Source organism: Streptomyces sp. enrichment culture (assembly GCF_964273255.1).
Lineage (GTDB): Bacteria > Actinomycetota > Actinomycetes > Streptomycetales > Streptomycetaceae > Streptomyces.
This window is the reverse complement of record NZ_OZ186835.1, coordinates 6,628,589-6,738,852: the sequence shown is the minus strand read 5'-3', so window position 1 is coordinate 6,738,852 and position 110,264 is coordinate 6,628,589. Positions and strand designations below refer to the sequence as shown.

Below are 110,264 nucleotides of genomic sequence, written 5' to 3'. Positions count from 1 at the left end.
GGCCTCCAGCAGGGCCACGGACCGCGCGGCGATGCGCTCCAGGCGGTGCCGCAGGACCCGGTGCGCCTCCTGAGGTCCGGCGAACCCCTCCAGCGACCGCATGATCCGGCGCACGGCGGGGATCGGGTGGCCGCCTCCCCGCAGGGCCGCGACGATCCGGGCCTGCGCGACGGCGCCGGACGGGTAGCGGCGGGCCCGCTGGGAGGTCACGCGTTCGGGAGCGACGAGCCCCTCCTGCTCCCAGAACCTCAGCGTCGAGGGCCGCACGCCGAGCGCGCCGGCGAGTTCGGTGATGGTCAGGGTGCCGCCGTCCTCCGCGGAGCCCGCCGCCCGCGTCTCCTCCCGGATGAGCAGCAGCGCCCGCTGGGCCCGCAGCACCTCCTCCCGCTCCCGGGCGAGGCGGACGTGGACCGCGCCGACGGCGGCCGCCGCCTCGGGGAGCGGGGCCGCGCGCAGCCGGACGAGCAGGCTGCGGGCCTGTGCCGGCCCGGCGGCCCGCGCCAGGCCCCGGTAGGCGCGCAGGGCCCGGACGTGCAGCGGCGTGTAGTGGCGGTAGCCGTTGTCCGACCGGCCGGCCGGGGGGGATCACTCCCAGCCGTTCGAGGTCGCGCACCTGCTGGGGCGAGTACCCCGACTCCCGCGCGACGTCGGCCGTGCGGAGCACGCGTGCGCGGGCCGGGCCGGAGGGGCGGTCCATCGGCGAACCCCACAGAAGCACTTGAAGGTCATGGTTGAACCATGAGTATGGAGCAGATCATCACGGCCGTGCGCGCTTTCGAGGGGTCCCACGTGCTCGTCCCCGGCCCCGGGGACGGATCGCCCAGGGCCGCCTGGGGCGACGCGTTCTTCTTCTACGCCCCCGACGGCCGGCCCTCGCCCGCCGTCCAGCCCTACGGCACGGTCGTCACCGGCGACCAGCCCGGCGACACCGCGTCCGGCCTCGACCGTCCGGGCCGCTGGCGGGTCAACTGCCGGGTGGACAAAGCGGTGTTCCGGCGGCTGACCGGTGAGGAGCCGCGTTGTCTGGTCCTCCCCCGCGACTTCACGGCGGCCGACGTGGTGCTGCCGCACCCGGTGTACGGGGCACTGGGCTGGGTGGCCGTGGTCGACCCGGGTGAGCGGACGCTGGACACCGTCCTGGGCCTGCTGCGGGACGCGCACGACGCCGCCCGGGCACGGTACGAGCGGCGCCACGCGCGGTGACCACCGCGGCCGGGAGGGGCGGTGGCCGCCTCTCCCGGGCGTCGCGCACCGGAGGGTGAGCGCGGCGGGCGGGCGCCGGCTCACCCTCCGGTGCGCCGCCGGAAGAGGACGCCGGCCAGGGCGACCGACACCGCGGTGATGCCGGCGGACCAGGCCAGGGCCGTCCAGGCAGCGGTGCCCACCGGCTGGTCCAGGAGGAGGCCGCGCAGCGCCTCGATGACGGGGGTGACCGGCTGGTGTTCGGCGAAGCCGTGCAGCCAGGACGGCATGGTGCCGATCGGGACGAAGGCGCTGCTCGGGTAGGGCAGGAAGAGGACCAGGAAGGTGAACCCGCTCGCCGCCTCCGGTGACGAGGCGAGCAGGCCGACCGCGGCCGCCAGCCACGAGAAGGCCAGGACGAAGGCGAGCAGCACCCCGGCCGCGGCGAGGTGGCCGGCGGGTCCCGCCGCCGGCCGGAAGCCGATCATGCACGCCGCCGCGAGCACCAGCACCGTGGACACGGCGTTGCGCACCACACTGGCCGCCACGTGGCCGGTGAGCAGGGCGGTGCCGCCGACATCGAGCGAGCGGAAGCGGTCGACGATGCCGCCGGTCACGTCCGTGGAGACGGTCACGGCGGTCGCGGCGGCCCCGTAGCCGGCGCACAGCACCAGGACCCCGGGGACGACGTAGGTCACGTACCGGGTGGTGCCGGTGTCGATGGCGCCGCCGAAGAGGTAGACGAAGATCAGCATCAGCAGGACGGGCAGCAGCAGGGCCGTGATCAGCGCGTCGATGGTACGGCTGCTCAGCCGCAGCGCGCGGGCCGTCAGGACGGCGGCGCCGCCGAGCGCGGGCCGGCCGGCGCACGGTGGGCGCGGGCCCGGCCCGGTGCCGTGGCTCCGTGGTGCCGGGGCGGGGGCGAGAAGGTCAGACATCGCGGGTCTCCTTCCGCTCGTGCCCGGTCCGGGCAGCGCGGCTCCGGGCCGGCCGGTCGCCGGTCAGGGCGAGGAACACGTCGTCGAGCGTGGCTCCGTGCACCGCGAACCGGTCCACGGCGACCCGCTCCGGGTCGATCTCGTCGAGCAGGGCCCGCACGTGCGCGGCACTGCCGTCGGTGGCGACGCCGATCTCCCGCCGGCCGTCGTCCCGGGTGACGACCCGGGGGCCGAGCGCCCGCAGGACCGCGTGGTACGCCGGCGCGTCGGTGAGGGTGAGGTCGAGCCGGTGGTCGGCGACCCGGCGCTTGAGTTCGGCGGCGGTGCCGTCGGCGACGATCCGGCCGCCGTCGATGACCGCGATGCGGTCGGCGAGCCGGTCGGCCTCCTCCAGGTACTGCGTGGTGAGCAGGACGGTGACACCGGAGGCGGCCAGCGAGCCGACCACGTCCCACATGGCCTTCCGGCTGCGCGGGTCGAGACCGGTGGTGGGTTCGTCCAGGAAGACCACCGACGGGTCGCCGACCAGACCGGCCGCGATGTCGAGACGGCGGCGCATGCCGCCCGAGTAGGTCGCGGCGCGGCGCCCGGCCGCCCCGGTGAGGTCGAACCGTTCCAGGAGGTCGCGGGCGCGGCTGCGGGCGGCGCGACGGGAGAGCCCGCAGAGCCTGCCCATCATGCGGAGGTTCTCCTCACCGGTCTGGGCGTCGTCCAGTGCCGCGTACTGGCCGGTGAGGCTGATGGCGCGGCGCACCGCGCGCCGCCCGGAGACCACGTCCTGGCCCGCGACCCTGGCCGTTCCGCCGTCCGGCCGGGCGAGGGTCGACAGGATGCGCACGGTGGTGGTCTTCCCGGCGCCGTTCGGTCCGAGCAGCGCGTACACGGTGCCCGCGGCGACCCGCAGGTCGAGGCCGTCGAGCACCCTCGGGCCCCCGTAGGACTTGACGAGTCCGCGCGCCTCGATCGCGGGCTCGTCGGTTCCGGGCCGCTTGCGTGAGCCCGGTCGGCCGGTGGTCATGGCCCACACCCCCTCTCTGCGTATGGCTTACACATCACTGCGTAGACCATACACAGCATTGCGTATGCCGTACACCCTTCTGCGTAGGTGTTACGCAGACCTAGGATGGCCGTGATCGACGACGGCGGAGGCGGAGGCGATGACCGAACAGGACGAGCACGCCGGCACCGGTCTGCCCGCGAGCCTCGAAGCCGCCTGGGGCCTGCGGGAACGCCCCGCCAAGGGGCCGCGGCCCGGGCTGTCGCTGCAGCGGATCGTCGCCGCCGCCGTGGAGATCGCGGCGGCCGAGGGCATCGGGGCCGTGTCCATGGGCCGGGTGGCGAAGGCGCTCGGCTCCTCCCCCATGTCCCTCTACCGGTACGTCACGGCCAAGGACGAGCTGCTGGTCCTCATGGTGGACGCGGCCACCGGTCCGGCCCCCGCCGAGCGGTCCGACGACCCCGGCTGGCGCCCGGCGCTCGCCCGGTGGGCCCGCGGTCACCGGGCCGTGCTGCTGGCCAACCCGTGGATGCTGCGCGTCCCGATCAGCGGCCCTCCCGTCACCCCGAACGCGCTGTCCTGGATGGAGGCCGGTCTGGCGGCCCTGGGCGGCACCGCGCTGCCGCCCGGCGACCGGCTGTCGGTGCTGCTGCTGGTCACCGGCTTCGTCCGCAACGAGGCGACGCTCACCACGGACCTGCGGGAGCACGTCCGCGACGGCACCACCGGCCTGCCCGGCGGCGACCTGAGCGGCTACGGAAGGCTGCTGCGCGCCCTCGTCGACGCCCGCAGCCACCCGCACCTGCGCGAGGTGGTCGAGGCCGGCGTCTTCGAGGACGACGACAACCCGGACTACGACTTCGAGTTCGGCCTGGAGCGGCTGCTCGACGGGGTGGAGACCCTGATCCGCGGCCGGCGGCGCTCCCCGGCGGCACCGCCCTCCGCCTGACCGGCACGGGCCGTCGTCAGGGGCCGCCCGTCTCGGTGATCCGGGCCACCGCCTCGCGGGTCAGGGCCCGCCCGTGCGGCTCCCGGGCCAGGGCGCGGTGGAGGGTCAGCCCCTCGATGAGGGCGTCGAGCTGGCGTGCGGTGTCCGGGTCGAAGTGCTTCTCCAGGTGGACGCGGCTGCGGCGCATCCACTCGTGGGTCAGTTCCCGGTACGCGGGCTGGCGGGCCGCGAGGGTGTACAGCTCCTGGGTGAGGATCAGGTCGCGCTGGCTCCCCTCGGACAGGGTGTGCACCAGGCCCACGACGGCCTCGCGGGCCTCCTCCCGGTCGGCCGGCACGGCGAGGTGGGTGTCGAAGACCGCGACGATGTGGTCCGTGAAGCGCCCGAACGCCTCCCGGAGCAGATGGTCGATGCCGTCGAAGTGGTACGTCATCGATCCCAGCGGCACGCCCGCACGGGCGGCGATCCTGCGGTGGGACACCCGGGCGATGCCCTCCTCGGCGATCAGGTCCAGGGTGGCGTCGAGGATGCGTTCGCGGCGCTGCGGATCGGTGTACCCGGTGGCCACGGCGCGCCCCTCAGAGGCTGCGGACCGGCCGGGCGGGACTCCCCACCGCGACGACCCCGGGGGGCACGTCCCGGGTCACCACCGAACCGGCGCCGACCACCGAGTCGTCACCGATGGTCACCCCCGGCAGCACGATGACCCCGCCGCCCAGCCACACGTTGTCCCCGATGGTGATGGGCCGGGCCGCCTCCAGCTTGTCGCGTCGGGGCCCCGGCTCCAGCGGGTGGGTGGGGGTGAGCAGTTGCACGTTGGGCCCGATCTGGCAGTCCTCGCCGATGGTGATCGCCGCGACGTCCAGGGCGGTCAGCTGGTAGTTGACGAAGGTGCGGGCGCCGATGCTGATGTTGCTGCCGTAGTCCACGTACAGCGGCGGCCGGACCTCGGCCCCCTCGCCCAGCGCGCCGAGGAGTTCCGCCAGCAGGGGGCGTGCCGCCCCGGCGTCCTCGGCGAACGCCGCCTGGTAGCGGGCGGCCAGGCGCACGGCCCGCTGCTGGCGGCGGGCGATCTCCGGGTCGTCGGCGATGTAGAGGTCACCCGCCTGCATGCGTTCGAGGTTCGAGCGGGGGTCGTGCGCGAAGTGGTCCGTCGGCATGCCGTCGAGCGTACCCGTCGGAGCGTACGCGCGTACGCTCCAACGCGGGCGCCGGGCAGGGCTATCCGGCCTCCGGCGCGGTGCCGGCGGTCCCGTCGCCGTACCGGGCCGGCCGGCGCCGGGTCGCCAGCACTCCGGCGCACAGCAGCACCACGACCCCGGCCAGCGGTACCACCATCAGACCCACGCGCAGACTGGTGGCGTCCGCGACCAGCCCGACGACCGGCGGGGACAGCAGGAAGCCCAGACGCATCAGCCAGGAGACGATGGTCAGTCCCGACCCCGGCTTCAGGCCCGGCAGTTCGTCGGCGGCCTGCATGGCCGCGGGGACGAGGGTGGCGACTCCGAACCCGGCCGCGGCGAACCCCAGGATGGTGCCGCCCACCGTCGGTACGGCCAGCGCCAGGCCCATGCCGGCCGCGGCCACGAGCCCGCCGGCACGGGCGACGGCGCGCTGCCCGTAGCGGTCCACCAGGCGGTCGCCGGCGAGGCGGCCCACGAACTGGGCGCCCACCAGCGCGATGTAGCCGGACGCGGCCAGCGCGGCGGACGCGCGCAGGGAGTCGGAGAGGTAGAGCGCGGCCCAGGAGTTGCCCGCGTCCTCCACCAGGGTGCCCGCGGTGGCGATCAGGACCAGCGCGGCCAGCACGTAGGCGGTGCGCGGTCCGGCCGCCGGGCGGCCCGGGCAGGCCGCCGCCCCTGCCCCGTCGGCGTCCGTCCCCGGTTCGGTGTCCGGGCCGGGCAGGCAGTACCGCAGGGCGACGAGCGCGACGGCCGCGAACAGCACCGCCGAGATCAGCAGGTGCACGCCCAGGGAGAGGTCGAGGGCGATCGCGGCGGCGGCCATGGAGCCGCCCGTGACCGCGCCGATGGACCAGATGGCGTGGAAGGAGTTGATGATGGAGCGGCCGTAGCGGCGCTGCACCCGCAGGGCGTGGGCGTTCTGCCCGACGTCGGTGATGGCGTCCATCGCACCGGCCACGAACAGCGCCGCGGCGAACCACAGCGCCGAACCGGCCGTCCCGGCGGCGAGGATGCCGACGCCGGTCAGCAGCGTACTGGCGACGGCGACCCGGGCCGAACCCAGCCGTCGGATCAGCACCCCGGCCGCGAGGCCCGCCGCGATCGCACCCGTCGGGAAGGCGGCGACGGCCAGACCGTAGGTCGCGTTGCCGATGCCCAGGTCCGCCTTGATCTGCGGATACCTCGGCAGGAGGTTGGCGAAGAGGGCCCCGTTGGTGAAGAACAACGCGGCGACGGCCAGCCGGGCCTGCCGTTCGGCCAGGGCAGGCCGACGCAGTACGTCAACAGTCATGCGGAGGACACTACAACGCAGAGCGTACGAACGTACACTCTACCCCTCGTGCGCTTCCGGGGGCCGGCGGTGGCCGTGCGACGGTCAGCCGGAGGCGCGCGCCAGGACGACGAAGTCGGCGTCCGACGGGTCGGCGCACGCGGCCAGCCGCCCCACGCCCTCGGCGTCCTCCGGGCCCGTCGCCACGCTGCCGCCGTTGCCGGTGACCAGGGAGACCGCCGCGTCGCAGTCGGTGACGGCGAAGACCGGGTGCCAGGAGGGCCGTGAGCCGGTGGCCGCGAGGTCCTCGGCGGTGACCTGCATCAGGCCGCCGTGCATGCGTTCCTCGGGGAGACCGGCCGGGGTGATGAGGGTGTAGGTGCCTCCGGCGCCGCCCGGCATCGGCAGGTCGCCGAACTGCCAGCCGAGGACCTCGCCGTAGAACTCCCGGGCGGCCGTCACGTCCGTGGTGTGCAGTTCCGCCCAGCACAGCGAGCCGGGTTCCTCCACCAGCTCGAAACCGGCGTTGCGGTCCGGCTGCCACACGGCGAACTGGGCGCCCTGCGGGTCGGTGTACTGGGCCATCCGCCCCCAGTCGCCGAGGTCCACCGGTGCCACCCGCACCGTGCCACCCGCGCTCTCGACGGCCCGCGTCGTGGCGTCCGCGTCGGCGACGGAGTAGTAGATCATCCACGCCGGACGGGCGCCGTCCTCGGTGAGCTCGCCCAGACCGGCCACGGTCCTGCCGTTCTTCTGGAACACTCCCCCTCCCCCGTCCTCCGGGCCGCCTTCCATGGGCCGGTACTCCCAGTCGAAGACGGAGCCGTAGAAGGCCGCGGCGACCCGGACGTCGGGGGTGCCGAGGTCGAGCCAGCAGGGGGAGCCGGGGGTGCGGTCGTTGATGATCACGGCGTTTCCCTTCGCGCGTTCCGCGGTCCGTACCAGCCTGACACCGGGTGGTGGCCCCCGCCCGCCGACGCCCCCGCCTCGGACGGCGCTCCCCGCGCCGCCCGGCTTCGCGAGGCGGGAACGGCACCGGAGGGGGCGCGCGGGAGGCCGGCGGCACCGGTCAGGGCGGCTCCGCGCCGACGGCGTGGCCCTCGTCGCCGGCCAGGGCGCGGGCCTGGGGCAGCCTGGCGAGCGCGAAGACGCCGACCGCGATCAGCGCGACCCCCAGCAGCTGGGGCACCAGCCACCAGCCGGCCCGCACGCCCTCGGCGTAGAGGGTGAGTCCGAGCAGCAGGCTCAGTCCGGCGTCACCGAGCGTGATCGCGGGCTGCGAGGCCACCAGCGGACCCGACTGCAGGGCGTTCTCCAGGAAGAACAGCGCGCCCGCCCCGAAGAGCGCGAAGCCGTAGGTCTGCCAGGCGGTCAGGAACGCGGTGAGGCCCCCGTCGTCGAGCGTGTGCACGGCCTCCTTCATCAGGGCCGCCGTCACCGCGTAGGAAACGGCGGTGGCCAGCCCGAAGCAGGCCGCACGGGCCCGGCCCTCCGGGCGGCGGAGCGCGGCGGCCAGCAGTCCGGCGACGGCTCCGGCACACACCGCGAGCGCCGGGATCCACCGGTCCATCGGCACGTGGGTCCGGTTGCCCGACGGCGCGGCGGCGGCGAGGGCGACGACGAGTCCGGCGACGACGGCGAGCACGGCCGTCCAGCCGGCACGGGACAGCCCGCCGCGCAGGACCACCGTGCCGATGACCAGGGCGAGCGGGAGTTCCAGCACCAGGAGCGGCTGGACCACCGTGAGCGGGCCGGTGGCGAGGGCGGCGGCCTGGCAGACGGCCGCGGCGATCACGGCGGCGATGCCGGCGAGCCACACCGGGCGGCGCAGCAGGTCCAGCATGAGGCCGGCCCGCAGGCCGTCCGACCGGGGCACCGTGAGGGCCGCCTTGCGTTGCAGGACCGTCGCGAGGGCGTTGCTGAACGCGGCGGCCAACGCGAACACGACGGGCACCAGGAAGCTCACGGCGGTCCTCCGACACGGGAGACACGGGGAAACACGGGGAGACACAGGGAGACACGGGGCCCGAGAAGGCCGGCCCGCCCCGGGTGCCATGGTCACCCGCCGCCCCCGCCCGCGCGAGCGCGCCCGGCGTGAGGCGTCCCGCCGGGCGCCGGCCCGCGGGCCGTGCGGCCGTCCCCCGTGCGGCCTCGCGCCGGTGCGCCGCCGCGCGCGTCAGCCCTGCGGTTCCTGGGGCCGGGCGTCGGTCTCCCGCAGGCCCTGGTCGGCCCGGCCGGTGCGGGCCTCCGTGCGGTGGCCGCGGGCCACGTAGTCCCGCACCACCGCCTCGACGGCGTCCTGGGGGGAGCCGATCCCCGACAGGACCATCACCTCCACCACCAGTTCGGCGTCGAGACCGATGCTGATCCTCGCCCGTTCGGCCATGTCCACCCCTTCCTCGTGCCTCGGCGCCGCGGGACGGCGGAGCCGGCCGGTCGTACCCGATGGGGGACGACTGGCCCGCGCCGATGGTTGCGTCCCGTTGGGACGCCGTCGCCTGGTCCCCGCAGCCCGGTGGTGCCACTCTGGGGTGGGGGAGCCCCAGACGCGAGCCGGGAGGGAGAACCGATGGGACGGGACGTCCCGGCGATGGTGTTCACCCGCGAGGACCGCCGTCGGTACCGGATCAAGATGCAGGAGTGCCTCGACACCTTCGCGCTGATGCTGCGTGAGGCACGCTTCGAGACCGAGCGCCCCCAGGTGGGCCTGGAGATCGAACTCAATCTGGTCGACGAGCAGGCCGAGCCGGCGATGCGCAACAGCGACGCCCTGGAAGCGATCGCGGACCCCGCCTGGTCCACCGAACTGGGCCGGTTCAACCTGGAGATCAACATCCCGCCCCGCCGGCTGACGGCGGGCGGCCCCGACGCCTGGGAGAGCGAGATCCGGGCGGCGCTGAACCACGCGGAGCAGCGCGCCCGGTCGGTCGGGACGCACCTGATCATGTCCGGGATCCTGCCCACGCTCCGGCAGGAGGACGTCGGCGAGGGTGCCCTGTCGGAGAACCCGCGCTACCGGCTCCTCAACGACCAGATCTTCGCGGCCCGCGGCGAGGACCTGCGGATCGAGGTGGACGGCGTCGACCGGCTGCGCACCTACGCGGACACCATCACCCCGGAGGCGGCCTGCACCAGTACGCAGTTCCACCTCCAGGTGCACCCGGAGGAGTTCGCCGCGTACTGGAACGCCGCGCAGTCCATCGCCGGGGTGCAGGTCGCGCTCGCGGCCAACTCGCCGTTCCTGTTCGGCAAGGAGCTGTGGCACGAGACCCGCATCCCGCTGTTCGAGCAGGCCACCGACACCCGCCCGGAGGAGATCAAGGTGCAGGGGGTCCGGCCCCGGGTGTGGTTCGGGGAGCGGTGGATCACCAGCGTCTTCGACCTGTTCGAGGAGAACCTGCGGTACTTCCCGGCCCTGCTGCCGCTGTGCGACGACCAGGACCCCCGGGAGACGCTGGACCGCGGGGACGTGCCCGATCTGGCGGAACTCACCCTGCACAACGGGACCATCTACCGCTGGAACCGCCCCGTCTACGCCGTCGCCCACGACAAGCCGCACGTGCGGGTGGAGAACCGGGTGCTGCCCGCCGGGCCGACGGTGGCCGACACGCTCGCCAACGGCGCGTTCTACTACGGCCTCACCCGCGCCCTGGTGGAGGAGGAGCGGCCGGTGTGGTCCCGCATGTCGTTCTCCGCGGCCGAGGAGAACCTGCACACGGCGGCCCGGCAGGGCATCGAGGCCATGCTGTACTGGCCGGGCGTGGGCGAGGTGCCGGTGCAGGAGCTGGTCCTGCGGCGCCTGCTGCCGATGGCGCACCGCGGTCTGGAACTCTCCGGGATGGACGCGGCCTGGCGGGAGCCGCTGCTCGGCATCATCGAGCAGCGGTGCGTGACCGGCCGCAACGGCGCGGTGTGGCAGAAGGAGATGTTCCACCACATCGACGCCTCCGCGCGCTGCGGACGGCATGAGGCGCTGCGCCGGATGACGCAGCAGTACATCGACTACATGCATCTCAACGCGCCGGTGCACACCTGGCCCGTCGACTGACTCCCCGCGCACGGCCATGCACTTTCGGTGATCCGGAACCTATACTGGACGACCGGTCGCCCACGGGAAGACGAGGCACGATGTCCGCACCCTCGACCACCGCCACCCGAACCGGCACGGAGCCGGCGTCCCCGGTCTGCTCGCACAACGAGTGGGACCCGCTGGAGGAGATCATCGTCGGGCGCCTCGACGGCGCGACGATCCCGTCCGGGCACCCGGTGGTCACCTGCAACGTCCCGCCGTGGGCGGCGCGGCTGCAGGGGCTCGCCGCGGGTTACAAGTACCCGCGCCTGCTGATCGAGCGGGCGCAGGAGGAACTGGACCACTTCGTCGCGCTGCTGGAGTCCCTGGGGGTGACGGTGCGGCGCCCGGACGCGGTGGACCACAAACGGCGTTTCGGCACCCCCGACTGGTCGTCACGCGGCTTCTGCAACACCTGTCCGCGGGACAGCATGCTGGTCATCGGCGACGAGATCATCGAGACCCCGATGGCCTGGCCCTGCCGCTACTTCGAGACGCACTCCTACCGGCGCGTGCTGAAGGACTACTTCCGGCGCGGCGCGCGCTGGACCGCGGCCCCGAAGCCCGAACTCACCGACGCCCTGTTCGAACCGGACTTCCGCATCCCCGGTCCGGACGAGCCCATGCGTTACATCCTCACCGAGTTCGAGCCGGTGTTCGACGCGGCGGACTTCGTGCGCGCGGGCCGGGACCTGTTCGTCACCCGCAGCAACGTCACCAACCGCATGGGCATCGAGTGGCTGCGCCGCCACCTGGGCCCCGGCTACCGGATCCACGAGATCGAGAGCCGCTGCCGCACGCCGATGCACATCGACACCACGTTCGTGCTGCTGGCCCCCGGCAAGGTCCTGGTCAACCCGGAGTACATCGACGTCGACCGGCTGCCCGACGTGCTGCGGTCGTGGGACGTGCTGACGGCGCCGGAGCCCGAGCCGATCCGCGACCCGCTGCTGCGGGTCACCTCGATGTGCGGCAAGTGGCTGAGCATGAACGTGCTGATGGTGGACGAGAAACGGGTCATCGCGGAACGGCACCACACGGGCATGCTGCGGGCCCTGGAGAAGTGGGGCTTCGAGCCGATCCCCTGCAACCTGCTGCACTACGCCCCGTTCGGCGGCTCGTTCCACTGCGCCACGCTGGACGTCCGCCGTCGCGGCACGCTGGAGACCTACACCGATCCGCCGTCCGGGACGCGGTGACCGGCGCGCCGGCGCCGCCGTGACGGCCCGTCCGGGGCGCCCGGCCGCCGCGGGGATCCGGCCGTTTCGCGGACGGAGGCGGAGGGGGCTGCCCGAGTTCACGTCCTCACGCGGTCGTTGGCCGATGCCCTGGGTGCCCGGCCGCGCCCGCGAGCTCAGTCGCCGCCCGCCCGGGCCGCTCGCCGGAACGCTCGCCGGGCCGCCCCTGGGCCGTCGGCCGCCTCGGTGCCAGAATGCGAGACGACCTCATCCAGGATGTGAACGCCCTCTTGGGGCAGGCGCCGTCTTCTGTCACGATTCCCGGCAACCGAGCGGGACATCCGGGGACAGCCGGAAGAGGGGGTGGCGGTCGTGAGCGCGTCGGATCGCAGCCTCCGTTCACCGTTCCCGCTCACCTCGCGGCGCCACATCGACTTCGGGCGCACCTCCAGCGCCATCTGTCGCACGGCCCTGAGCGCGTAGCCCGCCTCAGCGCCCGCCCGTCCGCCCCGCCTCCCCGGCTCACACGCGCCGTACCGCCGCCGTGTCGCCGTCGCGTCGTGGGGACCGTCCCGGGAGGGCGCGCCCGCTCCGCGCTCCGTCCGCTCCGGCCGTCCGCCGGGCCCATGCCCTGACGCGGAGCCCGCCGGTTCGCGGAGTCCGCCGGGACCGTCCGCCACCCCGCTCCTCCGCCGCCGCCCGTCGCCGCGCCCGGTTGGCCCACGCTCGCGGGGGTGGCCGGTGGCGCGCGCGTCCTGCCCCCTCCGTACTGCCCCACTCACCTTCATGAGAGGACACCCCGTGTCTGCCGCACGACCCCGTGCCCTGCTGCGCACCCTCGCCGCCACCGCGGCCCTCCCCCTGCTGCTCACCGCCTGCGGCTACGGCTCCGAATCCGCCGACGACGACGGGACGTCCCAGGTGGCGGCCGGAGCCGAGAAGCTCTCCGCCGACGAGGTGAGGATCGGCTACTTCCCCAATCTCACCCACGCCACCGCCCTGGTGGGCGTCCAGGAGGGCCTGTTCCAGAAGGAACTGGGCGGCACGACGATCAAGGCGTCGACGTTCAACGCCGGTCCCTCCGAGATCGAGGCGCTCAACGCCGGCTCGATCGACATCGGCTGGATCGGCCCGTCGCCCGCCATCAACGGCTACACCAAGTCGGGCGGCCGGAACCTCCGCATCATCGGCGGCTCGGCGTCCGGCGGTGTGAAGCTCGTGGTCAACCCGGACCGGATCACGTCCGAGGACGACCTCAAGGGCAAAAGGATCGCCACACCCCAGCTCGGCAACACCCAGGACATCGCGTTCCTCAACTGGATCGCCGAGAAGGGGTGGAAGGTCGACCCGCAGAGCGGCGCGGGCGACGTCTCCGTGGTGCGCTCCGACAACAAGGTGACGCCGGACGCCTACCAGGCCGGCTCGATCGACGGCGCCTGGGTGCCGGAGCCGACCGCCTCCCGCCTGGTGGCGCAGGGCGCCGAAGTCCTGCTGGACGAGGCCGACCTGTGGCCCGACAAGAAGTTCGTGATCACGAACATCATCGTGTCGCGGAAGTTCCTGGAGAAGCACCCGGACGTCGTCGAGGCCGTGCTGCGCGGGTCGGTGCGCACCAACGAGTGGATCAACGCCCATCCGGAGCAGGCCAGGGCGTCGGCGAACGCCGCCCTGGAGAAGCTGTCCGGCAAGCCACTGCCCCCGGAGGTCATCGATCCCGCCTGGACGTCGATCACCTTCCTGGACGACCCGCTGGCGTCCACCCTCGACACCCAGGCGGGCCACGCGGTGAAGGCCGGACTGCTCGAGCAGCCCGAACTGGAGGGCATCTACGACCTCGGCCCGCTGAACAAGGTGCTGAAGGCCGAGGGCAAGGAGACGGTGGACGACGCCGGACTGGGTGTCGGATAGCCGGCCGCCCGCCCGTTCCCGCGGCGCTCGCAGCGACCGCGGGGAGGGCGACCTGGGCCGGAAGACGGGGGCCGGCGCGGTCCGCGGGAGGCCCCCGTCGTCCGGGCGGGTCAGCCGGTCTTGGCGACGGTCAGCAGGACGACGGCGTCCTCGACCGCGTCCAGGCTGTGCCGGGCCGGGGGAATGGCCAGCAGGTCGCCCTCCCGGCCGTCCCAGGAGGTGTCGCCGCTGGCGAGGCGGACCCGTCCGCGCAGCACCAGCAGAGTCGCCTCACCGGGGTTCTCGTGTTCGGCGAGCGAGGTGCCCGCGGTCAGGGCGAGGACGGTCTGCCGCAGGACGTGTTCGTGGCCGCCGTAGACGGTGGTCGCGCTGCGGCCGTTCGATCCGGTTCCGGCCCGTTCGAGGTGTTCCCGGGCGAGGGCGTCGAGGGAGAGTTTCTGCATGGTCCCAGTGTCGCCCCTGGGGCGCGCGGGGCCAACGGCGGCAGGGCCGAGGGGCGCCGACCGGCGGGTCCGCGCCCTGCGTGACACTGATTCCGTGAAGCTCCCCCCACAGCCCATCACGGCCGACGCCCCCGAGGCGATAGCGCACCCGCTGATGACCCAGTCCTGGCTCGACCTGACCTTCCTGCACTGGGCGGCGGAGCCGGCCGACGTGGCCGGCCTGCTGCCGCCGGGGACCGTGCCCGACACCCTGGACGGCGTGACGTACATCGGCCTGGTCGCCTTCCGCATGCACCGGGTCGGCTGGTTCGGCCTGCCGGGCGTGCCGTACCTCGGCACCTTTCCGGAGACCAACGTCCGTCTGTACTCGGTGGACGAACAGGGGCGGCGCGGCGTGGTGTTCCTCTCCCTGGACGCCTCCCGGCTGCTGCCCGCCGCCCTGGGCCGGCTCGTCTTCCGGATGCCGTACATGTGGTCGCGGATGGGGATCGCCTCGAGCGGCGACACGGTCACGTACACCGGCCGGCGGCGCTGTCCCGGTCCTCGTGGCGCGGGCAACCGGATCACCGTGCGGATCGGTGAGCCGGTGCGTGAACCCAGCGCGCTGGAGCATTTCCTGACGGCCCGTTGGGGCATGCACGGTGTGTTCTTCGGGCGGTCGAGGTACCTGCCGAACGCCCACCCGCGGTGGCCGCTGCACCGGGCCGCACTCCTGGCGTGCGAGCAGGACCTGTTCACGGCGGCCGGACTGCCGGAACCGGCCGGTGAGCCGGTGAGCGTGCTCTACTCCCCAGGCGTCCCGGCCCGCTTCGGACGGCCGACGCGGCCGGCCGGTGTCCCGACGTCGTGACGTGCTGACCCGGCCCGTCACCGGAACGGAAGCGGAGGGTCAAGCGCCCCTGCGAACAGATTTCCTGACGTCAGTTCATGTGTTCGCCCGATGATACGATCACCGCGTTTGCGGAGCGGGCGGATGAGCCAAAGCCGACATCTCCCCTGCTGGGACGGCCCGGGCGGCAACCCCGGCGGGCGGTCCGTGACCGCCCGCAGTGACGGGACCATCAGCAAGCCGGCCTTCAGTCGCCTGAAGAGAGTCTTATGACGGAATACATAGGGAACCCATTGCTCTGGGCTCTCCTCGTCGCCCTCGTCATCGCCATCGCCCTCATCGTCCGGCAGCGCAGGGCCTCCCGCGCGATGCGGCAGGAGATCGAGGGCCTGAGAGATCACTACGCGGAGCTGGAGAGCGACTACGAGAAATCCGTACGGGCCGCGCAGGAGCAGGCCGAGGAGGAGACCAAGACCGTTCTGAAGTCGGCCATGAGGACCCTGCAGGGCCTGGCCGCCGAACAGCAGTTGGTCCTCTCCCGGCTGCAGAGCAAGTACGGCGACTCGGCGATGCTGCAGGACCTGCTGGAGATCGACCACACCAACTCCCAGTTCGGCCGCCGCGCCCAGTCCATCGCCGTGCTCTGCGACGGCTGGCTGGGCGGACGCCGTGACACCGCGTCGGTCTACGACGTGGTCCGCAGCGCGCAGGGCCGCATCCGGCACTTCCGCCGGGTGGAGATCCTCTCCCAGGTGGACTTCGGCATCACCAGCCGGGCCGTCGAGCCCGCCGCGCTGGCGCTCGCCGAGCTGCTCGACAACGCGACCAGCTACTCCAGTCCGGACACCGTGGTCGAGATCAACATCCGCACCGTGCCCAAGGGCATCTGCGTCGTGGTCGACGACGCCGGTGTCGGCATGAGCGAGGAGGAGCGCGCCCGCGCCCAGAAGCTGCTCTCCAGCGAACGCGCCTCCAGCGTGGCCGGGCTCGGCAATCCGCCGCAGTTCGGGTTCGCGGTCATCGGCGTGCTGTGCGAACGCTTCGGCTTCGAAGTGTCGGTGGACTCCTCCTCGCCGTACGGCGGGGTGCGCGCGGTGGTCCTGCTCCCCCACGAACTGCTCACCGCGATGCCGGAGAAGAAGGCTGCCGCTCCCGCGGCCGCCCGGCCGGCCCCCAACGGTCCGGACGACGGTCCGGAGCCCTCGTCCCCCGTCCCGGCGCCGACCGTCGACGGGCTGCCCCGGCGGCGCCGCAAGCGACCGATGGCGATCGTGCCGGGCAACGCGTCGGCCCCGCGTTCCGCGGGCCGCTCCGACTCCGAACACGCGCAGGTCATGGGTGCCTTCCAGCGGGGCACGCAGTCCGGCCGGGTCACACAGCCGGAGGCCGGGGACCAGACGAGCAGCACCCCTGGTGCACGCAGTGAAGGACATGATCTCTCGTGAACGACGACCTGTCATGGATGCTCGACAGCGCCCTGGAGATTCCCGGGGCCCTGCACGCGGTCCTGATCTCCGCCGACGGGCTGCTGATGGCCCGCACGAAGGACTTCGACAAGGACGACGCCGACCGGGTCGCCGCCGCGATGAGCGGTGTGCAGTCGCTCAGCCGCACCCTCGGCTTCTTCTGCGAGGACCCCGACCACCGCTGGCGGCAGACGCTGGTCGAGTTCGACGGCGGCTGGGTGTTCCTGATCTCCGCCGGTGAGGGCGCCTACCTGGGGGTGTCCGCCTCGCCGGACGTCGACATGGCGGACATCACCTTCCGGATGCAGCAGCTCGTCGCCCAGCTCGGCAAGCAGCTGACGACGCCGCCGCGCGAGAACCTCGGCGTCCGCTCATGACCGGTCATGACGGGTGGGAGCCGGAGGCCGCCGAATTAGTGCGACCGTACGTCATCACCAGGGGCCGGGAACTGCCGGACGAACAGCAGTTGTCCCTGATCACCCTGGTGACGGCCTCGCCGGAACACGCGCAGCGGCCGACCCGGCTGTCCCCGGAGGAGCAGAGCCTGCTGGACATCTGCTCCGCCGGCTACCTCTCGGTCGCCGAGCTCGCCGGGCACACCGGGCTGCCGCTGGGTGTCGTGCGCATTCTGCTGGCCTCCCTGACAGAGGGCGGCTACCTCATCACCCGGCCACCGGTGGCGCGTGCCCGCCTGGCCGACCGGGAGATCCTGGAGGAGGTGCTCAATGGTCTCCGCGCCAAGTTTGGGTGAGCAGGCCTACGTCCGCGACGGGGCGACCCAGACGGCGGTGAAGATCCTGGTCGTCGGGCACTTCGCGGTGGGCAAGACGACGTTCATCGGCTCGATCTCCGAGATCGAGCCGCTGTCCACCGAGGAGACGATGACCCGGGCCGCCGAGGCGGTCGACGACCTCAAGGGCGTCCAGGGCAAGACCACCACCACGGTGGCCATGGACTTCGGCCGGCTCACCATCAGCGAACGGGTGGTGCTGTACCTGTTCGGCACGCCCGGCCAGCAGCGCTTCGTGCAGATGTGGGAGGACATGGCCCGCGGCGCGCTGGGCGCGCTGGTGCTGGTCGACCCGGAGCGGCTGGCGGACTCCTTCGCGGTGATCGACCTCATCGAGCAGTACGGACTCGACTACGCCATCGCCATCAACCACTTCGACGGCGCTCCGCCCCGTGACGAACGGGCCCTGCGCGAGGCTCTGGACCTGCTCGACGACACCCCCGTCGTCACCTGCGACGCGCGCGACGAGAAGTCCTCGGCCGCCGCACTGACCACACTGGTCCGCTACTTGCTGGACCGCGCCCACTAGGAGCTGGAAGCAGACATGGACGCTGACGACACCACCCCGGTACCCCCGCCCGGGTGCCCGGCCCACGGCTCCGGCGGCCGGGTTCCGCTGTACGGACCGGAGTTCGCCGCGGACCCGCAGGCGTACTACGGCTTCCTGCGCCACTACGGCCCCGCCGCGCCGGTCGAGCTGGCACCGGGCGTGGAGGCGACCCTGGTCACGGACTACGCCACGGCGCTGCAGCTGCTGCAGGACTCGGGCACCTTCCGCAAGGACGCGCGCCGGTGGCGGGCGTTCAACGAGGGCAAGGTGGGCCCGGACAGTCCGGTGGCCCCGCTGCTGGCCTACCGGCCCAACTGCATGTTCGCCGACGGCGCCGACCACCTGAGGCTCCGTCAGGCGGTCACGGACAGCATGGCGCGGGTCGACACCCGGCGGCTGAGCCGCAGCACGGAGCAGATCTCCGGGTACCTCATCTCCCAGTTCGGTGCCCGGGGTTCGGCGGACCTGCTGGGTGACTACGCCAAGCAGCTGCCGCTGTTCGTGTTCAACGAACTCTTCGGCTGCCCGGCCGACATCGGCGACCGGGTGCTGTTCGGCATCTCCGGCATGTTCGACGGCGTCAACGCCGACAAGGCCACCGCCGTGCTGTTCCAGGCGGTGGGCGAGCTGGTCGCCCTCAAGCGGAGCCGGCCCGGCGACGACGTCACCTCCTGGCTGATGCAGCATCAGGCCCAACTGACGGACGAGGAGATGGTGCACCAGCTGGCCCTGCTGCTGGGTGCGGGCGCCGAGCCGCTGCGCAACCTGATCGGCAACACGCTGCACCGCCTCCTCACGCACGACCGCTACGCCCGCGAGGGCGGCCTGATCGACGAGGCGCTCGACGACACCCTGTGGGAGAACCCTCCCATGTCGAACTACGCGCCGCACTACCCGGCCACCGACGTGGAGTTCGCCGGACAGCACCTCCAGGCCGGCGACCTGGTCCTGGTCAGCTTCGCGGCGGCCAACACCGGTCCCGCGCTGCAGGCCACGCGGCAGGCGGGCAGCAACCGGGCGCACCTGGCGTGGAGCGCGGGCCCGCACGCCTGCCCGTCCAAGGAGCCGGCCCGGCACATCACGGTCTCCGCGATCGAGAACCTGTTCAACCACCTGCCCGACCTGCGGCTCGCGGTGCCGGAGGACAGCCTGTCCTGGCGCCGCGGTCCGTTCCACCGGGCGCTGGCCGCACTGCCGGCCCGCTTCACCCCGGTGCAGCCGGACCGCGGGGCCGACCGGGCGGAGGGCCCCGCGCCGGCCGAGGCCCCGGGCGAGCCGGCCCGCCGGCCCGAACGCGTGGGCCGGTGGAGCCAGTTCCTCAACTGGCTCACCCGGTGACCTACGCAACAGCCGCCCAAGTGGCCTCTCCCGCATGAAGGTTCGACGGCAGGGGTAGTGAGCAACGCGGCATACCCGTTGTTTCACGAAGCAAAGGAGGTGTCATGGACCACATATCCTCAGACACCGCTTTCCCGCCGAGACCGCAGATACCCGCCCTACGGGGCGGGTATCTTCCTGTGCGCACCCTCCGGCGCGGGGAGGGCCGGTGAGCGCGGGCGGGTACGCGGACGGCGAGGCCCTGGGCGCCCGGACCCTCGCCGGGTTCACCACCCGTCAGCTGCGCGGGATGTGCGCGGTCGCGGGCCTGTCCGGGGCGGACGCCGACATCTATGCCGGTGTCCTGGCCGAGTGTCTGGGACCGGTGGCCGGCCGGTCCCTGGACCTGCCGCCGCCCAACCGGACGTTCCTGTCCGACGACCACACGCCGGTGGAGTTCTCGCTGTCGTTCCAGGCCGGCGCGGCCCCGGCGCTGCGCCTGCTGACCGAGCCGGGCTGCGGCGCAGACAGCCTGGCCGGCAACGGGGCGGCGGGGCTCGCGGCGATCCGCACCATGGCGCGCCGGTGGGACTTCGCCACCGACGCGCTGGAGGAGATCCGGGACCTGTTCCTGCCGCCGTCCCCCCAGGGGCCGCTGGCCCTGTGGTGCGCGCTGGAGCTGCGGCCCGGAGGCGTGCCGAAGGTCAAGGTGTACCTCAACCCGTCCGCGTCGGGCCCGGAACGGGCCGCCGCCACCGTGCGGGAGGCGCTGCACCGGCTCGGCCACCGGCGGGCGTACGCCGCCCTCCCCGAGGCGGACGGCCACCCGTTCCTCGCCCTGGACCTCGGGGACTGGGAGGAGCCCCGGGTGAAGGTGTACCTCCGTCACGACGGCCTGACGGCCGCGCGTGCCGGACGTCTGTCCCGCATGCGGCGGGGCCCCGGCCCCGCGGCGATCGAGGAGTTCTTCCGCACGGCGGCGGGCAGAGGGCCCGGCACGACACGGCTCAGCGGGCGTCCCGGGCTGACCTGCCACTCCTTCACCGACACCGGGGCCGACCGGCCGAGCGGGTTCACCCTGCACATCCCGGTGCGGGACTACGTCGCGCACGACGGGGAGGCGCTGGCCCGTGCGGAGCGGCTGTTGCGCCGGCACGGCGCGGACACCGGTGCGCTGACCCGGTCGCTGGAGGTCCTGACCGGCCGGCGGCCCGAGGACGGGGTGGGGCTGATCGCCTACCTCGCCCTGGCGCACCAGCAGAACCGGCCGCCCCGGGTGACGGCGTACCTGTCCTCGGAGGCGTACGCGGTCAGGCCGCCGGCCGGCAGGGCCGCGCAGCGTCCGCAGGCGGTCGGCTGAGCCGGCGGACGGCCGTGCGACGGCCGTGCGACGGCCGGGGGCCCCGGTGCCGTGCACCGGGGCCCCCGGCCCTGTCGTGCGGGCCCCAGGGCCCGGGAATCCTCTAGACGGTGAGCACCTGGCGCAGTTCGGCCAGGTAGGGGCGCACGTCGACCTGGATGGAGGCGCCCTGGGTGCGGCCGTAGCGCTGTCCGATGCCGTCGAGGTAGGCGGTGATCTCGCGGCGCATCTCCTGCGGGGAGGGCAGGGCGATCCCGCCCTCGATGATGCCGGTGACCCACTGGGCCTGGGCCTCCACCAGCCGGGTGATCGCGCCGACGGGCCGGACCAGGCCCACGAAGTACAGGCCCTCCTGTCCGGGGTCGACGACACGTCGGTACAGCTCGACCGTGCCGTCGGGGGCCAGCGGGCCGCCGTCGGGCAGGAAGGGGAAGTCCAGGCGGAATCCGGTGCAGTACACGACGGCGTCCACCGGCTCGGACGAACCGTCGGTGAACACGGCCCGGTCGCGGTCGAAGGAGGCGATCGCGGGCCGCGGGGTGACGGCGCCGTGGCGGATGCGGCTGAGGATCTCGTCGGAGATGGTCACCGCCGACGAGAAGATGCGGTGGTCCGGCTCGGGCAGCCCGTAGTCCGAGAGCCTGCCGCGGGCGACGAGCAGGGCCTGCTCGACGAAGCGGCGCTGCTCCTCCAGGGTCATGTCGTTCCACCAGGGCGCGTCGGCGATCTCGTCGAGCGAGAGGCCGAACAACTGCTTGGGCACGATGTGCAGTCCACGGCGCACCGACAGCACCGTGCGCGCGGCGTGCCGGGAGAGGTCCGCCGCGATGTCCACCGCGGACGCGCCGAGGCCGACCACGACCACCCGCTGCCCGGCGAAGTCGCTGCCGTGCCGGTAGTCCAGCGAGTGAAGAATCGTTCCGGCAAAGGAATCGGAGCCGGGCGGGAGCGGGTCGGGCAGCGCGGGCAGCGAGTGGTGGCCGGAGGCGACGATCACGTGCTCGAACCGCCGCGAGGTCTCGGCGGCGCCCGCTGCCCGGGTGACCACCGTCCACGTGCCCGCCGCGTCCCGGGTCACGGACACCGCCTCGGTGCCCAGTTCGATCCGGTCCAGGACACCGGCCCAGCGGGCGAAGCCGCGCAGGTAGGCAGCGACGTCGCTGTGCCGGGGGTAGAGCGGGTAGTGGTCGGGCATCGGGAAGCCCTGATAACCCGTCAGTTCCTTGGCGGTGTTGAGGTGCAGCGACACATAGCCCGGCCCTCGCTCGCCGGCCCCGGGCTGGCGCCAGATCCCGCCCACGTCCGGAGCCTTCTCCACGCAGACGAAGTCGATGCCGCGTTCCGCGAGCGAACGGGCCACCGCCAGCCCCGACAGACCGGCACCGATCACACACACACGCACGCTGATTCCCCCCAGGTCCGACACCGTCCTTCCCCCGCGCAGCCATTGACTGCCCATCGGCACCTTGCCGCACACCAGCACCATTGTCGAACCATTGTGTTCATCCTCACGGTTTCGACCGGCACGCCACTGTTTCCGCCGGTCGGAGGGGTCGCAGTCCGGGTCCGCACCCGGTCACCGGCCCACGTCGCGACCACGGGCCTGCCGATCACGTCACTGTCGACATCTTCCGGCCGATCACGGCCCTGCCGACACCTCCCGGCCGATCACGTCCCTGCCGACACCTCCCCGCCGATCACGTCCCTGCCGACCGCCGCCCCCGGCCGATCATGTCCCTGCCGACCGCCGCCCGGTCGCCGCACGGACGCCCGCCCGGCGCCCCCGCTGCTCACGCGCCTGCGGCGACAGGCTTCAGCGGCCGGAGGCATGCCGGCCGCAGGGCGGGGCACTGGGTACGCGACGAGGCGGTGCGGCACCGGCGGGGCCGGTGGGCCCGGTCGGGCCGCCCGGGTGCGGCCCGCGTGAGGGAGGTGCGGCGGTGCGCTTCCACCACAGCAGCCCCGGCGACCCCGGGTACACCCGCCGGCGTCACGGGCGCGGGTTCCGCTACGTGGACGTCCACGGCGGCCCGCTGCGCGACCGGGCCGAGATCGACCGGGTCAAGGCGCTCGTCATTCCCCCCGCCTGGCAGGACGTCTGGATCTGCCGCAGGCCCAACGGTCACCTCCAGGCCGTCGGCACCGATGCGGCCGGGCGCCGCCAGTACCTGTACCACCCCGGGTTCCGGGCGCAGCAGGAGCAGGCCAAGCACGAGCACGTGCTCGACGTGGCCGAGAGCCTGCCCCGGGTGCGGGAGACCGTGCACGCCCACCTGTCGGAGCGCGGACTGACCCGCGAACGGGTGCTGGCCACCGCCGTGCGCCTGCTGGACCTGGGGTTCTTCCGCATCGGCAGCGACCGGTACACCGACCTGAACAGCAGCTACGGGCTGACGACACTGCTGCGCGAGCACGCCGGCCGGCGGGGCGGCGGGGTGCGGTTCTCGTACCCCGCCAAGCACGGCAGGGAACAGCACCTGGAGGTCTTCGACCCTCAGGTGTGCCGGGCCCTCACCGCGTTGCTGCGCCGACGCGGCGGGGGCGAGCGGCTGTTCGTCCACCGGGACCGCGCCGAATGGCGGGAGCTGACCGGCGCCGACGTCAACACCTACCTCAAGGAGCTGGCCGGGCTGGAGATCACCGCGAAGGACTTCCGCACCTGGCACGCCACGGTGATGGCGGCCGTCGCGCTGGCGGTGTCCCGGGAGGCGGCCCGCACCGAGACGGCACGCCGCCGCGCCGTCGGCCGGGCGGTGCGCGAGGTGGCCGGGTACCTGGGCAACACCCCCGCCGTCTGCCGGGCGTCGTACATCAACCCCCGGGTGGTCGAGCTGTACGAGGAGGGTGTGACGGTGGCCGCCGCGCTCCCCCGGCTCGGCGCCGAGAGCGCGTACGGCTCCCTGGCCACGCTGGGCACCGTGGAGGCAGCGGTGCTGCGGATGCTGCGCACGGGGCGCCCGCCCGGCGGCTGACCGCGCGCGACCGGCTCACCCGAGCCGCGAGGCGCGGCCGGGCGGGGGCCCGTGGAGCGGTCCGGTCACGGGCGCGGATCGACGCGGCGCCACCGGGGCCGGGCGTCGCCACCGCGCCGTCCGGCGACGGATGCGCAGCGGGGGCACTGCCGGCGGACGCGGTCGGCCGCCCCGCCCGATTCCGGGAAGGTGTCCGGCCAGGAGACGTGGGGGAACCGAGTGAGCCGGGAACGGCTCAGGGACAGCCCGCAGACGGTCTCGTTCCGCCCGGGCTGCCAGGCGTGGACCTCACCGGCCGGAAGCCGGCGGCGGCCCTCCTCCTCGTCGGTCCACTGCCCGGAGGCGGCGACCGCGTACGACACGGGGCGCGGCACGGTGCCCTCCGTCCTCCTCAGTCGGCCGCGTGCTCGACGCGCAGCCGGACCTGTTCCTCCAGCCGGCGCAGGCTGGTGTCGAGGGCGTCGCCGACGGCTGCCTCCCCCGGGTCGTGCTGCTCGTCGAAGAAGGACAGGTGCACCGTGACCTCGCTGGCGCCGCTGCCGATCCCGGCGACCTGGAGCCAGCCGCTGTAGGCGCCCTGTTCGCGGGTGCCCCACTCCAGCCGCAACTGCTCGCGCCGGCCGCGCAGCAGGGCGGAGGTGTCCTGGTCGGTGCGGTCCTCGTGCACGGTGACCGCGGGCGGCTCCCCGGCGTGCACGTGCAGCGCCTCGGGCAGCCAGGCGTCCATCTGCCCGACGTTCGCGGCCTGGTCGTAGACCTGCTCCGGCTGGGCGGGCATGGTGCGGGAACGTTCGTACTCGGTCATCGCGCTACCGTCCTCGGTTCGGTGTCACGGGGCGGCGGGCCGGCCGGGTACCCCGTGCGGCCACGGGTGGAACGGCGGCCCGGTGCCGGAGGTTCAGAACACGGCCGGCACCACGCCCCGGTCGGGGGTCAGGCGGACGCTCTGCCCCCGCCCGCAGTGGACGATCCGGTCGCCCAGGCCCACGGCTTCGGCCTCGGCGAGGAACGCCGAGAGCGGTGAGCGGAACACCGTGTAGTCGTGGTAGTGGACCGGCAGGATCTGGTGGGGGTCGAGCCGGCGGGCCAGTTCGGCGCCCTGAGCGCCGTCCATGGTCACGACGAAGCCGCCCGGCAGCCGGGTGCCGCCGAGGTGCAGCACCGCCAGGTCGGCGGCGGGGAAGCGCCGTGCGATCTCGTCGAGACCGTCGTGGACCAGCGTGTCACCCGACACGTACAGCCGCATCCGGACCGGGCCGCCGGCGGGGCCGAACTCCAGCATGCTGCCCATCACCGGCGGGAGGAGGGCGCGCAGGGCCCGCGGGCCGGCGTGCCGTCCGGGCAGGGCCGTCACCGTGACCTGCGCGTCGCCCCGGCTCAGGGTGAGGCCCTCCCAGGTGCGCAGGCCGGCGGTGCGGCCGAAGCCGTGCAGGACCCGCAGCCGCCGGGCCGCGTGCCGGGTGGTGAGGACCGGCACAGTGTGGTCGAGGTGCCGGTTCGTACGCCGGTCCCAGTGGTCCCCGTGGAGGTGGGAGAGCACGACCGCGTCGGGGCGGGGCAGGTCCACGATGTCGACGGCCGGTTCCGTCAGCCGCCTGCTCACCAGCCCGTATCCCAGGTGGGCGTACTGGCCCCGGTGCAGGAAGTTGGGGTCGGTGAGCAGCGTCAGCTCGCCGTACCGCACCACCAGGGTGGCGTTGCCGATGAACTGGATCCGGACGGAACCGTCCGTGAGGTCGTCCGCGAAGTGTGACATGGCCATCCCATCCGACGGGGTGCCGGACCCCGTCCCGCCACCGGTCCGTTCCGCTTCCTCCGGTGGGACGGGGTACCCCCGCCGGCCGCGGTCACGCGTGCCGCGGGCCGGCGGGGGCCGGGACGGTCGAACGGACCGTCCCGGGGGCGCCCGGCGCCGGTCAGGGCAGGCGGCCCAGCAGGGCGGTCACCTCGCGCCGGAGCGCCTCGCGGGCCGTCGGAGGCAGCGCGCCGAGGTCGGTCGCCTCCAGGGTCCGCAGCACCTGCCCGGGGCCGTCTCCGGCCGCATGTGCGGCGGCCCCGGTGACCACCTCGTGGCCGTCCCGGACGGCGACGCGCAGCCGGTGGCCCCCGCCCTCCTCGGCGTGGACGGCGGCGGCCACCACCAGCGGCGGCGGTCCGCCCGGGTCGGCGGGCGCCTTGTGGTACCCGCTCACGACGGGCTCGCGCCAGCGCAGCGCGAGCAGCAGGGGGCGCTTGGCCACCACCTCGGCCAGATCCGTCTCGTAGGTCCCGTCCGGGTCCAGGACGGTCGCGCGCGCGTCCAGCACGAGGGCGGCGGGCAGCAGGCAGCGCAGCGTGCTGCCGACGATGTTGCCGCCGACCGTGGCGGTCCGGCGCACGGCGCCGGTGCCCACGCTGCCGGCCGCCCGGTGCAGCACCTCCGGGACCCGGTCGTCGACGCGGTGCAGCAGGACGGCGCCGCCCAGCGCGTCCGGCCGGAGCACATTGGCCTCGGGGACGTGGCGGAGGGAGACGGCCAGGTCCGGGAAGCCGTCCCGTTGCCAGACGCCCCACACGAGCGTGGCCCCTCCGACGGGGACCGCTCCTTCCGCGAGATGGGCGCGCGCTTCGGACAGTGAGGTGGGCAGACGCAGCAGCACGACGGAACCTGCTTTCCTGGACGTCGGCGGGAGGCGGAGCGACGTGACTCGGGGGCGGACGGCGGCACTTCGTCGGACGGTCCGGGCGGGGAGCACTGCATTGTCGGTACGCCGACGGGGGCGCGTACAGGGCTCACGGGGCGCCCCGTGCGTCCGGTCCGGGGCACGACGGGCGCGCGGGTCAGCGCGGTCCGGGGCGGCGGGTACCGGGCGCCCGGGCGCGCTTGGTCGCGTCTCAACGCCCCTCATGGCACCCACCCCGCCGTCCGCAGGCACCCGCCGCCCCGCCGTCCCCGGGCTCCGTGCCGCCGTCCCGCCCCACCGTCCCTTCCCTCCCCTCCCCGACCCCCTTCATGCGGCCCGGAACCGTCTCCCCCGCGGAACAATCACCGGACCGTTCCCGGGCTCCGCCGCGCTCCGGGCCGACGCCCGTCCGGATTCTCCGCCCGTGTCCCTGACGGGTGGTCGTCCGGGTCCGGCGCTGCGGGCCCGGTCCGGCGGCGGCGCGCGCCGGAACGACCGAACGACCGAACGACGGCACGACGGGGCAACGGGGCAACGGCACCGTCCGTACCGGGCACGCCTGCGGTCGGCGGGTGCGACGGGCCGGTCAGGGCGGGTGGCATCGTTCACTCGAAGGCGTTGTTTGCCCCGTGTGCTCGTCCGTTGCCCGCATGCGCGGGTCCCGGACCGGAGAGAACCCGGACATGCACGAACCGGCGCGGCACGACCCGTCCCCCCCGTCCGAGAATCCACCGATACCCGACACCGCTCACGACCCGTCCTCCGAGGCTCCCTGCCTCCTGGCCGCGGACGTGGTCTTCACCGCCGACTTCGCCTCCACCCGCCAATGGGTGGCGGGGCGTTCCTGGGCCTATCCCGGCGGCGGCCCGACCAATCCGGGCGACGACAAACTCGATCACCTGGTGCCGGACGACGACTACTGCCGCAGCGGCGTCTTCCGCGCCACCCGCAGGCCGGACGGCCGCTGGAACACCGGCCTGCTCACCACCGAGGGCAGCGCGGAGGGATTCCTCGCCCGGACCGGCGACGTGCTCGAGGCCCGCGTGCGGCTGCCCCGGGCCGTCGGGGCATGGCCGGCCATCTGGACCTGGCGGGACGGCGACCAGGAGATCGACGTCTTCGAGTACCACCCGGACAACCCCGACCTGCTGGAGCTGAGCAACCACGTCCGCGACGCCGGCCACTACTACCGGCACCGTTCGGTGCGCCCAGGTGCCTGGGTCGACCTGCGGGTGGAGTTCGGTGCGCGTTCCGTCGTCTGGTGGGTGAACGGCGCGCGCGCCTTCGCGGACCGGCGGGGGGTGGGCCGCCGCTGGCACGCCCACCTCATCGTCAACCTCTCGGTGTGCGCCGGGCGGTACCATCCGCCTCCGGACGCGGACACCGACGCGATGGACTACGAGGTGGCGAGCCTGGTGGTGCGCCGGCCGTCAGACGCCGAACTCCGCCGGTGAGAGGCCGAGCACCGCGCACGCGTCACGGATGACGTACTGCTCGGACGCCTCGAAGGAACCGTCGGCGCCGGCCACCACGATGCCGGTCTGCACCACCGCGCGGGCCTCCACGGGCTTCTTCGCCGTCCTGGCGATGTCCTCCAGGGCCCGCGCCTTGCCCGACTCGAAGTGGCCCACGAGCCGGTCCACATGCTCGTTGAACCGCTTGCGCAGCTGCTCCGGCGGGAAGTTCTGCAGGACCTCGTTGGAGACGATCAGCTCCTCCACGCGCTGCCGCTCCGACGGGTCGACGTGGCCGTCGGCGGCGGCGACGAGGGCGCACATGGCCATCGCGGCGTCCCGGTAGGCGCCGCTCTTGAGCTCCGTCCTGGCCGACGCCAGCTGCGACTTCAGCAGGGAGAGCAGCTGGGCCCTGGACCCTCCGGAGGACGTGCCGCGCCCCTGGCCGCCCGGCACGGCCCGGCCGAGAGGGCCGCCCGGGCCCTGCGCCCGGCCGCCTGAGGGCCGCGCACCCTGGGACTGCTGGAGGGTCCTGGCCTGTTCCTTGAGCTTGTCCCACATCGCCACTGGTGCCACCTCGGGGTGAGTCGCCGTCGTCCGGCCCGCGGACCGTCGGACACGGCCCGGACCGGTGCGGGAGGCCCGGCCGGGCCTCCCGCGGTCCGTCTGGAAGAACGGTGCCGGCGGCGCGCCGGTTCCCACGGGACGCAAGAAGTGCCAGGACCACCCGTTCGGTTGAGCGGGTTCGCTGCCGTGCCGTGCCCTCCCGACGGGTGTGGGCGACACCACAGGTTTGAACGGTGCGGGACGGGTGAGGCGGTCGGGATGTGTCCGCTCCTCCTCCCCACCGTCCTCACCCCCACGAGACACGCAAGCGGCCCCCGGACGGCGCGCCCCACCGGCCCCGGGAGGCGCGGTGAGTGACGTCGTACGGTCCTCCGGGGGCGATCCGGCACCGGAGGCGGGGCCCGGGAAGCACGGGCAGAAGGCCGACCGGGCCAGTCCCGCGGCGGACGGCGCGGCCGGTTCGACGGCCGTGGCCACGACGGACGTTCCGCCCACGGCGGACGGCCGGCCCACGGCCGCCTCGGGTGCCGAGCGCCCCGGGGCGGACGGCGCACCGCGCCGGTCCGGGCAGCGTGACGCGTTCTTCGACAACGCCAAGTACCTGGCGATCGTGCTGGTGGCCGTCGGTCACGCGTGGGAGCCGCTGCGGTCCGACAGCCGCACCGTCACCGCGCTGTACACACTCGTCTACGCCTTCCACATGCCGGCGTTCATCGTCATCGGCGGGTACTACTCCCGCACCTTCGACGGCAGCCCGGGGCGCATCCGGCGCCTGGTGACCGGTGTGGCGCTGCCGTACGTGATCTTCGAGACGGCGTACACCTTCTTCACCCGGTGGACGGACGGTGTGCCCGACCGGCCGATCACCCTGCTGGAGCCCCTTTACCTGACGTGGTTCCTGGCGGCCCTGTTCGTGTGGCGGCTCACCACCCCGCTGTGGAAGCTGGTGCGGTGGCCGGTGCCCGTGGCGCTGGCCGTGGCCATGCTGGCCACCATGTCGCCGTCGCTCGGCGAGGACCTCGACATCCAGCGCATGCTGCAGTTCCTGCCGTTCTTCGTCCTCGGACTGAGTCTGCGGCCGGAGCACTTCCGCGCGGTGCGCACCCGGCGGGCCCGGCTGCTGGCCGTACCGGTGTTCGCCGCGGCTCTGGTGGGGGCCTACTGGGCAGTGCCGCGGGTGAACACCGGCTGGCTGTACCACCGGGACAGCGCGCAGGAACTGGGCTTCCCCGCCTGGTACGGACCGATGGCGACCCTCGTCGTGTTCGCCTGCTCCCTGCTGCTCGTCGCCTGCTTCCTGTCCTGGGTGCCCGGGCGGCGGACCTGGTTCACCTCCCTCGGCGCGGCCACGCTGTACGGGTATCTGCTGCACGGTTTCGTCGCCCAGGTGAGCAAGTACTGGGGCTGGTACGACCCCGAGTGGCTGTACGAACCGCTGGGCGCGGTGGTGGTCACGGTGGTCGCCGCGGTGCTGGTGACGGTCCTGTGCTCGGCACCCGTGCGACGGGTGTTCGGATGGGCGGTCGAGCCGAATCCGGACTGGGCGTTCCGGACTGCGCCGCGCACGGCCGACTGAGTCCGCGCACCCCGGGCGCGACCGCTCCCGGGGGTGCTTGCGGCCCGGCGGCGGTCAGTCGGCCCGCGCGCGGTACAGGTCGCGGATCAGAGCGATCTCGGCGCCGTGGTGCAGGACCTCCTGGTTGACCCACCACACGATGTCGACGAAGGGCTCCTCCGCGTCGCTGCCGTGCGGGTACGTGCAGTACCCGACGGTGTCGAGGGCGGCGTCGTCGACGCTCAGCAGCGCCTCGCGCCAGGCTGCGGCACCGGTGTCGAAGGCAGCCAGGGCCGTCGCCGCGTCGCCGGGGACCACGACGTCGTCGCGGGTCAGACGGCGGCTGCCGGCCGTGTGGTCGGCGCGCAGTGTCAGCATGTCGCTCAAGTGGCTCAGCCGCCAGGCGATGGTGGTGAACGGGGGCGGCCAGGGGTGCGGGTACGCGGCGGCGTCGCGTCCGAAGTCGCCGGTGCCGGCGAGCAGGGTCGCGCGGGGGCCCGGTCCGTGCGCGCGGCGCCGGACCGACCAGCACTCCGGCACCGGCTCCCAGAAGTACTCCTCGTCGGTCATGGCCGGGACCGGGGTGTCGCAGCCGTCGCCGCTGTCCGTCAGGGGCCCGGCCATCCGGGCGGTGAGCCGTGCGCGGGCGAAGTCGAACTGTTCCAGCAGCGGGGTCAGACGGGGCGGGGTCATCGTGGCTCCTGGCCGGGGGCGGCGGTCGCGGGGGCGGACGTCCCGGGGGTGGCGGTCGCCGGGGCGCGGCCGGTCACGTGCCGGCCGGTGCGCCGTTCGTGGAGCAGGGCGGCGCCGGTCGCGAGGGCCCCGAGGCCCTCCCACGCCGCGATGCCGAGGAACGCCTGCGGCGCCCTGCCGCCGGCCACCGCCGCGGTGAAGACCACGCAGGTGAGGAGGCGGAACGGCACCGTCCACAGGTAGAAGGCACGCCAGTCCGCCAGTGCGGCCAGCACGTAGTAGACGCCCATGTTGAGGGCCGCCATCGACGACGCGGTGACGAAGGCGCCGGTGTGGTCGCCGCTCCCCCGCTCACCGGGCACGGCGAGGCCCAGCAGGGACAGTTGCGCGGTCGGAGAGAGGAGGCCGACGGCTCCGAGCACGGCGGCGAGCACGCCGAAGACGGCCATGGTCCAGCCCGAGGGCGAGCGGGGAATACGCACCCGGTGAGCGTAGCGACCGGGGCGCCCGCCGCAAGCCCTCATGTCCTCGGCCCTACCCCCGCACGCCGTGCGTGCAGGCCCCTGATCAGGCCGGCGTCCATTGCTGGTCGGCGCCGCCGGTGCCAGTCCCCCAACTGCACCGCGGACGCGGCGTCAGGCCGAGCCGTCCCGTGAGGTGCGGTGTGCGCAGCCGGGGTCGTGGTCGGTGGCGCACGAGGTCCACCACCGCTCGCAGCAGGCGGCGTCCACCTCGGCCTGGGCGAGCACCGCGGCGGCCGTGTCACGCCAGGCTCCGCGGCGGCCCTCGCGTTCCCGGAGGACGGCGACGGTCCGCCGCTCCTCGGCGATGACATGCTCCCGGGCGATCCCGAGCAGGGGCGCCAGGCCCGCGGCGGCCATGGCGAGGCTGGTCCAGGCGGGGACGGCGCCCCAGGTCCGGACCGTGCAGTAGGCGAGCCAGAGGGCTACGGCGACGTAGAGCGCGGAAAGGGTGCGGCTGCCTCTGCTCATGGCCGATCCTCCTGGATCCGTCGGGGGCGCGCCGGACCGGACGGGCGGCGCTCCCGATCCGTACTCCGGTGACTGCGGATGGAGTTCGGATGCCCGCGATGGGCGGGACCATGACACCTGGTGCGGCGGAAACTTCATCCGGCGCCGCTCCGGGGCGCGTCGACGGGGCTGCCGGTGAAGGGGCCTGCGGTGCACGGGGGTTGAAGACGGGGCGCGAGCGCCGCAGTCCACCGGCCGGGCGGCTCCGGGGCGGCCGACGGCGCGTCAAGCGACGCGGGCGCGCCGGCGCACCAGGATCTGCGGCGGCACGGCGGACCGGTCCGCCGGGCGAGTGGTGGTGGCGGGCGTACGGACGGCGGCCCGAACGCGGTAGGTCGTGCGGTGCGGGTCGACCACGGGGTCGCCGAGGGTGATCCGGCCGGCGGCGTGCAGGGCGTCGCACTCCTCCGTGGGCAGCGCGACGTAGCAGCCGCCGAGCCCGGTGGTGGAGTCGATCGGGCGCCAGTAGCTGTAGCGGCGGCGGCCGTTGGCGTGCACGCTCACATAGGTGGGGGTGCGCGGGTCGGAGACGATCCGCAGCACGTCGGATCCCGGCGCCCCGGCGGAACCGCTGGGCCGGGAGGAGCCGGTCCGTGCGGCGGCGGTGCGGGAGGGCCGGGTGCGGGGGGCCGGGAGGGCGACGACGCGCGCGGTCTGGTCGACGGTGGAGAGCATCAGCAGAGCCTTTCCGGAGCCGGGACTCGAGACCGTCTACCCAGCAGAACGCAGGTGTTGATCTCCTTTTCCGATCATTGTGCGGTTGCCCACTGACAACAGGCCCACACCCGGGCCGAGATGGGCCCGCTCCCCCGGCCGCCGGACGTCCCGTCAACGTGGCTCCGCGCGCCGTCCGGGCCACCGGCCCGACGGGAGGGGGAGGTTGAGACCGGGGGGCCGACAGGGCTGGGCCGACGGGCCGGGGCCGACGGGCCGGGGCCGACGGGCCGGGGCCGGACGGGCCGTCCGGCCCCAGCCGCCGTCATCACCCTTCACGAGCCTCACGCTCGCGCGCGGGGGGACGCCTCAAAGCGCGCCCTGGAACCGCGCGAACTCGGCGTCTGTGCCGACCCGTTGAGCTGTCGCGGGCCGGGAGGTCCAGGCTCGGCAGATACTAGGCGGCGGGCTCCAGGCGGACGCAGCAACGGCCCGTCTCGGGGTCCAGGCAGGCGGTGTAGCCGGTTTCGCGCAGTCCTTCCAGGATGCCGCCGAGCAGATGCAGGTTCATCCCGCACACCGTCCGGGTGTGCTCGCGGGCCAGGGCGTGGAAGGGACAGTTGCCCAGGACGACGCCGCCGTCCTCGCGCCGGGGCTCGAAGCCGTAGCGCTCCAGCACCCGCACCACGTCCGTCCCCGCGTCGTCCCCGCCGATGCGGGCCCCCAGTTCCCGCGCTTCGCGGTGCAGCACGTCGCGGACCGGTTCTCCGGTGGCGCCGGACTCCTCCACGGCACGGGCGAGGAGCCGTCCGGCCAGTTCGTAGCGCCGGTCGGGGAGGCTGACCGCGATCTGGCGCGCGGACCGCCGGTAGAGCTTCGCGGGCCGGCCGGCGCCGGGCCCGGTACGGCCGCTGCGGCGCTCGTAGACCACGTCGAGCAGCGACTCGTCGGCGAGCCGGTCGAGGTGGAAGGCGGCGGTCTGCCGGGCCAGCCCGAGGTCGGCCGCGGCCTCGTCCCGGCCGACCGGGTCCGGGCTGCGCACCACGTAGTCGTAGAGCCTCCGGCGGGTGGGTTCGCCGAGCGCGGCGATGGCGGAGACGTCCGGGTCGCGTCCTTCGTCCGTGTGGTCCACGAACACCAGTGTAAAACCCACGGCTCTTGACTAAAGAACGACCGGAGGTCTTCTATAAACAATGAACCTTGTAGATAGAAGGAGGGGCCATGGCCTCCACGACCACCAGCAAGAACACGGTCGGCACCCGGCGGGCACAGCTCGCCGACCCCGGCTACCAGGCGTACGTGATCCTGCGGACGGGCTTCACGGTGGCGCCGATCCTGTTCGGGCTGGACAAGTTCGCGAATCTGCTCGTCGACTGGCCCGGGTACCTCGCCCCGTGGATCGACGGCCTCGTGCCGGGCGACGCCCAGGCAGCCATGTACATGGTGGGAGTGATCGAGATCCTGGCCGGTGCCGTCGTGGCCGTGGCACCGCGTTTCGGGGGCTGGCTGGTCGCCGGCTGGCTGGCCGGCATCATCATCGACCTGCTGACCATCCCGGACCACTACGACGTCGCACTGCGGGACTTCGGGCTGCTGCTGGGCGCGGTCGCGCTCGCCCGGCTGGCGCAGCGCTACCACGGAACGGAGGCGTGAGGAGGCGACGGGAGCCCGCCGCGACGGGCGCGGGCGGAGGGTGCCCCGCACCATCCGCCCGTGTCCGCACGCGGAGGGCGGTGGGCGGCGCACGGCCTGCACCCTCCCCGCGTCCCCTCCCCTCCCCCCTTCCCCCTCCCCCTTCAGCCTCTCCCTTCAGCCTCTCCCCGGCCCTCCCCTCAGCCCAGCACGCGCAGGGCCCCGGGCAGGACCCGGGCGGTGACGGGGAGGACGGCCTCGACCTCGCCGTCGGTGCCGTAGGGGACCTCGCGGTCCGCCTCGATGCGGACCTCGCGCCCGCGCAGGACCCTCACCTGCGGGCGGTGGACGTGGGCCCCGGTCTCCAGCTCCTTCATCAGGGCGAAGAACAGCCGCCGGGGCGCCTCCTCGATCATCACGACGTCCAGCAGTCCGTCGTCGACGCGGGCGTCCGGTGCGATGAGACGACCGGAGCCGTAGTAGCCGGAGTTGGCGGCGACGACCGTGTAGCCGGTGTGCGCGTGCTCCACGCCGTCCACGGTCACGCGGTAGCGGGCCGCCCGCCAGGAGGCGACGGCGCGCAGCCCGCCGGCGTAGTACGAGGCCGCGCCGCGCAGCAGCCTGGAGCGGTTGGCGTACCGGTTCGCCAGGGCGTCGACGCCCGCGTAGACGCTGCCGAGGACCACCGTGCGTTCGTGGACGGCCGACGTCACCTCGACGGTGTCGACGGGCCGGGGCTCCCCCGTGAGCAGGATCCGCGCCAGCTCCCCGGGGTCGGTGGGCAGGCCGAGGGCCCGGGCGAAGTCGTTGCCCCGCCCGGCGGGCACCAGGCCGAGCGTGGCTCCCGTCCCGCTGAGGGCACCGCCGACGCACCCGGCGATGCCGTCCCCGCCGACGGCCAGGACCACCCGCCCCTGCTCCCCCGCCGCGCGGGCCACCTCGCCGGCGTGGACGAGGCTCCGGCTGTACTCGGTCCGCAGGTCGGCGCCCGCCTCCCGGAGCAGCCGCGCCAGGGCGATCAGCGAGGCGGCGCCGGTCGCACCGCCCGCGGTGGGGTTGACGACGGCGGTGAACTGTCGCATGGGGCTGCCTCCGGCGGGCCGAGGGGAGAGGGAGGAGGGGGCGGGGTCCGGCGCGGACGACTCAGTCACCGGCGGGCAGGAGCACGCCGGGGCTGAGCAGTCCGGCGGGGTCAAGGTGCCGCTTCACGGCGTCCAGGGCCCCGGCGCCGAGGGGGCCGATCTCGCGCAGATACCAGTCCCGGTGATCGGTGCCGACGCCGTGATGGTGGCTGATGGTGCCCCCGGCGGCGAGGATCGCCTCGTTGGCTGCGTGCTTGGCGCGCGTCCAGTGCGCCACCGCGTCGTCGCCCTGGGCGGAGACGACGGTGAAGTAGAGCGAGGCACCGTTCTCGTAGACGTGCGAGATGTGGCACATGACCAGGGGCGGGGTCCCGGCGGCGGTGAGGGTCCCGGTGAGCGCCTCACGGACGGCGGCGTACAGCTCGGGGATGCGGGACCAGAAGGTGGCGGTCTCCAGCGTCTCGGCGAACGCCCCGACGTCGAGGAGGGCGTCGCGCAGGTAGGGGGCCGAGTAGCGGCCGCCCTCCCAGCGCTGTCCGGGCTCCTCCCCCAGCGGCGTGCCGCCGTGGGCGCGCAGGACGGCGGCCGCGCCCTGCCTGCGGTGGGCGGTGTCCTCGGCGGTGCCCTCGTGGCCCACGACGGCGAGGCAGCCGGCCGACGACTCCTGCACGCCGGCGCCGATGGCGTCGGGCTGGGCGAGACCGATCAGGGTCTCGGTCTCGTCGGACAGGCGCAGCACCGTCGGGCGGGGTCCGTCCTGGGCGAGGTGGCGCAGTGCGGCGGCGCCCTCGTCGAAGGAGGCGAAGCGCCAGCCCTCGTAGACGCGGGTCTCGGGCAGCGGCCGGATGCGTACGGTGACCGCGGTGATGACGCCGAAGGCGCCCTCGGAGCCGAGCACGAGCTGACGCAGGTCGGGACCGGCGGCCGAGCGGGGGGCGCGGCCGGTGTCGAGGGTCCCCCTCGGTGTGGCGAGCGTCAGGGACAGCACCATCTCGTCGAAGCGGCCGTAGCCGGCGGAGGCCTGGCCGCTGGAGCGGGTGGCGGCGAATCCGCCGATGGTCGCCCACTCGTAGGACTGGGGGAAGTGGCCCAGGGTGAAGCCCTCGGCGGCGAGCAGCGCCTCGGCCTGCGGGGCCCGCAACCCGGCCTGGAGGGTCGCGGTGCGCGAGACGGGGTCGAGGCCGGTCAGCCGGTCCATGCGGCGCAGGTCGAGGGCGACGACGGGGCGCCGCCCGTCCGGGGCGAGACCGCCGACGACGGAGGTGCCGCCGCCGAACGGGACCAGGGCCAGGCCGTGTTCGGCGCAGGCCGCCAGCACCGCGAGGACCTCGTCGTGTCCGGCCGGGAGCAGCACGGCGGCGGGGAGGTCCCTGAGGTCGCCCTCGCGGATGCGCAGCAGGTCGGGAGTGGACTTGCCGCGGGTGTGGCGGATCCGGGTCTCCGGGTCGGTGCGCACGTGGTCCTCGCCCACGGCGTCGGCCAGGGCGCGGCGGGCGGCCGGGCCGAGCGGGGAGCCGGGGACCGTCAGGTCCTCCAGTGCGAGGGGTTCCCGGGCGTGGGGCTTGACGCCGAGCAGGTCGCGCAGCAGCCCGGTCACCGACTCCGGCAGCGGTGTCGCCCTGGCCGGGTCGCCCCAGCCACTCCACAACATGTCCATGACGGTCGTTCCTCACCGGTCGGTTCGAGCATCGAGAGCAGCGGTGCCGTCGCCGACGGCCTCCCATGGCGTTACACTGTTACACATGACGCCTATTCGTCACAACCGTTCGGACAACGACGCCGTCCTCGACGCCGTGCGCGACTGCGTGATGGCCGTCGGCGTGCGGCGCACCACGATGACCGACGTGGCCCGCCGCGCCGGGGTCTCCCGGATGACGCTGTACCGGCGGTGGCCGGACGTGCGGTCCCTGGTGGGCGACCTGATGACCCGTGAGTGGGTCGACGTCGCCACCGGCGTGGTCCCCGAGCCGCGCGCGGACGTGCCGGCCCGGGCGCGGATGGTCGACGGACTGGTGGCCGGGGTGCGCGCCTTCGGGGAGCACCCGCTGTTCCGCAAGATCGTGGACGTCGACCCGGAACTGCTGCTGCCCTACGTGCTGGACCGCCGCGGTGCCAGCCAGGAGGCCCTGCTGGGCCTCCTGGCCGACGACCTGCGCGCAGGGCACGCCGACGGGTCGGTGCGCGCCGGGAACCCCGGACTGCAGGCCCGTGCACTGCTGTTGGTCGTCCAGTCGTTCGCCCTGTCCCTGCGCACCATGACCGACGAGGACGACCCCGGCCTCGGCGCCGAGGCACTCCTCGCGGAGCTGCGCGACATCCTGGAGAGGACCCTCACCCCATGAACGTCCCCAGCGGCCCGTCCCCCGGCTCCTCCCTCTCGGCCCGCCGCCGCGCCGACGACCTCGCCCGGACCGTGGGCGGCCCCACCGTCGACGTGCTGGTCGTCGGGCTCGGCGCCACCGGCGCGGGCGTCGCGCTGGACGCCGCCGCGCGCGGCCTGAGCGTGGCCGCCGTCGACGCCCACGACCTCGCCTTCGGCACCTCCCGCTTCAGCAGCAAGCTCATCCACGGCGGGCTGCGCTACCTGGCCTCCGGCCAGCTCGACGTGGCCCATGAGAGCGCGGTGGAGCGCGGGGTGCTGATGGAGCGCACCGCCCCCCACCTGGTGCGCGCCCAGCCGTTCGTGCTGCCGCTGACCCCGCTGGTGCCGCACCGTCAGGCGGCCCTGGCGCGGGCCGGGTTCCGGGCGGGCGACACCCTGCGGCTGGCCGCCCGCACCGCGCGCGCCACGCTCCCCCCGCCGCGCCGGCTCTCCGCGGTGGAGGCCCGCCATCTGGCTCCCGCCCTGCGCGCCGACGGTCTGCGCGGCGGTCTGCTGTCCTGGGACGGCCGGCTCACCGACGACGCCCGCCTGGTGACCGCCCTCGCCCGCACCGCCGCCGCACACGGAGCCGTCGTCCTGACCCGGGTCAGGGCACTGTCCCTGACCGGCTCGGGGGCCCGGGTGCGCGACGAACTCACCGGCGAGGAGGGCGAGATCCGCGCCCGGGCGGTGATCAACGCCTCCGGCGTCTGGGCGGACGGCCTCGTCGACGGCCTGAGCATCCGGCCCTCGCGCGGCACCCACCTCGTCCTGCGCCCGGACTGCCTCGGCCCGCTCCCCGCGGGGCTGCACATCCCGATCCCCGGGGAGTCCAACCGCTTCGTCCTGGTCCTGCCCCAGGACGACGGCCGGGTCTACGTCGGCCTCACCGACGAGCCGGTGGAGGGGGCCGTCCCGGACGTCGCCGAGGCGCCCGAGTCGGACATCGGCTTCCTGCTCGACGTCCTGGGCTCCGTCGTGGACGTCCCGGTGCACAGGGACGACGTCGTGGGCGCCTTCGCCGGCCTGCGGCCGCTGCTGGACACCGGCGGCGGCCCGGCGGCCCGGACGGCCGACATCTCGCGGCGGCACGCGGTGCTCACCTCGTCCGAGGGCGTGGTCACCGTCGTGGGCGGCAAGCTGACCACCTACCGGCGGATGGCGCAGGACGCCGTCGACGCCGCCGTGCGCGTCCGCCGGCTGCCGGCGGGCCCGTCCGGCACGGCCGCGCTCCCGCTGGTGGGCGCCGCCTCGCCGCGCACCCTGGCGGCCCTGCCCGCGCCGCGCCGCCTGGTGCAGCGCTACGGCACGGAGGCACCGGCGGTCCACGCGCTGGGCGCGCACGACCCCCGGCTCCGCGCACGCGTGGTGGCCTCCCACCCGGTCACCGGCGCCGAACTGCTGTGGGCGCTGCGCCACGAGGGCGCCCTCGACGAGGCGGACCTGCTCGACCGCCGGACCCGCATCGGACTGGTGCCCGAGGACCGCGCCGAGGCCCTGGACGCGGTGCGGGACCTGCTGGACGCGGAGGCCGCCCACCGGGCGTGACCCGGAGCCCGACGGCTTCCGGGCCGGACGGGAGCCGTCCCGCGGTCCGGGCCGCCGGGGACCGGGCGGGCCGCCCGCCCGGCGGCCGTGGCCCGTGCGGGCCGCACCGCCTCCGGCGGTCTCCGGCCGCCCGTGCCCGGACGGTCCGGAGGCGGGACGCGGCGGTGCGGCGTCAGCCGGCGTGCACGCCGACCTCGTACAGCGAATAGCCCCACTGGGTGCCCCGGGCCTGGCCCACCACCCTCACGTAGCGGGCACGCTGGGCCTCGAACCGGGCCGTGTCCAGGCCGCCGTCACCGGACGTGGTGGACCAGACGGTGCGCCAGTCGGTGCCGTCCGGGGACAGCTCGATGCGGTAGGCACGGGCGTAGGCCCGCTCCCAGTCGAGCGTGACGCGCCCGACCCGCCGGGACTCGCCCAGGTCGATGCGCAGCCACTGGCCGTCGCTCCAGTCGCTGGCCCAGCGGGTGCCCCGGTCGCCGTCCACGGCGCGTCCCGCCGCGTAGCTGGTGAAGGGGTTCCACTCGGACGAGGAGGCCGTGGCGGACGCGCCCTCGGCGAGGTTCACCCCCGCCCGGTGGGCCTCGGAGGCGCCCCAGGTGGTGAGGTAGGACTCCGCGCCGCGGAACAGGTCGTCGACCACGTCCTGGCCGCCCACCCGCCGGATGTCCTCGATCCAGTCCGGCACCAGCCCGTAGTGCGCGGCTCCGTCGGTGTTCAGGTCCCAGGTGCGCTCGCCGGTGGTCTGCCGGTCGAGGACCGACCCGCCGTCCGCGCTGCGGAAGGGGTAGGTGACGGGGTCGGGCGCGTCGGCGCCCCGGGGCGCGGGCCAGCCGCCGACGCCGTTCATGTCGGTGCCGTAGCCGTAGCCGACGCCGTGCTTCTCGCGCAGCGCCCCGGTCCGCCCGGCCTCGGCGACGAAGCTCTCCGAGCCGTGCATGTACTGGGCGACGAAGCCGCCGAGTCCGTAGACGCGGTCGGTCCAGTCGAGGTCCATCCAGCTGTGCGAGGAGATGACGCCCGGGTAGGACTCGGCCTCCAGGATGTCGAGGACCCGGCCGGTGGCCTTGACGCTCATGTGGTCGATCTCGAGCATCATGTTGCGCTTCATCATGCCGCGCACCGCGTACTCACCGAGGTCGGTGAGCCCCCGGACGTTGCACTGGGCGTCCGCGTCGTAGCGGGGCAGTTCCACGCCGTCGGGGAGCTTCTGCTCCGCCCCGGGCGCGGCGGTCAGGCCGATGGGGTTGTCGTGCTGGGGGCCGGTGCACTTCTCGGTGCGCCAGAAGGTGCCGGTCGACAGGAACTGGCCGACGTTGATGGCGGTGCCGAGCGCGCCCGAGTCGAAGCGCACCCCGCACAACGCGTTGTCGAACTTGTGGCACAGGAACATGCTGCGCACACCGAGGTCGTACAGCTCGTCCAGCCCGGCGTCGATGTCGGCCCGGTCGCACTGCGCGATGTCCAGGACCTGCTTGCAGCCGAACGGCTCGGAGGTCTCCACCCCCAGCACCACGGCCAGCTTGCCCTGCTCGACGACCCGGCGGGCCTGCGCGCTGTCGGTGACGACGCGGAACCAGCCCTTGCCCGGGCCGCCGTACATCCGGTCGACGTAGTCCTGCATGTCGTAGGTCAGCTTCGCCTGCAGCCGGATGGAGGTCATCTCGTCGCAGCTGCGGTCCTTGAAGAAGTAGACGGAGCAGATCACGCCGTTGGTGACCAGGTCGTTCACCATCACGCGCTGTCCGCCGCGCCAGGCGCGCTCGATCCACGCGTAGTAGTTCTGCTGGTGGGTCAGGGAGTCATGGGCCGGCCAGTCCCGGAAGGTGGGCCAGCCGTCGGGGTCGTGCCGGCCGTCACCGCCGTTGGTGATGAAGTCGAAGACGGCGAGCGAACCGTCGGGGTAGTGCTCGGGACAGTCCTTGAGCGCGTCCGCGATGCCCCGGTCGGAGAAGGGCTTGCCGCAGATGAGCCGGCCGCCGAACGCCTCGTTGGACATGACGTGGTTGTGCGCGTCGACGAACCCGCGGACTTCTCCGGCGGAGTTGGTGCCCCGGAACGGCTCGCCCGTGACGCCGATCCCCGAGTCCGGGGACGGGCGCGCGGCCGGGTCCCACCAGTCGCCGTCCGCGGCGGAGCTCGGTGTGGGACCGAGGGCGGCGGCCAGGACGAGCAGGATCAGGGACAGGAAGGCGAAGGGCCGGCGTCTGCCGGTGGAGCGTCGAACGATGGTCACGGCCACGTCCCTCCGTCGGCGGTCGGCACGGCCGGTCGACCGGCGGGCACGCCCGGGGTTGTCATGACCGCGCTCAGTTAGGCCGAATATCGCTACTGCCGCGTAAGGAGTCAAGGGCCCGGGACGGGCGGGATGCACGAGCCGGCCGGCCGGCGCACCGGGGACGCGGCCTGCCCGGCCCCGCCGGCCCGGCCGGGCGCACGGAACACGGCTCGTGACGGGCCCGGAGGCGGCCCGCCCGACGGCTCCGGAGCGGGCGGGACCCGACGCGCTACTCCCCCGCCTCCGCCGCGTAGTGCAGGGAGATGGAGCGCAGCACGTCGGTGGCGGACACGTCGGTGCGCCCCGCGTCGTGGACCTCGGCGAGCTGGACGAAGGCGAAGGCCAGCGCGGAGGTGATCTGCACGATGGCCGGCCCCAGCTTCGCGGTGACGATGTCGGCCACCTCGCGGGCGTCGGCGTCGGCCGGGAGCTCGATGTGCGGCAGCATCTCCTCCAACATCCGGGAGACGGCACCGCTGTTGGTGACCGAGTCCGGATCGGCCCGCAGCTGCCGCCGCATCTCCAGGGCCTCGGTGAGGATGCCGACGCCCCGCTGCATGAACTCCCGCTGTTCCATGCGCACAGCCTAGACAGCCGCACCGGTTCCCCCCAGGGTGCGGCCGGTCCCGGCCGTCCCGCCCATCTCACCCGGCGGCCCGCCCGAGGGCGCGCGCCGGAGGACGGCCCGGGTGACGCCCCGGGCGCACCGCGGGCGGGGCCGCGCCCCGCCACGCCCGGAGGCGGGCCGTTCACGAGACCTGGCGCGCCGCCGGCACCGGACGACCGCGCCCTGCCGCACCCGTCCGGCCCTGCCCGCCCGACGCTCCCGTCCGCCCCTCCCGCCCGGCCACGGCACGTCCCGCCGGGGCCCTCGCCGCAGGGCGGGGGCGGGGTGCCGTCGTCCGGGACGGGCGCCGTCGCCCCGGTGCCCGTCCCGGCGCAGGGGGCACAGGGACGGACTGGCTCGCCCCGGCGGGATGCGATTATGCTCCTTTCACCCCTTGTGCACGCTTTCGCCCGGAGGGCGATCACCGGTATCACCGTCCTCGGCCCCGAGTGAGTGAGTGATCCATGTCCCGTACCGGCCCCGCGGACGACGGCGACGAGCTGCTGACCCGACTCGGCAGGCTGACGGCACAGGCCCGCGCGCACGCCGAGGAGCAGCGGTCCCGGGTGGAGCTGGCCGTCGCCCTGCAGCGCGGCATGCTGCCGCGGGACCTGCCGGCCGCCCCGGGGGTGCGGCTGGCCGTGCGCTACGCACCGGCCTACCAGGGCCTGAACGTCGGCGGCGACTGGTACGACGCCTTCCCGATGACCGACGGCCGCATCGCCCTGTCCATCGGGGACGTGCAGGGGCACAACGTCGAGGCGGCGGCCTTCATGGGCCAGGTCCGCGTCGGCCTGCGCGCCCTCGCCTCCGTCACCGGGGAGCCGGGGGAACTGCTCGCCCGCACCAACGATCTGCTGCTGTCGCTGAACTCCCCGCTCTTCGCCACCTGCACGTTCCTGCGCCTCGACCCCGCGAGCGGGCTGCTGGAGAGCGCGCGGGCCGGTCATCTGCCCGCCGTGTGGGCCACGGCGGACGGCCGGTCGGGCGTCACCGAGGACGAAGGGGGCCCTCCGCTCGGTATCCAGCCGGGCGCGTCGTTCCCCGTCACCCGCCACCGGCTGACCACCGGCGGGGTGTTCGTGCTGCTCACCGACGGCGTGGTGGAGGGGCCGTCGATGCCGCTCGACGAGGGGCTGGAGCAGGTGGTGCGGCTGGCGGGCGTCGCGGCCGTCGCCGGCATGGACGCGGACGCGCTGGCCGCCGCCGTGATCAAGGGCGCGGAACTGGTGGGCCATGACGACGACGCCGCGGTGCTGGTCCTCGGACACGACCCGCCGGCCGCGCCGCCATAGGGCGGGGCCCCGCGGTCCCGCCTCGCAGACGGGGCGGCGCCGGTGTCTCATGTCTGGTGTGACGACCAGCCTGGATCCGCGGGCAGCCGCCGTCTTCACGGTACGGACGCTGGCGATCGCCGCCTGCTACTACGCCGCGGGACGGCTGGGGCTGCTGCGCGAACTGGTCATCCACGACTCGGTCGTCACGCCGATCTGGCCCCCCACCGGTGTCGCGACGGCCGCGCTCCTGGTCCACGGGCTGTGGGCCTGGCCGGGCATCGCGCTCGGCGCGTTCGGCATCATCCTCTCCCTCACCACCTCCCCGGAGCTCTCCGCCCTCGGCCTGGTGGCGGGCAACACCGCGGCCCCGGTGTGCGGGTACCTGATGCTGCGCCGGGTGGGCTTCCGCACCGACCTCGCCCGGCTGCGGGACGGGTTGGCCCTGGTCTTCCTGGGCGCGTTCGGCGCCATGCTGATCAGCTCCGGCACCGGGGCCGGCCTGCTGGCCGCGACGGCCGGCACCGGCGGGCGGGACTTCTGGCCGCTGTGGCTGTCGTGGTGGGTGGGCGACGCGATGGGGGTGCTGATCGTCACCCCGGTCCTGCTGCTCCTGCGCCGGCTGCACCAGCACCTGCGGCGTCCGTGGCCCGCGGGCCGGTGGAGGGAGGCCGTGGTGCTGGCGCTCGTCGCGGGCTGCCTGGTGCCGGTCGCCACGCACAGTCCCGCCAGTCTGCTGTTCCTGGTGTACCCGCTGGTGATCTGGGCGGCCCTGCGCTTCCAGCTGGCGGGCAGCATGCTGTGCGTCCTGCTGGCCTCCGTCATGGCCACCATCGCCGCGACGGACGGCACCGGCCCGTTCCGGGGCATGGGCCGCGTCGAGGTGATGCTGAACCTCCAGGCGTTCAACGGGGCGATCGCCCTGACCGCCCTGCTGCTGTCGGCGGTCATCACCGAGCAGCACAACACCAGACGCTCGGTGGAACGCGCCTGCCAGGAGCTGATGGAGGTGCTGGAGCACCTCACCGCCGGGGACACCGCCCCCGCCCGGCCCGCCGAGCGACTCCCGGACCTCCCGCCACCCGGCCGTCGTCCGCTCCCCGACGGCCGTCCCCCCGCAGGTCCGCCACCCGACCGGCCGCCGCCCGGCCGCGACACCGCCTGAGACCCCGCCGGGCGTCCTGCCCGCGGCGGGGCGAACCGTCACCGGTGGCGGCCCGCCGCGCCCTGATTAGGGTGAGGGGAGGGGCAGAGCGTGAGCGAGGTTCCCATGACCGGTTCGCACACCCCCGGCGTCGCCGAAGGCGCCATGGGGCACGGCTACGCCCGGCACTCCCGCGTGCAGCACAGTGCCGCCGACCACGGGATGCCCCTGCTGGAGCGGGCCCTGGACGCGGTGGTCCTGCCGCGCGACGGCTCCCCGTTCCGCGTCGCCGACCTGGGTGCCGCGGCCGGGACCAACTCGCTGGCCCCCCTGCGCGCCGTGGTCGAGGGCGTCCGGTCGCGCACCGGCGCCCGCACCCCCGTGACGGTGGTCCACACCGACATCCCGGCGAACGACTTCAACGCTCTGTTCGACACCCTCACCGGCTCCCCGGACTCCTACGCCCGCGAGCCCGACGTCCACGCCTGCGCCCAGGCCCGCTCCTTCTACGAGCCGCTCTTCCCGACCGCGGAACTCCACCTGGCGTGGAGCGCGATCGCGGTGCACTGGCTGTCCCGGGTGCCCGGTCCCGTCCTGGGCCACGTCTTCAGCTCCCGGGCCACCGGCGCGGCGCGCGAGGCCCTGCGGCAGCAGTCCCGGCAGGACTGGGAGGCGTTCCTGACCCACCGGGCGCGGGAGCTGCGGTCCGGCGGTCAGCTCGTCGTGCTGGGCGGTGCGTCCGCCGACGACGGCACCAGCGGCGCCGAGGGCCTGATGGACGCCGCCGACGCCGTACTGGGCGACCTGGCACGGCAGGGGCTGATCACGACCGCCGAGCACGCCCGCATGACGATCCCCACCTGGAACCGCACCGCGCAGGAGTTCCTCGCCCCGCTGGGCACGGAGCCGCTGGCGGAGGTGCTCCGCGTGGAGGAGCACGAGCTGGTGACCCTGCCCGATCCGCACCTGGAGCGCTACCAGGAGACCGGGGACGCGCCGGCCTTCGCCGAGGGGGTGACGCAGTTCTTCCGGGCCGCCTTCGAACCGTCCCTGTTCAGCGCGCTCGGCCCGGAGCGCTCCGAGGCGGAGGTGTCCGCCGCGGCCGGGGCGTTCGCCGAGGGCCTGCGCGCCAGGGCCGCCGCGGACCCCCGGGCGGTCGAGACCCACTGGCACGTGCTGCTGCTGCGCCTCACCCGCCGGTGACCGGGCGGGGCGGCCGGACGGCGACGGTCCCGCTCAGGCGCCGGACCGCCGCCGCGACGCCGGACTGGCGACGTAGGCGCCCATCCCGCCCAGTACGCCGGCGGCGGCCACCAGCAGGGCCACCGAGAGACCGAGCCGGAGCAGCAGGGTGCCGATCGCCGCGCCGACGACGACGGCCAGCAGCCCTGCCGCCCGGTACCGCTGCAGCTCGCCCCCGCCGCCCCCGCCCACCGGAGAGGTCCGGATCAGGGTGACCAGGGTGCCGGTGACGAGGGTGGTGTTGAGCACCGCCCCCAGCCGCCACATCGTGGCGCTGCGCAGTCCCATCGCCATCGCCGTCAGGGCGATGACCACGAGGTGCCGCGGCACCGGATCGCGTTGCTCGACCAGGCCCAGGCCGAGAGCGGTGACGGCCGCCGCGACCAGCAGGCAGGCCGCGGTGCTCGCCGAGGTGAACAGCCACAGGCGGTACCGGTCGGCCGCCATGGCGGCGCCCAGCCGGCTGCCGACCACGGCACCGGCGGCGAACGCGGCGACCGCCGTGCCGGAACCGAGCGGTTCCAGGCCCTCTCCCCCGGCGGCCGCGAAGCCGAGGAAGAGGAGGTTGCCGGTCATGAACGCGGTGAAGATCTGTCCCAGGCCGAGGAAGGCGACGGCGTCGACGATGGCGGTGACCGCGGTCACCGCGACGAGCGACCTCGGCAGCGGGTCGGAGGGGGCGCGCGGGGGCATGTGCCCAAGATCGACGACGCCGGGGGTCCGCCGGGCCGCACGGCGGCGGGGGCCCGCCGTGCCCACCCGAACGGACCAGGGTGTCCGCCGTACGGGGGCACCCGCGGCCGCACGTCACCGCAGCAGCGAGGCGGCGTCCCCCATGACGACGACGGGGTGCTGGTCCGGGTCGAGGACCCGCAGCAGCTCCTTCATGTGCTCCTCGCCCAGGCTCACGCACCCCTGGGTGGGGCCGTCGTGGTCGACGTGCAGCCAGACCCCGCCGCCCCGGTCGGCGCCGAGCGGGCGGGTGCGGTCCAGCGGGGAGGTGCCCGGCTCCCGGTTGTAGTCGATCGCGATGACGTAGTCGAACGACCCCTCCAGCGGCTCGCCCTCGAACCCGGTGCCGCTGATGGCGAAGCGGGGGGACTCGTCGTACGGCAGACGGGTGCCGGGGTCGGGCAGGAGCCCTCCGGCGTCGCTCAGGGTGAACACGCCGATGGGGGACCGGAGATCGCCCATGCGGTGGTCGTCGGTCCAGCCCCGCAGGGCGTTGTGGGCGGGCCAGGCCGGTCCCGCCCGCCATCCGCGGGCGGTCCGCCGGTGCAGCACCACCTCGGAGCGCGAGGAGTCCTTGCCCCGGCCGGTCACGACGACGACCTGCCGGGTGTCCCCGGGGATCTGCGCCAGGGCCTGCGGTCCCAGCCCGGGCAGCCGGGAGGGGTCCGGGGCGGGTGCCGCGGCACCCGCCCCGCCGGGGGCGCCGGCCGCGGGGGCCACGGAGGGCGGGGCGGCCGGCGCCGGGCCGGAGGCCGCCGCGCCCCCCGTCGGCGTGGCACCCGGGGCCGGGCCGGCGGGGGCACCGCATCCGGCCAGGACCGCTGTCACGACGAGGGCGACGGCCGCCGACGGCAGGCGGCGGCGCGCGCGGACGCGGACCGTGGCCGGCGGCCGCCCGGTCCGGGCCGGAGGCCGGTGCCCCCGGCGGTCGCGCGGGGGACGCTCGATCGATGAAGCCATGGGGTCAGCCTGACTTCGGCACGCCGGAATCCCGCGGTTCGGCGCGCGGGTCCGCGGCCGGTGCCCCGACCGGAGCAACACCCCCTCCCTGGGGGGAACATCCGTTCCGCGCACCCCGTACGGGGCGGTGACCACCCGGAACAGCCCCCGGTCCCGGCCGCCGGCCGTACCATGACCGGCTACCAGGACCCCGAGGGAGGGACACCGCCATGTCCGAGACCACCGCCGCCACGGACCTCACGTCCCAGTACACCGCCCAGGTGGCGAGCGACCTGGAGCGCAACATCACGGAGCAGGAACGTATCAGCGGGGACATCGCCGCACTGCAGCAACAGTTGACGGCGCTTCAGCACGATCACGCCGTCCTGCTGAGCGTGCGCCGGGCCCTGGGGGCGGCCCCGGCGCCCGCGGCCCCCGCCGAGCCGTCGGAGGCGAAGGGGGCGAAGGAGGCGAAGGGGGCGAAGGGGGCGAGGACTGCCGAGGAGACGAAGGAGGCCAAGGAGGCCAAGGAGGCCAAGGAAGGGGACGCGGCCGCGTCCGTCCCGGCCCCACGCCGCAAGCGAGCGGCCGCCCGGCAGGGCGCCGCGCAGCCGCAGCGGGACCGGAAGAGCACGTCCGCGACGCGCCGCACGACGGGGCGCAAGGGCTCCGGTACGTCGGCCGGGGGCGCCACGGCGGGCCGGGCGGCCGCACGTCCGGCGGGGCGGGCGAAGAAGGCGGCCGACGGCCCGAAGCTGGTCGAACTCGTCCAGGCGCACCTGGCCGGCCAGGCGGAACCGCGGTCGGCGGCGGAGATCGCCGAGGCGCTCGGCACGGCCCGTCCCGGACGCACCGTCAAGACCACGGTGGTGCGCAGCACGCTCGAGGGGCTCGTCGCGCGCAACCGGGCCCAGCGCAGCAAGCAGGGCTCGTCGGTCTTCTACAGCGCGCCGGACACCCCGCGGGACGGGGACGGCGCGTCCTGACCCTGGACGGGCCCGCGGTTCACCCACCGAAGCGGCGTTCCCGTCCGGCCGCCCGCCGGCGGCCCCCGCGCCCGGGTGCGCGCCGGGCCGGCGCGAGCGCGCGCCACACCGCCGCCCCGTTTCCTTCCGGGACAGACCGGCGCGCGCCGTTCAGGCGAGGAAGGCCAGGTCCTCGCGCCGCACCGGGTGCCGGAAGCCGGCACCGGCCGCCCACCGTCCGGCCTCGGCGACCGCGAGATCCGCCAGGCGGCGCCACTCGTTGCCCGCGGCGCCGGCGACGTGCGGCGTGATGAGGACGTTGTCGCACTCCCAGAGCGGATGGCCCGGCGGCAGCGGCTCGGGGTCAGTCACGTCCAGCACCGCGCGGATCCGCCCGGCGACCGCGGCCCCGGTCAGCGCCTCCTGGTCAATGACGGCGCCGCGCGCGGTGTTCACCAGCACGGCGCCGGGCCGCATCGCGGCGATGAGTTCCCGGCTCACCAGCCCACGGGTCGCGGGCAGCAGCGGGGTGTGGACGCTGACGGTGTCGCAGGACCGGAACAGCTCGTGCGCCTCCACCCGTCGCACGCCGAGGGCGCGGGCCTCGTCGTCGCCGACGTACGGGTCGTGGAGCAGCACCTCGACGTCGTGGGAGCGCAGCAGGGCGATGACCCGGCGGCCGACGAGGGAGGCCGAGAGGATGCCGACCGTGCGGCGGTGGTTGCCCGTGGAACGCGGGGTGCGCAGGCCGTCCGGGAGGGTGCGGGAGGCCCGGTAGGCGCGGGCGGACTCCAGGACGTGCTTGCCGGTGAGCAGGATCATGGCGAGCGTGTACTCGGCGACCGGCACCGCGTTGGCCGCGGCGGCGGAGGACACCGCGATGCCGCGTTCCCAGCAGGCGTCGGTGACGTGGCCGCGCACGCTTCCCGCCGTGTGCACGACGGCCCGCAGCCGGGGCGCCGACCGCAGCACGGCGGCGTCCAGCGGCGGGCAGCCCCAGCCGGTGACGAGCAGTTCGGTGTCGGCGAGCAGCGTGCGCGCCCTGGGGGTGGTCAGGTCGTCCAGGGCCGGGGGCGGGGCGAGGTCGCAGACGCGGGCGAGTGCCGCGAGCGACTCGGCGTCGAGGACGGCGGCGGCCGCGTCCAGGGACATGGCCAGGGCGGTGCGCGGCCGGCGGCCGGGGGGCGACTCGGTCATGGCGCCGACCCCACCGCGCCGGACGGCGCCCGGTCAAGGGGCGCCCCGCCACCGGCCCCGGCGCGCGGGCCCCGTGGCCCGTCACCCGGGCGCCCCGGTCACCGCGACCGACAGGTCGTTGTCGACGGTGTAGTACGGCCGCACCCCGGCCCCGCCGGACTCGGCCCTCGGGTACACGTGCACGTGCTTGCGGTCCGCGAGGTCGTCCAGCAGGCGGCCGACCCGGATGAGCGGGGCGTCCTCGGCGGGCCGCACGAACACGTCCCAGACGTGGTCGCCGTCCTGCACCGGCCGCGGGTGGGGTGCCGTGAAGGTGAGGTCCGGGCCGTCGACGTCCACCGGCAGGACGCGGACGGTGCCGGGGTGCCCGCGCAGCCGCAGCACGGCGGCGGCCCCGGCGGCGGGGACGGCGCCGTGCAGCCGGGCCCGGACGGTCAGCGCCCGGTCGTCCAGCGCGACCGGGCCGCCCTCCGCGTGCGCGGGACGCAGCCAGGCACGGACGGCGAGGTAGCCGTCCCGGGTGGCGTACGGGACCCGCACCGCCACCGGGGCCGGCCGGTCGCGCAGGGCGCCGCCGACGAGGGCCCGCACGTCCCGCAGCCGGGGCCGCACGCGCAGCCGCGCGCCGTCAGGGCCGGTCAGCAGGAACACGTCCCAGCGGCCCTCCCGGAGCGCGGGCAGCGGGGGCAGCACGGCGGTGGGACGGCCGTCGCCGTCGGCCGGTCCGGGGTCGAGCAGGTGCGGCGGCCCTTCGGCGCGCCCCTTGCCGGGCCGCCGGACGAGGGCGAGGCGGGCGCCGTCCGGCGCGGGGGTGAGCAGCGTGCAGGTGAGGCGGCCGGCGGCGTCGGCCGTGCAGTCGGCGCGGGGGTGGGGGTCGTGCGTCGGGCCGGTCATCGGTGTCCCTTCCGCAGGGTGCGCAGCGCGGTGGAGGCCGCGGTGCGGGTGAGGTCGCGGGCGGCGTGGCCGTGACCGAGGAGGGCCCGGTGCAGCCCGCCGCGGGCCGACGCCGGCCGGCGTCCGCCGGCGCGGGCCTCGGTCGCCGTGCGCAGGAGGCGTTCCGCCCGCTCCACGACGGGTCCCGGGGCGTACCGTCCGGCGTGGGAGAGGGCGGCCCTGCCCATGCGGCGGCGGCGTTCTCCGTCCCGTACGAGGTCCAGCAGGGCCGCGGCGAAGGACTCGGTGTCCCCCACCGGCACGAGACGGCCGTCCACCCCGTCGGTGATGATCTCGCGCGGGCCGTGGGGGCAGTCGGTGCTGACCACGGGCAGTCCGCAGCGCATCGCCTCCACCAGGGTCATCCCGAAGGGCTCGAAGTCGGCGGCGGTCGCGGCGATCGAGCCCTTGACCCATTCGGCCTCCATGGGGCTGGCGGCACCCATCAGGAACACGTTGTTCCACAGGCCCCGTTGCTCGACGAGGGCGCGCAGCCGGTCCTGTTCCGGGCCCTTGCCGTAGATGCGCAGCTGCCAGTCGGGGAACTCCGCGGCGACCCGGGCGAACGCCTCGACGAGCAGGTCGTAGCGCTTGACCGGGACCAGCCGCCCGGCCGCGACGACGAGTTTCGCGGTGCCGTCGGCGGGCGGCAGGACGGGGTCGGGCACGCTGTTGGGCAGCGCCTCGACGTGCACGCCGGGCAGGCGCATGCGGCGCCGGTACGCCTCGGCGTCCGCCTCGGTGACCGTGGTGACCACGTCGAGGGCGCGGTAGGCGCGGCGCAGCGCGGTCCGCAGCCGCGGCGAGTGGTGTGCGAGGGTCAGGTGCTCCTGACCGATGCGGGCCACCCGCTCGGGGGCCTGGAGCGCCAGGTGCACGTTGAGTCCCGGCCTGGTGCCGATGACCACGTCGGCGTCGGTGGCGGCGAGGCTCTCCGCGATCCGCCGGTCCGTCAGTTCGCTGTACTGGTGGTAGCGGTACTCGGCGGCCGGGAAGACGGTGGCGGGTCTGCCGTGCAGGGGGTTGTCCTGTTCCCGTCTCAGGTCCACCAGGGCCCGCAGGGCGACGCCGGGGCCCGGGGTGAGGTTCGGGTGCTCCCGGTGCCGCAGGACGGAGACGATCTCCACGTCGTGCCGTCCGGCCAGCGCGGCGGCCAGGTTGAACGTGGTGGTGATCGTCCCTCCGATCCCATAGGCGTTGTGGATCAGGAATGAGATCTTCATAGCGGGCAAGACCGTATCCGCCGGACGGGCGTTGTCCGTCGTTATCGGTTCGTGTCCCGTTCCGGGCCGAAGCTGCCGGGGGCGGACCGCTGGATGCGCAGGCCGGGCCGGCGGCGGTGGACGGTCAGGTAGGTCAGGCCGTCGGCGCCGGCGGCGAGGGCGCGGGTGGAGCCGTGCGGCAGCCAGGTCAGGCTGCCCTGCCGGAGGGGGTGCGTGCCGTCGGGGGCGGTGAGGGTGCCGCTGCCGGCGAGCACCAGCAGCAGGACGTCCAGGTCGGGTTCGCGGTGGGTGTCGACGCGCTGCCCGGGCGGGATGCGCACGACGTTCGCGTCGAGCTGGCGGCCGGGCTCGGCCAGCCGCCACAGGGCGCCTGCCGGGGCGTCGTCGAGGGCGGCCAGGGCGGCGGTGTCGCTGAGGATCCGCGGGAGCGGGTCCGCGTCGCCGGGCGGCACGGGGCTGTCGCTGCCTGCTGCGGTCATCTGGTCTCACCCGTCCCGTGTGTGGTTCGCCGGCGCGTGGGCCGGCCGCGTAAATAGGAACGTAGCATGCGTATTTGACGGGGCGGAGGACCGCCTCACCAGCCGGGGGCGGCCCGGCGGCGGCCGTGCGCGGGGGCCCCGCCTCGGTGCGCGGCGCCGGACTGCCGGGGTGACCCGACCGGGCACCGCGCGTCCGGCGGCGATCGGCCGGCCGCGCGCGGGGCGGTGGAGGGTCGGCCCGGCGGACACCGGCGAGCGCGCGCGGCGGAGCCGGTGGCGCCGTGGGCCCGGTGGCGCCGTGGGACGCGGGCACGTCGGGCGTCCGGAACCGCGCCGGCGTGACCGGCTCCCGGCGGCGGCGAGCGGGCGCGCCGGGACACCCCTCGGCGGGAGCCGGGCGGCAGGCACCGCGGACGGAACCGGGTCGACGCCGTCGGCCGTCCCGGCGGGCACGTCGCCGGGCGGCCCGGCGCACCGCGCCTGCGCGGCCGCCACGGCGGCTGCGGCTGCGGCGGCTGCGGCGTCGGCGGCTGCGGCTTCCGTCGTGTCCTGGCCGGTACGGCGCCCCCGTCGCGGTCCGCTCAGGGGGAATCGGCGGGCGGGGGGCCGCCGTGCCCGTGGTAGCGCAGCAGGAGCATCGCGGCGTCGTCGCCGGGCGGGCCCGCGGCGTGCTGGACGAGGTCCTCGCGCAGCGCCTCCAGCGCCCGGTGGATGTCCGGCTCCTTGAGCAGGTGGGTGCGCTCGCCCAGCGGGTAGAAGCGGCCGTCCCCGTCGCGCGCCTCGGTCACGCCGTCGGTGTACAGCAGGAGTTGCTCGCCGGGCGCGAAGCGGACCCGGTAGGGCCGCGGGCCGTCGTCCGGCGCGGCGAGCGTGCCCAGCCCCAGCGGGAGCGCCGGGGCGGGCGGCTCGGGGAAGTCGGCGCCGCCGTCGCGCCGGACCAGCATCGGTGCGGGGTGGCCGTAGGTGAGGAGGACGACCTCCTGGCCGGCACGGATCTCGGCGAAGACCGCGGTGACGAAGCGCTCGCCCTCCAGTTCCCGCGCCACGCTGCGCTCCACCCGCGCTCCCAGCCCGACGAGGTCCGGTTCGTCGTGGGCGGCCTCGCGGAAGGCGCCGAGCACCACGGCCGCCGTCTCCACGGCGGCCAGGCCCTTGCCCTGGACGTCTCCGACGACGACGCGCACGCCGTGCGGCGAGGACACCACCTCGTAGAGGTCCCCGCCGATCCGGGCCTCCGCGACGGCGGAGGTGTAGGACACCGCCACCTGGACCGGTCCCGCGGTCAGCGGGACGGGCCGCAGCAGCACCTGCTGCGACACCTCCGCGATCGAGCGCACGCTGGCGAGTTCCGCCTCCCGCCGGGAGCGCATCACGGCGGCGGCGATGCCGACACCGGTGACACCGGCCACCGAGCCCATCGCCGCGAAGCCCCGGCGTTCCGCGAACAGCCCGTTGTACAGCCCGAGGCCGACGCACAGCAGCAGCGACAGCGCGCCGATCACGGCGGTCCGGCGCCAGCCGCCCACCAGGCCGGCGAAGGCCGGGCCCAGCGACACCAGGGGCAGCAGTCCGACACCCGGCCCCGCCGTGAGGTCCATGACCGCGATCACCGCCATCACCACGAACGGCGTGAGGGCCAGCGCCGTCTGGGCCGGTGGCGGCTTGGTGTCGGTCATCCCCTGCTCCCGCGACGTCGAGGCGCTCGGGACCGCCCCGCATCGCGCGGGCGCCCGTCTCCCCTCCTCAGACTATGCACAGGCCGACCGCGGGCCGCGGAGCCGGACACCGACCTTTATCCAATCGAGTCCGCTCACCGGACGCCCGCGCCCTCCGCGCGGGCAACGCCCGCACGCCGTCGGGGCGTCGGCCGTGGCCGTCGCGGGGCCGGATCCGTAGGATCTCCCCTGCCGGACCGGGAGGCCGGCAGGTTCCGCCGGCCCCGACGTCGCCCTGTGCGATGATCCTTGCGGTGTTCAGGGGCGCTGGGGGCCTGCGGGGTGACCGGCGGACCTCCGTACACGAGAGGGAGCGACGGACGTGACCGCGCAGAGGCCGGACGACGACGGCGGGACGCCGGACGGGCGGGAGCCCGCGCCGTCGCTGCCCGACGACGTCTGGCAGCGGTTCCTCATGGACGACGAACACGCCATCCGCGCCTCCGCGCCGAAGGAACCCTCGGCCGTGCAGCGGGCCGCGGCCCCCTGGCCCAGCCCGGCGCACGCCCCGGAGCCCGCCCCGCGCGCACGCCGCCCGGCGGAGGCCGTCGGGGACCTGTGGCATCCGGACGACCCGTGGGAGGGCCCCTCCTGGCGGAACCTGGACGACCGGGCCCGGCGCCGCCGGGTCGGCCGGGTGGTGGGCGCCGCCGCGGCGCTCGCGCTGGCTCTGGGCGCCTGGTCGCAGTGGTCCACCGGTGCGACGCCCCGTCAGGAGCGCCCCGGTGACACGATTCTGCAGCAGTCGGAGGAGGCGCCCGTGGAGCTTCCGGCGACGACGTCGCTGCCGACCGGCGCCCGTTCCGCGTCCCCGGCCACGTCCGCGGTCCAGCCCGGCTGACCGGGCGGGACCGCGGAAGCGCGGTGCGGGTCGCGGTGCCGCGGGCGGTGGTTCAGCCGCCCAGCGCGGCCAGCACCACCGACTTCGCCTCCTCCTGCACCTGGCGGAGGTGGCCGGTGCCCCGGAAGGACTCGGCGTAGATCTTGTACACGTCCTCGGTGCCCGAGGGGCGCGCCGCGAACCAGGCGTTCTCCGTGGTGACCTTGATGCCGCCGATGGCCGCTCCGTTGCCGGGCGCCTCGGTGAGCACGGCGGTCACGGGCTCACCGGCCAGGGTGTCGGCGGTGACCTGGGCCGGGGACAGCTTCGCCAGGCGGGCCTTCTCCTCGCGGGTCGCCGGGGCGTCGATGCGCTCGTAGGCGGGTTCGCCGAACCGGGCGGTGAGCGCGGCGTAGTGCTCGGACGGCGTCCGGCCGGTGACGGCCGTGATCTCGGAGGCGAGGAGCGCCAGGATGATGCCGTCCTTGTCGGTGGTCCACACCGAGCCGTCCCGCCGGAGGAAGGACGCGCCGGCCGACTCCTCGCCACCGAAGCCGAGCGTGCCGTCGGCCAGTCCGTCCACGAACCACTTGAAGCCGACGGGCACCTCGACCAGTTCGCGCTTCAGGTCGGCCGCGACCCGGTCGATCATCGCGGAGGACACCAGCGTCTTGCCGATCCCGGCGGCGGACGGCCAGTCGGGGCGGTGGGTGTAGAGGTGGCCGATCGCCGTCGCGAGGTAGTGGTTGGGGTTCATCAGGCCGGCGTCCGGGGTGACGATGCCGTGCCGGTCGGCGTCGGCGTCGTTGCCGGTGGCGATGTCGAAGCGGTCGCGCTGCCGGATGAGGGACGCCATGGCGTGCGGCGAGGAGCAGTCCATCCGGATCCTGCCGTCCCAGTCCAGGGTCATGAACCGCCAGGTGGGATCGGTGAGCGGGTTGACGACCGTGAGGTCGAGGCGGTGCTCCTCGGCGATCCGGCCCCAGTAGGTGACGGACGCGCCGCCGAGCGGGTCGGCCCCGATCCGCACCCCGGCCGCGCGGATCGCGTCCAGATCCAGCACGTTCGGCAGGTCCGCGACGTAGCTGCCGAGGAAGTCGTGGCGGCCGGTGCCGTCGGCGGCGAGGGCGCGCGCGTACGGGATGCGGCGGACGTCCTTGAGGCCGTCCCGGATGATGGCGTTGGCCCGGTCCTGGATCCAGGTGGTGGCGTCGGACCCGGCCGGGCCGCCGCTGGGCGGGTTGTACTTGAAGCCGCCGTCGGCGGGCGGGTTGTGGGACGGCGTGACGACGACGCCGTCGGCGAGGCCGCCGGTGCGGCCCCGGTTGTGGGTGAGGATGGCGTGCGAGACGGCCGGGGTCGGCGTGTAGCCGTCGGCGCTGTCGATGAGCACCGTGACCCCGTTGGCGGCGAACACCTCCAGGGCGGTGACCCGCGCCGGCTCGGACAGCGCGTGGGTGTCGGCGCCCAGGTAGAGGGGGCCGTCGGTGCCCCGGTCCGCGCGGTACTCGCAGATGGCCTGGCTGGTCGCGGCGATGTGGTCGTCGTTGAACGCGCCGGCCAGGGACGAACCGCGGTGTCCCGACGTGCCGAACGTCACGCGCTGGGCCGGGTCCTCGGCATCGGGGCGCACCGCGTAGTACGCCGTGACCAGCCGAGCGACGTCGACGAGATCCTCGGGGCCGGCCGGGCCGCCGGCTCGCTCGTGCTGCATGTGCCCACTCCTCCGCAGGGGTCGCATCCTTCGCTTGCGGACACATCTTTCCCCTTCGGGACGCCGGCGCGCGAGTGGGGCCGGTGGCCGACCGCGTCTTCCGGCCCGGACGGCCGGGCCGCGGGACCCGGGCACCGGTACGGCGTCGCCGCCGCGCCCGGGCCCGGTGCCGGCGGCCCGGGTCAGATGCGACCGCCGGTCAGCCGGGTCAGCGGGCCCTGCGGGGGACGCCCGGCGCGCCGCCCGACGGCGTAGGACGCGGCGCTCAGCGCCGTGATACCGGCGCCGACGCCGGCCGCGACCAGCTTGCGGTGGGCGATGACCGTCCAGGCGGTCTTGGCGCCGGCGGCGACCTGGCCGGTGGTGGCCACCACCGCGCGGCGGCCGGCCTCGACGCCCTTGGCCGCGGACTGCACCGCCCCGTTGGTCGCCGCGGCGACGCGCTCGGTGCCGGCCGCGACGGCTGACGTGGCGTCACCGGCCTTCCCGGCGGCGCCCTTCGTGGCGTCACCTGCCTTGGCCGCGGTGCCCTTCGCGGTATCGGCGGCCGGGGCGGTCGCCTTGTCCGCGGTCTGCCGGGCCTTGTCGGCCGCGGTCCGGGTCGAAGTGGACTTCTGCCGTGTGTTCTTGCTCTGTTCACTCATGGAACTCCGACTTGCCTCGGACTCCCGCGGCAAACACTCCGGGTGACAATCCGTACGGTGGACGGGTTGGCACGGGCTCGGACCCCGAATGCGTCGCGGCGGGGCGGGACTTCGGGGGCGGGAGGGTTCCCGCGTCGCCGGACCGCACGGGTGGGATCCTCCGGTCCGGGGCTCCGGGGCTCCGAGGGATCACGGGATCGGGCCCGGGCGGTCGCCGGGGGCTCTGCCCCGGTCACATCGGGCGTGCGGGCCCCGGCGCCCCGCCTCACCGCGTGCGCTTCCGGCCCCGGGCTCGCCCGGCGGCCCTCCCCCGCCCGTGGGGCCGGCGCGGTACCCCCGGGTCCGGCTCCCCTGGTCGGTCCCGGCCGGTCCAGGGCCAGACCCCTCCCGTCGGGGGCCCCGGGCCGGTCCATTGGGGCGGTCGGTCCGGTCCGGTCCGGTCCGCCGAAGGCTTCAGGGCTGACCGGGGCGTGCGGGGGTATCCGGTCCGGTACGGGGGCCAGGGCGTCCCGCGCACCTCGGACCGCGCACCGCGCACCGCGGACCCCGGACCGCGCACCTCGGACCTCGGACCCCGGAACACGGACCTCGGACCTCGGACCTCGGACCTCGGAAATCGGGCCGAGAATCACGGACCTCGGAAAGGAGCAGCTCATGCCGAGCATGCTGCAGCGCATCAAGGAGTTCAGCCGGAGCCCTCAGGGACGGCGCGTCACCGAGCAGGCACGACGGGCCGCCGCCGACCCCCGCCGCCGGCAGCAGGCCCGCCGGCTGCTGAGCCGGTTCCGCGGCGGAGGTCACCGCTGACCGGCGGAAGCCACCGCTGACCGCCCCCACCGGGGGCTCCCGGCCCTCACCCGGCAGGCCCGGCGCTCCGGGGAGCGCCGGGCGCCGGCCGGTCAGGCTCCCACGTACTCGGCGAGGTGCTCGCCGGTGAGGGTGGAGCGGGCGGCGACCAGATCGGCGGGCGTGCCCTCGAAGACGATCCGGCCGCCGTCGTGACCGGCTCCCGGACCGAGGTCGATGATCCAGTCGGCGTGGGCCATCACCGCCTGGTGGTGCTCGATGACGATCACCGTCTTGCCGGAGTCCACCAACCGGTCCAGCAGACCGAGCAGTTGCTGGACGTCGGCGAGGTGGAGGCCGGTGGTCGGCTCGTCGAGGACGTAGACCCCGCCCTTGTCGCCCATGTGCGTGGCCAGCTTCAGGCGCTGGCGCTCGCCGCCGGACAGCGTGGTGAGCGGCTGGCCGAGGGTGAGGTAGCCGAGACCGACGTCGGCGAGCCGCTGAAGGATGCGGTGCGCGGCCGGGGTGCGCGCCTCGCCGGAGCCGAAGAACTCCACGGCCTCGGACACCGGCATCGCCAGCACCTCGCTGATGTCCCGGCCGCCGAACCGGTACTCCAGGACCGACGCGTCGAACCGCTTGCCCTCGCAGTCCTCGCAGGTGGTGGAGACGCCGGCCATCATGCCCAGGTCGGTGAAGAGCACGCCGGCGCCGTTGCAGGTCGGGCAGGCGCCCTCGGAGTTGGCGCTGAACAGGGCGGGCTTGACGCCGTTGGCCTTGGCGAACGCCTTGCGGATCGGGTCGAGCAGTCCGGTGTAGGTGGCCGGGTTGCTCCGCCGGGAGCCGCGGATGGGCGTCTGGTCGACCGCGACGACCCCTTCCTCGGCGGGGATCGAGCCGTGCACCAGGGAACTCTTCCCGGAGCCGGCGACACCGGTGACCACGGTGAGCACACCCAGGGGGATGTCGACGCCGACGTTGCGCAGGTTGTTGGCGGTGGCGCCGCGGATGGGCAGCTTGCCGGTGGGTTCGCGGACGGTCTCCTTCAGGGCGACCCGGTCGTCGAGGTGGCGGCCGGTGACCGTGTCGCTGGCCCGCAGGCCCTCCACGGTGCCCTCGTAGCAGACGGTGCCGCCCTCGGTGCCGGCGCCCGGGCCGAGGTCGACGACGTGGTCGGCGATCGCGATGGCCTCCGGCTTGTGCTCCACCACGAGGACCGTGTTGCCCTTGTCCCGCAGCCGCAGGAGCAGGGTGTTCATGCGCTGGATGTCGTGCGGGTGCAGTCCGATGGTGGGCTCGTCGAAGACGTAGGTGACGTCGGTGAGCGAGGACCCGAGGTGCCGGATCATCTTGACGCGCTGCGCCTCGCCGCCGGACAGGGTGCCCGAGGCGCGGTCGAGGGAGAGGTAGCCCAGGCCGATCTCCACGAACGAGTCCAGGGTGTGGCGCAGCGCGGTGAGCAGGGGTGCCACGGACGGCTCGTCGAGCCCGCGGACCCACTCGGCCAGGTCCCTGATCTCCATCGCGCAGGCGTCCGCGATGGACACCTTGCCGATCTTCGACGACCGTGCGCCCGCGGTGAGCCGGGTGCCGTCGCACTCGGGGCAGGTGGTGAAGGTGACGGCCCGGTCGACGAAGGCCCGGATGTGCGGCTGCATCGCCTCCCGGTCCTTGCTGAGCATGGACTTCTGGAGCTTCGGGATCAGCCCCTCGTAGGTGAGGTTGGCCCCGCTGATCTTCACCTTGGTCGGCTCGCGGTACAGGAAGTCGTGCATCTCCTTCTTGGTGTACTCGCGGATCGGCTTGTCCACCTCGAAGAAGCCCGACTCGGCGATGACCCGTACGACCCAGCCGTCCCCGGTGTAGGTGGGGATGGTGAACGGGTCCTGGGAGAGCGACTTGGAGTCGTCGTAGAGCTGGGTGAGGTCGATGTCGGAGACCGTGCCCCGGCCCTCGCAGTGGGTGCACATGCCGCCGGTGCGGCTGAAGGTGACCTTCTCGGTCTTGGTCCGGTCGGCGCCCCGGTCGACCGTCATCCCGCCGCTCGCGGTGACGGAGGCGGTGTTGAAGGAGAACGCGCTCGGCGGGCCGAAGTAGGGCTTGCCCAGGCGGCTGAAGAGAATCCGCAGCATGGCGTTGGCGTCGGTGGCGGTGCCGACGGTGGAGCGCGGGTCTGAGCCCATGCGCTGCTGGTCGACGGTGATCGCCGTGGTCAGCCCGTCCAGCACGTCGACCTCGGGCCGCGCCAGGGTGGGCATGAAACCCTGGAGGAACGCGCTGTAGGTTTCGTTGATCATGCGCTGCGACTCGGCGGCGATGGTGTCGAACACCAGCGAGCTCTTGCCGGAGCCGGACACCCCGGTGAACACCGTCAGGCGGCGCTTGGGGAGTTCGACGCTGACGTCCTTCAGGTTGTTCTCCCGCGCGCCGTGCACCCGGATCAGGTCGTGGCGGTCGGCGGCGTGCGGCTCGGACGGCCGCTTGTTCTTCCCCGTGCTGGTCATGTGCTCTCCGTCGGTGAGACGGGGCCGCCCCTCGGCCCCCTGGAACGCCCGGCTCGGTCTGGCCGTGCGGGTCGGTGACTGTCCGCGCCCGCCCCGCCGGCGCGGCGTGCGGGCACGGGGCGGGCGACCGCGCGGCCGGACGGCCGTTCAGCGCACCTCTTGGACGCGGACCATGTTGCCCGCGGGGTCCCGCACCGCGAAGTCACGTACACCGTACGGCTGTTCGGTCGGCTCCTGGACCACTTCCGTGTCACCGGACTGGAGTTTCTCGAAGGTGCCGTCGAGGTCCCGGGTGGCCAGGATGATGCCGCCGTAGGTGCCCTTGGCCATCATCTCGGCGATGACGCGGCGCTCGTCGTCGGTGACTCCGGGGTCGGCGGCCGGCGGGTGCAGCACGATGGACGTGCCCGGCTGTCCCACGGGGCCGACCGTGATCCAGCGCATCCCCTCGTACCCGACGTCGTTACGGACCTCGAAGCCGAGGACGTCCCGGTAGAAGGCCAGAGCGGCGTCCGGGTCGTCGTGCGGAAGGAAGCTCGAGTGAATGGTGATGTCCATGGCCCCCACGCTAGGCGTCGGTGGTGGTGCGCGCTTCTCGATTCCTGACCGGTCGGGTCACCTGCTTGGCCACGCACGACGGGATGCCCGCGGTGGCGCGGGCCGCCTCGCGCCGGTACACGCTGGGCGGCATCCCGATGAGTTCGGTGAAGCGCGTGCTGAAGGTGCCCAGCGACGCGCAGCCGACCTCGAAGCAGACCTCGGTGACGCTGAGCTCGCCGATGCGCAGGAGCGCCATGGCCCGCTCGACCCGCCGGGTCATCAGATAGCTGTAGGGCGATTCGCCGTAGGCGAGGCGGAACTGGCGGCTGAGGTGCCCCGCCGACATGTGCACGCCGCGGGCCAGGGCCTCGACGTCCAGGGGGCGCGCGTACTCCCGGTCGATCCGGTCGCGGACACGGCGCAGCCGGGCGAGGTCCTTCAGGTGCTGCGGCGGTGCGGGCGGTCTGCTGGTCACTTTTGTGATCGTGCCACGTCCCGTCCCTCGTTGCCCAGGTCCTTCCGCATTCCGTTCCGCCCACGGCCCGGTGGGTGCGGACGGACCGATGGGGGCGGACCGCCACGGTGCGTGCGGGGGACCCGGGGCGTGCGGAGGGACCCGGGGCCTGGGCGTGCGGAGGGACCCGGTGAGGGCGGGTCCGCCGCTCCGGCATACCATCGGCCGGCCCCGTCCCGCCCAGCCGAGGAGTACCGCCCGGTGACCGCCGCCCCGCCGCCCCCGACCGTCGACGGACTGCTGCCGCTGCGGCGGCTGAGCCGGGTCGAGGAGGGCGAGTCCCTGCACGCCCTGCTGTGGACCGCCGGCCCCGGCTGGCGGATGATCAGCAGCGCGGTCCTCGGCGGCGGCCTCGGGGAGCGGGAGTGGGTCCTCAACGCGCAGGTCTCCCACGGCTACCGGCGCACCGACCCCGACCGGCACCTGGCCGCGCTGGCCGCGGAGGCGGGCGTGCGCGGGCCGGGGGTGGGTCTGATGACCGCCGCGGACGTCTCGGCGTACGGTCTCGGCCGCGACGGGGGTGTGGAGGCCGCCGCCACCGTGGGTGTCTCCGTGCGGGGCTGGGCCGCCTCCGCGCAGCCGGGCACGGACGGCCCGGCGGCCGCCGGCACGATCAACATCGTGGTGGCGCTGCCGGTGGCGCTCGGGGACGCCGCCCTGGTCAACGCGGTGAGCACGGCGACGGAGGCGAAGGTGCAGGCCCTGCTGGAGTCCGGCTACGACTGCTCGGGCACGCCCACGGACGCGGTGTGCGTCGCCGCGCGCGTCCCCGCCCCGGGTGAGGACGTGGTCGCCTTCGCGGGACCCCGTTCGCTGTGGGGGGCCCGGCTGGCGCGCGCCGTCCACGGCGCGGTGCTGCGGGCGGCCCCGGCGGCCTGACGCGCGCGGCCCCGGGCGCGGCGGCGGGTCACGGCCGGGACGGGGCGGCCTCCCGGTCGGCAGCGCCGCCCGCCCCCAGGAGGCCGGTGTGCCGCAGGGGGTCCCGGGCCTCCAGCCGGCCCAGTTCGCGCCGGGTCGCCCGGAGCACCACGGGCGGCAGCGCGGCGCGCGCCGCCTGCGCCAGGCGCAGCCAGCGCGGCAGGTACACGGCCGCGCTGCGGTGCTCCACGGCCGCGGCGAGCCGCTCGGCGGCGCGCTCCGGCGGAAGCGTGCGCCGGGCGGGCGGCGGCAGGTGGGCGCGCAGTTCCCGCATCACCGGATACCGGTCCGCGTCGCGGATCATGGCGGTGTCGATCCAGTTCAGGTAGCCGATGCCGACGTCCACGCCGCGGTGGGCCACCTCGGCGCGCAGGCTGTGGGCGAACGACTCGACCCCGGCCTTGGAGGCGCAGTAGGCGCTCATCATGGGGGCGGCGGCGATCGACGCGAGCGAGGCGACCTGGAGGTAGTAGCCCCGCGAGGCCAGCAGGTCCGGCAGGAAGGTGCGGGCGGTCGCCGCGCTGCCGGTGAGGTTGACGTCGATCACGCGGCGCCAGTCGGCCGGATCTGAGGTGGCGAAGGGCCCGCCCTCCGCGACGCCCGCGTTGGCCACCACCACGCTGGGCGGCCCGAGCCGCTCCCGTACGGCCGCGGCGGCGGCCTCCAGGGCCGCGTCGTCGGTGACGTCGACCTCGTGGGCGAGGGCGGGCGCCGGCAGGCCGGCGGCCAGCGCCTCCAGTGCCGCGCCCTCGTGCCCGAGGAGCGCCGTGCGGGCGCCGCGCCGGGACATCTCCCGCACCAGTGCGGCGCCGACGCCGCGTGCCGCGCCCGTCACGACGACCGTGCGGCCGTAGAGGGGCCCCCTGCCCGCGGCCCGCCTCATGCCGGGTCCGCCCGCTCGGCGTCGTTGCGCTCCTTGGCGTCGGTCTCGGTCTCCGGGCCGGTCTCGGGGCGCGCGGTGTGGTCGGGGTGGCCGACGGTGCGGCGGGCCTCCTTCATCGCCGCCTCGTACAGGTGGTCCCGTCCCTCGGCCAGTTCGTCGACGGCCGCGCGCTCGATGTCGCGGAACGGCTGGTAGTAGGTGCCGTCGTAGGCCTCGACGATCTGGAACGTCCAGTGGCCGGGGATCACGTTGCGGCCCAGCACCTGGGTGCGCACGGTCTCCGCCCAGTCCGGGTGCCCGGCCTTGTGCAGCAGTTCGACCGCCCGGTCCAGCTCCAGGTCGGCGGTGCCGGTGAGCTGGTGGAAGCTGTACAGGTGCCCGCGGGCGCGTTCCGTGGTCTCCAGGGCCTTGGACAGCGCCCCGAGCGCCTCCACCGTCTCGGCGCTGACCCCTTCGGGACGCCGGTGGGCGCGGTCGGGCCCGTCGTCGTGACCGGTCATGCGTCTCGCCTCCGTCTGTGGTCGTCGTCAGGTGCCCGGACTCCGGCGGCCCGGGACCGGGCGCTTGCGGCCGGTGCGGTCGCGGCGGGTGAGCAGGCGCTCGGCCAGCATCGGGACGGCACGGCGCCGCAGGGCGGCGCGGGCCGCGTTGGCGCCCGGCGCCCCGTGGACGCCGCCGCCAGGGTGCGCCGACGCGGACGCCAGGTACAGGCCGGGCACCGGGGTCTCCGGGCGCGCGGTGCCGGGCAGCGGGCGGAAGAAGAGCTGCTGGTGCATGGCGGCGGTGCCGCCGTTGATGGCCCCGCCGTGCAGATTGCGGTCGAGGGACTCCAGGGTGGGCGGGGCCAGGATGCGGCGGGCCCGGATGCGGGAGCGGAAGCCGGGCGCGAACCGCTCGACCTGCCGCTCGACGCGGTCGGCCATGATCTCCTGCTCCGTGGCGTCCCAGGAGCCGGTGAGCCCCTCCTCCCCCGCGTCCCCCACGACGCGGTGCGGCACGTGGGTGTACGCCCAGGCGGACTCGGTGCCCCGGGGGGAGCGGGAGGGGTCCGAGGTGGTCATCTGTCCGAACAGGGAGAACGGGCGGTCCGGGACCCGGCCCATGGCGAGCTGGGCCGCGAAGCGGGTGAGTTCGTCGACGCCGTCGGACAGGTGCACGGTCCCGGCGCGGGCCGCCTGCTCGGCCTTCCAGGGCACCGGGCCGTCGAGCGCCCAGTCGACCTTGAAAGTGGCGAAGTCCCACTCGAAGCGCCGCAGGTCGGACAGGACCTGCGCGGGCAGGTGCTCGGGGGCGACGAGCGTCCCGTACAGGGCGGGGACGGACACGTCGGCGAGGACGGCACGCCCGGCGGGGACCGTCTCCCCGCCCGCGGTCCGCACGCCGGCGGCCCGTCCGTCGCGCACCAGGACCCGTTCGACCCGCTGCCCGCAGCGCAGGACGCCGCCGAGGGACTCCAGGCGGCGGATCAGGGCGCCGGTGAGGGCGCCGGAACCGCCGGCGGGCACCGGGAAGCCGTAGGTCTGGCCGAGCATCGACATCAGCCAGCCGTAGCCGCCGCTGCCCGCGGCCTCCGGGGCGAGGTCGGCGTGCAGGGCGTTGCCGGCCAGCAGCAGCCCGCCGCCCTCGCCGTGGAACTCCTCCTCGGCCATGCGGCGCACGGGCAGCACCAGGGTCCGTGCCATGCGCAGCCCGCCGGCGGCGCGCAGTCTCAGGGCGACGCGGGCGGCGGAGCGCACGGGCGGGAAGGGCGTGAACAGCGCCTCCAGCAGGTCGGGGCGGAGCATCTGCCACGTGTCGTGCAGCCGGGCCCAGGCCGCCCCGTCGCCCGGCGCGAAGGCGTCCAGGGAGGCGACCGTGACGTCGACCCGGCGGTCCAGGACCGCGCAGCGTCCGTCGGTCAGCGGGTGGGCGAGGACGTGGGGGGCGTGCTGCCAGCGCAGTCCGTGTTCGTGCAGCCGCAGCCCGGTCAGGACCGGGGACGCCGCGGCCAGCGGGTAGAAGGCGCTGAAGAGGTCGCTGACGAAGTCGGGGTCGACGCCCCGGTCGTGGCGCGCCGCCCCTCCGGGTTCGGGCTGCTCCTCCAGCACCTCGACGCTCCACCCGGCGTCCGCCAGCAGGTTCGCCGCCACCAGGCCGTTGGGGCCCGCGCCGATCACCACGGCGTCAGGCACGGGCCTGCCCCCCACCGTTGTGCGGCGCCATGAGGTGTCCCATCGGCCGCCGGCGTTCCTCCTCGGCCGCCACCTCCTCGCAGACGTCCGCCAGCCGGGACAGCATGGAGCGGTGCCGCAGCTGGATCAGCGCCTCCACGGCGGTGTTGTGCAGGGCGCCGCCCATGCCCCGCAGCGGGTGCTCGTCGACGACGACCAGGGTGTGATCCCCCCACGGCTTGAGGGCGATGGCGATCCGGGCGCTGCCCAGCGGGCCGGCCTTGGCCTCCAGTTCCAGGTCGTTGCCCGGCTCGCAGCGGCGCACGACCGTGCGGTTGGTCAGGGACAGGGGCCCGAGGCGCACCTGGTAGCGGATGGCCGAGCCGAGTTCCGGCCACCGGCCCCGCTCCGGTTCCGTCGTCGCGGTGCCCACCACCCATTCCGCGTAGCGGCTGCCGTCCGAGAGGACCTCCCAGACGGTCCGCGGGTCTGTTTTGATCAGGCGATGACGAACCGCCACTGCGACCTCCCGTGTCCGGCGGGTTTTCGGTCAGCACTGAGTGCCCCGTCTGCGACGCGTCAACCGGCGCGGACCCCGCCGGGTCCGGACCGGCGCTCCCGGGGGCCCCGGCGGGCGGGGGCGCGGGGTCCCGGCCCCGGGTGCCCGGCGGCTGTGGACGGCCCGGCTCACGCCGGGATGTGGTCCTGGCGGGTCGGGGCGAGCGCCCAGCGGATGCCCGCGGTCACGGCCGTGCCGAGCGGGCGGACGCAGACACCCTCGGCGGGCGGGATCCGGGGGACCCGCAGCTCCCGGGAGACCCGGACCGGCAGCAGGGAGACGGCGTTGGCGGCCAGGACGCCGTAGGGGAGGCGGGCGATGAGCGGCACGGGCGGGTTGAGCAGCAGGAACCGGGTGGTGGCGCGGGCCTCGGGGGTGGCGTGGAGTTCGGGCCGGTAGGCGGCGAGGCGGGCGGCGAGTCCGGCGCGCGTGACCGGCGGATCGGGGACGCCGAGGGCGCTGGCGATGCGTGCCATGTCCGCGACGTACCCGTCGCAGCCGGCGTCGTCCAGCGGGCGGGCGCCGTAGCGCTGGTGGGCGCGCAGGAAGGCGTCGACCTCCGCGCAGTGCACCCAGCCCAGCAGGCGGGGGTCGTCGGCGCGGTACTCCCGGCCGTCGGCGGCGGTGCCGCGCACGGTGGCGTGCACCGCCCGGACCCGGTCGACGGCGTGCTGGGCGCTGTCGGCGGTGCCGTAGGTGGTGACGGCGAGGAAGGTGCTGGTGCGCTGGAGCCGGCCCCAGGGGTCGCCGCGGAAGCCGGAGTGCCCGGCGACGGCGGCCATGGCCAGCGGGTGCAGCGACTGGTGCAGCAGGGCGGCGAGCCCGCCGATGAACATGGAGGCGTCGCCGTGCACCCTGCGGACCGGCCGTTCGGGGCCGAACCAGCGGGGGCCGGGCGTGCCGTGGATCCTGGCCCGGCTGTCCGGCCCGTCCGGCCCGGCGACCCGCGTGAAGATCGCCTGCCCGATCCGGCCGCGCAGTGCCGGCACGGCCTCCGAGAGAAGTCCCATGGCGCCCCTTCCGCACTGCGGCCGGGCCGGCCGCCCCTACGACTCCGTGTGCCCGGGGCGGCGGCCCGGTACCCCCTCGGGTCACCGGCCGCGCAGGCGCCGGGCCGCCGCGCGTGTCAGGGCATGTCGCCCCGCCATTCCAGGACACGGCCCGGCCCTCGCGGCACGTACACCGCCCGGCCCCCCGGGCCGTAGCGGCCTATCTCGGTGCGCAGCCCGATCCCGTCCGCCAGCTCCGCCGGGGAGCGGTCGGTGACGTCCAGCAGCAGACCGTCCAGCGGCCCGCCCGACAGTTCGGCGTACACCCTCCCGCCGCGGGGTCCGGGATCGTCGTGGTCCGCCCCGTAGACCCGGCCGCGCATGAACTCCAGCTCGTCCATGACGGCAGGATCGCACCCCCCACTGACAACGGGCCGGCCGCAAGGCCCCCCGGACGCGCCGGTCTCCGCCACGGAAACGGCGGAGCGCGCGGTGCGGGCATGTCAGGATGGCAGGACCTGACCGCACCGCGCAGGAGGCGAACGGTGAACTGGCGCGACTTCGCACAGCAGATGGCTTCCATGGCACGGAACCTGCTGGCGGAAACCGGACTCGAGCCCACCCTGGAGGAGATCACGGAGTCGGCGGTCCGGCTCGTCCCGGGGTGCGACGCGGCCGGGATCCTCGTCCTGCAGAACGGACGGGCCCGGTCCCTGGCGCCCACCGACCCGATGGTGGTGGACAGCGACCGGCTCCAGGACCGCCTCCGGGAGGGTCCGTGCTTCGACCTCGCACGCCCCGAGTTGGACGAACGGGTCTTCCGCATCCCCGACTTCACCGCCCCGTCCGAGCGGTGGCCGGCCTACGTCCCGAGGGCCAGGGACCTGGGGCTGGGGAGCATGATGGGCTTCCTGCTGTACACCCGGGAGGAGGAGCTCGGCGCCCTCGACATGTACTCCCGCGAGCCCGGCACGTTCTCCGAGGACAGTGAGACGGCGGGCTGGCTGCTGGCCTCCCACGCGGCGGTGGCCTTCTCCACGGCCCTCAACGACGCCCAGCTGCAGGAGGCCATGGCCACCCGGCACATGATCGGCGAGGCGATGGGCATCCTGATGGGCCGGCACCACGTGACCGAGGAGCAGGCCTTCGAGCTGCTGCGCACCCGGTCGCAGCGCACCAACACCAAGCTGCGGGACGTGGCGCGCCGCGTCTGCGAGACCGGGAGCCCGGAGCCGTGACGGCCCGCGGACGGCCGGCGGCGGGGCAGCCCCGTCGCACACCGTCCGCGGGCGGTGGGCGACGGGGCTGCGGCCCGCGGTGCGGGCCGCGGCTCAGCGGGCGCCCGTCCAGTTGTGCGCCACGTCGATCACGACGCGGTCCGGCAGTTGCAGGACCCGGAACGGCAGTCGCGCCCGGACGCCGAGTCCGACCTGGGTGTCCCCCTCGAAGCTGCCGGCGAACCGGGCGTCCCGGAAGGTGCGGTAGCCGGTGAGATCGACGCCGGGCAGGGTGTGCCCGGCACGCGCCGGGTAGGTGGCCCGGCCGGTCTCCGGGTCGTAGGCGGGCGCGGTCACCCGGATCTCCAGGACGGCTCCGCCCGACACCGGGACGGGACGGCCCGAGCCGTCCTGGTGGAGGCGGTCGACGTAGCGGACGGAGTAGCCCACGTCCCCGGCGCCGGGGACGTCCACGACCATCCGGTCGTAGCAGTCGTGCCGCCCGGTCCGGATGTCCCGCACCGGCGTGGCGGTGGCGGGCGTGCCGGTCTCGGGCAGGCTGCCCCAGCCGGTCGGACAGGCGGTGGCCGCGGACGCGGCGGCGTGGGTGGCCGCGGCGGCCGGGACCGCGGCGGTGCCCAGTGCGGTGCCGACGAGCGCGAGGGTCGCGCAGACGGTGGCGGTGCGGGTTGTTGCGGTTCGAAGCATTTTCGCCCCCCGAGGTGGCCTCTTGCTGTTATCGGGTGAGACAACCGGGTTCACCCGATGGTTGCGCTGCCACCCGGCACCGCGTGCGTCCGCACCCCCGCGTTCCGGCACCGCGTGCGTCCGCACCCCCGCGTTCCGGGGCGGCCGGGAGCCGGGCGGGGACGGGCGGGCGGGCCGGTCGTCACGGCCCCCGCGACCGCCGGCCGCCCCGGGATCCGGGCGGCCCGGCCGACGCGGCGGAGGAATCCGGTGCGTGCATCCACCGCGCCCCGGCGCCCGGCATGGCACATCCTGGAGAGCGAACGATGTCCCGTGCGTCCGCACCGGGGAGGACGCGAGATGCCAGAGCCAGCCGCCGTACCGGACGACGGGCGGTCCGGCGCGCGCGGAGACGGCGCGCCGGACCACGGGACCGAGGCCCCGCCCGCCCGGCTGGAGGACGCGCTCGCGGAGCCGCTGGTCGAGGCGGTCCGGGAGACCGGCGGCTACGGCGGCCTGGTCTACCTGCGCTCCCGCGACCGGCGCTCGCTGGTGCTGTCGGTGGTCACCGGGGTCCCCCGGTCCCTGCTGAAGGCGTGGTGGCGCGTCCCGGTCGGCGGCGCGCTGCCGGTGTCCGAGTGCTACCGCACGGGCGAGACCCTGTGGCTGCCCGACGAACGGGTGACCATGCTCCGCTTCCCGCAGTTCACCGCCGCGCTGCCGTACGCCTTCGCCTCCGGCCACCGGCCGGTGCGGGTGGACGGCGAGACCGTGGGCGTGCTGGTGGTGCTGCGTTCGGTGCGCGAGCCGCTGGGGCCGGACGACGTGGAGCCGGCGCTGCGGCGGGCCGAACGGGACATGGCGGCCCGGCTCACCCGGTACGCGCGCCGGGTCACCGCCTCGGACACGGCGGACCCCGAGGCCGTGACGTACGGCATCGCGTACGACGACCAGCCGGTGAGCGTCCGGCTGCCCACCCCGCCGGCCCACACCGTGCAGGTCGGCATGGTCGAGTGGGACCTCGACAGCGACCGGTGGTCGGCCGACGACGAGGCCCTGCACATCCTCGGTCTGACCCGGGAGGACTTCGGCGGCACCCTGGCGGACGTGGAGGCGCAGGTGTGCCCGGACGACCTGTTCGAGCTGCGGGCGGGGCGGCGGGACGCGCTGACGCACGGGCAGGTGCGCTCCCGGCACTTCCGGGTGGTGGTCGCCGAGGACGAGGACGGCCAGGTGCGCTACCGGCCCGTCGAACTGTGGGGCCACGTGGTCCGCGTCGGCGTGTCCGGGAAGCTGCTGGTGGGCGCCCTGGTGGACACCGAGGGCGGGGTCACCGCCGCCGAGGCGGCCGAGCGCCTGCCCGACGGTCTGTTCTCCCTGGACCAGGACGGCCGGGTCACCTACGCCAACCGCCGCTGCGAGGAGCTGCTGGGCTGCGAGCGTCAGCAGCTGCTCGGCCAGCACCCCTGGCACGTGATCACCTGGCTGCACGACCCGGCCTACGAGGACCGCTACCGGGCGGCGATGCTGTCCCAGGAGCCGGTGACCTACCTGGTGCACGACCCGCACGGCACCTGGCTGGGTTTCGTGCTGTATCCGGGCGTGCACGGGCTGACCGGCCGGGTCTTCCGCACCAGCGCGCCGGTGAGCACGCGCCCCTCGACGCCGGGCCGGGCCGGCGCGCTGATCGGCGAGGGCGCCGCGGGGCCGCCGCAGCCGGTGGTGGCGGCGCGCGCGGGCGTGCTCTACCACGTGGTGCAGATGGCCAGCGTGCTCACCGAGGCGGTGACCGTGCGGGACGTGTGCCGGGCCGTCGCCGAGCAACTGCTGCCGGCGTTCGGCGCCCAGGAGATCGCCCTGTACGCGGTCCGTGACGGGCGCATGCACCTGCTCTGGGAGGCCGGCTACCCGGAGGGCTTCCTCGACCCGTTCGAGGGCGTTCCCCTGGACGCCCAGCTTCCCGGGGTGCACGCCCTCACCACGCGGTTCCCCCTGTTCTTCGAGTCGCCGGACGCACTGAGCAAGGCGTACCCGGGGATCGCGCTGGACCGCATGCACGCCTGGTCGTTCCTGCCGCTGATCGCCTCAGGCCACGCCGTGGGCTCGTGCATCCTCGGCTGGTCCGAACCGCACCGCTTCACCCCCGACGAGCGGTCCGCCCTCACTGCGCTGAGCGGCCTGGCCGCCCAGGCGCTGGAGCGGGCCCGGCTCTACGACGCCGAGTCGGCGGTCGCCCGCGGGCTGCAGGAAGGGCTGCTGCCGCACCGGCTGCCCGCCATCGAGGGGCTGCTGACCACCGGCCGCTACCTGCCCGGCACCCAGGGCATGGCCATCGGCGGCGACTGGTACGACGTGATCAGGACGGGGCGGGGGGTCGCGCTGGTCATCGGCGACGTGGAGGGGCACAGCGTCGGGGCGGCGGCCGTGATGGGCCAGCTGCGCAGCGCGGTGCACGCCTTCGCGACCAGCGGGCAGCCGCCCCAGGAGGTCATCACCCACACCAACCGGCTGCTCGCCGAGCTGGAGTCGGACGCGTTCGCCACCTGCTGCTACATCGAGCTGGACCCGCGCAGCGGGCGGGCCCTCGCGGTGCGGGCGGGGCATCCGCCGCCGCTGCTGCGGCACCCGGACGGCCGCACCGAGACCCTCGACCTGGTGGGCGGGGTGATGCTGGGCGTGGAGCCGGACGCCCTGTATCCGGTGACCGCGCTGACCCTGACGCCGGGCAGCGTCCTCGCGCTGTACACCGACGGGCTCGTGGAGCAGCCGGGCAGCGACATCGAGGCCGGCATCGAGGCGGCGCGGGCCTGCCTGGCCCGCACCCGCACGGACTCGGTGGACCATCTCGCCGACCAGCTGGTCAAGGCGGCCCGCAGGGCCGAGGACCGGCCGGACGACGTCGCGCTGCTCCTGACCGCGTTCGGCTGGGAGGCCCGCGAACCGCCGTCCGGCGGGCCGGCCGGGGGCCGGGGCGCCGGAGGGTCCGGAGGACTCGGGGGGTCCGGAGGACTCGGGGGGCCCGGAGGACTCGGGGGGCCCGGAGGACTCGGGGGGTCCGGGGGGACCGGCGGCCGCTGAGCCGGCTCGTGCGGGTCGCGCCGGCCCCGGCCCCGCTCGTCCGGGGCGTGGCGGGCTCCGAGCCCGCTCGTGCGGCAGCCGGCGACCCCGCGGCCCGGCGCCGTGCCCCGTCAGGTGGTCATGTGGTCACGCCGCTTCGTGGACATGGTCATCGGGTCGTCGCACCGGCGATTCGTCACGTCGGTCAGTCGTCACGTCGGCACGTCGGCATGGCGGCATGGCGGCATCTCGTCGCGTCGTCGCCGGGGCGGGGGCCGCGGCGGGGGCCGCGGCGGGGGGCCACGGTGCGCGGCAGCGACAGCGGCAGCGGCGTGGTGCCCCCGCCCCGTCCGGCACGGCGCGCGCACGCCGCACGGTCCTACCGGCCGTCGCGCAGCAGGTCGCAGACGAAGTCCTCCTGGATCGCGCGCAGCCGCTCCAGCCGGTCCGGTGCGAGGTCGCGGTTGATCTGGGTGGTGACGGAGAACGTCAGTGACCGGCGGCCGTCCGGGGTGGCCGCGATGAGCTGGGTGTAGCCCGGGAAGTTGCCGGTGTGGCCCAGCACGACGCCGCACCGTGTCTCGTACCGGAAGATGCCCAGACCGGCCTTGTTGCGCCCCGGCCCGGCCGGTTCGGAGGCGCCCTCGCGCCAGCGCCGCTGTTCCCGGGTCACCGCCCGGCCGAACAGGGCGCCGCCCGTGTAGCCGCGGACGAACCGCGTCATGTCGGCCGGGGTGGAGACGATGCCGCCGGACGCCCAGACGCCGGAAGCGCTGAGCAGCTCGCTGACGTCCTCGGGCGGGGGCGGGGTGACCTCGTATCCGTGCAGGTACGGCTCGGGCAGCCGGTACCCCTGCGGGAGGCTGGTGCGGCGCAGCCCCAGCGGCCGGTACACGAGGTCGCGCAGCAGCCGTTCGTAGCGGGTTCCGGTGGCCGCCTCCGCCATGAGCGCGACGGCGATGTTGTCGGAGTTGGAGTACCGGTACCGGCTGCCGGGGCGGAACCGCAGGGGCTCGCCGGCGACGAAGTCGAGCAGCCGGCGGGAGTCGAAGCGGTGCCGGGGGTCGTCGGCGAGGAGGGACAGGAACGCGGGGTCCTCGGTGTAGTCGGGCAGACCGCTGGTGTGGCCGAGCAGCTGCCGCAGCGTCACGGCGCCCCAGGCGGCGGGCAGCCGGGGCAGCCGCTCGCGCAGGGTGTCGTCCAGGCGGAGCGCGCCCCGGTCCACCAGGGCGAGCGCCACCGCGCCGCTGAACGCCTTGGCGGTGCTGGCGATCCGCATGTGGTCGTCGACCCGGGGAGGACGGCCGGTCTCCAGGTCCGCGACCCCCGCGCGCACCACGCGGGACGCGCCGTCGCGCCGGAGCACGGCGATGACGCCGGGAGGTCCGCCGGGGCTGCGCACGAACTCCTCGATCTGCTGCCGGAGCCGGCGGCCGTCGTGCGGTTCGGCCGGGGAGGCCGCGTCGGCGACGCCGGGGCACAGGGCCGCGACGCAGACCGCCACGACGGCGGACGCCCGCAGGCGGCCGCGGAGACGGGCGGGGCGGGCGGACAGGGGGCGGACGGCCATCGGATCTCCCGGGTGCGAACGGAACGGCAGGCCCCAGCCTCACCGCGGGAGGCACGCGGCGGCCCGTCGTGGTGCGGCATCCGGAGCAAGGACGCCCCCCACGGCCGGGCACCGGGGGACGCATCGGGGTGCCGCCGGGCCGGCCGCCCGCGGCCGTGCCCGAGATGCCGGGCCGGGACCGCCCGCCTGTAATGGGAAGAGGGCCGAGAACGGCTCGGCCGGGCCGAGGGGGTCACCCATGCCTTCCGGACGGGACGACGGGACGGGGGCGGGGCGGCCTGCGACGGCGGGCGGGCAGCGGGAGGCGGGGGAGCCGGGGGACGCGGGCAGGCCGGGAAGGGCGGGGGTGCTGCGGCGGCTGGGCGAGTGGTGCGCCCGGCACTTCGTGATCGTGATCGTGGCCTGGCTGGTGGCCCTGGTGGCCCTGCAGGTCCTCAGCCGGACGGTCGGCGGCACCTACTCCGACAACTTCACTCTGCCCGACGCGCAGTCGCAGAAGGGCGTCGAGGTCCTGCAGCGGCACGACCCGCAGGCCGGCGGCTACAGCAGTCAGATCGTGCTGCACGACGAGCAGCAGCAACTGACCGCCCTCGGCCCGCAGATGTCCACCACGATCGAAGAGCTGGAGAAGCTGCCGCACGTCCTGTCGGCGCAGAACCCGCTGTCCACCGGATCGTCCTCCGACTCCGGCCGGCAGCAACAGCCGGACGTCGGCCCGCTGTCCACGGACGCCCGGACCGGGTACATCACGGTCCGCTTCGACGTCCAGCCGTCGACCCTCGGGGACGACTACCTCGACGGCGTGGACGACGCCGTCGAGCCGCTGCGGCAGGCGGGCGCGGAGGTGGAGTACGGCGGGCCGCTCGGCGAGCTGGCCCGGCCCGCTCCCGACGACCGGATGAGCGAACTCATCGGCTTCGCCGTCGCGATCGTCGTGCTGCTGGTGGGCTTCGGCAGCGTGATCGCGGCCGGGATCCCCCTGCTGACGGCCCTCCTCGGTGTGGTGGGCGGTCTCGCGATCCTCGGGCTGCTGGCCGCGGCGTTCACCTTCGCCACCGTCTCCCCCACGCTGGCCACGATGATCGGCATCGGGGTCGGCATCGACTACGCGCTGTTCCTGATCACGCGGCACCGGCAGAACCTGATGGACGGCATGGACCCGGCACGGGCCGCCGGTCAGGCCAACGCCACCAGTGGCCGGGCGGTGCTCGTCTCCGGCTGCACGGTGATCGTCGCGCTCGCCGGGCTGTCCGCGTCGGGCGTCTCGTTCATCGCCAAACTGGGGCTCGCCGCCGCGGTCACCGTGGTCTCCGCGGTCGCCGGGGCGCTCACCCTGGTGCCCGCGCTGCTGGGTCTGATCGGCACCCGCATCGACCGCTACCGGGTGCGCCGGCCGGTGGCGGAGACCGACGCGGAGCCCGGGGCCGCGCCACAGGGCACCTGGCACCGGTACGCCCTGCGGGTCGAGCGCAGACCGTGGCAGTTCCTGGCCGCCGGCCTGGTCACCATCGCCGTGCTGGCCATTCCGGTGTTCTCCATGCAGCTCGGCCACATCGGGGACGGGGCGGATCCGGCCTCCGACACCGACCGCCGCGCCTACGACCTGATGACCGACGCGTTCGGCCCCGGGTCCAACGGCCCGCTCACCGTCGTCATCGACCAGAGCTCGGTCCCCTCCTCCGACCGCTCCGGACTCGCCTCGCAGGCCCAGAAGACCCTGGACGGGGTCGCCGACGCCGCCGCGGTCACCCCGCTGACGCCGACCCAGGACGGTGACGTCCTGGTCGGGACCGTGTACTCGGCCGCGTCGCCGCAGAGCGCCACCACCACCGACCTCACCAACCGGCTGGTGCACGACACGCTGCCGCAGGCCGTGCGAGGCACCGACGCCACGACCTACGTCACGGGCACCACCGCGGCGCAGGTCGACTTCCGCGACGTGGTCGCGGAGAGACTGCCGCTGATCATCGGCGTCGTGGTGGCCCTCGCCTTCCTGATCATCCTCGCCGTGTTCCGGGGCCTGCTCGTGGCCGTGAAGGCGGCCGTCCTCAACGTCCTGTCCATCACCGCCTCCTACGGCGTCCTCGTCGCCGTCTTCCAGTGGGGGTGGGGCGGTCCGGCGCTCGGGGTGTCCGGCACGGTGCCGATCGAGAGCTACGTGCCGATGATGATGTTCGCGATCATCTTCGGCCTCAGCATGGACTACGAGATCTTCCTGCTGTCCCGCGTCCACGAGGCGTGGCAGCGCACCGGCGACGCCAAGGCCTCCGTCGCGCACGCGCTGGAGATCACCGCCCGGGTCATCACCTGCGCGGCGCTGATCATGGTGAGCGTGTTCGCGGCGTTCATCGTCAGCGACAACATCGTGGTCAAGATGCTGGGCCTGGGGCTGGCCGTGAGCGTGCTCATCGACGCCACCGTGGTGCGCCTGCTGCTGGTTCCGGCCGTGATGACCCTGCTGGGCCGGCACGCCTGGTGGACGCCGCGGTGGCTCGACCGGATCATGCCGCACATCGACGCGGAGGGCGAGGGCACGGCAGCACCGGAGCGTGCACCGTCCTGACCGGCCTCGCCCGGCCGGGCACCGGAGGGCCGCGACGGACCGGGCCCCGGACGGCACGAAGCGGCAGGGCCGCGAGGGCCCTGCCGCCGTGCACCTGCGGGAGGAGGTCAGGCGTTGCGCCTCACGCTCCGCAGGACGAAGAAGCCGAAGATCACCAGCACTCCGCCCACCGCGGCCGGCCAGAGCTGCGCGCCGGTCTCGGCCAGGCTGCCGCCCTGGGCCTGCGTCGTCTTCTCGACCTCCGGGAGGGTGCCGGGCACCTGGGCGGCCTGGGCCTTCTGACCGCCGTCGTCCTTGCCGTCGTCCTTGCCGTCCTCGCCGGCGTCCTTCCCGGCGTCCGCGTCCTGGCCGTCGTCGGCGGGGGACGACGCCTTCACGTTCGGCTGCGCGGGCTTCTCGGCGCCCTTGTCCGCCGGCTCCTGCGTGGCCGGGGCCTCGGACGGCTCCTGGCCGCCGTCGCCCTGGTCGCCGCCCTTGCCGTCGTCCTGCTTGCCGTCGTCCTGCTTGCCGTCGTCGCCCTTGCCCTGGTCGCCACCGTTGCCCTGGTCGCCACCGTTGTCCTGGTCGCCACCGTTGTCCTGGTCGCCGCCCTGGCCCGGGTTGCCGGCCCCGTTGTCGCCGCCGCCGTTGCCGTCGCCGCCGCCACCGTTGCCGTTGTCACCGCCGTTGTCACCGCCGCCGTTGCCGCCGGCACCGCAGGTACGGCCCTCGTTGATGCAGTCGACGACCTCCTTCATCAGGTCCTCGTCGAAGACGTTGATGAAGTCGCCGTGGTCCGTGATCGGCTTGTGCAGCTGCTCCGGGAAGGAGTCCACCGCGAACAGCGGGACCGTCTTGCCGCCGTCGTCCAGGCTCGGCGCGTCGACGTCGTAGACGATGCGCTGCACCAGCTGCGGCACGGGCTGGAAGCCGGACGGGCAGTTGCCCTGCTCGTCCACGAACGCCATGTGCGTGCGGTGGTTGGCGCTGTCGGTGTTCCGGCCGTCCCAGCAGCTCTGGAAGTCGAAGGTGCGCACCACGTCACTGCCCTCGGGGCACAGCGGGTACTTGTCCGTCAGCTGCCGGTCCTCGAAGCCCGTGCAGCTCCAGGAGGCGTTGGCGTTGGCGGGGCCGTTGACGAACGACTTGGCGTCACCGGTGATGATGCGCAGGAACCGCGGCATCGCGGTGACCTCGCCCTGCGGGTTGCCCTCGAAGGTCAGGGTGACCTCCTTGGGCGTGACGATCTCACCGACGTTGCCCTCGATGCCGCCGCCCGGGGAGTTCGCGTCGCGCTCCTCGACGCCGTTCTGCAGACGCAGCACCGGCCAGTAGTACGACGACTTGTCGCCCTGGTCGGCGCAGCTGGTCTCGGCGCGCGCCAGGTCGTCGTCGCTGGAGAAGGCGTTGGTGGCCTGGTTGCCGATGTAGTCGTGGAAGTGGTGGGCGCCGTTGGCGACACCGGGCGCCGCGATCACGTTGTCCGAGTTGAACAGTCCGTTGGCGTTGACGCCGCACTCGCTGACGAAGGTGCCGCGGGAGGCGTTCGCGGACGGCTTCGGCTTGGAGACGTTGGGCTCGACGCTCTTGATGTCGACGTAGTCGCCGGCCACCGGACCGTTGCCGGCCTGGCCGCCGTTCCCGCCCTGCTGGCCGTCCTGTCCGTCCTGGCCCTCCTGGCCCTGGCCGTCCTGGCCCTGTTCCTCGCCCTGCTGGTCCTGGCCGTCGCCGGCGTCGCCGCCCTGCTCGCCCTGGTCGTCGTTTCCGCCGTCCTCCTGGCCGGCGTCCGGCTGGGCGTTGCCCGATTCGCGCACCGCGCAGGCGGCGAGCTCGTCGAGGCCCTCGGGCCGGTCACCGACCCGGCCGATGGCGGTGGCGATGCGGGCGAGGGTCGCGGACCGCTTGTCCGTGAGAGGGCCCGCGATCGCGTTCTGGGCGAAGTTCGGGTCCTGCCGGAGGGCGTCGGCGGACTCCCCGATCCGCTTGTACGCGTCGGCGATCTGCGCGTCGAGCGCGGCGAGTTCCTTGTCCACCTCCGGCCGGGCCTCTTCGGGAACATCGGTCAGTTCGGTGGCCACGTCCGGGCAGTCGATCGTGGCGCCGGCGAACACCTGCGCGGCGCCTGCGCCCTCTTCCGTCGCGGAAGCGTAGACGTTGGCCGCCATCATCCCGCCTCCGCCCAGGATCAGGGCGAAGGCGGCGAGCGTCGCGCGCTGTTTGGGGCGTCTGCGTGTGTTGCGTGCCAAGGCAGTACTCCTACGCTTGTGTCGCGGGGGGTCGGCATGGAATTCCCACGCCCCATACGCAGGGGGACCGCACGGTGTTCAACGGCCGCACGAATTCTTCGCCGCTTCTCACCCCCCGCGGGCCCCGACAGCACGCTCACGCCCCTCCCGACTCCCCTGCCCCGGCGGGCACTTGAGCAGGTCGACGCGGTGAGGGGGCGTGGGCGGCGGGCGGGCCCGGCGGGCGAGCGGACGGGGTTCAGCGGCGGACGGCGTCGGCGGTCGTCCGGCCGAGGCAGGCGACCGTCGCGTCGAGCGAGGTCTCGATCTCGTGGAAGCCCATCCGGTCGTAGAAGGCCCGCGCGGGCTTGTTGGCGGTGGACATCACGAGGTGGACGGCCGGAACCCCGGCCTCGCGCAGGGCGTTGAGGAAGACCCGCATCAACTCCCGTCCGTGGCCCCGGCCCTGCCACTCGGGCAGCAGGTCGATGTGCAGGTGGGCGGGGTAGGGGGCCAGTTCGGGGACGACCATCCGCTCCGGGTGGTGCAGCAGCCGGGCCATCGTCTCGTCGGGCGTGGCGGGCTCCCCGGCCGGTTCGGGGTAGCGGTCGGCGACCCGGGGCAGCCAGTCGGTGCGGAAGGCCGCGGCGAACCGGGGGGTGTCGGCGGTGCCGAGGATGTAGCCGACCGCCTGCCCGCGCCCGTCGTCCAGCACGAACGCCAGACGCGGTTCGAGGTGGACGTAGGGGGCCGCGAAGATGGCGGGCAGGATGCCGGGGTCCCGGTAGTGGGGGCGGCTGTCGAGACCGTTGTGCGCGGTGCGGATGCAGACGTCGTCGAGGGCGGGGCCGTCGGACGGGCGGTACGGGCGGATCACGGGATGCGAGGTCATGTCAGTGATCCTGCCCCGATGGGAGCGCTCCCACAAGGGCCGGTCCCGTCGGCCTTCCGCGGGCGGCTTAACCGCCGGTGCGATGGTTACCCGGGCTGCATGAAACTGCATCTACCGGGGCGGAACACCCGGCACCAGGGCGAGGCCGCGGACGACGACGTCCGCCCGGGTTCCCGCACGGAACCCGCGGCGGGCCCCGGGTCCGGCAGGGACGACGACGCGGGGCGGGCGGCCGGCTCACGGCCGGGCCCCGACGAGCACGTGGAGCGGGCCGCGCCGGACAGCCCCACGGGCCTGCCGAAGCAGTCCTGGGGCGCGGCGCTCAAGGGCAGCCTGCGCGAGTTCAAGGACGACGAGCTCACCGACCGGGCCGCCGCGCTGACCTACTACGGCGTGCTGGCCCTGTTCCCGGCGCTGCTGGTCCTGGTGTCCCTGCTGGGCCTGGCCGGCCAGTCGACCACGGACAAGGTGCTGGAGAACGTCCAGGACCTGGCCCCCGGCCCGGCCCGCGACATCATCACCCGGGCCGTGGAACAGCTGCAGGGCACCGCGGGCACCGGGTCGATCGTGGCGATCATCGGTCTGCTGCTGGCCGTGTGGTCGGCGTCCGGTTACGTCGCCGCGTTCATCCGCGCGGCGAACGCCGTCTACGACGTCCCGGAGGGCCGGCCGGTCTGGAAGGTGCTGCCGGTTCGGCTCGGGGTGACGGTCGTGCTGATGGTGCTGGCGGTGGCCAGCGCGCTGATCGTGGTCTTCACCGGCGGACTGGCGCGCCGGGCGGGCGACTTCCTCGGGCTCGGGGACACGGCGATCACCGTGTGGTCCATCGCCAAGTGGCCGGTGCTCGTGCTGCTGGTGGTCTTCATGATCGCGCTGTTGTACTGGGCCACCCCGAACGCGAAGGTCAAGGGGTTCCGCTGGATCACGCCGGGCAGCTTCCTGGCCCTGGTGATCTGGCTGGTGGCCTCCGCGGGCTTCGCGTTCTACGTGGCGAACTTCGGCTCGTACAACAAGACCTACGGCACCATGGCCGGTGTCATCGTCTTCCTGATCTGGCTGTGGATCACCAACCTGGCGATCCTGCTGGGGCTGGAGTTCGACGCGGAGATCGCCCGGCAGCGGGCCATCGCCGGCGGCCATCCGCCGCAGGAGGAGCCCTACACCGAGCCGCGTGACACCCGGGCCTGGGACGACGAGGACCACCAGCGCCACGGCGGCACCTGACGCGCGGTCCGCGCGCGAGCGGCCCGGCGCGGGACCGACGTCAGCCGGTGAGGCCGGCGGCGAGTGTGGCGCCCAGTTCCCAGCAGCGCTCGGTGTCGGCCTTGTCCGGGGCGCCCGTGACCGTCACCGGCTCGGCGGCCCGGCGCCAGCCCAGTCCGGTGGTGACGGTGTCGAGGGCGCGCAGCGCCCCGGTGACGTCGCTGCCGCCGTGCACGAAGGCACCGAAGGGCCGCCCCCGGGTGCTGTCCAGGCAGGGGTAGTAGATCTGGTCGAAGAAGTGCTTGAGGGCCCCGGACATGTAGCCGAGGTTCGCCGGGGTGCCCAAGAGGTATCCGTCGGCCTCCAGGACGTCGGTGGCGGTCGCGGACAGCGCCGCCCGCCGCACCACCCGTACGCCCTCGATCTCCGGGGCGCTCGCGCCGGACAGGACCGCCTCGAACATGGCCTGGCAGTGGGGTGAGGGCGTGTGGTGGACGATCAGCAGAGTGGGCACGCCCCGACCCTGCCGTGCCCTCCCCCGCCCGCGCAAGCCGGACCGGGGCGCGCCGTGCGGCGGTGTGCCGTTGTCAGGGCCGGTGGCGGATGGCAGCATGCGCGGCATCGGCAAGCGGAGACGGGGTGCGTGTTGACCGACGAGGATCGCAGGTCACCGGCAGCGGTGGTGTTCGACGCGCTGGGCGGTGAGTACGAGAGGGCGTTCGCCGGCTCGCCGGCCCACCGGGCGTCGCTGGAGTGGCTGCTGGCGCGGCTCCCGGCGGGCAGCCGGGTGCTGGACGCGGGCAGCGGCACGGGCCGTCCGACGGCCGCCGTGCTGGCCGGGGCGGGGCACCGGGTGCTGGGCGTGGACGTGTCGCCGGTGATGACGGAGCTGGCCTCCCGCCAGGTGCCGCAGGCGGAGTTCCGGTGCGCCGATGTCGCGTCGATGCCGCTGGAGGAGGAGTCCTTCGATGCGGTGTGCGTGTACTTCACGCTGCTGCTCATGTCCCGCGCCGAGCAGGCCGCGCTGGTCCGGCGGCTGACCCGGGCGCTGCGCCCGGGCGGGCTGCTGGTGCTGGCCACCGTGCCACTGGACGTGGAGGGCTTCGCGGGCGTCTTCATGGGCCAGAAGGTGCGGCTCACCAGCTTCTCCCCCCAGGACGTCGTGGCGATGGTGCGGGAGGCCGGGCTGACGGTGCTGTCGGAGCAGAGCGCGATGTTCCGGCCGACCCATCCGGACGCCGCGCCCGAACCCCACCTCTTCCTGCACTGCCGGCGCGGCCCGGAGCCGTCCGGAGGCTGACGGGGTCCGCACGCCGCCCGGGGTCCGCCGGAGGGCGGGCGAGGCGTCGGCGCACGCGTCCGGCGCGGCGGCCAGCAGCGGCCGCCCGGGTCACCGGCCCGGGCCCCGGCTACCGCAGCCGGTCCGGCTCGTCGTGCGAGGCGCGCAGGTCGGCGAGCAGTTCGGCCTGGCCGGCCAGTACGCCGGAGAGGATGGTCCGGGCCACGCGCAGCAGTTCGGCGATGTGCGGGCTCGTCAGCGAGTAGTACACGGTCGAGCCCTCCTTGCGGGCGACGACCAGGTTCGCCCGGCGCAGCACCGCGAGCTGCTGGGAGAGGTGGGCGGGCTCGATGCGCACCTCGGGGAGCATCTCGGCGACCGCGTGCTCGCGCTCGCTGAGCAGTTCCAGCACCCGGATGCGGGCGGGATGGCCGAGCGTCTTGAAGAACTCGGCCTTCAGCTGGTACAGCGGCGTGGTCATCGTGCCGTTCCCTTCCCGGCGCGGCGGCACCGCCTCGACGGCCGGCTCCGAGTGCCTCGCCTCATCCGTCCGCCGACTCCCGGCCCCGACGGTTCCCGACATTAGCAACTGCCCCCGTGCGCGCCGTCACTCGGCCCGGACCCCCGCTCGCGCACCCGCTCCTCACCCGGAGTCACAGCGGGAGGGTGATCCAGATGCTCTTGCCCCGGCCGTCGGGGTCGCCCCGCACCACGGCCGTGCCGCCGAGGCCGTGGGTGAGCTCGGTGACCGTGGCGAGGCCGCCCGTGCCGGGGCCGCCGGGGCCGGGGGCGAGCAGGCTCGGCCGGTGGGGGTGGCGGTCGTGCACGGCGAGGACGAGGCAGTCCGGGCCCGCCGCGTAGACGACGGTGGTCTGCGGGGAGACCGGGGCGGCGTGCCGGACGCTGTTGGTGACCAGTTCGCCGAGGATGAGCAGCGCGGGGTCGACCGCCGGATGGGTCCGGGCGATGCCCCATTCCGCCAGGGCCGCCTCGGCGGTCTCACGGGCGACCCGGACGGCGGCCGGCCGGGTCGGGAGGGTCAGGACGTGCCGGTGCGGGAGCGCGGCCGGCGGCAGGGTCGTCGTCATGGGGTCTCCCGGACGGCCGCGGACGGCGTGACGGTGGTGGAGGCCCCCGGGCCGGGCGGCCCGGTGGCGGGGGCGGGGTCGTCCGCGGCGCGGGCCGGCGGGAGGACTCCGGTCAGGTGGAGGCGGTCACGGGCCGCGCGGATGGCCTCGGGGGTGGTGGCGTACTCCCCGTCCTCGTGCCGCAGCAGGTCCAGGACGCCGACGGAACCGAGGACCCGTCGGTGGGCGGGGCGGATGCCGGAGACCATGACGACGATGCCGCGCCGTGCCAGTTTCTCCATCACGTCCTTCAGCACCAGGGCGCCGGTGGCGTCGACGACGCTCACGTGGGACATGCGCAGGATGACCACCCGCACGTCGGCGAGTTCGGTCAGTTCCAGCAGGAAGCGGTGCGCGGCGGCGAAGAACAGGGGGCCGTCGACGCGGTAGGCGACGATGTGCTGGGAGAGCAGTTCGTGCTCCGCGTCGGTGTGGTCGCCCTGCCGGTCCAGGGGCAGCGGGGCGAGCCGGGCCTGGCGGGCGACCGCGCTGAGGGCGAGGACCCCGGCGACGGCCAGCCCGATGATGACCGCGAGGACGAGGTCGAGCACCAGGGTCGCCACCGCGGTCAGGACGAGGATCAGGGCGTCGGAGCGGGTGGCGCGGGCCATGGCGCGCAGCGAGCCGACCTCGACCATGCGCACGGCGGTGGCCAGCAGTACGCCCGCCAGGGCGGCGAGCGGGATCCGGGACACCAGCGGGGCCGCCGCGAAGACGATCACGGCGAGGACGGCCGCGTGCGCGAGGGACGCCAGCCGGGAGGTGGCGCCGGTCCGCACGTTGACGGCGGTACGGGCGATGGCGCCGGTCGCGGGGACGCCGCCGAACAGCGGGGAGGCGATGTTGGCGATGCCCTGCCCGAACAGTTCGCGGTCCGGGTCGTGGCGCTGGCCCACGGTCATGCCGTCGGCGACGGACGCGGACAGCAGTGACTCCAGGGCGGCCAGCGCGGCCACGGCCACCGCGGGGGCGACCAGGCTGCCGAGGGCCGCGGTGTCGACGAAGCCGAGCGAGGGTGCGGGCAGGCCGGAGGGCAGGTCGCCGATGGGCCGCACGTCGAGCCCGGCGGCCCCGGTGAGCAGGGTGGCCCCGATCACCGCGAGGATGGAGAAGGGCACGGTCGGCTTCCAGCGGGCCCCGAGCAGCATGACCGCCGCCACGGCGACGGCCAGGGCCGGCGCGGTCCAGTCGGGGCGGCGCGCGAAGTCCTCTACGGCGCTCAGGGCCACGCCCAGCACGCGTTCGCCGTCCGGCTGGTCGACGCCCAGGGCGTTGGGGATCTGCTGGAGGCCGATCACGCAGGCGATGCCCAGGGTGAAGCCCTCCACCACGGGGGCGGGCACGTAGCGCATGCTGCCGCCGGCCCGCAGCAGCGCGAGGGCCACCAGCATCAGCCCCGCCATCAGGCCGACGGTCAGGACGCCCGAGGGCCCGTGGTCGGCGACGATGGGCACCAGGACCACCGTCATGGCCCCGGTGGGGCCGGAGACCTGGAGGTTGGAGCCGCCGAACACGGCGGCAAGGGCTCCGGCGACGACGGCGGTGGCCAGTCCCGCCTCGGCGCCGAGCCCGGAGGACACGCCGAAGCCGAGGGCGAGCGGCAGCGCGACGACGGCGACGGTCAGGCCGGCGAGCAGGTCACGGCGCGGACGGCGCCGCATCTGCTCCAGGTCGCTGCGGCCGGGCAGCAGTGCGGTGATCCGGGTCAGGACTCCGGCCCGCGCCAAAGGTACGGACACGATTCCCCGTTCTCCCGGTGGCTGCGGTTCCCGTGGCCGGTCCGGGCCGCGTGCGGCGGCGTGCCGGTCCGGCGGGGCACCGAAGCGCCACGGGACTACGACTTACAGCATGTATGCAATTGCTAAATTTTGCAACTGTGCAGGTCAGAAGGCGCGGGGGGCACTCTCGGGGGCGGGCGGGTGCGGAAGGCACCCGGCGACCGGCGAACGGCCCCCGACGGGGCGCCGGTCCGGCCGCGGGCGTCAGCCCAGCATCCGCTTGCGCCAGGCGGGCTCGACCAGCCGCCAGGCGGACTCCCACTCCGCCGTCCGCCGCCGCAGCAACCGGGTCCGCAGCACCCACCCGGCGAGCAGCGTCAGTCCCCCGGCGGTGGCCCCCACCGTGGCCCCGGCCATGACCGTCTGGAAGCGCGCCTCGGCGCCGCCGGGCGGCTCGGAGACGAGCCGGCCCTCCCGGTCGGTCCACACCGTGACGACGCCGCCCGCCTCCGCGTCGGCGTCCGCCCGTGCCCTGCCGGTCCGTGCGGTGCCGTCGGGAGCGGTCCAGCGCACCTTCGTCCAGACCTGGGTGTCGCTCCCGTCGGGCGCCGGCGCGGGCAGCGCGCGGGCCGCGTCCTCGGTCAGCACGGCACCGACCGCGTGGCTGTCCGCCCGGCGCTCGGCGAGCGAGACGTCCACCGCCCGGGCGGCGGCGAGGGCGCCGGCGCCGCCGAGGACAAGGCCGCACACCAGCGTGGCCAGCAGCAGCCACGCCTCGACCACGTCGCTGCGGCGGCGCAGCGGGTTCCTGCGCCAGCGCCAGAACCACACCCTGCGGGGGCACGCACCCTGCGTCCTCGCCATGGGTCGTCACCTCCTCGCACGGTCCCGCACGCCGCGCCTCGCCGGTCCGCCGGAGGGATCGGACCACGCGTCCGGCGGCACGGTGTCACCCTTCCAGGGTGGGCCACCGGGCCGCCGGGCGCATGGGCCGAAGGGCCCCGGCCCGCTCCCCCGCCGGTCTCCGCGTCCGCGCCGGCGCGGCATCCGGCCCGGACCGCGGTCCGGGTCCCGCGGGTCAGGCCGCCACGGGCCTGGCGACGCCGCTGTGCAGCAGGTGGCGGAGCTGCTGGAACCACTCGCCCAGCCGCGGGGCACCGCGCGACGCGCCCTCGTAGAGGGCGCGCACCGGGGCCAGCCGCTCCAGGCGCGGGGCGAGGGCCGACAGCGCGATGGCGAGGGCCACCCCCGCCCAGGCCACCGGGCCCAGCGGGGTGCAGCCGAAGAAGTGGCTGACGCCGGGCGTCATGACCAGCGCGGCCAGGACCGCGGCGGAGCCCAGCGCGGTGAACCACACCAGGCGGCTGTGGCGGCGGCCGGAGAGGGTCTGCACGAGCTGGGCGCCGACGACCCCGCACAGCGCCATGGTGGTCGCCCGGCGCTCGGTGCCCGGGGTGAGGCGGCCGATGAGGTAGGCGGTGACCGCGCCCAGGCAGGTGGTCACGCCCCGGCGCCGGATGGCGCGCAGCAGGGGCGCGCCGAGCACGTCCAGGCCCATCGGGCCGGTCTCGGCGTGCGCGGCGGTGGACGGGTCGTCGCTGGGGGTCACGGCGACGGCCATGGCCGGGAACATGTCGGTGAGCAGGTTGACCAGCAGCAGCTGACGGGTCGACAGGGGCGAGGCTCCGGCGAGGAGGGTGCCGAGCACGCTGAACCCGACCTCGCCGGCGTTGCCGCCGATGAGGATGCTCACGGCGTCCGCGACGCTGCGCCACAGCGCGCGTCCCTCGGCGACCGCGTCGACCAGCGGCGACAGATCGCCGTTGGTGACGACGAGGTCGGCGGCGTTCCGGGCGGCCGCGGAGCCCCGGGCCTCGATGCCCACCCCCACGTCCGCGGCGCGGATGGCGGCCGCGTCGTTGGCGCCGTCGCCGGCCATCGCCACGACCCGGCCGGCCTGCTGCAGGGCCTCGACGACGTGCAGCTTCTGCTCGGGGGCGACGCGGGCGACGACCGCGGCGCCCTGCAGTGCCCGGACCCGGTCCCGCCGTCCCATGGCGACCAGTTCGTCACCGGTGACCACCCCGGTGTGCTCCGGCCAGCCCAGCTGCAGCGCGATGGCGCGCGCCGTCTCCGGGTGGTCGCCGGTCAGCATCACGGGGGCGATGCCGAGCCGGCGCAGCTGTGCGAGCAGCGCCTCGGAGGTGTCGCGCGGGACGTCCGCCAGGGCGACGAGCCCGGCGAACTCCAGGTCGGCCAGGTCCGCGTCGAGTTCGGCGGCGGGGTCCTCGCCCCGGCAGGGCCGCCGGGCGACGGCGAGCACCCGCAGCCCCTGCCCGGCCAGGGCGTGGGCCGTCTCGGTGGCCGCGTCGGGCAGGTCCCGGCAGGCGGGCAGGACGGTCTCCGGGGCGCCCTTGACGACGAGGAGCTGGCCGGTGTCCGCGTCGCCGTCCCGGCCGACGGCCGCCGCGTAGCCGCGGCTGGCCTCGAAGGCCAGCTCCCCGGTGGGGGTCCAGTCGGGGTCGGGCGGGGCGAGGTCGAGGACGGCCTCGTCGGTGGCGTGCGCGATGCGGCGGCCCTCCCCCGTCTCCTCCTGCGGGCAGGCGCGGGCGGCCAGCCGCACCACCGGCAGGGCGTCCGCGGCGTCCGGGGTGCGGACGGTGCCGTCGGCGGTGGCCGCACGGACCAGCCGGAGCCGGTTCTCGGTGAGGGTGCCGGTCTTGTCGAAGCAGACGGTGTCGACCCGGCCCAGCGCCTCCAGGGTGCGCGGGGTGCGGACCAGCACGCCGCGCCGGGACAGCCGCCGGGCCGCGGCCATCTGCGCGACCGTGGCCACCAGCGGCAGCCCCTCCGGGACGGCGGCGACGGCGACCGCGACACCGCCGCTGACGGCGCGCCGCACCGGGCTGCCGCGCAGCAGGGACAGCCCCGTCACCAGCGCGCCGCCGGTGAGGGTGACCGGCAGCGCCTTGCGGGTGAGTTCCTGCAGCCGGGCCTGGACGCCGGCGGGCGGCGGGGTGCGCGCGGCCAGGGCGACGGCGCGGCCGGCCTCGGTGCGGTCGCCGGTGTCGACGACGAGGGCGGTGGCGCGTCCGGCCACCACGGTGGTGCCCTCGAAGACCATGCAGGTCCGCCGGGCCACGGGAGCGCCGGGGGTCGGCGCCACGTCCTTGGTGACGGGCAGCGACTCGCCGGTGAGCGACGACTCGTCGACCTCCAGTCCCTCCTCCTCGAGCAGGCGCGCGTCGGCCGGCACGACGTCGCCGGCGACGAGGTCGATGCGGTCGCCGGGGCGCAGCCGGGCGGCGTCGACGGTGACCGTGCGGCGGCGGGCGTCGTGGCGGCGGGCCTTGGGCTGCTGCCGGGACGCGAGCCGGGCCAGCGCCTGTTCGGCGCGCATCCGCTGGAGGCCGCCGGCCACGGCGTTGAGGTCCATGGCGCCGACCACGAGCAGGGCGTCGACGAGGGAGCCCAGCAGGGCGGAGGCGACCGCGCCGGTGGCGAGGACGGGGGTGAGCGGATCGTCGAGTTCCCGGCGGACGGCGCCGGCGGCCTGCCAGGTCCAGCGGACGGGGGTGGCCACGGGGTGCCGGGCGAGCCGGACGGCCTGCCGGCGGGAGCGGTCGGCGAGGAGGGCGGCACCCCGGGGCCCGGTCGCGGTGTCGTCGCGTCGGAGCCGGTCGCGGGCCTCGTGGGGTTCGAGCGCGTGCCAGGGGATGTGGAGCCGGGGCTCGGGCGGGGTGGCGCGGGCCACCCGGACGGCTTCGAGCGCCCCGGCGAACAGGGCGTTCACGGCGGCGATGTTGACGGGCGCGTGCCGGGTGAGCAGTCGCCAGGCGCGGCCGGCGGGGGTGCCGCCGCGGGCCACCATCAGCCCGGACAGGGCGGCTCCGGCCCGGGCGAGGGCCTGCGAGCGGCGGCCGACCCGGCGGGCGGCGGGGATCGCGGTGAGCAGCCGCACCACCCCGGTCAGCCCGGGGACGAGCGCGTCGGCGCCCCAGGGGACGGACGCCCCTGCGTCGGTGAGGGCGAGGGCCACGTCCGCGGCGGGCAGCCCGTCGGCCACGTCGTCGTCGCCGGGCGCGGAGAGCCGGGCGACGCCGACGACGGTGCGCCCGTCGTTCTGCAGGGCCCGTACGACGTCCCCGAACGGCATGTCGTCGGGGGCGGCCTCGTCGGCCAGGCGGGTGATCTCCTTCAGTCCGGATCCACCCGTGACGACGACGTGCAGTCCGGCGCGCCGGGCCGCGTCCAGGACGGCCTCGGCGAACGGGTCGACCGTGTCCTCGTGGGCCTCGTGGGCCTCGTGTGTCTGGTGGGCCTGGTGCCCCTCGTGGGCCCGGTGGCCGCCGGCCGGGGAGCCGGCGGCGGTGTCCGGCCGTCCGCGCAGGGCGTCGGCGTGCAGGACGAGGGAGTCGGCGATCTCCAGTTGCCGCAGCCGCTCGGGATCGCGCACCAGGATCCCGTCCCGGGCGAGGAAGGTGCCGAGGGCGGCGCTGAAGGCGCCGGGGCCGTAGCGGGCGGCCTTCGGGGACCCGGCGAGGACGGCCTCGGCGGCCTCCCGGGTGTCGTGGGTGACCAGCAGGGCGGCGGCGGCTCCGGCGACGCTGCCGGTCCCGGCGTGGGCCGCGTACTCCTGGGCGGGCGTGACCCTGAGCGGCGGGCGGACGCCGCCCCGGGCGGGCAGACCGGGCCGGTCCTGCCGGCAGTAGTCGTCGTGCAGGGCCTCGAAGGCGGCGGCCCTGGCCGTCGCCTCGGTGAGCTGTCCGGCGCGCAGCAGCCCGTCGAGGACGAGCGACACCGGCGACTGCCCGGCGCCGTGCGCGGCCGCGTTGGCGGCGGCGAGGAGGAGTTCCATGCCGCCGGCGCCGAACCGGCGGCGCAGCACCGCCCGGAAGCGGGGGTTCTCGCGCAGCAGGGTGACCGTGGCCGTGACCGTCTTCGGCGTACGGGGCAGGCGCAGGGACCGGCCGGCGAGGGCTCCGGCGGCGCCGGCCGCGTTCAGCAGCAGCGCGGCGGCGGCGATCCGGACGTCGCGGGGGTCGCCGGGGTGGGGGGTGGTGTCCTCCGGTTCGGGTGCGGTGCCCTCGCCGAGGCCGAACCGGGCGGCGAGGGCGGTGGCCCGTTCGGCCACCCGGTCGGCGGCCGTGTCCTCGACGGCGGTCACCACCAGCCGGGACAGGCCCTCGTCCCAGTGGGCGGTCAGCACGTCCGGGTGCGCGAGGAGTTCGGCGGCGACCTTGCGGGCGAGGGGGGCGGCGTCGGCCCCGGCTCCGTCGAGGGCGAGGTGGAGGCGGTGGCCCGCGCGCCAGTGCCGCCCGCCGGCCAGGGCGTTGCGGGCGACGTGGCCGATGCGGCGGGAGGTGGTGTGGACGGACGTCACGCCCTGGGCGGTGGTGCGTGCGGCGCCCGCCGCGGCTCCGGCCACGGCCCCGGCGAGGGGGGCGACGTCGATTCGTGTGAGCATCTGCGGTGATCCCCGTCCGTTCACTCAGGCGTCGTGCCGGCCGTTGCCGTCGGCGGCGCCGTCGGCCCGCTGCCGGGTGGGGTGCGGGTCGTGGTGCGCGGTGGCCTCGGCGACCTGTTTGAGCGCGGAGGCCGTCGCGGTGTCGCCCACCTTCGCGGGCTGTTCGTGCGCCGGGTGGTGCTCCGGAGGTGCGGGGCGGTGGCGGGCGGACTCCAGGCGGTCGCCGGGGCCGTCCGCGCCCGGGTCGGCGGGCGGCCCGGTCACGGTGCCCGGCTGCGCGCCCTCCGCGTCGTCCGCCCGCGTGCGGGGGGCCGCCGCGCCGTCGGTGCGGGCGGGCCGGGGCCGGGTGAGCCAGGCGACGGCGGCGCCGGTGACGGCCACGGGCCACTCCACGATCCCGGCGACGCCGAGCACGCCGGCCCCCGTGTACACGGCCACCCGGCGGCCGTGGGGCGACACCGCGCCGATCGCGTCGAGCGCGCCGCCGGCGACCTTCCCGGCCTGGTCGAGCGCGCCGCCGGCGACCCTCCCGGCCTGCTCGGCACCCGGCAGGTGCCGCAGGCCCGAGACGACGGCCCGAAGGGGCTGCGGAAGACCGCGCGATGCGGATGTGTCCTGGTCCATGTCGACCTCCAGAGCGCCTGTCACCTCGGCCAGAGTCGGTTTCCCCGCCCAGGACCCCATATTCGGCCGGGTTCGGCCCGCACGCTCTCCGTGGGCGTCCGGGACGCCCGCCGGCCGGCGTCAGACGACCGTCTCCCCGTCGTGGACGCCTCCGGAGCAGTGCATGGTGAACGTCTGCGCCCCGGGCCCCTGGGCCGAGACGACGATCACTCCGCCGCCCGCGATGCACTCCCGCGCGCTGACGTCGGCGGGGGCGGCCGCCACGGCGGGTGCGCAGAGCAGGGTGAGGGCGAGGGCGGTGAGGGCGGCGGACGGCAACCGGTGCATGGGCGCTCCTGACGGGTGCGGGACCGGACTCCCCCGGCCCTCGGGCGGTTCCAGCGTCGCCAGGCGGACGGCGGCCCGCCACCGCGGCGGGCCCGTCGCGCCCCGGCCGGACCGGCGTGCGGGCGCCTGGGTGCCGGGGCGCGCGTCCGTCGCACCGGTCCGTGTCGCGGCGGGCGCGCCGGGTACTCAGCACGGGCGGAGCGGGCCCGGCCGCGGCGCGGCGGGCCGCTCCCCCGGTTCCTGACGAAGGGAGTGCAGCGGCGATGACGGAGAACGGTGACGACACCCCGTTCGCGGGCCGGACGGGCATCCCCGATCTCCGCCTGGCCACGGACGTGTCCGGGCCGGCCCCGGTGGGCGCGACACCGTCCGACGGCTCGGAGGCGGACCTGCCGCGCGACCGCAACCAGGCCATCCTGGAGGCCGCCAAGCAGGTCGGCGCGGTCCTCAAGCGGGCGGGGCACCCGTTCGCCCTGGCCGGGAGCGTCGCCGTGTACGCCCACGGCGGCAGCGGCAACCTCCAGCACGACGTCGATTTCTGCGTGCGCCCCGAGGAGGCCGAACGGGTGGCGGCCACCCTGCGGGAGGCCGGACTGACGGTCTACGCCCCGCCGGAGGACTGGCTGCTGAAGGCCCGGTGCTTCGGCCAGGACGTGGACATCATCTTCGAGCTGGCGCACCGGCCCGTGTCGGCCGAGATGCTCGACCGGGCCGAGGAGCTTCCGGTGGAGTCGGTGCGGATGCCGGTCCTGGCACCGACCGATCTGCTGTGGAGCCTGATGGCCGCCTTCTCCGAGCACCACTGCGACTTCGGCGCGGTGCTGCCCATCGCGCGCACCCTGCGGGAGAAGGTCGACTGGGACCGGGTGCGCCGCGACTGCGGCGACGAGCCCATGCCCGCCGCCTTCTTCTACCTGCTGGAGCGGCTGAACGTGATCCCGCACCCCGGCGGGTGAGGGACCGTGCCGCCCCGTGACGACCCCGGTCCGGACGCGCGGGCGTGCGGACCCCGCGGAAAGGAGCACCCCATGAGCAGCCCAGGCGCCGCGTCCGCGAGCGGCGGCGTTCCCCCGTCGCGGAGTCCCGAGTACCGGGTCGCCCACCTCCAGGAGCGGCTCGCCGCCGGTGAGGCGGGCGAGCTGGGGGTGCGGGTCGAGGCGCGGGGCGGGACGGTGCTGGTCACCGGCACCCTGCCGTCCGCGCCGTGCCGCGAGGAGGTGCTGCGCACCGTCCACGAGGAGCTCGCCGGCCTGGAGGTGCACTGCGACCTGGTGGTCGCCGAGGCCTCGTCGCCCGACCACGCGGAGGAGCTGACATGATCCGGATCGCCGCCGTCGGGGACATCCACCTGGGGCCGGACAGCCGGGGACTGCTGCGCCCCGCGTTCGGCACCCTGCCCGAGTGCGCCGACGTGCTGCTGCTGGCCGGGGACCTCACCCGGCACGGGACCCCGGACGAGGCCCGCGTGGTGGCCGACGAGATCCGGGGCCTGGGGGTCCCGGTGGTGGCGGTGCTCGGCAACCACGACCACCACGACGACCGCCCCGGCGAGGTCTCGGAGCTGCTGCGGGACGCCGGCGCGCGCGTCCTGGAGGGCGAGGGCACCGTGGTGGACACCGGCGGCGCACGCGTCGGGGTGGCCGGCACCAAGGGGTTCGGCGGCGGCTTCCCGGGGCGCAGCGCCGGGGAGTTCGGCGAGCCGGTGATGAAGGAGTTCGTGCGGCACTCGCGCGAGTGCGCCGACGGGCTGCGGACCGCTCTCGAACGCCTGGCGGCCGAGGACTGCGACGCGCGGGTCGCCCTCACCCACTACTCCCCCGTTCCGGAGACGCTGGCCGGGGAGCCGCTGGAGATCTACCCGTTCCTGGGCAGCTATCTGCTGGCCGAGGCGATCGACACGGCCGGTGCCGACCTCGCCGTGCACGGGCACGCGCACGCGGGCACCGAGCACGGGATGACGACGGGGGGCGTCAAGGTCCGCAACGTCGCCCAGCCGGTCATCGGCCGGGCCTTCCACGTGTACCACCTGCCGGTCAGGGAACGCGTGGGCACCGGTTCCGGTGCCCGCCCCGCCGGCTGAGTCCGCCCGGTCCCGCTCCGCTCCCCCAGCGCCGTCCGCATCACGCGGGCGGCGCTGTCCGTCGTGCCCGGCCGGGGCGCGTACCGCTGTGTGTGTGAACTCCCCGCACGCCGCGCCCCTTTTAGGCATTTTGTCTGCTTAGCATGCAGGCGCCGCCTCCCGTGATCGCTGTCGCCACACACCGGGCACGGGCGGCGGACCGCGCCGGCCGGTCCGGGCTCGCCCGCCGGCCCGCGCGGGGCGACCGCCGGGGGCCCTGTCGCTCGTCGTGCCGTTCGTCGACCGATCCCGCCCGCCCCCGCACGAGAGGACCCCAGATGGCGCCGACCGGCCGCCTCCATGAGCACGCCGTCTCCCCGCACGACACCGAACTGCGCACCGCCGCCCCGCGCCTGGCCCGGCGTCGCTTCCTCACCGTCACCGCGGCGGCCGCCGCCCTCGCGTTCACCACCAACCTCCCCTCCCGCGGCGCGTTCGCCGCCACCGAACTCGACGCCGCCCGCATCACCACCGACCCGTTCACGCTCGGCGTCGCCTCCGGGGACCCGTTGCCCGACTCCGTGCTCATCTGGACCCGGCTCGCCCCGGCACCCTTCGAGGCCGACGGGGGATTGGGACAGCAGCGGGTGTCGGTGTCCTGGGAGGTCGCCCTCGACGAGTCCTTCGCCGTGGTCGTGCAGCGCGGCACGGCGCTCGCCTATCCGGAGTACGGCCACAGCGTGCGGGTCGACGTGCGCGGCCTGGTGCCCGGCACCCCGTACCACTACCGGTTCCGCGCCGGCGCGTGGATCAGCCCGGCGGGCCGCACCCGCACCGCTCCCCCGGCCGGCAGCGCCGTGACGAGCCTGCGGCTGGCCGCCGTGGCCTGCCAGGCGTACCACGACGGCTACTACACGGCGCACCGGCACGTCGCTCAGGAGGACGTGGACCTGGTGTTCCACCTCGGCGACTACCTCTACGAGTACGCGGTCAACTCCGCGGGCGGCGCCCGCCGTTACACCGACGTGGTGCTGCCGCCGGTGTTCAACCGCGAGACGTCCTCCCTGGCCGACTACCGGATGCGGTACGCGCTCTACAAGAGCGACCCCGACCTGCGGGCCGCGCACGCGGCGCACCCCTTCGTCGTCACCTGGGACGACCACGAGACCGAGAACAACTACGCGGCCGACCGGGACGAGAACGGCAGCGCGCCCGAGCAGTTCCTGGTGCGCCGCGCCGCCGCCTACCGCGCGTACTGGGAGAACCAGCCGCTGCGGGCCGCCCAGCTGCCCCAGGGCCCCGACGCGCGGCTGTACCGCAGGCTCCACTGGGGCTCGCTGGCCCAGTTCGACGTCCTCGACACCCGCCAGTACCGCTCCGACCAGGCCTACGGCGACGCGCCGCACGTCCCCGGCCCCGAGACCGACGACCCGGCGCGCACCCTGACCGGTCACGCGCAGGAACGCTGGCTGACCGACGGGTGGGCGGCGTCGACGGCGCTGTGGAACGTGATGCCCCAGCAGGTGTGCTTCTCGCAGCGCAGACTGGACCTGAACGCGCAGGCCAAGCTGTCCATGGACGCCTGGGACGGCTACCGCGCCAGCCGCGACCGGGTCGTCGCGGGCGCGAAGGCCGCCGGTCTCGCCAACTGGCTGGTGCTGACGGGGGACGTGCACGTCGGCTACGCCTTCGACATCAAGGACGACTTCGACGACCCCGACTCCGCCACCCTGGGCACCGAACTCACCTGCACCTCCGTGGCCAGCGGCCGGGACGGCGTGGAACGCCCGGCCAACTGGGACACCTACATGCGGGCCAACCCGCACCTCAAGCACTACGACGGACGGCGCGGCTACCTGCGCGTCGAACTGGGACGGCACAGCGCCCGCGCCGACTTCCGCACCGTCGCGGCCGTGACGACACCGGGCGCCCCCGTGACCACCACCGCCTCCTTCGTCACCGAGGCGGGCGCCCCCGGCCTGCGGCCCGTCTGACGGCGGCGGCGCGGGACCGGTCCCGCGCCGGCCGGGTGCGTACTGCACATGGCGCCCGGCGGGGTCTCCAAAGCGCGAAAAGCGGTCGCGGGTGACATCCCGTCCGGTGCCGCGGGCAAGGACTGGGCCCGTGCCGGACGGTGCGGCCGGCGCCGGGCACGACGCCCGGGCGCGCCGGCCGCTCGCGGACGCCCACCACCGAACGAAGGAGATCCACCGCATGGTCCACAGACACGCCAGGACCGCCGCACGGACGGCCCTGGCCGCCCTCGGCGCCCTCGCCCTGGCCGCCGCGCCGTCCGCGGTGGCGGCCGAACCGGCCCCCACCGCCGGGCTCGTGCCCGGCGCCGCCCAGACCCTGGGCGCCGACCGGCCCCCGGCCCACCTGCTGCAGGCCCTCGGGCGGGACCTGGAACTGACACCCGCCCAGGCCTCGCAGCGTCTGGTCAACGAGGCGGAGGCGGGCGCCCGCGCGGGCGTGCTCCGCAACTCCCTGGGCGACCGGTTCGCCGGGGCCTGGGTGCGCGGTGCGACCTCCGGCGAGCTGACGGTCGCGACCACCGACGCCGCGGACGTCCCGGCCATCGAGGGCCAGGGGGCCACGGCCGCGGTCGTCACCCGGACGCTGGCCGAACTCGCGGCGGCCAAGGAGAAGCTGGACGGCGCCGCCGCCGGCCGCGACACCGCCGACACCCCGCTGTGGTACGTCGACGTGCCCACCAACCGCGTGGTGGTGCAGGCCCGCAGCGAGGCCGCGGGCGCCGGCTTCGTCGAGGCGGCCGGACTCGCGGGCGAGGACGTGACCGTCGAGGTGTCCGAGCAGCGGCCGCGCCTGCTGGCCGACATCACCGGGGGCGACGCCTTCTACATCGACGATGCGGCCCGCTGCTCGGTCGGCTTCTCCGTCACCGAGGGCGAGCGGCCCGGCTTCGTCACGGCCGGGCACTGCGGCGGCCCCGGTGACCCGACCACCGGCTTCGACCGCACCGCGCAGGGCGCCTTCGAGGCGTCCGTCTTCCCCGGCAAGGACATGGCGTGGGTGGCCACCGACGACCAGTGGACGCCCACCGCGGGCGTGAAGGCGCAGGACGGCGAGGTCGTCCAGGTCACCGGCTCGGTGCAGGCGCTGGTGGGCGCGTCGGTGTGCCGCTCCGGCTCGACCACCGGCTGGCACTGCGGCACGATCGAGCAGCACGACACGAGCGTGAGCTACGCCGAGGGCCGCGTCGACGGTCTGACCCGGACCACGGTGTGCGCCGAACCGGGCGACTCCGGCGGGCCCTACCTCGCGGGCTCCCAGGCGCAGGGCGTCACCTCGGGCGGTTCCGGTGACTGCACCAGCGGCGGCACGACGTTCTACCAGCCGGTCAACCCGGTGCTCGCCGACTTCGGGCTCACGCTGACCACGGCCGCCGACGGGGCCGCGGCGCCCCTCCCGCAGGACGGCGACGCCCGGGCGTGGACGGCGGGCCGCGTCTACGAGGCGGGTGCCACGGTGACCCGCGACGGCGTCAGCTACCGGTGCCTGCAGACCCACCAGGCGCAGAGCGCGTGGGCGCCGGCCGGCACCCCGGCCCTGTGGCAGCGGGTCTGACCCTCCACCGTACGGCGCGCGCCGGCGGCGGCCTCCGGGCCGCCGCCGGCGCGCCGTGTGCGGGGCGGGCGGGTTCGCGCCCGGGCGGGGTCCGGTCCGTCAGTCGTCCGCGAGGAGGGCGTAGGCGCCCGCCACGAAGGGGTCGTGGGCGCGGAAGCGGCGCGTGCACACGGCGGCGAGGGCGGTGCCGGTGTCCGGCCGGAAGCCGAGGAACGCCTGCTGGCCGAGGGTGGCCCCGCCGTGGAAGTAGAGCGGTCCGCCGTCCGTGGGGTGGCGGAACCAGGCCGTCGTGTGGACGTGCCGGTGTCCGAGGCCCCGGCGCAGCACGGGCGTGCGTACGGCGTCGAGCGCGGGCGCCAGGTCCGGTGACCGGGCCGGGCCGAGGTGGGCCTCCAGGAACGTCAGCAGGTCGTCGGGGGTGGCCCGGACCGCCCCGGCCGCCTGGAAGCCCCCCGGGTCGAAGGGGGGAAGGCGCCGGCCGTCGGCGCGGTGACCGGTGGCGTCCCGGTCGTCGGCGGCGGACCGCACGGTGGTGCCGTGCAGCCCGAGGGGGCGCAGCAGCAGGTCCTCCGTGAGGTTTTGCCAGGGGCTGCCGGTGGCGGCGGCGAGCGCGTGACCGAGCACGGCGACGCCGTAGTTGGAGTAGCGCCAGCGGGTGCCGGGCCGGTGGCGGGGGCGGTGGCGCAGGAACGCGGCGATCACGCGGCCGTCGGGGAACCGGGCGTAGGGGTTGGTGTGCCAGGCGGGCAGGGCGCGGGCCAGGAAGCCGGGCGGGAGGGCGGGCAGGCCGGCGGTGTGGGTGATCAGGTGGGCGAGCGTCACGGGCGGCGCGCCGGCCCGGGCCGGGTCACCTCCCAGCAGGGCGGCGGCCGGCTCCCCGCCGGACAGCCGGCCCGCCTGCACCAGCCGGGCCAGCAGGAGTCCGGTGAACGCCTTGGTGGCCGAGCCGATCTCGTAGCGCAGGCTCTCCCGGGGGCGGGCGGGGGGCGGGGCGGTGCCGCCGGAGCACACGATGCGCCGGCCCCCGCGGGAGACGGCGAAGACGGCGTCGGGCGCGTCGGCGGCGGCGACGGCCTCGGCGAGGCGGGCGCGCAGGCGTGCGTCGCCGGGGTCCGGGGCCGCCCCGCCCGGCCGCGCGGGGTCGTGACGGAGGCCGTCCGGGTGCGCGGACGGCGGCTCGCCGGGCGGGAGCGGTGGGCCGGGCCAGGGTGTGCGGACGGTGCCGGTCATGAGGCGCGGGCCAGGGCGGTCAGGGCGCGGGAGGTGGCCAGCACCGAGGCGAACGCCGCGACCAGCGTGGGGTGGTAGACGATGTCGAAGACCTCGTCCCGGTCGCCGAGGGGCATGTCCCGGACCGCGGGCATGGCGCCGTCCGGCTGCTGGGCGGCGGCGAACGCCGTCCAGGCCGCCTCGTCGAGCGTGGGGCGGGGCAGGCAGGCGTCGACCACCAGGAGCTCGCCGAGCAGGTCCCAGCGCTTCAGGTCGGCCCAGTCGTCGATCCACACCGGCAGCCAGGTGGCGAGGTAGTCGGCGAGGTAGGGCGGCAGGCCCTCGGGGTTCTCCCCCCAGTCCGTCAGGTGGAACACGCAGTGCGTGATGTCGTAGGCGATGTGCCCCTCGACGGTCCAGGGTTCGGGGGTGCGGGCGAGCCAGGTGCGGTGCAGGGCCTCGGCCTCCGGGGGACGGGGGGTGAGGCCGAACCGGCGCTGGAAGGCGGACAGGCCCAGCCGGCGGGTCGGGGTCGTCTCGAAGGCGGTCCAGCCGTCCAGGCGGTGGTTGAGGACCGCGGCGCGTTCCACATCGGGCTGGCTGTAGCCCAGTTCGCGGAACGGCAGGTACACCTCGAACGGGATCGGGGAGATCGGCTCCTCGCGCTGGCCGCGCACCAGCATGCGGCCGCCGTCGAGGCTCTCCCGCCAGGCGTGGTCGAGGAGTTGGCGGGCCAGCCGGGTCTGGCGGGAGCCGGAGACGCCCTCGCGGAACAGCACCTTGCAGATCAGGGCGAGTTCGCCGATGGGCTTGAAGCGTTCCAGGAAGCCCACCTCGGGGTCGGCGTCGGTCTCCAGGCGGAAGCCGTCGCGGTGCGCCCACAGCCACTCGAGGGCGCCGGCCGAGACCTGGTTGATCAGACGGGTGTCGGTCATGCGGGCACTCCTTGTCCGCCATGGGGACGCACCGGGGCGGCGGGCGGGCCGGTCGGCCGCACCGCGGTCAGGACGGCCGCGAAGGCGGCCATGAGGGTGGAGTGGTAGTGGCCGGCGAAGTACCGCTCGGCGGTCGCGGCGTCGGTGCCGTCCGGGCCGGAGCGGGAGCCGGGCGGGCCGGGCGCCGGATCCGGGGGCGTCCCCTCCTCCTCCGGCAGCGCGCCCGAGGGCCGCTGGGCCGTCCGGACGCGCTGCCACCCCTCGGTGAACAGCGGGTCGTCCGCGGGGTGCGGGACGGTGGCGGCCACGGCCAGCAGTTCGCAGGCCAGGTCCCACATCCCGGCCTCCAGGCAGGTGTCGAGCCAGGCGGGCAGCCAGGCGGCCAGGTAGGCACGGAGGTCCGCCGGCAGGGCGTCCGCCGAGCGGCCCCAGTCGGTGAGGTGGAAGACCACGTGGGTGAGCGCGTACCCGGCGGAGCGTTCGAAGGTCCAGGGTTCCGGCAGGCCGCCCAGCCAGGTGTGCCGCGCGGCGGGCGGTCCCTCGCCGGGCCGCCGGATGCCGGCCCGCCGCTCCGCGTGCAGGACGCCGAGCCGCCGGGTGGGCTCCTGTTCGGTGAGCCGCCACCCCCGGGTGCGGCCGACGACGGCGGCGGCCGCCTCGTAGCGGGGGTGGCGCAGTCCGGCGGAGGCGAAGGCGGCGTACACCTCCAGGGGGTACGTGGCGAAGGGTTCCAGGCGGTGCAGCCCCAGGAACAGCTCGCCCTTGGCGGTCTGCCGCCAGGCGAAGTCCAGCAGGGCGGCGGCCCGGTCGTGCAGGGGGTCGGCGGGTGCGGTGTGGCGGGTGACCGTGGCGCACACCTGGGCGAGTTCGCCGAGCGGCTTCCAACTGCGGTCCACCCGCCCATCGGCGGCGAGGGCGTCGTCGCCGAGCAGGAAGCGGTCGCGGTGTGCGGTCACCCACGCGAGCGCGTCCTCGGCGACCCGGCGGGCCGGCCCGTCACCGGACCCGGTCACGCCGGCACTCCGGTGCGGGCCAGGCGCGCCGCCTGGACGTGCAGGGCCACCAGGGGGTCCTGACCGCCCATCAGCTCCACGAAGTCCAGGCCCTGGGCGAGGCCGAGGGTGTCCGGAACGCCGGGCAGCAGGGTGAGCCAGCGGCCGGCTCCGGCCGCCTGGCGCCAGTCGCGGCGGCGCACGGCGCGGACGAAACCGCGGGCCACGTCGACCGGGCGGTGCGCGGCGGCCCGGGCCACGGCGCAGTCCTCGCCGGGGAGCGCCAGCGGTGCCAGGACGGCGAGTTGGTGGGTGAGCAGACGCCAGTCGGCCCCGTCGAGCCAGTCGGCGTCGGGGCGGGCGGACGGCCCCTGGGGCACGGACGGGTCCAGGGTGCGCAGCGTGCGGGCCATCGCCCAGTGGCTCCACCGGACCGTCGGGGCGGCGTCGGTGCCGGGCGGGAAGGCTTCCACCGCCTTGCGGAACACCGCGAGCCGCACCGGGTCGGGCGGGGTGTGCAGCAGGATCTCCGGCAGCAGCGTGTCGGCTCCGACCACGCGTACGGCCGCGAGCGTGAGGCTCGCCGCTTCACCGTCGGCCCCCTCGGGGGGCACGTGCGCGTGGTCCCCGCCCCGAAGGGCGGAGACCACACCGGAAGCGAGGTCCTGCACCGCGCCCTGCAAGAGGGTCGAAGTGCCTGACTGCTCCATCTCGTCACTCCCGTCGATCCGGTCAGCCCTTCTTCGGCCGCGGGGTGGGCGGCGACAGAAGGAGCTGCGTCGTCCCGGAGGACAGGGCCAGCGCGGCGCACTGCCGGCTGTCGCGGTACACGCCGTCGACCTCGGCCGGGTCGAGTGCCGCCTCGATGTCGGCGCTCCGGATACCGGTGAGCTCGTGGATGACCTTTTCTTCGGAAGGCATAACACCATCTCCCTGAGGCGTAGCGGTTACCTTCACCATTCGAATCACCCATTTCGGACGAAGCATGCCAACTTCCTCAGAAATAACTTCTGTCACATCTTCAACGTTCCGGACACGGGGCGTCCGGGCCCCCAACCCGCCCACCGCGCGCCGGGGTGCCGCCGCCGGGCGGCGTGACACCCGGCCCGCGCAGCACACCTGACCGCGCCTCACCCCGCCGAGGAGCAGCCGAGGAGCAGCCGAGGACGCGTCCCCTCGGCGTGGGCCACGGGGATGCCCGCCGCGGGCCGAGGGAGCGGGCCGGCGCCCGGCGGAACCCCGGCGACCGCCGGCACGCCGGCCCAGGCCCGGCCCTCGCCGGGCACCGTGCGACGGTCCGCCGACCGGTGGACCGGAGCGTGCGGGCTGCGGGGTGGTCCGTGCCGGGAACCGCCCCGGGGCGGGCAGCTCGGCGCAACGGAGCGGCGAGGGACGGCCCGTGAAGAGCGCGCCGGGGCCCCGGAGTCCTTCCCTGCCGGAGGGTCCGCCCGCGCGGGACAGCGGCACGCACGGCGGGACCGCCACCGGCAGCGGCGGGCGGGCGGCGGGCGGCGGGCGGCGGGCGGCGGGCGGCGATGGGCAGCGTCGAGGGCTGCGGCGAGGGGCTGTTCGGCCTCCGGGCGGCGGACACCGCGGCCCGGACGCCCACCGGCGGCCCGGGGCGTCGGGGCGAGGCGGCGCGGGCGCCGACGGCGCGGCTCGGGGGCGCCTGCGGCGTCGCCCACGTCACGGACGTCCGGTGCACGCGCGGCGCGTACCACGGTCCCCCACGAAGGACGCCGGGCGGCAGGGGGCCCGCCGCCCTCTTCGGTCGACGGGACCTCTCCGCATCCGGAGTCACGCCGCTTCCGGGCTCACTTCGTCCGGGGTCACGTCATTCGGGTCACGTCATCCGGGTCACGCCGCATCGGGGATCACTCCGGCCGGCCAGGATCGGGCGGGCCGGCCGGGCTGTCGGGCGTCGGCGGTCCGCCGTCACCCCGGCGCCCGCGGCGTCCCGGGAGCGGCGCTGATCCCGCCCCCTCGTCCGGTGCGGTGCGGACCGGTGCGGACGAACGGTCTCAGGCGGCCGCCTGAGACGGCGGGCGGACGCCGGTGAGGACGACGCCGCTGCGCGGGCGGGTCGGGACGCGGTGCAGCGGGATCGTCAGGTTCTGTTCGGGCACGGTGTACTCCAGCCGGGCCAGCCGCACCGTGAGCGCTTCCAGGACGCCGACCGTCACGCCCTCGCCGGGGCAGCGGTGCCCGGTGCGCGGGGAGCCGCCGCCCTGCGGGATCAGCGTGTCGGGCCCGGCCGGGCCGCCCAGGAACCGCTCCGGGCGGAAGGCGTACGGGTCGTCCCACAGTTCCTCGTCGTGGTTCTGCCCGTACACGTCGAGCACCACCAGGCCCCCGGCCGGCAGGGTCTCGCCCCGCCACTGGAGGTCGCGCACGGCCAGACCGCCGAGGAAGGGGACGAAGGGGTAGAAGCGGCGCACCTCGTGGGTGAAGGCCACGGCGAACCCGGGGTCGCCCGCCCTGAGCGGCTCCCGGTGCTCCGGGCCGCGGTGCAGGGCGTGGGCGGCGAACGCGACGAACCAGCTGACGGCGACCGTCGGGCGGAGCACGTTGAGCAGTTCGACCGCGGCGGTCTTCGCGTCGAGCAGCCCGCCGTCCGCGTCCCGGTGCCGGCAGACCAGGTCCAGCACCGAGCCGGCCGGGGCGGCGGCCCGCCCGGAGCGCACCTCGGCCACCAGGCGGGACAGCCGCTCCTCCTGGCGGGCGCGGGCCCGGTGGGCCCGCAGGTGGCGGGGTCCGGCCGTGGCGAACCCGTCCACCATGGCGATCATGTCCCGGGCCACCGGTTCGGCCTCCGGCCCGGTCAGCGGGACGGCGGCCCACCGGTGGACGCCGCGGGTGAGCACGGTGCTCGCCTCGTCGAAGAGGGTGACGGCGGCCCGTTCGCCCCAGCCGGGGACCGCCTCGTCCCAGGCCGCGGTGACGTGGTCGACCAGTGCGGCGATCCGGTCCGGCTCCAGCAGGGGCAGGAACAACTCCTTGCGGGCCCGGTGGGCGGTGCCGTCGAGGGTGTGCACGGCCCCGTGGCCGAACAGGGTGCCGAGGATCGGCTCGGGGAGGGCGCGGTGCCGCTGCACGTTGCGCTCGTCGTAGAAGAAGCGCACGGCGTCGGGGCCGCGCAGCGCCAGGGCGGGCCGGCCGAGGAGCCGTGTGCGGACCACCGGGCCGGCGCTGTCGCGCATCCGGTTGGGCAGCCAGCCGTAGCCCTCGATGAGCAGGGGCAGCGTGCGGTCGCCCAGGGGGCGGCTGAGGAGATCCATGGCCGTCGGGTGCCCCGGCGAGGCCCCGGGACACTCCGCCCGCCGGGTGACCGCCCGCCCGCGCCGGTGTGGCCGACGCCACGCCGTCGAGGAGGTTTGCGTCACTCCTGACCCGTCACGTTCGGCACTACGGTGCTTAGGGAAGGCTCCCCTTACCCAACGTACGGACGGCCCGCAGTGCACGCAGAACTCTCCCCGGTCGTCGCGGCGACCGCCCAGTGGCTGACCCGCTCCTTCCCCGCGTCCGGCGGGGCGCTGTCCGCCGCCCTGTGCGAGGTGCAGGCGCGGCAGGCGGTGACCGTGGCGGCCCTGCTCCGCTACCCGACGGCCATGGACGCCGCGCTCGTCTGTCTGGCGGGCCCCGGCGGCTCGGCCCGGCTCGACTGGGTCACCGGCGCCGACGCCGCGGAGGCGGACGGGACGGGTCCGGCCGACACGGATGCCTGGCGGACCTGGGTGGACGAGGTGGTGGCGAGCTGGGCGGCCTGTCTGCTCGGCGACCCCCTGCTGGCGGCGCGCGCGGTGGCCTCGCTCGCGGACGACGCCGCCGGCACCGGCGCCCCGCGCGAGTTCCGGCGGCTGCTCGCCCCCGACGACGCCGACAGCCGGGCCGCGGTCCTGCTGCGCCACCCCGACCTGCTGGCTCCCGTGCGCGCGCTCCACCAGGACGGCCTGGTCGCCCGGCTGGACCCGGACCACACGCTCACCGCCTGATCGCGGCACCACCCCCCACGCTCACCGCCCGACGCGGCACCGCCCCGCGCCCGCCTCCCGACGCGGCCCGCTCCCGCGGTCCTCACGCCGCGTCACTCACCGGTTCGTACCAGCCCGCCGTGCCGGTGGGCGCCGGGCGGCCCACGCTGGCACGGGGTCCGACACGCTGGGTACCCGGGCCCGTCCACCGACGTCCCGGAGGGCTGAGCACATGACCACCGTCATCTCGCGGGAATGGGAACACGTCGTCGTCACCGGCGGCGCGGGCTTCGTCGGCTCCCACCTGTGCACCGCCCTGCTGGACGCGGGCGCCGCCGTCACCTGTGTCGACGACTTCTGCACCGGCCGGCCGGAGAACATCGCGCCCCTGCTCGACCGTCCCGGCTTCACCCTGGTGCAGGCCGACGTGGCCGAGGAGCTGCCGGTGCGGCGCTCCCCCGACCTGGTCCTGCACTTCGCCTCCCCCGCCTCCCCCGCCGACTACCTCCGGCTGCCGCTGCACACCCTGGCGACCGGCAGCGACGGCACCCGTCACGCCTTGGAACTGGCCCGGAGCGCGGGCGCCCGCTTCGTCCTCGCCTCGACCTCCGAGGTCTACGGCGACCCGCGGCAGAACCCCCAGGACGAGCGCTACTGGGGCAACGTCAACCCGGTCGGCCCGCGCAGCGTGTACGACGAGGCCAAGCGGTTCGGCGAGGCGCTGACCACCGCGTACGCCGACGCGCACGGCGTCGACACGTGCATCGTGCGGCTGTTCAACACCTACGGTCCGCGGATGCGGGGCCACGACGGGCGCGCCGTGCCCACGTTCGTGCGGCAGGCGCTGGACGGGGAACCGCTCACCGTGACCGGCGACGGCGGCCAGACCCGGTCCCTGAGCTACGTCGACGACACGGTGGCCGGCATCCTCGCCGCGGCCGCCCACGGCATGCGCGGCCCGGTCAACATCGGCAACCCCGGCGAGATCACCATGCTGGAGCTGGCCGAACTGGTCATCGAGCTCGCCGGGTCGGATTCGGAGATCCGTTTCATCGAGCGGCCGGTGGACGACCCCGCGGTGCGCTGCCCCGACATCACGCTGGCCAAGGACAAGCTCGGCTGGCAGCCGCGGGTGGCCGCCGAGGACGGGCTGCGCCGCACCATCGACTGGTTCCGCGCCGAGGCGGCGGTCTGACCACGGCGCCGGGCCCCGGCGGGCCGGGCCGGCGCGGTCAGGCCGCCCGGCTCAGCGCGGGCCGGGCGGCGAGGTCGGCCCGGTCGGCGGGTGCGGGCACGGGCTCGGGTGCCGGCACCGGCACGGGTGCCGGTGCGGGTGCCGGTGCGGAGGTGCGCCGGCCGCGCAGCAGGTGACCGGCTCCGATGCAGCCGGCGATGATCAGGCCGCCGGTGATCAGCGCCCCGCGCGGTCCCGCCAGTTCCATGAGGAGGCCGAGGGCGGGCGGACCGCCGAGGCCCCACACCGTGCCGATGCTGCCCCACACGCCCAGCACCCGGCCGCGCAGATGGGCCGGCGGGTCGGTCTGCAGGACGGCGGTGCCCGCGGTGTCGGAGACGGACTCGACCACCGCCATGGGCAGCACCAGGACGAGCAGCACCGCCAGTGAGGGCGACAGCCCCGCCACGACCTGCAGCAGCGCGCCGGCCGCCGCGAGGGCGCCGACCAGCCGCACGGACGGCTTGCGCAGCCGCGCGCCGAGCACCGCGCCGATGATGCCGCCGACCGCGAGGACCGTGGAGACGGTGCCGAACGCCCCGGCCCCGCCCGCGAGCGGACCGGTGACCAGGACGGCCAGGGTGAGCGCGTAGTTCCGGCCGAAGACCGCGCTGATCCCGGTGACCCCGGCCAGCGCGAGGAGGCGGGGGCGCCGGACGAAGAAGGCCAGGCCCTCGCGCACGGTCATGCCCCGCTCCCCGCCGGCCCGCCGTTCCTCCGCGACCCGGCGGGCGGCGCCGCGCACGGGGCGCAGGAAGGGGATGACGGCGGTGACGAACAGGAACGAGAGGCCGTTGGCGAAGTAGGCGGCGGCCGTGCCGAGCAGGCCGACGGTCACGCCCGCCAGCGCGGCGCCCGCGAGACGCCCGGCGTTGTGCACCAGCGCGCCCACGCCGATGGCCGAGGGCACGTCCTCGGCGGGCACCAGGTCGTTTCCGAGCAGGGCGCAGGCCGGCCCGTCGACGGTGGCGACGATGCCGGTGACGGCTGCCAGGGTCATCAGGGACGTCAGATCGAGCCGGTCCAGGGCGACCAGGACGGCGGTGGTGAAGGCGATCACGCCGAGCAGGGCCTGGCTGACGGCGGCCGTCAGCTTCCGGGGCCAGCGGTCGACGGCGGCGCCGCCGAGGAGGCTCATCAGCAGGGCGGGAGCGGCCTGCACGGACATGGACAGACCGGTCGCGGCGGCCGACCCGGTGATCTGGAGCACCAGCAGGTTCTGCACCGTGAGCTGCATCCAGGTGCCGGCGTTCGACACGAAGTTGGCGACGGACCACCAGCGCATGCTGCGGTGGCGCAGGGACCGCCACGGCGAGCGGGTGCCCTTCCCGGCGGGCGGCGGACCGGGGTCCGGGGCAGGGGCGGGCCGGGCGGGTACGGAGGAGGATGACACTGTGCGCTACTCGGGGACGAGCCGGAGGACTCCGGACGAGGGGGCGCGGAGGGCGACGCACCGGCTGCGTCGCGCGGCGGCCCCCGGCACCGGGACAAGGCGCGGACCATCGTGGCAGACGAGGCCGGCGAGTCGTTTCCGGCGGGCCGCGCGGCGGGGCCGGGCGCGGGTCAACGGCGGGGGCGCACAGGCGTCTTGGCGGGGTGAGTGGGGTTGATCACAGAGCCGGACGGGGCCGGGCCGGGCACGCGAGGAGGGGCCCGCCGCCCGGCGGGCCCCTCCTCGTCACGGTCCGGCGTCGTGCCGGTGCCGGGAGTCGGCCGGCTCAGTCGGCCTTGCCGCGGCCGCTGAGGGCGTCCCGGAGCCGGTCGACCATGCCGGCGCCCGGCGCGAGCAGCTTGTTCGCCGGGGGCTTGTCCGGGGCGGCGGGGTGCGGACGGGTCGGCGCCGTCTTCTTCGCCTGGCGGACCTTCTCCCCCAGCCGGTCAAGTTCCTCGGTGGAGCAGGAGGCCCGCAGCTGCGGGAACAGGTTCTGCTCCTCGTCCGCGATGTGCCCGCGGATCTCGCTCATCAGCATGCCGATGAGCCGGTCGAACTCGGCGTCGCCCGCGTCGCAGCCCTCGAGGTCCTTCATGATCTGCTCGGCCTCGGCGTGGTCCCGCAGTTCCCGGTCGGCCAGGGCGTCACCGTCCGGAACGTGCTCGCGCACCGCCGGGTAGAGATAGGCCTCCTCGGCCACCGAGTGCCGTACCAGCTCGATGGTGGCCTGGTCGGCGTAGAGCTTGCGGTCCTTGTGACCGGGCGGCAGCGCCTCGATCTTGCCGAAGAGTTCCTCGACCTCCCGGTGGTCGGTCACCAGCTCGTCGATGACGTTTCCGCCGTGTCCCATCGTCTTCACCTCCGTATCGGCAGTGGCACCCGGCCGGGCGCCACTGACGTTCCCCGGGTCCCCAGGGCCCCGCCGGGCTAACCACGGTGTCCGGCCCGTCGCGTGGGCGCGGGGCGGTCAGCGGGGCAGTTTGGCGCGGACCCGGCCCGCGGCCGCGGCGGGGCGGGCCCCGGCCCTGACCGAGCGGCGCACCAGGCGGGCGTCGCGGCGCAGGTCGTGGGCGGCGTGCCGGCCGCGCCACAGCAGCGAGGGCGCGGCACCGGTGTCGTCGGCGGCGATCAGGAGTCCGCCGAGCATGGACAGGTTCTTCAGGAAGTGGATGCGCTGAGCGGAGCGCTCCGACGGGTCGTCCACCTCCCAGAAGCGGTGGGCCGCCAGGGTCGTGGGGACCAGCGTGGCGGCGATCGCGAGGGCGGCCGGCCGGGGCAGGCGCCCGGTGGCGAGGAGCAGTCCGCCGACGACCTGGACGGCGCCGCTCAGCCGTACCGAGTCCTCGGTGCGGTCGGGCAGGGCCGTGACGCGCTCGGTCACCGGCTGCACCACGGGTTCGGCGGCCGGTGCCACGCTCTTCGGGTTGCGGACGGACTCCCAGCCGCCCGCGACGAACATCGAGGCCAGCATCGGGCGGCCGAGGACGCGCAGCAGACTCATGCCTTCTCCTGAGGTTCCGTGGGTGCGGGACGGGGTGCCGGGTTCCCCCACGGGGTGCGGGCATGCGACGGGCGGGACGCGCTCACCAGTAGCGGGTGGTGAGCGCGGGCTGGTGGAGGGCCTCGACGGCGTCCCGGAGGGCCAGGGCGACGCTGATGGTGGCGCGCAGGGCCGAGGGCCGCACCTGCTGCGCGGTCTCGGTCGCCAGGACCAGCAGGCAGCCCGCGGCCTGCTCCACCACGGAGACGGGGAGGGTGTAGTCGCTGTCCGCGGCGGAACGGAACGCCTTCAGCGGGATGCCGGCTCCGTCGACGGTCCGCCGGGCGGCCTGTTCGAGGTGCTGCGCGGCCTGCTCGCAGACGTCGGCCGGCAGGATGAGGGTGCGCTGGAACGAAGAACTCGTCATGGTCCCATCAGTCCCACGGCGCTGGGCTGTTCGATCGCCGGAGGGCGGGATTTCACCGTCCCGCGTGACCGGCCGCGGGTGCATCCGGAGCCGGTCACGCGGGGACGCGCCACCGGCGGTCGGGCCTCGTTCCGGCCGACGGACAGGCAGGCGGGCAGGCGCGTCCCCGGCCGGCCACGACTCCCCCGGCCCGGCCGTACACACGACGGCGTGCACCGGCAGCCCTCGTGGGGGTGGGGCTGCCGGTGCACGCCGTGTGCCGAGCGGCGGACCCGGCCGACGGATCCAACCGGTGGACGGGACCGATGCACGGGACCGATGCACGGGACCGATGGGCGGGACCGATGGGCGGGACCGATGGGCGGGACCGCCGGGTCAGTGGGTCAGCGGGTGACCACGTGCCGTTCGTTGGGGACGCAGTGCGTCATGGTGAGGCCCTCGACGTCCCGCGGGGGGTTGTCGCCGAGGTTGGCCAGCCGCTTGCGGTCCTCGTCCGTGAGGTCCTGGCTCTCCAGCGGCTCCAGGTGGGCGAGGTCCTCGGGCGTGATGCCCAGCCCCTCGGCGACCCGGCGGCCGAGGTCGTTCTCGGCCATGTAGCAGTGCCACACCATGCGGTCGCGGACCTCCTTGTCGCACTGGCCGAAGAGGTCGATGAAGTTCTTCACCAGGTCGTCGCGCTCCCAGTCCTCCATCAGGCAGTAGCGCTGGCCCGCCTGGAGGTAGTCGTTGGTGCGCGGGATGCGCTTGCGGGTGAGCCGGCCGCGGATCTCCGGTCCCTGCTCGTCGTGCGTCGGGAACTGGGCCTCGCGCAGGCCGCCGGTGATCGACGGCTCGTAGTTGACCTGCGGGTTCTCTCCGCCGCCGTCCACGTGGTAGGCCATCTGGCCGTCGCGCTGGTTGGTGCGCACCTGGGCGTTCTTGGCCTGGTTGACCGGCAGCTGCAGGTAGTTCGGGCCGACGCGGTAGCGCTGGGTGTCGCTGTAGGAGAACGTCCGGCCGACGAGCATCTTGTCGTCGGAGAAGTCCAGGCCGTCGACGAGGACGCCGGTGCCGAACGAGATCTGCTCGTTCTCGGCGAAGTAGTTCTCCGGCATCCGGTTCAGCACCATCCGCCCCACCGGCTTCGGCGGGAAGTCCTGCTCGGGCCAGGTCTTGGTGTCGTCCAGCGGGTCGAAGTCCAGCTCCGGGTGGTCGTGGTCGTCCATCATCTGGACCAGCAGTTCCCACTCGGGGTACTCGCCGCGGGCCACGGCCTCGTACAGGTCCTTGGTGGCGTGGCCGAGGGAGTCCGCCTGGACGTTCGCCGCGTCCTCCTCGGTCATGGACCGCACGCCCTGCTTGGGCATCCAGTGGTACTTGACCAGCTTGGTCTCGCCGGCCTCGTTCACCCACTTGTAGGTGTTCACGCCGAAGCCCTGCATGTGGCGGTAGTCCGACGGGATGCCGCGCGGGCTGAACAGGTTGACCAGCATGTGCATCGACTCCGGCGTCTGCGACATGAAGTCGAAGATGCGGCGCGGCTGCTGTTCGAAGGTCACCGGGTCCGGCTTGAGGGCGTGGATGACGTCCGGGAACTTGATCGCGTCCCGGATGAAGAAGACGCCCAGGTTGTTGCCGACGAGGTCCCAGTTGCCGTCCTCGGTGTAGAACTTCACGGCGAAGCCGCGGGGGTCGCGGGCCGCCTCGGAGGAGTCGCGTCCGCCGATGACGGTGGAGAAGCGGACGGCCACGTCGGTGCGCTTGCCCGCTTCCTGGAACAGCTTGGCGCGGGTGTAGCGGGAGATCGGCTCGTCGCCCCAGGTGCCGTACGCCTCGAAGTGGCCGTAGGCGGTGACGCCGCGGGCGTGCACGACGCGCTCGGGGATGCGTTCCCGGTCGAAGTGGCTGATCTTCTCCAGGAACTGGTAGTTCTCCAGCGTGGCGGGGCCACGGGCGCCGACCGTGCGCTGGTTCTGGTTGTCGTAGACCGGGTGGCCCTGGCGGTTGGTGAGTACCTCGCGGTCGTCGCCCGGAGCGGGACCCCGGCTGGAAACGTCCGTCATGATCGTGGGCTCCTTCGAACTGCTCATGGCTTGGCGGGCCGGTGCACGGTGACTCCGGCCACCGGCCGCCGCGGCGGAGGGCCGGGTATCCCCGCGTCGCGGGGTCACGCACGCTCCGGCGTCCCGGTTCGTCCCGGCCCGTCCGCCGGACGGACCGCGCTCGGCGGTGCACCGGGCGCGCGACGGATGCGTACGCGGCCATGGTGCCGTGGATCACCCCGGTCGGCGACTCGGCGTGTCCGCTCGATGGCGTTCAGCGACGAAACCGCGGACCATTGCGAAGCGGAACAGTGATCCGTATCGTAAACGGATCAGCGTTCCGCTTCTCCTCGTACGGCGGCGCGCCCCCGGCGTGCCGCTCGGAAGGGTTCCTCCATGCATCCTGCGCCCACCGACGGGCCGGCCCCCGTGATCTCCGTGCAGCCGGTCGTCCTGCCCGCCCCCGGACGGGGTGCGGACCTCCAGGTCCGCGTGTCCGCCCCGGCAGCCGGTGACGGCCTGCCGGTCGTGGTCCTCTCGCACGGCCACGGCTGCTCGATGCGCCACTACGGTCCGCTGGCGGACCACT

At 75.2% G+C, this 110,264-nt stretch carries 104 protein-coding genes (2 of these 104 running past the window's edge); 38 read left to right on the top strand and 66 right to left on the bottom strand.

All coding sequences use genetic code 11. The features are described 5' to 3' along the window. On the bottom strand, positions 1 to 378 hold the 5' portion of the coding sequence (locus tag ACSU53_RS29450) for a MerR family transcriptional regulator (RefSeq protein ID WP_437032674.1). 72 nt of this gene lie to the left of the window's left edge; the window shows 378 of its 450 coding nt (coding positions 1-378); its start codon is at positions 376 to 378; its stop codon lies beyond the left edge, outside the window. 366 nt (positions 379 to 744) lie between these two features. On the opposite strand from ACSU53_RS29450, the gene ACSU53_RS29445 reads away from it, so the two are divergent. Further along, on the top strand, positions 745 to 1,203 hold the full coding sequence (locus ACSU53_RS29445; RefSeq protein WP_437033481.1) for a DUF6194 family protein: 459 nt from the start codon (positions 745 to 747) through the stop codon (positions 1,201 to 1,203). Between the two features lie 80 nt (positions 1,204 to 1,283). On the opposite strand, the gene ACSU53_RS29440 is transcribed toward ACSU53_RS29445, so the two are convergent. Then, positions 1,284 to 2,120: an ABC transporter permease gene (locus ACSU53_RS29440; protein WP_437032672.1), complete on the bottom strand. Its 837-nt coding sequence runs from the start codon at positions 2,118 to 2,120 to the stop codon at positions 1,284 to 1,286. Next, positions 2,113 to 3,138, bottom strand: coding sequence for an ATP-binding cassette domain-containing protein (locus ACSU53_RS29435; protein WP_437032671.1), 1,026 nt, complete (start codon positions 3,136 to 3,138; stop codon positions 2,113 to 2,115). Before ACSU53_RS29435 ends, ACSU53_RS29440 begins: the two co-directional genes overlap by 8 nt. A 139-nt stretch (positions 3,139 to 3,277) precedes the next feature. On the opposite strand from ACSU53_RS29435, the gene ACSU53_RS29430 reads away from it, so the two are divergent. Beyond that, complete coding sequence (locus ACSU53_RS29430) at positions 3,278 to 4,066, top strand: TetR/AcrR family transcriptional regulator (RefSeq protein WP_437032670.1); 789 nt, start codon at positions 3,278 to 3,280, stop codon at positions 4,064 to 4,066. 16 nt (positions 4,067 to 4,082) lie between these two features. On the opposite strand, the gene ACSU53_RS29425 is transcribed toward ACSU53_RS29430, so the two are convergent. The 6 genes from ACSU53_RS29425 to ACSU53_RS29400 all read right to left on the bottom strand — a co-directional run bounded on the left by ACSU53_RS29425 (position 4,083) and on the right by ACSU53_RS29400 (position 8,906). Further along, positions 4,083 to 4,634, bottom strand: a complete 552-nt coding sequence (locus ACSU53_RS29425; protein ID WP_437032668.1) for a TetR/AcrR family transcriptional regulator — start codon at positions 4,632 to 4,634, stop codon at positions 4,083 to 4,085. 10 nt (positions 4,635 to 4,644) lie between these two features. Continuing rightward, the gene (locus tag ACSU53_RS29420; RefSeq protein WP_437032666.1) at positions 4,645 to 5,226 is read right to left on the bottom strand and encodes a sugar O-acetyltransferase; all 582 of its coding nucleotides are present in this window, start codon (positions 5,224 to 5,226) and stop codon (positions 4,645 to 4,647) included. Between the two features lie 61 nt (positions 5,227 to 5,287). After that, positions 5,288 to 6,541: an MFS transporter gene (locus tag ACSU53_RS29415; RefSeq protein ID WP_437032664.1), complete on the bottom strand. Its 1,254-nt coding sequence runs from the start codon at positions 6,539 to 6,541 to the stop codon at positions 5,288 to 5,290. Positions 6,542 to 6,625: 84 nt separating this feature from the next. Next, a complete protein-coding gene (locus tag ACSU53_RS29410; RefSeq protein WP_437032662.1) occupies positions 6,626 to 7,429 on the bottom strand; it encodes a VOC family protein in 804 nt (267 codons plus the stop codon). A gap of 160 nt (positions 7,430 to 7,589) precedes the next feature. Next, a complete protein-coding gene (locus ACSU53_RS29405) occupies positions 7,590 to 8,486 on the bottom strand; it encodes a DMT family transporter (RefSeq protein ID WP_437032660.1) in 897 nt (298 codons plus the stop codon). Positions 8,487 to 8,696: 210 nt separating this feature from the next. Beyond that, positions 8,697 to 8,906, bottom strand: coding sequence for a DUF2191 domain-containing protein (locus ACSU53_RS29400; protein WP_437032659.1), 210 nt, complete (start codon positions 8,904 to 8,906; stop codon positions 8,697 to 8,699). A 183-nt stretch (positions 8,907 to 9,089) separates the two neighbouring features. On the opposite strand from ACSU53_RS29400, the gene ACSU53_RS29395 reads away from it, so the two are divergent. The 3 genes from ACSU53_RS29395 to ACSU53_RS29385 all read left to right on the top strand — a co-directional run bounded on the left by ACSU53_RS29395 (position 9,090) and on the right by ACSU53_RS29385 (position 13,675). Then, a complete protein-coding gene (locus ACSU53_RS29395) occupies positions 9,090 to 10,568 on the top strand; it encodes a glutamate--cysteine ligase (RefSeq protein WP_437032657.1) in 1,479 nt (492 codons plus the stop codon). A gap of 80 nt (positions 10,569 to 10,648) precedes the next feature. Beyond that, positions 10,649 to 11,788, top strand: a complete 1,140-nt coding sequence (locus tag ACSU53_RS29390) for an amidinotransferase (protein ID WP_437032655.1) — start codon at positions 10,649 to 10,651, stop codon at positions 11,786 to 11,788. Positions 11,789 to 12,553: 765 nt separating this feature from the next. Continuing rightward, positions 12,554 to 13,675 carry an ABC transporter substrate-binding protein gene (locus tag ACSU53_RS29385; RefSeq protein ID WP_437032653.1) on the top strand — a complete coding sequence of 374 codons (1,122 nt, stop codon included), beginning with the start codon at positions 12,554 to 12,556 and terminating at the stop codon, positions 13,673 to 13,675. 110 nt (positions 13,676 to 13,785) lie between these two features. On the opposite strand, the gene ACSU53_RS29380 is transcribed toward ACSU53_RS29385, so the two are convergent. After that, positions 13,786 to 14,118 (bottom strand): cupin domain-containing protein, encoded by a 333-nt coding sequence (locus ACSU53_RS29380; RefSeq protein ID WP_362097739.1) that lies wholly within the window; start codon positions 14,116 to 14,118, stop codon positions 13,786 to 13,788. A 154-nt stretch (positions 14,119 to 14,272) separates the two neighbouring features. Here ACSU53_RS29380 and ACSU53_RS29375 point away from each other — a divergent pair, with 154 nt between their 5' ends. The 7 genes from ACSU53_RS29375 (at position 14,273) to ACSU53_RS29345 (ending at position 20,430) form a co-directional block, all read left to right on the top strand. Further along, complete coding sequence (locus ACSU53_RS29375; RefSeq protein ID WP_437033479.1) at positions 14,273 to 14,968, top strand: YqjF family protein; 696 nt, start codon at positions 14,273 to 14,275, stop codon at positions 14,966 to 14,968. Positions 14,969 to 15,216: 248 nt separating this feature from the next. Further along, positions 15,217 to 16,392, top strand: coding sequence for an ATP-binding protein (locus tag ACSU53_RS29370; protein ID WP_437032651.1), 1,176 nt, complete (start codon positions 15,217 to 15,219; stop codon positions 16,390 to 16,392). Continuing rightward, a complete protein-coding gene (locus tag ACSU53_RS29365) occupies positions 16,389 to 16,790 on the top strand; it encodes a roadblock/LC7 domain-containing protein (protein WP_432056643.1) in 402 nt (133 codons plus the stop codon). The genes ACSU53_RS29370 and ACSU53_RS29365 overlap by 4 nt, the downstream gene beginning before the upstream one ends. Further along, positions 16,787 to 17,164, top strand: a complete 378-nt coding sequence (locus ACSU53_RS29360) for a DUF742 domain-containing protein (RefSeq protein WP_437032649.1) — start codon at positions 16,787 to 16,789, stop codon at positions 17,162 to 17,164. The genes ACSU53_RS29365 and ACSU53_RS29360 overlap by 4 nt, the downstream gene beginning before the upstream one ends. Beyond that, entirely contained in the window at positions 17,139 to 17,732 is a 594-nt protein-coding gene (locus ACSU53_RS29355; RefSeq protein WP_192233447.1) for a GTP-binding protein, read from the top strand. The genes ACSU53_RS29360 and ACSU53_RS29355 overlap by 26 nt, the downstream gene beginning before the upstream one ends. Positions 17,733 to 17,747: 15 nt before the next feature. After that, positions 17,748 to 19,091, top strand: a complete 1,344-nt coding sequence (locus tag ACSU53_RS29350) for a cytochrome P450 (protein ID WP_437032647.1) — start codon at positions 17,748 to 17,750, stop codon at positions 19,089 to 19,091. A 208-nt stretch (positions 19,092 to 19,299) separates the two neighbouring features. Continuing rightward, complete coding sequence (locus ACSU53_RS29345; RefSeq protein WP_437032645.1) at positions 19,300 to 20,430, top strand: tryptophan dimethylallyltransferase family protein; 1,131 nt, start codon at positions 19,300 to 19,302, stop codon at positions 20,428 to 20,430. A gap of 103 nt (positions 20,431 to 20,533) precedes the next feature. Here the strand turns inward: ACSU53_RS29345 and ACSU53_RS29340 are convergent, their stop codons facing one another. Continuing rightward, on the bottom strand, positions 20,534 to 21,832 hold the full coding sequence (locus ACSU53_RS29340; RefSeq protein WP_437032643.1) for a flavin-containing monooxygenase: 1,299 nt from the start codon (positions 21,830 to 21,832) through the stop codon (positions 20,534 to 20,536). Between the two features lie 538 nt (positions 21,833 to 22,370). On the opposite strand from ACSU53_RS29340, the gene ACSU53_RS29335 reads away from it, so the two are divergent. Further along, the gene (locus ACSU53_RS29335) at positions 22,371 to 23,402 is read left to right on the top strand and encodes a DNA topoisomerase IB (RefSeq protein WP_437032641.1); all 1,032 of its coding nucleotides are present in this window, start codon (positions 22,371 to 22,373) and stop codon (positions 23,400 to 23,402) included. A 65-nt stretch (positions 23,403 to 23,467) separates the two neighbouring features. Here the strand turns inward: ACSU53_RS29335 and ACSU53_RS29330 are convergent, their stop codons facing one another. From ACSU53_RS29330 to ACSU53_RS29315, 4 genes are all read right to left on the bottom strand, one after another. After that, the gene (locus ACSU53_RS29330; protein WP_437032639.1) at positions 23,468 to 23,776 is read right to left on the bottom strand and encodes a hypothetical protein; all 309 of its coding nucleotides are present in this window, start codon (positions 23,774 to 23,776) and stop codon (positions 23,468 to 23,470) included. Positions 23,777 to 23,793: 17 nt separating this feature from the next. Beyond that, positions 23,794 to 24,207 (bottom strand): SRPBCC family protein, encoded by a 414-nt coding sequence (locus ACSU53_RS29325; RefSeq protein ID WP_437032637.1) that lies wholly within the window; start codon positions 24,205 to 24,207, stop codon positions 23,794 to 23,796. Positions 24,208 to 24,300: 93 nt separating this feature from the next. Then, positions 24,301 to 25,158, bottom strand: coding sequence for an MBL fold metallo-hydrolase (locus tag ACSU53_RS29320; protein WP_437032635.1), 858 nt, complete (start codon positions 25,156 to 25,158; stop codon positions 24,301 to 24,303). A gap of 160 nt (positions 25,159 to 25,318) precedes the next feature. Next, the gene (locus tag ACSU53_RS29315) at positions 25,319 to 26,041 is read right to left on the bottom strand and encodes an FAD binding domain-containing protein (RefSeq protein WP_437032633.1); all 723 of its coding nucleotides are present in this window, start codon (positions 26,039 to 26,041) and stop codon (positions 25,319 to 25,321) included. Between the two features lie 707 nt (positions 26,042 to 26,748). Here ACSU53_RS29315 and ACSU53_RS29310 point away from each other — a divergent pair. After that, positions 26,749 to 27,519 carry a beta-glucanase gene (locus tag ACSU53_RS29310; RefSeq protein WP_437032631.1) on the top strand — a complete coding sequence of 257 codons (771 nt, stop codon included), beginning with the start codon at positions 26,749 to 26,751 and terminating at the stop codon, positions 27,517 to 27,519. Here the strand turns inward: ACSU53_RS29310 and ACSU53_RS29305 are convergent. Then, entirely contained in the window at positions 27,496 to 28,086 is a 591-nt protein-coding gene (locus ACSU53_RS29305) for a tellurite resistance TerB family protein (protein WP_437032629.1), read from the bottom strand. The two genes, ACSU53_RS29310 and ACSU53_RS29305, sit on opposite strands and share 24 nt — an antisense overlap. Before the next feature lie 469 nt (positions 28,087 to 28,555). Here ACSU53_RS29305 and ACSU53_RS29300 point away from each other — a divergent pair, with 469 nt between their 5' ends. Next, the gene (locus tag ACSU53_RS29300; protein ID WP_437033477.1) at positions 28,556 to 29,662 is read left to right on the top strand and encodes an acyltransferase family protein; all 1,107 of its coding nucleotides are present in this window, start codon (positions 28,556 to 28,558) and stop codon (positions 29,660 to 29,662) included. Between the two features lie 54 nt (positions 29,663 to 29,716). Here ACSU53_RS29300 and ACSU53_RS29295 read toward each other — a convergent pair whose 3' ends face one another. From ACSU53_RS29295 to ACSU53_RS29275, 5 genes are all read right to left on the bottom strand, one after another. Continuing rightward, entirely contained in the window at positions 29,717 to 30,334 is a 618-nt protein-coding gene (locus ACSU53_RS29295; RefSeq protein ID WP_437032627.1) for a DinB family protein, read from the bottom strand. Further along, on the bottom strand, positions 30,331 to 30,783 hold the full coding sequence (locus ACSU53_RS29290) for a hypothetical protein (RefSeq protein WP_437033475.1): 453 nt from the start codon (positions 30,781 to 30,783) through the stop codon (positions 30,331 to 30,333). The genes ACSU53_RS29295 and ACSU53_RS29290 overlap by 4 nt, the downstream gene beginning before the upstream one ends. 186 nt (positions 30,784 to 30,969) lie before the next feature. Next, on the bottom strand, positions 30,970 to 31,326 hold the full coding sequence (locus ACSU53_RS29285; RefSeq protein WP_437032625.1) for a hypothetical protein: 357 nt from the start codon (positions 31,324 to 31,326) through the stop codon (positions 30,970 to 30,972). A gap of 264 nt (positions 31,327 to 31,590) precedes the next feature. Continuing rightward, positions 31,591 to 32,040, bottom strand: a complete 450-nt coding sequence (locus ACSU53_RS29280; protein WP_437032623.1) for a hypothetical protein — start codon at positions 32,038 to 32,040, stop codon at positions 31,591 to 31,593. A 436-nt stretch (positions 32,041 to 32,476) separates the two neighbouring features. Further along, on the bottom strand, positions 32,477 to 33,157 hold the full coding sequence (locus ACSU53_RS29275; protein WP_437033473.1) for a helix-turn-helix transcriptional regulator: 681 nt from the start codon (positions 33,155 to 33,157) through the stop codon (positions 32,477 to 32,479). A gap of 83 nt (positions 33,158 to 33,240) precedes the next feature. Between ACSU53_RS29275 and ACSU53_RS29270 the strand changes: the two genes are divergently transcribed. Beyond that, complete coding sequence (locus ACSU53_RS29270) at positions 33,241 to 33,672, top strand: hypothetical protein (RefSeq protein WP_437032621.1); 432 nt, start codon at positions 33,241 to 33,243, stop codon at positions 33,670 to 33,672. Positions 33,673 to 33,851: 179 nt separating this feature from the next. Here ACSU53_RS29270 and ACSU53_RS29265 read toward each other — a convergent pair whose 3' ends face one another. Together ACSU53_RS29265 and ACSU53_RS29260 are read right to left on the bottom strand one after the other, a co-directional pair. Then, on the bottom strand, positions 33,852 to 34,733 hold the full coding sequence (locus ACSU53_RS29265; protein ID WP_437032619.1) for a diacylglycerol/lipid kinase family protein: 882 nt from the start codon (positions 34,731 to 34,733) through the stop codon (positions 33,852 to 33,854). 61 nt (positions 34,734 to 34,794) lie between these two features. Then, the gene (locus ACSU53_RS29260) at positions 34,795 to 36,390 is read right to left on the bottom strand and encodes an FAD-binding oxidoreductase (protein WP_437032617.1); all 1,596 of its coding nucleotides are present in this window, start codon (positions 36,388 to 36,390) and stop codon (positions 34,795 to 34,797) included. Between the two features lie 85 nt (positions 36,391 to 36,475). Between ACSU53_RS29260 and ACSU53_RS29255 the strand changes: the two genes are divergently transcribed. Continuing rightward, entirely contained in the window at positions 36,476 to 37,075 is a 600-nt protein-coding gene (locus ACSU53_RS29255; RefSeq protein WP_437032615.1) for a TetR/AcrR family transcriptional regulator, read from the top strand. Next, a complete protein-coding gene (locus tag ACSU53_RS29250; protein ID WP_437032614.1) occupies positions 37,072 to 38,643 on the top strand; it encodes a glycerol-3-phosphate dehydrogenase/oxidase in 1,572 nt (523 codons plus the stop codon). Before ACSU53_RS29255 ends, ACSU53_RS29250 begins: the two co-directional genes overlap by 4 nt. Positions 38,644 to 38,815: 172 nt before the next feature. Here the strand turns inward: ACSU53_RS29250 and ACSU53_RS29245 are convergent, their stop codons facing one another. Continuing rightward, positions 38,816 to 40,879: a galactose-binding domain-containing protein gene (locus ACSU53_RS29245; RefSeq protein ID WP_437032611.1), complete on the bottom strand. Its 2,064-nt coding sequence runs from the start codon at positions 40,877 to 40,879 to the stop codon at positions 38,816 to 38,818. A 271-nt stretch (positions 40,880 to 41,150) separates the two neighbouring features. Further along, positions 41,151 to 41,498, bottom strand: coding sequence for a hypothetical protein (locus ACSU53_RS29240; protein WP_437032609.1), 348 nt, complete (start codon positions 41,496 to 41,498; stop codon positions 41,151 to 41,153). Between the two features lie 494 nt (positions 41,499 to 41,992). Between ACSU53_RS29240 and ACSU53_RS29235 the strand changes: the two genes are divergently transcribed. The 3 genes from ACSU53_RS29235 (at position 41,993) to ACSU53_RS29225 (ending at position 45,149) form a co-directional block, all read left to right on the top strand. After that, positions 41,993 to 42,823, top strand: a complete 831-nt coding sequence (locus ACSU53_RS29235) for a PP2C family protein-serine/threonine phosphatase (RefSeq protein WP_437032608.1) — start codon at positions 41,993 to 41,995, stop codon at positions 42,821 to 42,823. A 49-nt stretch (positions 42,824 to 42,872) separates the two neighbouring features. After that, complete coding sequence (locus ACSU53_RS29230) at positions 42,873 to 43,967, top strand: MASE1 domain-containing protein (protein WP_437032606.1); 1,095 nt, start codon at positions 42,873 to 42,875, stop codon at positions 43,965 to 43,967. 90 nt (positions 43,968 to 44,057) lie between these two features. After that, positions 44,058 to 45,149 (top strand): hypothetical protein, encoded by a 1,092-nt coding sequence (locus ACSU53_RS29225; RefSeq protein WP_437032605.1) that lies wholly within the window; start codon positions 44,058 to 44,060, stop codon positions 45,147 to 45,149. 33 nt (positions 45,150 to 45,182) lie between these two features. On the opposite strand, the gene ACSU53_RS29220 is transcribed toward ACSU53_RS29225, so the two are convergent. After that, positions 45,183 to 45,881, bottom strand: a complete 699-nt coding sequence (locus tag ACSU53_RS29220; protein ID WP_437032603.1) for a YoaK family protein — start codon at positions 45,879 to 45,881, stop codon at positions 45,183 to 45,185. Between the two features lie 114 nt (positions 45,882 to 45,995). Beyond that, positions 45,996 to 46,880 carry a L,D-transpeptidase family protein gene (locus tag ACSU53_RS29215; RefSeq protein ID WP_437032601.1) on the bottom strand — a complete coding sequence of 295 codons (885 nt, stop codon included), beginning with the start codon at positions 46,878 to 46,880 and terminating at the stop codon, positions 45,996 to 45,998. 209 nt (positions 46,881 to 47,089) lie between these two features. Between ACSU53_RS29215 and ACSU53_RS29210 the strand changes: the two genes are divergently transcribed. After that, positions 47,090 to 47,845, top strand: coding sequence for a hypothetical protein (locus ACSU53_RS29210; protein ID WP_437032600.1), 756 nt, complete (start codon positions 47,090 to 47,092; stop codon positions 47,843 to 47,845). 150 nt (positions 47,846 to 47,995) lie between these two features. On the opposite strand, the gene ACSU53_RS29205 is transcribed toward ACSU53_RS29210, so the two are convergent. The 5 genes from ACSU53_RS29205 to ACSU53_RS29185 all read right to left on the bottom strand — a co-directional run bounded on the left by ACSU53_RS29205 (position 47,996) and on the right by ACSU53_RS29185 (position 53,332). Continuing rightward, positions 47,996 to 49,021, bottom strand: coding sequence for a hydroxyacid dehydrogenase (locus tag ACSU53_RS29205; protein WP_437032598.1), 1,026 nt, complete (start codon positions 49,019 to 49,021; stop codon positions 47,996 to 47,998). Positions 49,022 to 49,102: 81 nt separating this feature from the next. Continuing rightward, on the bottom strand, positions 49,103 to 49,915 hold the full coding sequence (locus tag ACSU53_RS29200) for a transferase (RefSeq protein ID WP_437032596.1): 813 nt from the start codon (positions 49,913 to 49,915) through the stop codon (positions 49,103 to 49,105). After that, positions 49,912 to 51,177, bottom strand: a complete 1,266-nt coding sequence (locus tag ACSU53_RS29195; protein ID WP_437032595.1) for a glycosyltransferase family 4 protein — start codon at positions 51,175 to 51,177, stop codon at positions 49,912 to 49,914. The genes ACSU53_RS29200 and ACSU53_RS29195 overlap by 4 nt, the downstream gene beginning before the upstream one ends. A gap of 41 nt (positions 51,178 to 51,218) precedes the next feature. Continuing rightward, positions 51,219 to 51,656, bottom strand: coding sequence for an AraC family ligand binding domain-containing protein (locus ACSU53_RS29190; RefSeq protein ID WP_437032593.1), 438 nt, complete (start codon positions 51,654 to 51,656; stop codon positions 51,219 to 51,221). Between the two features lie 581 nt (positions 51,657 to 52,237). Continuing rightward, positions 52,238 to 53,332, bottom strand: a complete 1,095-nt coding sequence (locus ACSU53_RS29185) for a PP2C family protein-serine/threonine phosphatase (RefSeq protein WP_437032591.1) — start codon at positions 53,330 to 53,332, stop codon at positions 52,238 to 52,240. A 361-nt stretch (positions 53,333 to 53,693) separates the two neighbouring features. Between ACSU53_RS29185 and ACSU53_RS29180 the strand changes: the two genes are divergently transcribed. Further along, the gene (locus ACSU53_RS29180; RefSeq protein WP_437032589.1) at positions 53,694 to 54,212 is read left to right on the top strand and encodes a hypothetical protein; all 519 of its coding nucleotides are present in this window, start codon (positions 53,694 to 53,696) and stop codon (positions 54,210 to 54,212) included. 52 nt (positions 54,213 to 54,264) lie between these two features. On the opposite strand, the gene pgm is transcribed toward ACSU53_RS29180, so the two are convergent. Then, on the bottom strand, positions 54,265 to 55,905 hold the full coding sequence (gene pgm / locus ACSU53_RS29175; protein ID WP_437032588.1) for a phosphoglucomutase (alpha-D-glucose-1,6-bisphosphate-dependent): 1,641 nt from the start codon (positions 55,903 to 55,905) through the stop codon (positions 54,265 to 54,267). 182 nt (positions 55,906 to 56,087) lie between these two features. After that, a complete protein-coding gene (locus ACSU53_RS29170; protein ID WP_437032586.1) occupies positions 56,088 to 56,549 on the bottom strand; it encodes a hypothetical protein in 462 nt (153 codons plus the stop codon). 654 nt (positions 56,550 to 57,203) lie between these two features. On the opposite strand from ACSU53_RS29170, the gene ACSU53_RS29165 reads away from it, so the two are divergent. Continuing rightward, a complete protein-coding gene (locus ACSU53_RS29165) occupies positions 57,204 to 57,356 on the top strand; it encodes a hypothetical protein (RefSeq protein ID WP_437032584.1) in 153 nt (50 codons plus the stop codon). A gap of 92 nt (positions 57,357 to 57,448) precedes the next feature. On the opposite strand, the gene ACSU53_RS29160 is transcribed toward ACSU53_RS29165, so the two are convergent. The 3 genes from ACSU53_RS29160 to ACSU53_RS29150 all read right to left on the bottom strand — a co-directional run bounded on the left by ACSU53_RS29160 (position 57,449) and on the right by ACSU53_RS29150 (position 60,854). Then, on the bottom strand, positions 57,449 to 59,839 hold the full coding sequence (locus ACSU53_RS29160) for an ATP-binding cassette domain-containing protein (RefSeq protein ID WP_437032582.1): 2,391 nt from the start codon (positions 59,837 to 59,839) through the stop codon (positions 57,449 to 57,451). Between the two features lie 147 nt (positions 59,840 to 59,986). Then, positions 59,987 to 60,397, bottom strand: a complete 411-nt coding sequence (locus tag ACSU53_RS29155) for a VOC family protein (protein WP_437032580.1) — start codon at positions 60,395 to 60,397, stop codon at positions 59,987 to 59,989. 10 nt (positions 60,398 to 60,407) lie between these two features. Continuing rightward, positions 60,408 to 60,854: a helix-turn-helix transcriptional regulator gene (locus ACSU53_RS29150; RefSeq protein ID WP_437032578.1), complete on the bottom strand. Its 447-nt coding sequence runs from the start codon at positions 60,852 to 60,854 to the stop codon at positions 60,408 to 60,410. A 240-nt stretch (positions 60,855 to 61,094) separates the two neighbouring features. Between ACSU53_RS29150 and ACSU53_RS29145 the strand changes: the two genes are divergently transcribed. Continuing rightward, positions 61,095 to 61,772 (top strand): adenosylcobinamide amidohydrolase, encoded by a 678-nt coding sequence (locus tag ACSU53_RS29145; protein ID WP_437032576.1) that lies wholly within the window; start codon positions 61,095 to 61,097, stop codon positions 61,770 to 61,772. A gap of 28 nt (positions 61,773 to 61,800) precedes the next feature. Here the strand turns inward: ACSU53_RS29145 and ACSU53_RS29140 are convergent, their stop codons facing one another. The 6 genes from ACSU53_RS29140 to ACSU53_RS29115 form a co-directional block, all read right to left on the bottom strand. Beyond that, a complete protein-coding gene (locus ACSU53_RS29140) occupies positions 61,801 to 62,694 on the bottom strand; it encodes an SDR family oxidoreductase (RefSeq protein ID WP_437032574.1) in 894 nt (297 codons plus the stop codon). Next, positions 62,691 to 63,194 carry a hypothetical protein gene (locus ACSU53_RS29135; RefSeq protein WP_437032572.1) on the bottom strand — a complete coding sequence of 168 codons (504 nt, stop codon included), beginning with the start codon at positions 63,192 to 63,194 and terminating at the stop codon, positions 62,691 to 62,693. The genes ACSU53_RS29140 and ACSU53_RS29135 overlap by 4 nt, the downstream gene beginning before the upstream one ends. A 27-nt stretch (positions 63,195 to 63,221) precedes the next feature. Then, a complete protein-coding gene (locus ACSU53_RS29130) occupies positions 63,222 to 64,865 on the bottom strand; it encodes a phytoene desaturase family protein (RefSeq protein ID WP_437032570.1) in 1,644 nt (547 codons plus the stop codon). Continuing rightward, the gene (locus tag ACSU53_RS29125) at positions 64,858 to 65,364 is read right to left on the bottom strand and encodes an SRPBCC family protein (protein ID WP_437032568.1); all 507 of its coding nucleotides are present in this window, start codon (positions 65,362 to 65,364) and stop codon (positions 64,858 to 64,860) included. Before ACSU53_RS29125 ends, ACSU53_RS29130 begins: the two co-directional genes overlap by 8 nt. A gap of 167 nt (positions 65,365 to 65,531) precedes the next feature. After that, positions 65,532 to 66,413 carry an oxygenase MpaB family protein gene (locus ACSU53_RS29120; protein WP_437032566.1) on the bottom strand — a complete coding sequence of 294 codons (882 nt, stop codon included), beginning with the start codon at positions 66,411 to 66,413 and terminating at the stop codon, positions 65,532 to 65,534. 116 nt (positions 66,414 to 66,529) lie between these two features. Beyond that, complete coding sequence (locus ACSU53_RS29115) at positions 66,530 to 66,793, bottom strand: hypothetical protein (protein WP_437032564.1); 264 nt, start codon at positions 66,791 to 66,793, stop codon at positions 66,530 to 66,532. A gap of 99 nt (positions 66,794 to 66,892) precedes the next feature. Here ACSU53_RS29115 and ACSU53_RS29110 point away from each other — a divergent pair, with 99 nt between their 5' ends. Then, entirely contained in the window at positions 66,893 to 67,630 is a 738-nt protein-coding gene (locus tag ACSU53_RS29110) for a GAF and ANTAR domain-containing protein (protein ID WP_437032562.1), read from the top strand. Between the two features lie 93 nt (positions 67,631 to 67,723). On the opposite strand, the gene ACSU53_RS29105 is transcribed toward ACSU53_RS29110, so the two are convergent. Continuing rightward, positions 67,724 to 68,317, bottom strand: a complete 594-nt coding sequence (locus ACSU53_RS29105) for an AMIN-like domain-containing (lipo)protein (protein WP_437032560.1) — start codon at positions 68,315 to 68,317, stop codon at positions 67,724 to 67,726. A 339-nt stretch (positions 68,318 to 68,656) separates the two neighbouring features. On the opposite strand from ACSU53_RS29105, the gene ACSU53_RS29100 reads away from it, so the two are divergent. Further along, positions 68,657 to 71,374: a SpoIIE family protein phosphatase gene (locus ACSU53_RS29100; RefSeq protein ID WP_437032558.1), complete on the top strand. Its 2,718-nt coding sequence runs from the start codon at positions 68,657 to 68,659 to the stop codon at positions 71,372 to 71,374. Between the two features lie 358 nt (positions 71,375 to 71,732). On the opposite strand, the gene ACSU53_RS29095 is transcribed toward ACSU53_RS29100, so the two are convergent. After that, complete coding sequence (locus ACSU53_RS29095; protein WP_437032556.1) at positions 71,733 to 72,923, bottom strand: serine hydrolase domain-containing protein; 1,191 nt, start codon at positions 72,921 to 72,923, stop codon at positions 71,733 to 71,735. A gap of 238 nt (positions 72,924 to 73,161) precedes the next feature. Between ACSU53_RS29095 and ACSU53_RS29090 the strand changes: the two genes are divergently transcribed. Beyond that, complete coding sequence (locus ACSU53_RS29090) at positions 73,162 to 75,486, top strand: MMPL family transporter (RefSeq protein WP_437032554.1); 2,325 nt, start codon at positions 73,162 to 73,164, stop codon at positions 75,484 to 75,486. Positions 75,487 to 75,593: 107 nt separating this feature from the next. Here the strand turns inward: ACSU53_RS29090 and ACSU53_RS29085 are convergent, their stop codons facing one another. Next, positions 75,594 to 77,630 (bottom strand): DUF1996 domain-containing protein, encoded by a 2,037-nt coding sequence (locus tag ACSU53_RS29085; protein ID WP_437033471.1) that lies wholly within the window; start codon positions 77,628 to 77,630, stop codon positions 75,594 to 75,596. A gap of 319 nt (positions 77,631 to 77,949) precedes the next feature. Next, a complete protein-coding gene (locus ACSU53_RS29080) occupies positions 77,950 to 78,582 on the bottom strand; it encodes a GNAT family N-acetyltransferase (protein WP_437032552.1) in 633 nt (210 codons plus the stop codon). 99 nt (positions 78,583 to 78,681) lie between these two features. Between ACSU53_RS29080 and ACSU53_RS29075 the strand changes: the two genes are divergently transcribed. Beyond that, the gene (locus ACSU53_RS29075; protein WP_437032550.1) at positions 78,682 to 79,806 is read left to right on the top strand and encodes a YhjD/YihY/BrkB family envelope integrity protein; all 1,125 of its coding nucleotides are present in this window, start codon (positions 78,682 to 78,684) and stop codon (positions 79,804 to 79,806) included. A 40-nt stretch (positions 79,807 to 79,846) separates the two neighbouring features. On the opposite strand, the gene ACSU53_RS29070 is transcribed toward ACSU53_RS29075, so the two are convergent. After that, positions 79,847 to 80,299, bottom strand: coding sequence for a flavodoxin family protein (locus tag ACSU53_RS29070; protein WP_437032548.1), 453 nt, complete (start codon positions 80,297 to 80,299; stop codon positions 79,847 to 79,849). 132 nt (positions 80,300 to 80,431) lie between these two features. On the opposite strand from ACSU53_RS29070, the gene ACSU53_RS29065 reads away from it, so the two are divergent. Beyond that, positions 80,432 to 81,085 carry a class I SAM-dependent methyltransferase gene (locus ACSU53_RS29065; RefSeq protein WP_437032546.1) on the top strand — a complete coding sequence of 218 codons (654 nt, stop codon included), beginning with the start codon at positions 80,432 to 80,434 and terminating at the stop codon, positions 81,083 to 81,085. 109 nt (positions 81,086 to 81,194) lie between these two features. Here the strand turns inward: ACSU53_RS29065 and ACSU53_RS29060 are convergent, their stop codons facing one another. The 7 genes from ACSU53_RS29060 to ACSU53_RS29030 all read right to left on the bottom strand — a co-directional run bounded on the left by ACSU53_RS29060 (position 81,195) and on the right by ACSU53_RS29030 (position 90,327). Further along, positions 81,195 to 81,545, bottom strand: coding sequence for an ArsR/SmtB family transcription factor (locus tag ACSU53_RS29060; RefSeq protein ID WP_437032544.1), 351 nt, complete (start codon positions 81,543 to 81,545; stop codon positions 81,195 to 81,197). Positions 81,546 to 81,717: 172 nt separating this feature from the next. Next, positions 81,718 to 82,152, bottom strand: a complete 435-nt coding sequence (locus ACSU53_RS29055; protein ID WP_437032541.1) for an ATP-binding protein — start codon at positions 82,150 to 82,152, stop codon at positions 81,718 to 81,720. Then, the gene (locus tag ACSU53_RS29050; protein ID WP_437032539.1) at positions 82,149 to 83,930 is read right to left on the bottom strand and encodes a SulP family inorganic anion transporter; all 1,782 of its coding nucleotides are present in this window, start codon (positions 83,928 to 83,930) and stop codon (positions 82,149 to 82,151) included. Before ACSU53_RS29050 ends, ACSU53_RS29055 begins: the two co-directional genes overlap by 4 nt. A 243-nt stretch (positions 83,931 to 84,173) precedes the next feature. Next, the gene (locus tag ACSU53_RS29045) at positions 84,174 to 84,773 is read right to left on the bottom strand and encodes an Rv1733c family protein (protein WP_437032536.1); all 600 of its coding nucleotides are present in this window, start codon (positions 84,771 to 84,773) and stop codon (positions 84,174 to 84,176) included. A 214-nt stretch (positions 84,774 to 84,987) separates the two neighbouring features. After that, positions 84,988 to 89,376: an HAD-IC family P-type ATPase gene (locus tag ACSU53_RS29040; RefSeq protein WP_437032534.1), complete on the bottom strand. Its 4,389-nt coding sequence runs from the start codon at positions 89,374 to 89,376 to the stop codon at positions 84,988 to 84,990. A 24-nt stretch (positions 89,377 to 89,400) separates the two neighbouring features. Beyond that, positions 89,401 to 90,024, bottom strand: a complete 624-nt coding sequence (locus ACSU53_RS29035) for a hypothetical protein (protein WP_437032532.1) — start codon at positions 90,022 to 90,024, stop codon at positions 89,401 to 89,403. 96 nt (positions 90,025 to 90,120) lie between these two features. After that, on the bottom strand, positions 90,121 to 90,327 hold the full coding sequence (locus ACSU53_RS29030; protein ID WP_437032530.1) for a hypothetical protein: 207 nt from the start codon (positions 90,325 to 90,327) through the stop codon (positions 90,121 to 90,123). A 263-nt stretch (positions 90,328 to 90,590) separates the two neighbouring features. On the opposite strand from ACSU53_RS29030, the gene ACSU53_RS29025 reads away from it, so the two are divergent. The 5 genes from ACSU53_RS29025 to ACSU53_RS29005 all read left to right on the top strand — a co-directional run bounded on the left by ACSU53_RS29025 (position 90,591) and on the right by ACSU53_RS29005 (position 95,974). After that, on the top strand, positions 90,591 to 91,283 hold the full coding sequence (locus ACSU53_RS29025; protein WP_437032528.1) for a nucleotidyltransferase family protein: 693 nt from the start codon (positions 90,591 to 90,593) through the stop codon (positions 91,281 to 91,283). Between the two features lie 72 nt (positions 91,284 to 91,355). Then, entirely contained in the window at positions 91,356 to 91,646 is a 291-nt protein-coding gene (locus tag ACSU53_RS29020; RefSeq protein WP_437032526.1) for a hypothetical protein, read from the top strand. Beyond that, on the top strand, positions 91,643 to 92,407 hold the full coding sequence (locus tag ACSU53_RS29015; protein WP_437032524.1) for a metallophosphoesterase family protein: 765 nt from the start codon (positions 91,643 to 91,645) through the stop codon (positions 92,405 to 92,407). Before ACSU53_RS29020 ends, ACSU53_RS29015 begins: the two co-directional genes overlap by 4 nt. A 317-nt stretch (positions 92,408 to 92,724) precedes the next feature. After that, a complete protein-coding gene (locus tag ACSU53_RS29010) occupies positions 92,725 to 94,380 on the top strand; it encodes an alkaline phosphatase D family protein (protein WP_437032522.1) in 1,656 nt (551 codons plus the stop codon). A 220-nt stretch (positions 94,381 to 94,600) separates the two neighbouring features. After that, positions 94,601 to 95,974: an alpha-lytic protease prodomain-containing protein gene (locus ACSU53_RS29005; protein ID WP_437032520.1), complete on the top strand. Its 1,374-nt coding sequence runs from the start codon at positions 94,601 to 94,603 to the stop codon at positions 95,972 to 95,974. 99 nt (positions 95,975 to 96,073) lie between these two features. Here the strand turns inward: ACSU53_RS29005 and ACSU53_RS29000 are convergent, their stop codons facing one another. From ACSU53_RS29000 to ACSU53_RS28975, 6 genes are all read right to left on the bottom strand, one after another. After that, complete coding sequence (locus tag ACSU53_RS29000; RefSeq protein ID WP_437032518.1) at positions 96,074 to 97,204, bottom strand: serine hydrolase domain-containing protein; 1,131 nt, start codon at positions 97,202 to 97,204, stop codon at positions 96,074 to 96,076. Next, positions 97,201 to 98,118 carry a DUF6895 family protein gene (locus ACSU53_RS28995; protein ID WP_437032516.1) on the bottom strand — a complete coding sequence of 306 codons (918 nt, stop codon included), beginning with the start codon at positions 98,116 to 98,118 and terminating at the stop codon, positions 97,201 to 97,203. The genes ACSU53_RS29000 and ACSU53_RS28995 overlap by 4 nt, the downstream gene beginning before the upstream one ends. Then, positions 98,115 to 99,131, bottom strand: coding sequence for a DUF6895 family protein (locus tag ACSU53_RS28990; RefSeq protein ID WP_437032514.1), 1,017 nt, complete (start codon positions 99,129 to 99,131; stop codon positions 98,115 to 98,117). The genes ACSU53_RS28995 and ACSU53_RS28990 overlap by 4 nt, the downstream gene beginning before the upstream one ends. Beyond that, complete coding sequence (locus tag ACSU53_RS28985; protein ID WP_437032512.1) at positions 99,128 to 99,820, bottom strand: hypothetical protein; 693 nt, start codon at positions 99,818 to 99,820, stop codon at positions 99,128 to 99,130. Before ACSU53_RS28985 ends, ACSU53_RS28990 begins: the two co-directional genes overlap by 4 nt. 22 nt (positions 99,821 to 99,842) lie before the next feature. Further along, positions 99,843 to 100,031, bottom strand: a complete 189-nt coding sequence (locus tag ACSU53_RS28980; protein WP_437032510.1) for a hypothetical protein — start codon at positions 100,029 to 100,031, stop codon at positions 99,843 to 99,845. 1,100 nt (positions 100,032 to 101,131) lie between these two features. Then, positions 101,132 to 102,388: a cytochrome P450 gene (locus ACSU53_RS28975; protein ID WP_437032509.1), complete on the bottom strand. Its 1,257-nt coding sequence runs from the start codon at positions 102,386 to 102,388 to the stop codon at positions 101,132 to 101,134. A 177-nt stretch (positions 102,389 to 102,565) separates the two neighbouring features. Here ACSU53_RS28975 and ACSU53_RS28970 point away from each other — a divergent pair, with 177 nt between their 5' ends. After that, a complete protein-coding gene (locus ACSU53_RS28970; RefSeq protein ID WP_437032507.1) occupies positions 102,566 to 103,102 on the top strand; it encodes a hypothetical protein in 537 nt (178 codons plus the stop codon). A gap of 211 nt (positions 103,103 to 103,313) precedes the next feature. Beyond that, complete coding sequence (locus ACSU53_RS28965; protein ID WP_437032505.1) at positions 103,314 to 104,276, top strand: UDP-glucuronic acid decarboxylase family protein; 963 nt, start codon at positions 103,314 to 103,316, stop codon at positions 104,274 to 104,276. 37 nt (positions 104,277 to 104,313) lie between these two features. Here ACSU53_RS28965 and ACSU53_RS28960 read toward each other — a convergent pair whose 3' ends face one another. The 5 genes from ACSU53_RS28960 to ACSU53_RS28940 form a co-directional block, all read right to left on the bottom strand. Then, positions 104,314 to 105,600 (bottom strand): MFS transporter, encoded by a 1,287-nt coding sequence (locus ACSU53_RS28960; RefSeq protein WP_437032503.1) that lies wholly within the window; start codon positions 105,598 to 105,600, stop codon positions 104,314 to 104,316. 433 nt (positions 105,601 to 106,033) lie between these two features. Then, positions 106,034 to 106,597: a hemerythrin domain-containing protein gene (locus tag ACSU53_RS28955; protein WP_437032501.1), complete on the bottom strand. Its 564-nt coding sequence runs from the start codon at positions 106,595 to 106,597 to the stop codon at positions 106,034 to 106,036. A 117-nt stretch (positions 106,598 to 106,714) separates the two neighbouring features. After that, positions 106,715 to 107,248 (bottom strand): DoxX family protein, encoded by a 534-nt coding sequence (locus tag ACSU53_RS28950; protein ID WP_437032499.1) that lies wholly within the window; start codon positions 107,246 to 107,248, stop codon positions 106,715 to 106,717. Between the two features lie 82 nt (positions 107,249 to 107,330). Then, entirely contained in the window at positions 107,331 to 107,654 is a 324-nt protein-coding gene (locus ACSU53_RS28945) for a hypothetical protein (RefSeq protein ID WP_437032497.1), read from the bottom strand. A gap of 383 nt (positions 107,655 to 108,037) precedes the next feature. Then, positions 108,038 to 109,696: a catalase gene (locus tag ACSU53_RS28940; protein ID WP_437032495.1), complete on the bottom strand. Its 1,659-nt coding sequence runs from the start codon at positions 109,694 to 109,696 to the stop codon at positions 108,038 to 108,040. Between the two features lie 375 nt (positions 109,697 to 110,071). Here ACSU53_RS28940 and ACSU53_RS28935 point away from each other — a divergent pair, with 375 nt between their 5' ends. Further along, positions 110,072 to 110,264: the start of an alpha/beta hydrolase family protein gene (locus ACSU53_RS28935; RefSeq protein ID WP_437032494.1), read on the top strand. It continues 728 nt past the right edge of the window; the window shows 193 of its 921 coding nt (coding positions 1-193); its start codon is at positions 110,072 to 110,074; its stop codon lies beyond the right edge, outside the window.

Excerpts from the sequence above, each read along its gene's own strand:
- ACSU53_RS29075 (WP_437032550.1), top strand. The coding sequence starts at position 78,682 with ATGAAACTGCATCTACCGGGGCGGAACACCCGGCACCAGGGCGAGGCC.
- ACSU53_RS28940 (WP_437032495.1), bottom strand. The coding sequence starts at position 109,696 with ATGACGGACGTTTCCAGCCGGGGTCCCGCTCCGGGCGACGACCGCGAG.
- ACSU53_RS29170 (WP_437032586.1), bottom strand. The coding sequence starts at position 56,549 with ATGAGTGAACAGAGCAAGAACACACGGCAGAAGTCCACTTCGACCCGG.
- ACSU53_RS29140 (WP_437032574.1), bottom strand. The coding sequence starts at position 62,694 with ATGAGGCGGGCCGCGGGCAGGGGGCCCCTCTACGGCCGCACGGTCGTC.
- pgm (WP_437032588.1), bottom strand. The coding sequence starts at position 55,905 with ATGCAGCACGAGCGAGCCGGCGGCCCGGCCGGCCCCGAGGATCTCGTC.
- ACSU53_RS29220 (WP_437032603.1), bottom strand. The coding sequence starts at position 45,881 with ATGCCCCCGCGCGCCCCCTCCGACCCGCTGCCGAGGTCGCTCGTCGCG.
- ACSU53_RS29210 (WP_437032600.1), top strand. The coding sequence starts at position 47,090 with ATGTCCGAGACCACCGCCGCCACGGACCTCACGTCCCAGTACACCGCC.
- ACSU53_RS29370 (WP_437032651.1), top strand. The coding sequence starts at position 15,217 with ATGACGGAATACATAGGGAACCCATTGCTCTGGGCTCTCCTCGTCGCC.
- ACSU53_RS29135 (WP_437032572.1), bottom strand. The coding sequence starts at position 63,194 with ATGACCGGTCACGACGACGGGCCCGACCGCGCCCACCGGCGTCCCGAA.
- ACSU53_RS29005 (WP_437032520.1), top strand. The coding sequence starts at position 94,601 with ATGGTCCACAGACACGCCAGGACCGCCGCACGGACGGCCCTGGCCGCC.
- ACSU53_RS29280 (WP_437032623.1), bottom strand. The coding sequence starts at position 32,040 with ATGCTCTCCACCGTCGACCAGACCGCGCGCGTCGTCGCCCTCCCGGCC.
- ACSU53_RS29235 (WP_437032608.1), top strand. The coding sequence starts at position 41,993 with ATGTCCCGTACCGGCCCCGCGGACGACGGCGACGAGCTGCTGACCCGA.
- ACSU53_RS28995 (WP_437032516.1), bottom strand. The coding sequence starts at position 98,118 with ATGACCGACACCCGTCTGATCAACCAGGTCTCGGCCGGCGCCCTCGAG.
- ACSU53_RS29025 (WP_437032528.1), top strand. The coding sequence starts at position 90,591 with ATGACGGAGAACGGTGACGACACCCCGTTCGCGGGCCGGACGGGCATC.
- ACSU53_RS29100 (WP_437032558.1), top strand. The coding sequence starts at position 68,657 with ATGCCAGAGCCAGCCGCCGTACCGGACGACGGGCGGTCCGGCGCGCGC.
- ACSU53_RS29015 (WP_437032524.1), top strand. The coding sequence starts at position 91,643 with ATGATCCGGATCGCCGCCGTCGGGGACATCCACCTGGGGCCGGACAGC.
- ACSU53_RS29420 (WP_437032666.1), bottom strand. The coding sequence starts at position 5,226 with ATGCCGACGGACCACTTCGCGCACGACCCCCGCTCGAACCTCGAACGC.
- ACSU53_RS29380 (WP_362097739.1), bottom strand. The coding sequence starts at position 14,118 with ATGCAGAAACTCTCCCTCGACGCCCTCGCCCGGGAACACCTCGAACGG.
- ACSU53_RS29350 (WP_437032647.1), top strand. The coding sequence starts at position 17,748 with ATGGACGCTGACGACACCACCCCGGTACCCCCGCCCGGGTGCCCGGCC.
- ACSU53_RS28985 (WP_437032512.1), bottom strand. The coding sequence starts at position 99,820 with ATGGAGCAGTCAGGCACTTCGACCCTCTTGCAGGGCGCGGTGCAGGAC.
- ACSU53_RS28955 (WP_437032501.1), bottom strand. The coding sequence starts at position 106,597 with ATGGGACACGGCGGAAACGTCATCGACGAGCTGGTGACCGACCACCGG.
- ACSU53_RS29030 (WP_437032530.1), bottom strand. The coding sequence starts at position 90,327 with ATGCACCGGTTGCCGTCCGCCGCCCTCACCGCCCTCGCCCTCACCCTG.
- ACSU53_RS29060 (WP_437032544.1), bottom strand. The coding sequence starts at position 81,545 with ATGACCACGCCGCTGTACCAGCTGAAGGCCGAGTTCTTCAAGACGCTC.
- ACSU53_RS29400 (WP_437032659.1), bottom strand. The coding sequence starts at position 8,906 with ATGGCCGAACGGGCGAGGATCAGCATCGGTCTCGACGCCGAACTGGTG.
- ACSU53_RS29355 (WP_192233447.1), top strand. The coding sequence starts at position 17,139 with ATGGTCTCCGCGCCAAGTTTGGGTGAGCAGGCCTACGTCCGCGACGGG.
- ACSU53_RS29105 (WP_437032560.1), bottom strand. The coding sequence starts at position 68,317 with ATGCTTCGAACCGCAACAACCCGCACCGCCACCGTCTGCGCGACCCTC.
- ACSU53_RS29320 (WP_437032635.1), bottom strand. The coding sequence starts at position 25,158 with ATGTCACACTTCGCGGACGACCTCACGGACGGTTCCGTCCGGATCCAG.
- ACSU53_RS29270 (WP_437032621.1), top strand. The coding sequence starts at position 33,241 with ATGGCCTCCACGACCACCAGCAAGAACACGGTCGGCACCCGGCGGGCA.
- ACSU53_RS29160 (WP_437032582.1), bottom strand. The coding sequence starts at position 59,839 with ATGACCAGCACGGGGAAGAACAAGCGGCCGTCCGAGCCGCACGCCGCC.
- ACSU53_RS29185 (WP_437032591.1), bottom strand. The coding sequence starts at position 53,332 with ATGACCGACACCAAGCCGCCACCGGCCCAGACGGCGCTGGCCCTCACG.
- ACSU53_RS29155 (WP_437032580.1), bottom strand. The coding sequence starts at position 60,397 with ATGGACATCACCATTCACTCGAGCTTCCTTCCGCACGACGACCCGGAC.
- ACSU53_RS28980 (WP_437032510.1), bottom strand. The coding sequence starts at position 100,031 with ATGCCTTCCGAAGAAAAGGTCATCCACGAGCTCACCGGTATCCGGAGC.
- ACSU53_RS29375 (WP_437033479.1), top strand. The coding sequence starts at position 14,273 with ATGACCCAGTCCTGGCTCGACCTGACCTTCCTGCACTGGGCGGCGGAG.
- ACSU53_RS29260 (WP_437032617.1), bottom strand. The coding sequence starts at position 36,390 with ATGGACATGTTGTGGAGTGGCTGGGGCGACCCGGCCAGGGCGACACCG.
- ACSU53_RS29045 (WP_437032536.1), bottom strand. The coding sequence starts at position 84,773 with ATGGCGAGGACGCAGGGTGCGTGCCCCCGCAGGGTGTGGTTCTGGCGC.
- ACSU53_RS29295 (WP_437032627.1), bottom strand. The coding sequence starts at position 30,334 with ATGACCCCGCCCCGTCTGACCCCGCTGCTGGAACAGTTCGACTTCGCC.
- ACSU53_RS29390 (WP_437032655.1), top strand. The coding sequence starts at position 10,649 with ATGTCCGCACCCTCGACCACCGCCACCCGAACCGGCACGGAGCCGGCG.
- ACSU53_RS29190 (WP_437032593.1), bottom strand. The coding sequence starts at position 51,656 with ATGACCGCAGCAGGCAGCGACAGCCCCGTGCCGCCCGGCGACGCGGAC.
- ACSU53_RS29085 (WP_437033471.1), bottom strand. The coding sequence starts at position 77,630 with ATGGCGGCCAACGTCTACGCTTCCGCGACGGAAGAGGGCGCAGGCGCC.
- ACSU53_RS29195 (WP_437032595.1), bottom strand. The coding sequence starts at position 51,177 with ATGAAGATCTCATTCCTGATCCACAACGCCTATGGGATCGGAGGGACG.
- ACSU53_RS29165 (WP_437032584.1), top strand. The coding sequence starts at position 57,204 with ATGCCGAGCATGCTGCAGCGCATCAAGGAGTTCAGCCGGAGCCCTCAG.
- ACSU53_RS29290 (WP_437033475.1), bottom strand. The coding sequence starts at position 30,783 with ATGGCCGTCTTCGGCGTGCTCGCCGCCGTGCTCGGAGCCGTCGGCCTC.
- ACSU53_RS29285 (WP_437032625.1), bottom strand. The coding sequence starts at position 31,326 with ATGAGCAGAGGCAGCCGCACCCTTTCCGCGCTCTACGTCGCCGTAGCC.
- ACSU53_RS29000 (WP_437032518.1), bottom strand. The coding sequence starts at position 97,204 with ATGACCGGCACCGTCCGCACACCCTGGCCCGGCCCACCGCTCCCGCCC.
- ACSU53_RS29200 (WP_437032596.1), bottom strand. The coding sequence starts at position 49,915 with ATGACCGGCCCGACGCACGACCCCCACCCCCGCGCCGACTGCACGGCC.
- ACSU53_RS29250 (WP_437032614.1), top strand. The coding sequence starts at position 37,072 with ATGAACGTCCCCAGCGGCCCGTCCCCCGGCTCCTCCCTCTCGGCCCGC.
- ACSU53_RS29010 (WP_437032522.1), top strand. The coding sequence starts at position 92,725 with ATGGCGCCGACCGGCCGCCTCCATGAGCACGCCGTCTCCCCGCACGAC.
- ACSU53_RS29360 (WP_437032649.1), top strand. The coding sequence starts at position 16,787 with ATGACCGGTCATGACGGGTGGGAGCCGGAGGCCGCCGAATTAGTGCGA.
- ACSU53_RS29310 (WP_437032631.1), top strand. The coding sequence starts at position 26,749 with ATGCACGAACCGGCGCGGCACGACCCGTCCCCCCCGTCCGAGAATCCA.
- ACSU53_RS29255 (WP_437032615.1), top strand. The coding sequence starts at position 36,476 with ATGACGCCTATTCGTCACAACCGTTCGGACAACGACGCCGTCCTCGAC.
- ACSU53_RS28975 (WP_437032509.1), bottom strand. The coding sequence starts at position 102,388 with ATGGATCTCCTCAGCCGCCCCCTGGGCGACCGCACGCTGCCCCTGCTC.
- ACSU53_RS28945 (WP_437032497.1), bottom strand. The coding sequence starts at position 107,654 with ATGACGAGTTCTTCGTTCCAGCGCACCCTCATCCTGCCGGCCGACGTC.
- ACSU53_RS29215 (WP_437032601.1), bottom strand. The coding sequence starts at position 46,880 with ATGGCTTCATCGATCGAGCGTCCCCCGCGCGACCGCCGGGGGCACCGG.
- ACSU53_RS29090 (WP_437032554.1), top strand. The coding sequence starts at position 73,162 with ATGCCTTCCGGACGGGACGACGGGACGGGGGCGGGGCGGCCTGCGACG.
- ACSU53_RS29040 (WP_437032534.1), bottom strand. The coding sequence starts at position 89,376 with ATGCTCACACGAATCGACGTCGCCCCCCTCGCCGGGGCCGTGGCCGGA.
- ACSU53_RS29435 (WP_437032671.1), bottom strand. The coding sequence starts at position 3,138 with ATGACCACCGGCCGACCGGGCTCACGCAAGCGGCCCGGAACCGACGAG.
- ACSU53_RS29325 (WP_437032637.1), bottom strand. The coding sequence starts at position 24,207 with ATGACCGAGTACGAACGTTCCCGCACCATGCCCGCCCAGCCGGAGCAG.
- ACSU53_RS29095 (WP_437032556.1), bottom strand. The coding sequence starts at position 72,923 with ATGGCCGTCCGCCCCCTGTCCGCCCGCCCCGCCCGTCTCCGCGGCCGC.
- ACSU53_RS29230 (WP_437032606.1), top strand. The coding sequence starts at position 42,873 with ATGTCTGGTGTGACGACCAGCCTGGATCCGCGGGCAGCCGCCGTCTTC.
- ACSU53_RS28965 (WP_437032505.1), top strand. The coding sequence starts at position 103,314 with ATGACCACCGTCATCTCGCGGGAATGGGAACACGTCGTCGTCACCGGC.
- ACSU53_RS29440 (WP_437032672.1), bottom strand. The coding sequence starts at position 2,120 with ATGTCTGACCTTCTCGCCCCCGCCCCGGCACCACGGAGCCACGGCACC.
- ACSU53_RS29020 (WP_437032526.1), top strand. The coding sequence starts at position 91,356 with ATGAGCAGCCCAGGCGCCGCGTCCGCGAGCGGCGGCGTTCCCCCGTCG.
- ACSU53_RS29080 (WP_437032552.1), bottom strand. The coding sequence starts at position 78,582 with ATGACCTCGCATCCCGTGATCCGCCCGTACCGCCCGTCCGACGGCCCC.
- ACSU53_RS29120 (WP_437032566.1), bottom strand. The coding sequence starts at position 66,413 with ATGGGACTTCTCTCGGAGGCCGTGCCGGCACTGCGCGGCCGGATCGGG.
- ACSU53_RS28950 (WP_437032499.1), bottom strand. The coding sequence starts at position 107,248 with ATGAGTCTGCTGCGCGTCCTCGGCCGCCCGATGCTGGCCTCGATGTTC.
- ACSU53_RS28960 (WP_437032503.1), bottom strand. The coding sequence starts at position 105,600 with ATGCGCTGGTGGTCCGTCGCCAACTTCGTGTCGAACGCCGGCACCTGG.
- ACSU53_RS29240 (WP_437032609.1), bottom strand. The coding sequence starts at position 41,498 with ATGGAACAGCGGGAGTTCATGCAGCGGGGCGTCGGCATCCTCACCGAG.
- ACSU53_RS29445 (WP_437033481.1), top strand. The coding sequence starts at position 745 with ATGGAGCAGATCATCACGGCCGTGCGCGCTTTCGAGGGGTCCCACGTG.
- ACSU53_RS29055 (WP_437032541.1), bottom strand. The coding sequence starts at position 82,152 with ATGACGACGACCCTGCCGCCGGCCGCGCTCCCGCACCGGCACGTCCTG.
- ACSU53_RS29430 (WP_437032670.1), top strand. The coding sequence starts at position 3,278 with ATGACCGAACAGGACGAGCACGCCGGCACCGGTCTGCCCGCGAGCCTC.
- ACSU53_RS29115 (WP_437032564.1), bottom strand. The coding sequence starts at position 66,793 with ATGGACGAGCTGGAGTTCATGCGCGGCCGGGTCTACGGGGCGGACCAC.
- ACSU53_RS29265 (WP_437032619.1), bottom strand. The coding sequence starts at position 34,733 with ATGCGACAGTTCACCGCCGTCGTCAACCCCACCGCGGGCGGTGCGACC.
- ACSU53_RS29395 (WP_437032657.1), top strand. The coding sequence starts at position 9,090 with ATGGGACGGGACGTCCCGGCGATGGTGTTCACCCGCGAGGACCGCCGT.
- ACSU53_RS29385 (WP_437032653.1), top strand. The coding sequence starts at position 12,554 with ATGAGAGGACACCCCGTGTCTGCCGCACGACCCCGTGCCCTGCTGCGC.
- ACSU53_RS29205 (WP_437032598.1), bottom strand. The coding sequence starts at position 49,021 with ATGACCGAGTCGCCCCCCGGCCGCCGGCCGCGCACCGCCCTGGCCATG.
- ACSU53_RS29110 (WP_437032562.1), top strand. The coding sequence starts at position 66,893 with ATGTCAGGATGGCAGGACCTGACCGCACCGCGCAGGAGGCGAACGGTG.
- ACSU53_RS29415 (WP_437032664.1), bottom strand. The coding sequence starts at position 6,541 with ATGACTGTTGACGTACTGCGTCGGCCTGCCCTGGCCGAACGGCAGGCC.